Raw genomic sequence first — 112592 nt, 5'->3', positions numbered from 1 at the left:
AGATGGCCCCGCACGATGGTGATGGGGGTGCGCAGCTCGTGGCCGAGGTCGTTGAAGAAGGTCCGCTGCCCCGAGAAGGCCTCGTCGAGACGTTCGAGCATGTCGTTGAACGTGCGGGTGAGCTCGCCCACCTCGTCGTCGCTCTCGACGGGGATGCGCGCCGAGAGGTCTTCGTCGGAGATCTCCCTCGCCGTGGACGTCACCCGACGCAGGGGTTCGAGCACGCGGCCGGCGGCCAACCACCCCAGGACGGAGGCCAGCACCAAGACGATGAACAACACCACCGCCAGGACCTGGATCTCCTGGTTGATGTCGTCGCGCTGGGGCCCGATCAGTTGGGCCACGGCGAACACGCCGCGGTCCTGCTCACCCGTCACGACGGGCACGGCCAACCAGCGCATCGTCCCCTGGTCGGTCGCGGTCTCCCCCCACGTGGGCCGGGGCACCGTCTCCCAGGTGGACAAGAGCTCGGCATCGGCGACGCTGCGGGCCAAGGTGAGGGGGTTGGCGGCGACCACCTGGCCGTCGGTGAGGCCGAACAGGATCTCGCCCTGGCCCGGGATGTTGCGCTCCACGAACACCTGGAACAGCGAGGTGACGTCGTCGCCGAACGGTTCCCCGGTCGTCGGGTTCACCCCCGGGGACAGCAGACGGAGCTCCTCGACCTCCTGGGTCAGCGCCGTCTCGACCTCGTCGTCGAGACGGACCAGCAGGACCTGGCGAACGGTGACGAGACCGACGACCAGCAGCACGGCGAAGAGGCCCACGAACCAGATGAGCACCCGTCCGCGGATGCCCCGAAAGGCGCGCACCTGAGCGCGCCACCACTCAGTCATCGCCGTCATCCCCGTCGTCGTCGAAGTCGTCGTCGAAGTCGTCGTCGAAGTCGTCGTCGTCGCCGCTGGGGAAGGCCGGCAGCGGTAGCGGCGCAGGGGCGGGAGCGGGGGCCGGGGCCGGCGGCGCCACGGGCGCAGGTGGCTCGGTGGGCGGCGGCGCGGCCTCAGCCTCGGGGGGAGGCGGGGCCGTGGTCGTGGTGCTCAGGTGGATGGGCTCCACGGCCGGGGCCGGATCCCCCACGAGGGCCCGTCCGGCGACGATGGTGAGCGCGCCGACCACGAGGGCCACGACCAACGCGACGGCGACGGCAGCGAGACGGGACATCTGGGCGATCCTGGCGGCCGGGTGGGAAGGGGTGATGAGACCCAGATGAGAACACTCTCATCTGGGTCGGCCCGCGTGCCGGGTCGGGCCCGGTCGCCGGGAGGGCTCAGCGCTCGGGCGGCACGCCCACCGGCCAGCCCGGCGGCACCTCGACCTCTCGGGCGAGCGGGGGCACCCACCCGTCCGCCTCGGTCCAGCGCCGCACCACCCGGGCCGGGGCTCCGGCGACCACGCAGTGGTCGGGGACCACCCCGCGCACGACGGCTCCCCCGGCCACGGTGACGTGGCGACCGATCTGCGCCCCGGGCAGCACGATGACACCGGTGCCCAGCCAGCTGCCGGCGCCGATGCGGACATCGGCCTGCTCGGGCCACTGCTCGCCGATGGGCAGCCACAGGTCGGTGTAGGTGTGGTTGTGGTCGGTGATGTAGACGTTGGGCGCGATGGTCACGTCGTCCTCGAGGTGGATCGACGCCAACCCGACCACGAAGCCGCCCCGACCGATCGTCACCCGGTCCCCCAACGTGATGACCGGGTCGCAGACCGGAGGGAAGACCTGGTCCGGGAAGCCGGCCGCCAACGTGACCTCGGCCCCGATGGCGCATCGGGCCCCGATGCGGATGGCCTGCGGGCCGATCACCTCGCCGGGCGGGAACGCCAACGAGCTGCCGTCGCCGAACGCGCCGAAACGCCGCGCCCCGGGGGAGCCGGCCTTGGTCTTGCCGAACCGACGGGCGACGCGCCACCCACCCTGGACCGCTGCCGAAGCCACTCGATCCACGGCATGGCGCAAGGGGTCGGCGAGGGGCACCCGGCGACGCTACCGAAGGGGCCACCACCCCCGAAAGCCGGCGGCCGGGTCGGCGGCGCGGTCGGCGTCGAGACCCAGGGCCGCACGGCATCGGGGAGGACCTCCCGGCCGCGCCGGGTGTGCCAGGGTGGAGCCATGGCGAGCACGGGCAGCGGCGAGGACGACACCGGCGGCGGCGCGGGCCCGGTGCGATCGCTGTCGGCGGTCACGCTGGCCACGGCCGACATGGCCTCGTCGGTGGCCTTCTACGACGCTCTGGGCTTCGTGAGGGCCTACGGAGGTCCCGACACCGACTTCACCAGCTACCACGTCGGGGCGACCTCCTATCTCAACCTCCAGCTCGACCCCGAGTGGGCCCCTCCGGCCCGGGTCTGGGGGCGCACCATCGTGTGGGTCGACGATGTCGATGCCATCCACGACCGAGCGGTGGCCGCCGGCTATCGGCCGTCGACGACCCCCGCCGATGCCCCCTGGGGGGAGCGCTACTTCCACGTCCTCGACCCGGCGGGGCACGAGCTCAGCGTGGCCCGTCCCCTCGCCTGACAGGTCGGCACGGCGCTCCGCCGGACGGCGACCCGGGGTCAGCTGCTGCAGGAGAGCTGGGAGCACCCGACCCGGGTCCGGGCCCAGTCCGGCCGACGCTCGGCGAAGCGCTCCTTGCCGGGCTGGTCGTCGTAGGGGCGGCGCAGCACCTCGAGCAGCTCGTGCAGCTCGGCCAGGTCGCCCTGCTCGGCGGCATCGATCGCCTGCTGGGCCAGGTAGTTGCGAGGCACGTAGAGGGGGTTGAGCCGGTCCATGGCGGCCCGCCGCTCCCCCTCCCCGAGGCCGCTCGCCGCGGCGCGACCCGCCCAGTCGCGGAGCCAGGTGACCAGCGCCGAGCGGACGTCACCGGTCAGCTGCTCGGGTTGGTACCAGGCGGCGGCGAGCGGCGCGAGGAGCTCGTCGTCGGTGACGGCGGGGTCGACGGGCACATCGGCCAGGTCGCGGTGGAAGCGGACCTGATCGATCTCGGCACTGACCAGCACCGACCACAGGCCGTCGAGCAGGGCGTCGTCGCCGTCGGTCGGCTCACCCCACCCGAGGCGAGCCACGGTCATGGTGCGGAAGCGATCGTTGTAGGACCGGGCGTAGCCGTCGATGGCATCCTGGAGCGACCCGGGGTCGTCGACCAGGTTGGCCAGGGCGTTGGCCAGCTGCAGCAGGTTCCAGTGCACCACCTGGGGCTGGGCCCCGAACCGGTACCGGCGCATGCCGGCATCGGTGGTGTTGGGGGTCCAGCCGGGGTCGAAGTCCTCGAGCCAGCCGTAAGGGCCGTAGTCGATGGTCAACCCCAGGATCGACATGTTGTCGGTGTTCAGCACGCCGTGGACGAAGCCGACCCGCATCCAGTCGACGACCAACGACGCGGTGCGGTCGCACACCTCGGCCAGCAACGCCGGCACGTACTGCTCCGGGGTGGCGCCCCAGTCCTCGGCGAGCTCGGGGAAGTCGTTGCGCACCGTGAACTCGACCAGCTGGCGCAGCAGATCGATCTCGTTGCGCGACGCCGCCAGCTGGAACGTGCCGAACCGGGCGAACGACGGCGCCACCCGGCAGACCACCGCGCCCGGCTCCGGGCGGGGGTTCCCGTCGTAGAGCATGTCGCGCACCACCGTCTCACCCGTGACGACGAGGGAGAGCGCTCGGGTGGTGGGGATGCCGAGGTGGGCCATGGCCTCGCTGCACACGTACTCGCGCAGCGACGAGCGCAGCACGGCCCGGCCGTCGGCCGTGCGCGAGTACGGGGTGGGCCCGGCACCCTTCAGCTGCAGGGTCTGGTGACGACCGCTGATGTCGACCACCTCACCGAGACCGATGGCCCGACCGTCACCGAGCTGACCGGCCCAGCTGCCGAACTGGTGCCCGGCGTAGGCCTGGGCGAAGGGCTCCGCCCCTGCCGGCACCCGGTTGCCGGAGAACACCTCGGCGAAGTCCTGGGACTCGCACAGCTCGGGCGCCAGCCCGAGCTGGGCGGCGACCTCGGGGGACCAGACCAGGGTGTGGGGCGCGGCGACGGGCGTGGGGGTGACCAGGGAGTAGGCCGCGCCGTACACCTGGCGCCGCCGGTTCTCGGGGTCCGGGTCGGCGGGGAGCTCGCGCACGAAGCGGTTGTCGAAGCCGAGGCGGTCGAGGTCGGTGATGGTCCCACCTGCGGCCGTCTCGTCGTTGGACGCGGCGACGGTCATGGGCGTCGACGGTATCGGCGCGACCTACGGCGTCCTCAGCACGAGGAGGAACTGACCGCCTCCGGGCTGCACCTCGGCGATGACCGGCCAGCCCGGACGCAGCCGGGAGAGCCGGTCCACCAGCCAGGCCGCGGCGGCGGCGCCGTCGGCCTGGCTGGGGCAGCGGGCCACGACCTCGCGGCCGCCCTTGCGCTCGAGGCGCTCCACGGCGGCGAGGATCGGCGCCGGCTCCACGAGGAAGAGCGCGACGGACCAGGGCACGACCGCCGCCACCGCCCCCTTGCGGGTGTTGCAGCCCCGGTGAGCCAGCCGCTCCTCGCCGCCCTCGGCCCGGTTCTTGGCCTTGGCCTTGCTCTTGGCCCGGGTGGTGAGGCTGTCGATGCTCGGACCGCGTGGGTCGTTGACCGACATGTCGGGGTCGACGGGCTCGTCGCAGAGCCAGCACCGCCAACCGTCGCGCTCGGCGACCTCCTGGAGTCGGCTCACCGGGACCCGATCAGACGATCTCGCTGATCTGCATCACCGGGGCGATCGTCGTGTAGTTGGGCACGTCGCCCTGGACCTCGGCGGTGCCTTCACCACCCAGAGCGGCCCCCATGGCCTCCATCGACTCGAACGTGAAGTGGACGGCGGCTTCGTAGGGACCGTCGATGCCCTTGTCGATGTCGGCGGACTCGAGCCCCCACTTGGCCAGGGCCAGCGGCACGTGGCTGTCGCGGTAGTAGTCGTGGTCGAAGGTGGCCCCGTCGGTCTTGGGGTACAGCACGCTCAGGCGGATCATCGCAGCGGTCGTCCTCTCGTCGTGGCGGTCGTCGGTCCCCGGTGATCGGGGGCGCCCGCGCCGTAGTCTGCCGTGCCCCACACGCCTGTGCTCACGGCTGCGGCCACGGGTCGGCGACGGGGCCGGCTCGGAACGCGACGGCGGCCACCGGGCCCGGACGGTCAGCCCCAGGGGAGCTCGACGCCGCGCACGACCAGCAGGGTGGCCAGCGGATCGGTGGAGCTGACCGTCACGTCGAGGCGCAGGCGCGCCACGTCGACGCCGCTGCGGTCGACCCAGGCCTCGATCGCCGCGGCGACGGCCCCGGGGTCGAGGTCACCGGCGTCGGCGTCGATCAGCACCACCGGCACCGTCACCGGTGGCACCCCCGGAGCGTCACGGACGATGTCGAACTCGGCCTGGACGCTGATGCGGATCCGCCGGGGCACGGTGGACTCGGGACCCGCGCCCGTGACGGCGGCGAGACGCTCGATGCGGGTGACCAACGGCGCGGGCTCGTCGAACCCGGCGGCGGCGACGACGGACGCCGGGTCGGGGCGCAGCGAGGGCAGCACCGGGACGGACACGACCCAGCCGTACGGATCCGGACAGGGTGCCGCCTTCACCTCGTCGGTCCCGGAGCCGCGCCACCTGACCTCACCGCCCGGGGGCACGCAGCCGAGCTCGGTCTCCCACCGACGTTCGACGCCCTCACCCTCGAGGCGGCGGACCTGGGCGGAGACCCGGGTCACCGAGCCGATGTCGAACGGGCCGGCGGCGACGGTGACGCGCACCCCTTCGCCCTCCGGCTGCTGGTCGACCAGCCGCACGGCCTCGGCTGGGTCGGCGTCGACCAGCCGAGCCCCGCCGGCGGACGCCTCGGCCACCACGACGAGCGGGCGGGCGTCGGCGACACCGGGGGTGTTGACGTCGACCTCGTAGCGGCCATCGGACGGAAGGAGGACCTCGAGGTCGGCCACGAACCGCGACGGGGGCTCGGGCTCGCCGGCGAGGCCCACGCCCAGGATCGAGGGCGTCGGCGGCGCCGCTCGCAAGGCCGACGCCACCTCGTCGTCCTCGCGGTCGAGCACCGGCCCGCCGAGGTCGCGAGCGGCCGGCACGGCCACGGCGCCCTCGTCCTCGGGCACCACCGAGAGCGACCAGTCGTCGAAGGTGGCGGGCGGAGGCTCGCCGACGGGCTCGCCCGACACCCACACCGAGCCCTCGTCGTGAGCCTCGAGCTCGGCGTCGTCCAGCTCGAAGGCCACCTCGGCGGCGCGCAGGGTGACGACGGCGTCGGGGGCGCCCATGTCGTTCTCGGTCTCGGCCCACCGCCCCACCAGGTCCTGGGGGCGTACCGGGCTCGCCTCGTCGGCGTCGCCGCTGGTCGCCGGGGCCATCGCGACCTCCGGCCCGGTGCGCAGGTGCAGCACGACCCGGCCGTCGTCGGTGTGGTGCAGGAGGCCCACGTCACCGGCGAAGGTGAGCGGCGCGCCGGCGTCGTCGGCCCGGTCCGCCGCCACACCGTCCCCACCGGAGGTGCACCCCGCCAGCACGGCCGACCCGAGCACGACGAGGAGGAAGGGTCGGAGAATGGGCACCCAGTGGATTCGACGCATGACCCGACCATGGTGGCCCACCGTCGTCATCGGCGCGCCGACCGCGCCCGGGCGGGGAGAGACCGACCCCTGTAACGTTGTGACATGTTCGATCTGAAGATCAGCGGGGGAACGATCGTCGACGGTACGGGCCAGCCCCGCTTCGTCGGCGATGTGGGCATCACCGACGGGCTCATCGCCGCGGTCGGTCCCGATCTCGAGGGCGAGGCCACCGAGACGATGGACGCCACCGGGCTGCTCGTCACCCCCGGGTTCGTCGACATCCACACCCACTACGACGGCCAGGCCACCTGGGACCCGGTGCTCGACCCGTCGGCCAGCCACGGGGTCACCACCGTCGTGGCCGGCAACTGCGGCGTGGGCTTCGCCCCCGTGCGCCCGGGCCAGGAGAACTGGCTGGTCGAGCTCATGGAAGGTGTCGAGGACATCCCCGGCACGGCCCTGCACGAGGGCATCCAGTGGGAGTGGGAGACCTTCGAGCAGTACCTCGACGCCCTCGATCGGCGCGAGTACGCCCTCGACATCGCCGCCTTCATCCCCCACGCCCCGCTGCGGGTGTACGTGATGGGCGAACGGGGCGCCGCCAACGAGCCGGCGACCGCGGACGACATCGCCGAGATGGCGGGCCACGTGCGCCGCGCCATCGAGGCCGGGGCGGTCGGCTTCTCGACCTCGCGCTCGCTCAACCACACCACCCTCGACGGGGATCTGGTGCCCGGCACGTTCGCGGTGGCCGACGAGCTCATCGGGCTGGCCCAGGCCGTGGTCGACGCCGGCGGCGGCCTGTTCGAGGTGGTTCCCACCGGCGAGACGGGCGACGACGCGGGCGTCACCCTCGGCGAGATCGAGCTGCTGGCCCAGGTCTCCAAGGCCACCGGTCTTCCGGTGTCGTTCCTGATGATCCAGTCGATGGGCGCTCCGGAGCTGTGGCGCGAGCAGCTGGAGGCCGTCGAGAAGGCCGTGGCCGACGGCGCCCGCCTCATCCCCCAGGTGGCGGCCCGGCCCGGCGGCATGCTGCTCGGCGTGGCCAGCTACCACGCCCTCATGCGCCGGCCCACCTTCCGCCGCCTCGAGGAGGAGCTCACCTTGGACGAGCTCCTCGCCGAGATGCGCAAGCCCGAGGTGAAGGCCACCATCCTCTCCGAGACCGACCTCCCGGCCGATCCCCACCGCCAGTTCGAGAGCCTCACCGAGAGCGCCCCGTTCATGTTCGGGCTCATGTTCCCGTTGGGCGATCCGCCCGAGTACGAGCCCACCCACGAGCAGTCGATCGCGGGCATCGCCGAGGCCACCGGCCGCGACCCGTGGGACGTCCTCTACGACCACCTCGCCGCCGGCGAGCTGCTCCTCGGCGCGTTCACCAACTACGCCCAGCAGACCCAGGACCCGCTCGAGGCCATGATCGAGCACCCCGACACGGTCATCGGGCTGTCCGACGGTGGCGCCCACGTGAAGATGATCTGCGACGCCTCGGCGCCCACCTACCTGCTCACCCACTGGGCCCGAGACCGTTCGCGTGGCCGCACCCTCTCGCTCGAGACCGTGGTCAACAAGCAGGCGGCCGGCACCGCCGCCGTGGTGGGCCTCACCGACCGGGGCACCATCGAGGTGGGCAAGCGCGCCGACCTCAACGTCATCGACTTCGAGCACCTCACGCTGCACCCGCCCCGTTCGGTCGACGACCTCCCGGCTGGCGGTCGCCGCATCCTCCAGGACGCCACCGGCTACGTGGCCACCATCGTCCTCGGTGTGATCACCCGCCGCGACGGCCACGACACGGGCGCCCGCCCCGGCCGTCTGGTGCGCGCCAGCCACTGATCGCCACCGGCACCCGGCCGGGGCACGACGTCGGTCGTGCCCGGGCCGGCTCCGGCCGGGTCAGGGTCGGGTGACCTCGACCCCTTCGAGATCACCCTGGTTGCGCCACGCCTTCAGGTGGGCGGCGTAGTCGATGATGCTGCCCAGGTAGGCGAGGTTGCGGGCCGACTTCTCGTTCATCGACTGTTCGGAGTTGAGGTAGCCGGGCGTGCAGGTGGCGTTGTACCGAGCCACGCCGGCCACCGTGCCGTAGAGCACCTGGAGCCACTCCTCCTCGGCCTCCCTGGTGGCCTCGACGGTGGCGATGCCCTCCTTCTCGCACTGTGAGATGAGCTCGGCCACGTGGGCCGACGTCTCCCAGAGGTAGTGCACGAAGTTGGTGCCGAACCCACCCTGCACGGTGCTGATCATCATGAGGTTGGGGAACCCGTGGGCCAGCACGCCGTGGAGGGTGTGGGGCCCATCGGCCCAGGCCTCGCTCATGGGCAGGCCGTCGCGGCCCTTGGGGTCGAAGCCGAGGCGATGGTTGTAGTCGGTGGTGACCTCGAAGCCGGAGGCGTAGATCAACAGGTCGACCGGGTACTCGACGCCGTCGACCACCGGGCCCTGCGGCGTGATGCGCTCGACGCCGCGCCCGTCGGTGTCGACGAGGTGCACGTTGGGACGGTTGAACGAGGGCAGGTACTCGTCGTGGAAGCACGGGCGCTTGCAGTTCTGCCCGTACCAGGGCTTGAGCTTCTCCGCCGTCTCCGGGTCGTCGACGATCTCCTCGATCCGGCGGCGGATGCCCTCCATGTTCTCGAAGTCGATGCGCTCGAGCTCGGCGGCCTCCTCCTCGGTCTGGGGGAAGGTCTTGGTGTCCACCCACATCATCTCTGTCCACGCGTCCTGGACCATGTTCTCGTCGGGTTGGGCGCCGGTGACGCAACGGGTGAAGTTCTCGATGCGCTCCCACTGCCAACCTGGTTCGAGGCTCTTGAACCACTCCTCGTCGGTGGGCTTGTTGCCCCGCCAGCCGACGGTGGACGGCGTGCGCTGGAAGACGTACACCTCCTTGGCCGACTCGGCGAGCTTGGGCACGACCTGCACGGAGGTGGCGCCGGTGCCGATGATGCCGACCCGCTTGTCGGCGAGGTTCACCATCGGTTCGAAGGCGCTGCCGCCCGTGTAGGCGTAGTCCCACCGGCTGGTGTGGAAGGCCTTGCCCTCGTAGGTCTCGATGCCCGCGATGCGGGGCAGCTTGGCCTTGTGGAGGACGCCGCCGGCGATGACCAGGAACTTGGCCGACAGCTGGTCGCCCCGGGTGGTGCGGACCTGCCAACGCTGGGCCTCGTCGTCCCATTCGGCGTCGGTGATCTCGGTCTGGAAGAGCGCCCCGCGGTACAGGTCGAAGGTGCGTCCGAGCAGCTGGCAGTAGGCGAAGATCTCGGGGGCCTTGGCGTACTTCTCGGTGGGCATGTAGCCCGTCTCCTCCAACAACGGGAGGTAGACGTAGGACTCGACGTCGCAGGCTGCCCCCGGGTACCGGTTCCAGTACCAGGTGCCGCCGAAGTCGCCGGCCTTCTCGACGATCCGGAAGTCGGTGATGCCGGCCTTGGTGAGGTTGATCCCGGCGAGCATGCCGCCGAAGCCACCGCCGACGATGACCGCCTCGGTCTCCTCGACGACGGGATCACGGGTGAACCCCGGCTCGACGTAGGGGTCGCGGTCGTACTTCTCGTCGATCTCTCGCAGGTCGGCGTACTGGTCGAGCCCTTCGGCCTTGAGGCGCTTGTCGCGCTCGATCCGGTACTTCTCACGCACCTGCTCGAGCGTGGCGGTTCCCGTGGTGACGTCGTCGTGGCTCATGTGCGGTCGTGACCCCTCGGCCGAGCAATATAATGTCGAGCATTAGAACAGGCGACCGGGACGAGGTCAAGCCCCTCGTCCGGGCCGGTGGAGAAGCTAGGCGGGCAGGAGCAACGGCGTCGGGTCGGACCCGCAGACCGGCCGGTCAGCGACCACCCGCCTCGTCGAGGAGCTCCACCACGGCGTCGTCGCTCACCTGGTCGAAGCGGTCGTAGAACTGGCCCACCGCGCCGAAGGGCTCGGGGGTCTGGAGGACCACCACCTCGTCGGCGTCCTCGGCGAAGCGCAGGTGCACGTCGACCGGGGCCACCGGGACGGCCAGCACGACCCGGTCCGCACCGTGGGCCCGAGCCACCCGACATCCGACGCGCGCCGTGGCGCCCGTCGCCACCCCGTCGTCGACCACGAGGACGGTTCGACCAGAGACGTCGAGGCGCGACCGACCCCGGCGGTAGCGGGCCGCCCGCCGCTCCAGCTCCGCCCGTTGGGCGGACTCGACCTGCGCCAGCTCGGCCTCGGAGACCTTCGCCACCCCGAGGACCTCGTCGTTGAGGAACCGCACCCCGTCCTCACCGATCGCGCCCATCGCCAGCTCCGGCTGGAAGGGCACCCCCAGCTTGCGCACGAGGATCACGTCGAGCGGGGCGCCCAGGGCACGGGCCACCTCGGAGGCCACCGGCACCCCTCCTCGGGGGAGCCCCAGCACCACGACGTCGTCACCCAGGCGCGGGCGGAGGGCGTCGGCCAGCTGCTGTCCGGCATCGGTTCGGTCTCGGAACGCCATCACGACCTCCTCCAGGTCCTACTCGACCACCGACCCGGCCCGGCGGCCAAGGGTCGGACGTCACCGTCGCGGACGGCACCGCCTGACCAGCGGAGCGCTACGTGTCGAGGGAGTAGCGGTAGACGTTGGTGTCGCGAGGGACGAAGCCGATGCGCTGGTACAGGCGGTTGGCGGCCTCCCGGCTGGGCCGTGAGGTGAGGTCGACCGTGCGGGCGCCACGGGCGCGGGCCACGTCGAGCGCGTGCCGGTTGAGGTGCTCGCCGACCCCCTGACCCCGGGCCTCGCCGTCGACGACGACGTCCTCGATCCAGGCCCGCACCCCCGTGGGGATGCGGAACCACGCCAGCGTCAGGCTGCCGAGGATGCGATCGCCGGCCTCGCGATCCACGGCCAGGAGCAGCACGCTGGCCTCGGACGACACGATGGCCTGCAGCTCGGCCCCCGACGGGGGCGGGTTCGACGAGGACAGCTGGGGGACGAGCCGCTGGAACGCCTCCACCAGATCGTCGGTGACCTCGGTCGCTTCGATGATCTCGATCTGTGCCACGCCGTCGACGGTACCCGCCGCGACCGACCCGACCGGCGGGTGGGTGCCCACCCCCGGCTCCGAGGGTTGCGGGGGGCGGCCGGATCGGGCTGGGCCGACCCCTCCGATACCCTCGACGCGATGGCTGGTGATCCCGGCGGCCACCCCCGCCACGTCGAACATCTGCTCTGGACCGACCGCCCGGCGCTACGAGAGCCGGTGCTGGTGGTGGCCTTCGGCGGCTGGAGCGATGCCGGGGACGCGGCGTCCACCGCCGTCGAGTTCCTCGCCGACCAGTGGAGCACCCGCTCCTTCGCCTCCATCGACCCCGAGGTCTTCTACGACTTCACCAGCTCGCGGCCCATGGTCCGCTTCGACGAGCACGGGGCCCGCCAGATCGACTGGCCCGAGAACGTCTTCTCGGCGGGCACCGTCCCGGGTGCCGATCTCGACGTGATCACCCTGTCGGGGGTCGAGCCCCAGCTGCGCTGGCGGACCTTCTGCGACCACGTGATCGCCGTCGCCGAGGCCTACGGGGCCCGCATGGTCGTCACCCTCGGCGCCCTACTGGCCGACGTGCCCCACTCCCGGCCCGTGTCGGTGTTCGGTACCGCCTACGACGACGACCTGGTCACCGAGCTCGACCTCGTCCCCTCCCGCTACGAGGGCCCCACCGGGATGACCGGCGTGCTGCACACCGCCTGCCACGAAGCCGGCCTGCGCTCCGCCGGCCTCTGGGCCGCCGTCCCCGCCTACGTGCCGTCGGCCCCCTCCCCCAAGGCGGCGATGGCCCTCGTCGAGCGCACCGCCCAGCTGTTGCAGGTCGGCGTCACCACCACCGAGCTCCAGCTGGCCACGGCCGCCTACGAACGCCAGGTCTCCGAGCTGGTCGACGAGGACGTCGAGACCATCGAGTACGTCGCCCAGCTCGAGGAGCGCTACGACAGCGAGCCCGACGCCATCAACGACGGCGTGAGCCTGGTCGACGAGGTCGAGCGCTTCCTGCGCGACCAGGACTGACGGTGGCCCCGGTCCTGGCCGCAGGGCCGGGGCCGGCACCCGGTCGCCGGTCGCCGGTCAGATGTCGTGCATGCCGCGCCAGGTGGGCCGGCGGGGCCGGTCGTAGTGCACGTCGACGGGCTCGCCGCTGAGCGCCTGACGGGCGATCTCGCCCCACTGGTCCACGCCGACCGTGTGCTCGGGAAGGGCGTCGAGGGAGAACCACCCCACGTCGCGGCACTCCAGCGGGTGAGCCGCCAGCTCACCGCCCGTGGCCCGGCAGTGGAACACGAGCGAGTAGAGCGGGATGCGGGTGAAGCCCTGCCGCAGCCCGTCGAGCACGGCGACGAGCTGCACCACCTCGCAGTCGATGCCGGTCTCCTCGGCCACCTCCTTGACCGCCACCTCCGACGCCGAGTACCCGATGTCGGCCCACCCGGTCGGGTAGAGCCACACGCCGGAATCGGACCGCTGCACCAGGAGGATCTCGCCGGCGTCGTTGCCCACCACCGCGCCCACGGCCACCTTGGGGGTCTGGTAGCCGGGCACCCCCTCGCCCACGGACCGCATCCACTCGTGCACCAACGACGCCGCGTCGTACGGGCTGCCGGCGGCCACCCGCATGTCGGCGGCCACGGACAGCACCTCCTCGAAGCGCTCCTGCTCGTAGAGGCTCTGGGTGAAGCCCAGACCGGTGCGGGCGATGCCGGCGAGGGCCTCGCTCCACCGCACCAGGTCCTGCGGGGTGACCGGCTGCTCGCCGGGGGCCGCGTCGCTCATCCTCCGAACGCTACCGGGGCAGCCCTCAGGGGGCCTCGCCGAGGGCGAAGAGCAGGGCCCGCTCGATCTCGGCGAGGTAGGTGGCGTCGGTGACCTTGCGACCCTCGTTGTCGAGCACGTAGAAGGAGTCGACCGCGTCGGTGCCGAGCGTCTGGATCTTGGCCGATGTGAGGTCGAGGTCGAGCTCGTGCAGGGCCCGGGTGATGCGCCACAGCACGCCCATGGCGTCGGGGGCGTGGACCTCGAGCACGGTGGCCGCGTGGGACAGATCGTTGTCGACGATCACCTCGGGGTGGGTGACCAGGCCGGGCAGCCGCCGGGGTCGGGCGTACACGCGGGCCCGTTCGGCCAGGCGGGCCTCCAGGGCCAGGCGCCCGTCGAGGGCTCGTTCGAGGTCGCGCACCACGCGGTCCCACGGCACGGTCGAGCCGTAGTTCGGCTCCACCCGGAAGGCCTCGAGGGCCATGTCGTCCTCGTCGGTGGTGGCGGCGGCCTCGAGCACCGTGAGCCCGTGCAGGGAGAGCACGCCGGCCACCCGGGCGAACAGGCCCGGCCGATCGGGGGAGACGACGGTGAGGCGGTCGTCGACCCCTTCGATGATGCGCCGACGTTGGGCCAGCAGCGCCAGGTGGTGAGGGTTGGGGAAGGCGGCGTCGGCGACGTCCGCCAGCTGGCCGCCGTCGAGCACGTGGGAGACGCGCGCGACCAGGACCCCGACCAGCTCTTCCTTCCAGGAGCCCCAGGCGGCCGGGCCCGTGGCCAGCGAGTCGGCTTCGGTCAGCCCGTGCAGGAGGCGCAGGGTGACGAGGTCGCCCACCGCCTCGGCCACGTGGTCGATGGTGCCGTCGTCGGAGAGGTCGCGCCGGGTGGCCACGTCGGGGAGGAGCAGGTGATGGCGCACCATCTGCTGGAGCAGGGCGGTGTCGGTGGCGGTGAAGCCCATGCGGGGCGCCATCTCCCCGACGATGTCGATGCCCACCTCGGTGTGGTCGCCGGGGAAGCCCTTGCCGATGTCGTGCAGCAGCGTGCCCACCACCAACAGGTCGGCCCGGTCGACGCGGTCCACCAGCGCGGCGGCGTTGGCCGCCGCCTCGCACAGGTGCCGGTCGACGGTGAAGCGGTGGTAGGCGTTGCGCTGCGGCTTGCAGCGCACGGCAGCCCACTCGGGAACGATCGGTTCCCACAGGGCGCGCTGGTCGAGGGTCTCCACCACGTCGACCGCGGGCCGGCCGGCCAGGAACAGCTCGACGAACAGCCGGCGGGCCGCTTCGGGCCAGGGCACCGGGAGCGGCGGGCAGGCGGCCAGGCGGCGCAAGGTGTCGCGCTCGATGCGGGCCTCGTGGCGGGCCGCGGCCACCGCCACCCGCAACGGCAGCAAGGGCTCCGACTCCGGATCGGCGCCCAGGGCCAGCTGCACGGTGCCCTCCCGCAGCAGGACCCCGGGGGCCACGTCGCGGTCACGGAACAACCGGCGCCGGAACGGGCCCTCGAGCGAGGAGTCGACCCGGGCCCAGAGGTCGTCGCTGACCCAGGCGATGGCGCGCGCCGCGGTGGAGACGTCGCGCATGAGGTCGTCGGCATCGAGGTACCCCAACGCGTCGGCCACCCCGTCTTGCTCCTCGAGCGACAACCGGTCGCCGGGGCGGCCCGTGCGGCGGTGCAGCTCGACCCGGGTGGCGAGGAGGGTGCGGTAGGCGGTGTCGAGGTCGGCCTCGTCGCCGGGCAGCAGGTTGGCCTGGGCCTTCTCGGCCCACCCGATGGCGTGCACGTCGCGGAGGCCGCCCCGCCCGTCCTTGAGGTCCGGTTCCAGGAGGAAGGCCACCTCGCCCGCCCGCCCGTGACGGCTCACCACCGTGGCCGACAGCTGCTCGAGCCAGCGCCGGCTGCGCTTCTGCCAGAGGGCCAGGCCCTTGTCGGCCAGCTCGGCGGCCAGGTCGGCGTCGCCGGCCAGGCCACGCACGGTGAGCACCGACGTGGCCGTGTCGAGGTCGGTGCTGGCCAGCGACAAGGTGTCCTTCACGGTGCGCACGGCGTGGCCCAGCTTGAGGCCCTCGTCCCAGATCGGGTACCAGAAGCGCTCGGCCAGGTCGGCGACGTCGAGGCTCGGGTCGTGCAGGAGCAGGACGTCGATGTCGCTGCCAGGGGCGAGCTCGGCCCGGCCGTAGCCGCCCACGGCCACGAGGGCGGCTCCTTCGGAGGGTCCGTCGGCGTGGTCCCACAGGGCGGCCAGCCACTCGTCGGTGCGCTCCGACAGGGCGCGGCAGAGCTCGAAGCCCCGCAGAGCGGGGTCGTCGAGGAGGTGTTGGCGGTCGAGGCGGGGGGTCACGGGAGGGGGAATCAGACGGCGTCGGGGCCGAGCTCGCCGGTGCGGATGCGCACGATGCGCTCGACCGGGGTCACCCACACCTTGCCGTCGCCGATCTGCCCGGTGCGAGCCGTCTCGCACACCACGTCGACGACCCGGTCGACGTCGGTGTCGTCGACGACGATCTCGATGCGGACCTTGGGCAGCAGGTCGACCACGTACTCGGCCCCCCGGTACGTCTCGGTCTTGCCGCCCTGCCGGCCGAAGCCCTTGACCTCCTCGACGGTGAGACCCTGCACCCCGGCGTCCTTGAGGGCCTGCTTCACGTCGTCGAGCGTGTGCGGCTTGATGATGGCGGTGACCAGCTTCATGTCGCGCAGTCTCTCGCGTCCGCGCCCCCGCCGCCCCCTCGGCCGGCGGACCGGTGGCCGATCACCACCCCCAGGTCCCGGGGGCGCCCTTGAACGGGCCCACCACCTTCGAGGTGATCCAGCCCCCGTAGAAGTCGCCGTCGTTGGCCTGCACCCGCTCGCCGTCGACCCAGCAGGCGTCCACCAGCTGCGGGTAGAAGGCCAGGTGCCCGGCGATCGCCTCGAAGCCCGGCCTCGGTTCGGGGTAGCTCCACGCGGCGTCGGGCACGACCAGGTCGCCCACGGCCAGCGACCAGTAGGAGGCCCGCCCCTTCCACTCGCAGCTCGTGTGGCGATCGGACGGGACCAACAGCGAGGTGTCGACGTCGTCGACGGGCAGGTAGTAGCCGGGCGCCTGGCTGGTCTCGAGCACCCGAACCGGATGCCGGGTGTCGGCCAGCACCCGCCCGGCGAGCTCGACGACGACGTGGGCGGTGGTGGGATCGACGCGGGGCGGGCGGGGGTAGTCCCAGACCGACTCCTGCCCCGGACCGGGTTCGATGCGTCGCCGTGGCGTCATGTGGACCACCATGGGGGCCGATGGGCGACGATGCCAAGCCGAGCGGACCATCGGCCGACGACCTGGCCGCCATGGCCCGGTACGCCGGCGAGCTGGCCGACGGGCTGGCCGAGGCCGTGCCCGCCTGGGTGCGGCGCTGCGTCGAGACGGTGTACGTCGAGCGGATGCTCCGCCGGCCCCCCGACGAGGTGGCCACGGCGGCCGAACGGGCGGCGGCCGCGGCGGCGGACGACGTCGTGCCCCGGATCCGGACCCTGCTGGCCGCCGACATCGACGACCAGACGACCAACCCGCTGTCGCTGGTGCGCCCGGCCGTGCGCCATCCCACCGAGGTGCTGCGGGCGGCAGGGGTGCCGCCCGCGCCTCGCGACGACATGGCCCGTCGGCAGTTCCCCGACGACGTCTACGACCTGACGCCCGCCTCATTCGCCGAGCTCGACCCGGCCCTGCACGAGCCGGGCCTGCGCTGGGGTGCCGCCAAGGCCCACGTCCACCTCGCCCGGCGACGCGCCGAGGGCCGACGGTGAGCGATCCCGGCGGCGTCGTCGTCCTGGTCCGCGACCTCATGGACCGGTCACGGTTCGGTGGTCTGCCGGCGCGTGGGGTGGACGTGCGCTTCGTCAGTGACGCCACGGCGCTGGCCGAGGTCCTCGGCACCGCCGGAGCCACGAGCAACACCGTCGTGGTCGACCTGGCCACCCCGGACGCCCTCGACGCCATCGCCGCGGCGGCGGGGGCGGCAGGCACCCACCGGGTGCTGGCCTTCGGGAGCCACGTCGACCGCGAGCGGCTCGACCGGGCCCACGCCGCCGGGGCCGAGGTCTTCGCCCGCTCCGCCTTCTTCGCCCGACTGGACGACCTGATCCACTAGGGCTCTCGGACCCTGGGGGACGGGCGGGCACCCCGGTACGGTCGGGGGTATGACAGAACGCCTGGTGGTGATCGGTGGGGACGCGGGTGGCATGGCCGCGGCCTCCGGAGTGCGTCGGGCCCGCCCCGACCTCGAGATCGTGGTCCTCGAGAAGGGGGTCCGCACCAGCTACGCCGCGTGTGGCATCCCGTACCACGTGAGCGGCGAGGTCGACGACGTCGAGTCGCTGGTGGCCCGGGCCCCGGAGGTGTTCCGCGCCAAGCAGGACATCGACGTGCGGCTCCGGCACGAGGCGATGGCCATCGACCTCGGCGCCCGCACCGTGGAGGCGCGCGACCTCGAGGGCGGTGAGACGGTCACCCTCGGCTTCGACCAGCTCATGATCGGCACCGGGGCCCGCCCCATCGCCCCACCGTGGAGCGGGATCGGGCAGCCCGGGGTGCACCTCGTGCACACCCTGGCCGATGCCTCGGCCATCGCCGCGCTGGCCACCGACGTCGAGGGCCGACGGGTGGCGGTCGTGGGCGGCGGCTACATCGGCGTGGAGATGGCCGAGGCCTTCGTGCAGCGCGGCGCCCGGGTCACCGTCTACGACATGGCCCCCCAGCTCCTGCGCAACCTCGACCCGGACATGGCCGCACTGGTCGGCGACGCCGCCGAGGGCCACGGCATCGAGCTCCGCCTCGGTCAGCCGGTCGTCGACGTGGAGCCCGGACGCGTCATCGGACAGCAAGACAGCCACGAGGCCGACCTGATCGTCCTCGGCCTCGGTGTCACCCCCAACGGGGAGCTGGCGGGCGCCGCCGGGCTCACCACGGGTGTCCGCGGGGCCATCTCGGTCGACGACCACCAGCGCACCTCCGCCGAGGGCGTCTACGCCGCCGGCGACTGCTGCGAGTCGCACCACCGCGTCACCGGCCAGCCGACGTGGATCGCGCTGGGGACGGTGGCCAACAAGGCGGCCCGGGTGGCCGGCATCAACCTCGGCGGCGGCGACGCCCGCTTCCCAGGGGTGCTGGGCACGGCCATCACCCGGCTCTTCGACACCGAGATCGCCCGCACCGGGCTCACCGAGGTCGAGGCCCTCGCCGCCGGGTTCGACCCGGTGGCCACCACGGTCAGGGCCAGCACCCGAGCCCACTACTTCCCGGGCAACGGCCCCGTGCACGTGAAGCTGGTCCACGATCGGGGCGACCGGCGCCTCCTCGGCGGCCAGATCGTGGGGGCGCCCGGTGCCGGCAAGCGCATCGACACCATCGCCACCGCCCTGTGGGCCGAGATGAGCGTCGACGACCTCGTCTACCTCGACCTGGCCTATGCCCCGCCGTTCTCCCCGGTGTGGGACCCGGTCAACACCGCCGCCCGCCAAGCCGAGTGACCGCGACTCTGGCGGCGCGGAGCGCCGCGGTGCGGCGGGGTCGCTGGCGCTCCCATCCGCCGCCCGACCGGGGCCCGCACTCGACTCCCGAATCGGACATCCCCACCGTGGGCCGTGCCTGACGACCGACCGGTCAGGGTCGTAGGGCGTCGTTGAGGTTGCCGGAGCGGAGGCCCTCGAGGTCGACGGTCACGTAGCGGTAGCCGGCCCGACGCACGGCGGCCACCACCGCCTCGCGCTGGTCCAGCAGGCGGGGCAGGTCGGCCACCGGCACCTCGATGCGGGCGGTGTCGTCGTAGTGGCGCACCCGGAGCTCGGCGAACCCGAGCTCGCGCACGGCGGCCTCGGCCCGCTCGACCCGACCCAGGACGGCCACGGTGACGCCGGTGCCGTAGGGCACCCGAGAGGCCAGGCAGGCCGCCGCCGGCTTGTCCCAGGTGCGCAGTCCCAGGTGACGTGACACCTCACGGACCATGGCCTTGGTGAGGCCCGCCTCGACGAAGGGGAACACGGCCCCGGCGTCGGCCGCCGCCCGCTGACCCGGCCGGTGGTCGCCCAGGTCGTCGAGGTTGACCCCGAGCACCACGGTGGCCTCCTCCTCCGCGGCGAGCGGCGCCACCGCGTCCATCAGGGCGGACTTGCAGTGGAAGCACCGGTCGCCGTCGTTGCCCCGGTAGGCGGCGTCGGCCATCTCGTCGGTGGCCACCTCGTGCCACCGCAGCCCCCACTCGGCCGCGAGGGCCCGGCAATCGTCGTGCTCGGCGCCGGCCAGCGACGGCGACACGGCGGTGACCACCAGGCAGCGATCGGGCCCGAGCGTGGTGTGGGCGACCTGCGCCAGCAGGGACGAGTCGGCTCCTCCGCTGAAGGCCACCACCACCCGTTCGAGGTGGACCAGCTCACGTCGCAGACGATCGAGGGCGTGGTCGACGGCGGCGACGGGGCCGCGACGCAGGTCAGTCGACACCGAGGCGGGCGAGGACCTCGCCGACCGGCGCCACCATGCCGGTGTAGAAGGGACCGAAGTCGGCGTAGACGGCCGACGCCCGATCGAAGCGCATGGTGTAGACGACCTCCTTGAGGTCGTCGGGGTTCACGGCGAAGAGCGTGACCCCCCACTCGTAGTCGTCGAGGCCGGCGGACCCGGTGACGACCTGCAGCACCCGCCCGGCGAAGGTGCGACCCGACGCGCCGTGCTCGTACATGAGCTCCTTGCGCTCGTCGTAGGGCAGGGTGAACCAGTTGGCGTCGGCCTCGCGTCGCTTCGACATCGGGTAGAAGCACCACGAAGGCTTGCCCTCGGGCGGCAGCTGGGGGTGTAGGCGGGCCTGCTTCATCTGGTCGGGCACGCCCTGGGCGTACTCGGACAGCTCGGTGAGCGAGACGTAGGAGTCGCAGATCTCGAGCCCGGCGTCGGCGAGGGCGGCCTGCAGCTCGCGCAGGCGCCACAGGTCGGCATCGAGGGCCATGACGGCGAGGTCGGCCTTGTGGCCGAGCACGGCCACGGTGACGACCTGCACGCCGTCGCCCTGCGCCTTCTCGACGGCGGCGGACACGGCGTCGGCCTCGGTGAGCGGCGTCACCCTGCAGAACAGGTGCACCACCCCCAGGCCGACCGAGGGGGACACGGGATCACTCACACGCCCCACTCTACGGGGCGCTCAGCGAGGGTCGTCGGGCGCCCGCTCGACGGTGACCACGGCGTTGTAGTCGGGCACGCGGGAGACGGGGTCGCGGTGGTCGGCGCCGGCCCCGATCACCACGTTGCCTTCGGGCCAGTGGACCTGGAGGGTGCGCGCCGGCAGCCGGGCCAGGTGGACCCGACCGAGGTACTCGCCGACCTCGTTGCGCAACAGCACCCGGTCGCCCTCGTCGAGGCCCAGGGCGGCGGCGTCGGCGTCGTCGATGTACACCGCGTCGCGTCCGGCGCCGGTGAGGGGGTCGATCTCGCCGAAGACCATGGAGTTGAACTGCTTGCCGCGCCGGGTGGCCACGGTGAAGGTGCCCGGGGCGAGGTCGTGGGTGGGCGGGGAGAGAGGGGTGAAGCGGCCGCGGCCCGACGGCGTGGGGAACACGCCGTCGGCGCAGAGGTGGCGCCCGCCCCACTGCACGGCGTCACCCGTCCGCTCGAGGTGCTCGATGCCGGCGTAGGCGGGCACGACCTCGGCGATCTCGGCGCGCAGGGCCCGGTTGTCGGGCCAGGCGAAGAACGGTGCGAGCTCGGGGTCGACCCGTTGGGCGACGTCGCCGAAGAGGCGCCACTCGCTGCGGGCCAGGCCGACCTGGCGGGGGATCTCGGGCGAGAAGGCGATGCGCCGCTCGGTCGTGGTCTCGGTGCCCCCGCCCTCTTGCTCGTAGCGGGTGGCGACGGGAAGGAGGATGACGTCGTCGCCGGGCACCAGCATCTGGGAGCTCACGACGATGTCCTGGTGGACGCGCAGGGGCACGGTGGCCAGGGCGGCCTCGATCCGGACGGGATCGGGGAGCACGTCGAGGAAGTTCCCGCCCGACATCCACAGCACGTCGAGCTCGCCGCGTTCGGCGGCCTCGGGCATCTCGGCGGCGGTCAGCCCGGCATGGGCGGGCACGGGGAAGCCCCACTGGGCGGAGAGCGCCGCCGCGCTGGTGTCGTCGGGGAGCACCCCACCCGGCAGCGCGGTGGCGTAGGCCCCCATCTCGGCGCCCCCCTGCACACCGGAGTGGCCGCGCAGGGGCATGAGGCCGGCCCCGTCGCGCCCCACGTTGCCCCGGGCCAGGCCCAGGTTCACGATGGCCTGCACCCCGCTCTCGGCGCGGCGGTGCTGGGTGATGCCCATCGACCACAACAAGATGGCCGACGACGCGGCCTGGTACTCGTCGACGAAGGCCTCGACCTGGGCGAGGGTGAGCCCGGCGTCGAGCAACAGGTCGTGCATGGGCTGGGCGTCGAGGGCGGCGACGAGCTCGTCCCACCCCTCGGTGTGGGCGTCGACGAAGTCGCGGTCGACGGCGTCGCGCTCGATCAGGACCTTGAGGGCGGCGTTGGCGAAGGCCACGTCGCCACCGGGGCGCACCGGCACGTGCAGGTCGCACATCTGGGTGCCGAACAGGGCGGACTCGGCGTTGGACGGCACCCAGTAGCGGTCGAGGCCGGGTTCGAGGTACGGGTTCACGACCACGACCCGGCACCCGCGCTTGCGGGCCAGGAAGAGGTACTTCATGAACACGGGCTGGTTGTTGGCCGGGTTGGCCCCCCAGATGACGACCAGGTCGCTCTCGATCACGTCCTGCAACGAGCACGTGGTGGCCGCCACCCCGACGGTGGCCTTGAGCGCGGTGGTCGACGGGGCGTGGCAGACGCGCGCCGCGGAGTCGACGTTGGCGATGCCCAACGCCCGCGCCGCCTTGCCGGCCACGTAGTAGCTCTCGTTGGTGAGGCCCCGGCTGGTGAGGAACAGCGCCGACCGTTCGGGGCCGGCGGCGCGCAGGCCGTCGGCCAGCGCGCCGAGGGCCTCGTCCCACGTGATCGGCCGGAACCCGGCCTCACCCCGTCGCCGGCGCATGGGGTGTCCGAGGCGACCCAGGTCGCGCAGCTCGGCTCCGGTGCGCGACCGCAGGGCCTCGGCATCGGCCAGGACCGACGGATCGAGCGGATCGGCGCAGTTGACCTCGAGCAGCCGCAGTCGGGTGGTGCACAGGTGCACGCCGTCGATGGTCCAGTCGTGCAATCCGGCCACACCGAGGGCGCAGCCGTCGCACACCCCCTGGGTGAGCAGCTTCCAGGCGTACCCGGCGCTCTTGCGGTTGAGCCAGGCGATGCGGGCCATGTCGCCGAAGTGGTTGGGCTTCTGCTCCCCGATGCCGTTGGGCCGGGGACCGACCCACAGCTCGGGGGTGATCGGGAGGCGGTCGCTGAGTCGGGCCGCCACGCGGCGGGCGCGACCGGCCGGCCGGGGGCGGTCCGTCGCTCGGGGGCGGTCGGTGGGTCGGGGGCGGTCGGACGAGGCGGGCACCGGGGAGCTCCTGATCAGACGCCGGTCGAGGGCACGGGACCGCCCTCGACGGGGGCGTAGAGGTTGCCGCCACCGTCGCGGGCGAAGCCGACGAGGACCAATCCGGCCCTCCGAGCGGTGTCCACGGCGAGCGCGGAGGGCCCGCTCACCGCCACCATCGACGCGAACCCGGCGGCCCAGGCCTTGGCCACCAGCTCGAAGGACGCCCGCCCGCTGACCACCAGACCCATGCCGGTGGCCGGGAGGTGGTCGTCGAGGAGCAACCGCCCCACCACCTTGTCGACGGCGTTGTGTCGCCCGATGTCCTCGCGCACCTCCACCAGGTCGGCCTCGGCGGTGAACGCGGCAGCGGCGTGCACCGACCCGGTGGCGTCGAACAGGCCCTGCGCGTCGCGGAGGAGATCAGGAGCGGCCAGCAGCACCTCGAACGCCGGCCCGTGGACCGGGGGCAGCGGGGCCAGCCGGTCGGTGAGCTCGTCGAGCGTCTGGGAACCGCACAGGCCGCACGACGACGTGGCCGGTCCCAACCGGGGGGTGGGGGGCGGGGCCAGACCGCCGGTGTCCACCGAGACCACGTTGAACGCCGTCTCGACGGCCGAGCCGGTGGCGCAGTAGCGGCAGGTGCGCACCTCCGCGCCGCCGAGCAGCCCTTCGGTGAAGCAGAACCCCACCGCCAGCTCGAAGTCGTGGCCCGGCGTGCGCATCGTGGTGGCCACCAGGGTGCCGTCGAGGTGGATCGAGAGGGGCTCCTCGACCACGACCTCGTCGGGTGCACGGCGCAGCGAGCGGCCGTCGAACCGTCGGGTGAGCACGGTCTCGCTGCGGCCTCGGGACATGGCCCCCACGCTACCGACCAGGGCCATCGCTCCCCCGGAGCAGCCGGTCGCCGGGGAACGCTCGTCGCGGTCGGGCGACTACGGGTGCCGGACGTCACGGCCGTACACTGAGCCCTCTGGGGCGCGACGCCGGCAACGGAGCCGGCCGACAAGGACGCACGGACGATGGGCATCGACAACGAGCACGAGAGCTCGCCCCCCGATCGGGAGTACCCGGTCCTCGGCGACCCCTTGCCGCTCCCGGTGACCACCCAGCCCGTCGACGGATCCGAGCCGGCCGAGCGGGGGACGGCCGGTCTCCCGACCCGCTTCGGGCACATCCCGGCGCTCGACGGGCTGCGGGCCGTCGCCGTGCTCACCGTGCTCGCCTACCACTTCGGCGCCGGCTGGCTCCCCGGCGGCTTCCTGGGCGTCGACACGTTCTTCGTCCTCTCCGGCTACCTCATCACCTCGCTGCTGCTCGTGGAGTGGGGGCGGTCGGGCACCACGGACCTGGGGGCGTTCTGGGTCCGGCGGGCCCGGCGCCTCCTGCCCGCCCTGTTCCTCGTGCTCGCCGTGGTGGCCATCTGGGCGGCGATCGCCTGGCCGGCCGACCGGCTCGGGTCGGTGCGGTCGGACTCGCTGTGGACGCTCTTCTACGGCGCCAACTGGCACTTCATCTTCACCGAGCAGTCCTACTTCGACCTGGTGAGCGCCGCCTCGCCCCTGCGCCACGCCTGGTCGCTGGCCATCGAGGAGCAGTTCTACCTGGTGTGGCCCCTCATCTTCATCGGGCTGGTGCGCCTCGGGCGGGGCAGCACCCGCTGGTTGGTGGGGCTCAGCGTGGTCGGCACGGTCGCTTCCATCTGGGCCATGGCCGCCTACTTCGACGAGGGCGATCCCTCCCGGGCCTACTACGGCACCGACAGCCGGGCCCACGGCCTGTTGATCGGCGCGTTGTTGGCCGTCGCCCTGGCGCGGTACCCCCTCGGCCGCCTCCGTGCCCGCCATGCCCCTCCCGGTGTGGTGTCCCGCTACGGACCGCTCGGCATCGGCGTCGTGGGCGCGGCCGTCATGGGGGTGCTGTTCGCCACCGCCGGCGACCGGTCGGCGTGGCTCTACCCGTGGGGCTTCGTGGTCTTCGAGCTGGCCGTGGTGGCCGTCATCGTGGCCATCAACGCGCCCGGCCCCTCGCCCCTCGCCGCCGTGCTGTCGTGGCGCCCGCTGCGGTGGGTGGGCGCCGTCTCCTACGGCCTGTACCTGTGGCACTGGCCGGTGCTGGTCTTCCTCAACGAGGGCAGCACGCGCCTCGAGGGGTTCTCGCTGTTCCTCCTTCGCCTCGGTGTCACCGTCGGGGCCACCGTCGCGTCCTACTACTTGCTCGAACAACCGATTCGGCACGGACGATGGCTGCACGGATGGAAGGGCTGGGCGGCGGCGCCGGTGGGCTTCGCTCTGGCGGCCTCGGTCATCGTGGTGAGCACCCGCGACGCCGAGCCACCACCTGACTTCCTCGTGGCCAACCCCGAAGAGGTCCTGACCTTCGAGTCCGACGTGCCGATCCCCACCACCGCCCCACCGACGACCACGCCCCCGGAGTCCACCGAGTCCACCGACGCCGTGCCGTCGACCACCACGCTGCCGCCTCGCGACATCGGCCGGGTGCTGATGATCGGGGACTCCATCGCCGCGTCGGTGGCCCCGGGCATGGCCCAGTTCGCCACCAACAGCGGCCAGAGCTTCACCGCCTCCACCCTGCCGGGTTGCAGCCAGATCACCGGGTTGGCCACCCCCGGTCCCGGCCAGGAGCCCTTCCCGTGGGCTCAGCCCTGCGAGACCGAGACCATCCGGTTGCAGAGCGGCCTGGCCGCCTCCAAGCAGGCCTCGACGGTCCTGTGGATGTCGAGCTGGGAGACATCTGACCGGCTGGTCGACGGGACCTTCTACGAGTTCGGGACCCCCGAGGCGGACGACGTGATCCTGCGCCTCATCGACGAGGCCAAGCAGCGCATCCTGCAGGGCACCGACTCGCTGCTGGTGCTGGTGCAACAACCGCCCAACGCCTGGTCGCAGATGATCGGGCCCCCTGACGACCTCAACGCCGAGCGCATGGCCCACATCAACGAGCTCTACGAGCGCTACGCAGCCGCCCACCCCATCGACACCCGCGTGCTCGACCTGGCCAGCATCGTGTGCCCCACCGGGCATCCGTGCCCCGAGCAGGTCGAGGGTCTCGCCCCCCGCCCCCGTGACGGCGCCCACTACTCCGAGGAGGGCGCCTCCTGGGTGGCGGCCAAGCTCTACGAGCAGCTCCAGGTGATGGCCACCTGAGGCGGCGACCTCCCGCTGCCGCCGCCCCGACCGAGCGACTCCGCCTACTGTCCCCGCGATGGCCCCGCCCCTGCACCCGTCGCTCGCCCCGATCGCCTTCCTGCTCGGCGAGTGGGAAGGCCTCGGTGAGGGCCGCTACCCGACCATCGACGACTTCTCCTACGGCGAGCACCTCACCTTCGGTCACGCCGGCAAGCCCTTCCTGAGCTACGCCCAACGCTCCTGGGACCCGGCCACCGGCGCACCGATGCACGTGGAGACCGGCTACCTCCGCGTCACCGAGGCGGCCGTCGGCCAGCCGGGTGCGGGGGTGGAGATGGTGGTGAGCCAGCCCACCGGCATCGTCGAGGTCCTGGTGGGCACGGTGGTCGACGACGCCCTGCGCCTGCACTCGACGGTGGTCGCCCTCACCCCCACGGCCAAGGAGGTCGTCGAGGTCGAGCGCGAGCTGCGCCTGCAGGACGGCGTACTGGTCGGCCGCCTGGCCATGGCCGCCGTGGGTCGCCCCCTCACCCACCACCTCGCCTCACGACTCGCCCGGCCCCCGGCCTAGGGGACCCAGGCCGGGGCCGGTCACGGTGCCGGGGAGAAGACATGGGCGCGGCCCCGATCACGGCCTCGACGACCCCCTACGGCCGCGCTCGCGGTGCCGGGCTGGCCCCAGTCAGGCGCTCAGAGCTGGGAGATCCGGTCGGCGTCGAGGTTGGCCCGTTCGACGACAGGACCGTCCACCGCCGAGGCGAACGACGGGTCGCACTCGTAGGCGCCCTCCTCCGACGGAGCCGCCCGGACGAAGGTGGTGCCCTCGAGCTTCACGAGGATGCCGCAATCGGTCGGGAGGTTCTCGGCGGGGTTGCCCGAGGCGTGGAGCCCGCCGCCGGTCCACTCGGTGACACCGGACAGCTCCTCGAAGACACATTGGCGGGTGAGCTCGGATCCGCAGGCCTGGGCCGCGGTGGCCCAGAGCAGGAAGGCGGAGGTCGACTGCATGCCGAGGAGGCTGGTGCGACCCCCCGCGGCTTCGATCATCTCCAGGTACTGGGCGGTGGCCGGGTTGAGGTCGGCCTCCTCGAACGGGATGTAGGAGAGGCGCATGTAGACGTCGTCGCCGAAGCCCGACGTGTTCCAGTCGCGGAAGGCCTCGTCGTAGAAGTTGGTGTCCACCAACCACGTGGGCCGGTAGTCGAGCTGGTCGGCGGCCTCGAGCATGTTGCGGAAGTTCGGGTTGGGGCTGCCGACGAAGTACACCATCTCCGCCCCGCAGTCCTTCAGCTTCTGGGCGAAGGGCTTCCAGTCGGCCTCACCCTGGATGTTGTACTCCTGGTCGCAGCCGATGAAGGTCCACCCCAGCTCGGGATAGGCGGAGATGGCCTTGTCGCGTGTGTCGATGGTGGCCGAGTAGTTGGCGTAGACGATGGCGGCCTTGTCGACCTTCTCCGGGTAGAGCTCGGCCAGCTGGGCGGCGGGCGCCCCGACGGTGAAGTCGGCGGGCACCGGGAACGCCTCGACCTTCAGCGGTCCGTTGGCGAACTGGGGGCTCACCGCGAAGCCGGGCACCGACGGCATGGCGCAGGCCCGACGAACGCTCTCCTGGGATGCGTCCAACGACCACCCCTGGCCCACCAGGAAGAACTCCCGCTCGCAGGCCTCGGTCATCACGTTGTTGACCTCGGTGATCTTGGCGTCGTAGTAGGTGCCCTCGATCGAGCGGCCGTTGATGCCGCCCTGCTCGTTGCACCAGTCGATCATCGCCGACACGGCGTCGGAGAGCTCCCGGTTGAGGCCGGGTGAGTTCTGGAACCCGGCGTCGTCGCCGTAGCCGATCTGGATCGCCGTGTCGGTCACGCCCTGGTCCGTGGCGCCGGTGGCGTCCCCGGGCCCGCACGGGGAGGCGAGGTCGCCGAACATCCCCTGGCCGGACTCGCCGGACGCGGCGGTGGTCTCCGTCGTCGGGTCGTCACCGCCACCGTCGGCCTCGTCGTCACGGCCGCCGCCGCAGGCGCCGACCGCCAGGCCCAGCACGGCGACGACCGCCGCCACACGCTTCCAACCCATGGGTCCCCCTCGCGCCGCCCCACCCGGCTGGTGTGCGGTAGGTCACTCGACCGGGACTGTATATCGTATTTCCTATCCGGAACCGGGCGCCCGGCGCTGCCTCGGGCCACGGTCGCACCGTGCCCGACCACCCCGGTGGGCCCCACCGGCAGCGGCGCGGCCGCAGATGCCGGGCGTCTCCGAACGACGCCGGACGCGGAACGGGGCGCCCGATGGGCGCCCCGTTCCTCCAGCGATGGGCTCCGGCGAGGCCGGGGCCGTGGGGACTAGAAGTCCTCCATGCCTCCGGGCATCCCGCCGCCACCCTCTTCGGGACCGTCGGCGATGACGGCCTCGGTGGTGAGGAACAGCGCCGCGATGGAGCCGGCGTTCTGCAGCGCCGAGCGGGTGACCTTGGCGGCATCGATGATGCCGGCCTTGACCAGGTCCTCGTACTCGCCGGTGGCGGCGTTGAGGCCCTCGCTCGGGGTGTCGAGGTTGCGCACCCGCTCGACCACGACGCCGCCCTCGAGGCCGGCGTTGGTGGCGATCTGCTTGATGGGCTCCTCCAGGGCGTGGGCCACGATGCGGGCACCGATGGCCTCATCGGGGTGGAGGTCCTTGAGCATGTCGAGCACCTTGGCCTGGGCCCGGAGCAGGGTGACGCCACCACCGGCGACGACACCTTCCTCGATGGCGGCCTTGGTGGTGCTCACCGCGTCCTCGATGCGGTGCTTCTTCTCCTTGAGCTCCACCTCGGTGGCAGCGCCGACCTTGAGCACCGCGACACCGCCGGAGAGCTTGGCCAGGCGCTCCTGGAGCTTCTCGCGGTCGTAGTCGGAGTCGGTGTTGTCGATCTCGGCCTTGATCTGGGCGATGCGACCCTGCAGGTCGGCGTCGTCGCCCGAGCCCTCGACGATGGTGGTCTCGTCCTTGGTGACCACGACCTTGCGGGCCTGGCCGAGCAGGTCGAGGGTGGCGTTCTCGATCTTGAGACCGACCTCTTCGGTGATGACCTGGCCGCCGGTGAGGATGGCCATGTCCTGCAGCATCGCCTTGCGGCGGTCACCGAAGCCGGGGGCCTTGATGGCCACCGAGTTGAAGGTGCCGCGGATCTTGTTGACCACGATGGTGGCCAGGGCCTCGCCCTCGATGTCCTCGGCGATGATGACGAGCGGCTTGCCCGACTGCATGACCTTCTCGAGGACGGGCACGAGATCGCGCACGGCGGTGATCTTGGAGCCCACGAGGAGGATGTAGGGGTTCTCGAGGACCGCTTCCATCCGCTCGGTGTCGGTGACGAAGTACGGCGAGATGTAGCCCTTGTCGAAGCGCATGCCCTCGACGAGGTCCATGCCCATGCCGAAGGTCTGGGACTCCTCGACGGTGATGACGCCGTCCTTGCCCACCTTGTCGATGGCCTCGGCGATCATGGTGCCGATCTCGGCGTCGGCGGCGGAGATGCCGGCGACCTGGGCGATCTGGCTCTTGTCGTCGACCTCGGCCGACACGGCGCGGATGCCCTCGACGGCGGCGGCGACACCGGCTTCGATGCCCTTCTTGACCGACATCGGGTTGGCGCCGGCGGCCACGTTGCGCAGGCCCTCGCGGACCATGGACCAGGCCAGGACGGTGGCGGTGGTGGTGCCGTCACCGGCGACGTCGTCGGTCTTCTTGGCCACCTCCTTCACCAGCTCGGCGCCGATCCGCTCGAAGGGATCCTCGAGCTCGATCTCCTTGGCGATGGACACGCCGTCGTTGGTGATGGTGGGAGCGCCCCACTTCTTGTCGAGGACCACGTTGCGGCCCTTGGGGCCGAGCGTGACGCGCACGGCGTCGGCGAGCTGGTTCATGCCTCGCTCGAGCGCCCTTCTGGCCTGCTCGTCGAATTCGATGATCTTCGGCATCGGCTGCTTTCCCTCCGTTGGGTGTTAGCACTCTCGGTCGGAGACTGCTAACAGCAAACCACCCCATCGGCGAGACCGCAACCTCGTCGATCAGCCTCCGGCGACCGCCTGCATGATCGAGACGGTGGCGCCGTCGGGCACCGGCGTGGACAGACCGTCGAGGAAACGGACGTCGTCGTCGTCGACGAAGACGTTGACGTAGCGCACCAGGTTGCCCTCGTCGTCGAGCAACTTGGCCGAGAAGCCCTGGTGGGCGGCGTCGAGGTTGGTGAGGACCTCCTGGACCGTGGATCCCTCGACCGGGACCTGGGTCTGCCCGCCGGTCATGGTGCGAAAGACGGGGGGCACGCGGACGGTGACGCTCATGGGTGGCTTCCTTCTCACTGGTGATCGACGCTCGGTCACCCGGCGGGGCAGACGTGCCCTGCGGGACCGGACGACGATGCTACCGGGCGTGGGATCATGTCCCCCGTGACCGCCCCCCGGCTCCGCACCCACGACGCCGCCGAGTTCCGCGTCGAGGACCTCCTGGCCGCCAAGGGCGACACGACCGTCTCGGTGTGCATCCCGGCTCGCAACGAGGAGACCACCGTCGGCGCCATCGTGGCCACCATCCATCGCGAGCTGGTCGACGACCTCGGCCTGGTCGACGAGATCGTCGTCGTCGACGACCACTCGAGCGATCGCACCGCCTCCGAGGCCACGGGCGCCGGCGCCCGGGTGGTGGCCGCCGAGGAGGTGCTCGCCGACCACGGTCGGGGCCACGGCAAGGGCGAGGCGCTCTGGAAGTCGCTGTTCGCCTCCACCGGCGACGTGGTGGTGTGGTGCGACGCCGACGTGCAGGACTTCAGCCCCCGGTTCGTGACCGGCCTGCTCGGCCCGCTGCTCACCGATCCCGAACTGGCCTTCGTGAAGGGCTTCTACGAGCGCCCCGTCGACGGGCAGGTGCGCGGCGGAGGCCGCGTCACCGAGCTGGTGGCCCGACCGGTGCTCACCTTGTTGTTCCCGGACCTCGCGGGCGTCGTGCAGCCCCTCTCGGGGGAGTACGGAGGTCGCCGAGAGGTCCTCGAGCAGCTGCCCTTCGTCGAGGGCTACGGCGTGGACATCGCGCTGCTCATCGACATCGCCGAGCGCTTCGGGGTGCACCGGCTGGCGCAGGTCGACCTCGGCCAGCGCGTCCACCGCAACCGACCACTGCACGAGCTGTCGCCGATGGCCGCCCAGGTGCTGCAGGCGGCGCTCCGGCGCGCCGCCCCCGGCCTGGCCCCCGACCGGGCCCTGCTCACGCCGCCCGAGCTCGAGGCCGTGGAGATCTCCTACCGGGAGCGTCCGCCGCTGGCGTCGGTGCCGGCGTACGGGCGGCGAACCGGCGCGAGCCCGACGGGCTGAACGCCGATCCGAGCACCCGCCCGAGGCGGCCTCAGTCGCCGAGCTGGGCGATGACCTCGTCGCCGAACGCGGCGAGGGTGCGGGCCGGGGCGAAGTCGCAGAACCACGGGTAGACCCGCTCGATGCCGTCGTCGGCCAGGCGGCCGAAGTGCTCCACCAGCTCGGGACCGGTCCCGATGACGGGGCTGGAGCGCCCGAACCGGCGTCGGGCCGCCTCGGTGACCTCCTCGCGGCTGGCCTCGTCGGGCACGTAGGCCACCATCTGCTGGATCGACACCCGGGCGTCGCCCACCTGGTCGCGCAGCTCGTGGACCTTGTCCAACAGCCCGACGTGGAGGTTCCACCAGTCGGCGTGCTCTCGGACCAGCGCCAGCGTCTTGGGCCCGGCCCCGCCGATCACGATCGGGATCCGACCCTGCGGCGTCGGCTGTTGCACGGCCGCGTCGAGGTGGTGGAACTCACCGTCGTAGGTGACGCTCTCACCGGCCCACAGGGCCCGCACCACCTCGAGCGTCTCGCGCAGGCGCTCGACCCGCTCACGCGGCCGGCTGGACCCGACCCCGAAGGTCTCCAGCTCGGTGGGCACCGAACCCCAGCCGATGCCCAGCTCGAAGCGGCCCCCCGACGCGTGGTCGATGGACACGGCCTGGCGGGCCAGCACGGCGGGGTGTCGGAAGGCGTCGCACAGCACCAGCGAGCCGACCGCCAACCGTTCGGTGTGGGCGGCCAGCCAGGTCGTGGTGACCATGGCCTCGTACATCGGCTGGTCGTCGGCCATCGGAGGGGCGAGGTGGTCCATGCCGGTGATGCCGACGAAGCCGGCGGCCTCGGCCGCCCGGGCCCGCTCGACCAGCTGGTCGAAGGACATGCGCATCTGGGGCAGGAACAGGTTGAACTGCAAGGTGGTCCCTCTCGGTCGTCGTCGGGTCCGGCCGTGCCGTCGCCCGCCCCCTCGTCGGCATCGACCCTACCGAGGGTCGCGAGCACCGGCCGGCGGTGCTGCGAACTCGGCGCCCACCGGGCCCGGCGACCACAATGGCCGCCGACGCGACCGACCCGACCGGCCTCGCTCCCCAAGCGATCCCGAGCTGACGGAGACGACCTCACCTCATGGACCTCGACGAGTACCGAGCGGGTCTCGACGCCTGGCTCGAGCACCACGCCGAGGCGTTGGCCCCCGCCCACGAGGGCAAGGGCACGCTGGACGAGCAGCTGGCCCAGATCGAGAAGGTGAAGCGGCTCGCCTTCGACGCGGGGTGGATGCGCCACGGGTGGCCCGAGCGGGTCGGGGGCCTGGGTGGATCCACCCTCCTGCGGGCTTACCTCCAGGAGGCCGTGACGGCCCGCGACCTGGTCGAGCCCGGCCTCTTCTCGATGCAGGAGGTGCTCGCCCCCACCATGATCGACTTCGCCTCGCCCGAGCTCGGGGCCATCATGGTCCCCCGCCTGCTGCGGGGCGACGAGACGTGGTGCCAGGGCTTCTCGGAACCGGGCACCGGATCCAACCTCGCCTCGCTGGCGTGCCGGGCCGTCCGCGACGGCGACACCTGGCGGGTGACCGGCCAGAAGGTCTGGACGAGCTTGGCCCAGTACGCCGAGCGGTGCGTCCTGCTCACCCGCACCGGAACCGTGGAGTCGGCCCACCGGGGCATCACCGGGCTCTTCGTCGACATGGACTCGCCGGGGATCACCGTGCGCCCCATCGAAGCCGTGCACGGCTCCGAGGAGTTCTCCGAGGTCTTCTTCGACGACGTGGTCGTGCCCGCCGAGCGCATGCTGGGCGCCGAAGGGCAGGGCTGGAGCGTGGCCATGGACCTGCTCCCCTACGAGCGCAGCACCGCCCTGTGGCAGCGCGCCGCCTTCCTGCACCGCCGTCTCCAGCAACTGCTCGAGCTGGCCCCGGCCGACAGCCTCGACCCGGTGCGGCTGGGCGAGGTCACCCAGACCCTCTACGCCTTCCGTGCCCGTTCTCGCGCCACCCAGCACCGCATGGCCGACGGGGGCACCCTCGGGCCGGAGACCTCGATCGACAAGGTGCTGTTGGCCACCACCGAGCAGGCCGTGTTCGACCTCTTCGCCGACGCCCTCGCCGCCGAGCTCACCACCGGCGACGACCCGGCCAGCAGCCAATGGCGGGCCGAGTTCCTCTACTCGCGGGCCGCCTCGATCTACGGCGGGAGTTCGGAGATCCAGCGCAACATCATCGCTCGCCGCCTCCTCGACCTCGGGAGCGACCGCTGATGGACGGCGACGACCTCGCCCTGTTCGAACGCAGCCTGCGCGCCGCGGTCGAGCGGCGCTCCAGCGCCGAGCTCGACCACGCGCTCGACGACCTGGGGTGGCCCGACGCGCTGCGCAGCGATCCGCAAGCGGCCGTGTCGTCGCTGTTCGCCCTGCAGGGTCGGGCGCACGCCACCTCCGACGCCCTCACCGGCGTGGTGGCCGACGCGCTGGGGATCGACTGCGACCTCGACACCGGCATCGTGTTGCCGGCGGCGGGCCGATGGGCGGCTCCCGGTCGCCTCGAGGGTCGGACCCTGCACGTGCACGGGGCGGCCCTGGCCGCCTTCGCCTCCAGGAGCGAGGCGCTCGTCGTGGCCACGGCCGGCGACGACGTGGTGGCGGTGACCGTGCCCACGGCGTCGCTGCCGCGGCGACCGGTGGAGGGGATCGACCCCTGGATGGGCCTTCAGGAGATCGACGCCCGGGGCCTCGAGGCCACCGCCGTGCCGCAGCCGGTCGCCGAGGGGTGGCCGGCTGCGGTCGCCCGGGCCCAGCTGGCCCTGGCCCACGAGCTGGTCGGCGCGAGCCGTCGCATGCTCGAGCTGGCCCGAGAGCACGCCCTCGAGCGCGAGCAGTTCGGTCGGCCCATCGCCACCTTCCAGGCGGTGCGCCACCGCCTGGCCGACACCCTCGTGGCCATCGAGACCGCCGACGCCCTCGTCGACGCGGCCTGGCTCGACGGCACCGCCCGGACCGCGGCCATGGCCAAGGCGGTCGCCGGACGGGAGGCCAGGGTGGCGTCCAAGCACTGCCAGCAGGTGCTCGCCGGCATCGGCTTCACCGCCGAGCACGAGCTGCACCGCCACGTGCGGCGGGTGCTGGTGCTCGATGCGCTCTTCGGCACGTCCAAGGCCCTGACCGCGGCTCTGGGCGCGGAGCTGGCCGGCAGCCGCCGCCTCCCGCCCCTGCTCCCCCTCTGACCATCCGGCAGGGCCGGCGGCCACTCCCTACGCTGACCGTGACCGCCGGGCGGCCGCGCCCACCGACGACCGCGGAGGACCTCGATGGCGACCGAGCGACCGGCGATGGGCCGATGGTTCGAGGATCTCACCCCGGGCATGGTGATCGACCACGCCGTGACCCGCACCGTGACCGAGTGGGACAACACCCAGTTCTCGGTGATGACCATGAACCCCCAGCCCCTGCACCTCGACCAGTCGTTCGCGGAGACGACCGAGTTCGGCCAGCGGGTCGTCAACAGCCTCTACACGCTCTCGCTGCTCATCGGCCTCACCGTGTACGAGACCACCCACGGCACCACCGTGGCCAACCTGGGGTTCGGCGAGATCGCCTTCCCCGCACCGGTGTTCCACGGGGACTCGATACGCGCCCGCACCGAGGTCCTCTCCGCTCGACCGTCGTCGTCACGGCCCACCCAGGGCGTCGTCGAGTTCGAGCACCAGGCGTTCAACCAGCACGACGACCTGGTGGCCCGTTGCCGGCGTTCGGCGCTCATGCGGCGCCGCCCGGCATGAGCGCGGTCGACCGGCGCTGGCGCAGCCTGCTGTTCGTGCCCGCGAGCCGACCGGACCTGGCCGCCAAGGCACCCCGCTCGGAGCCCGACGCCGTGGTGCTCGACCTCGAGGACGCCGTCCCCGCCCATGCCAAGGACGAGGCCCGGGCCGGCCTCACCGCCGTGCGGGCCGAGCTGCCGTCGGGGCTCTCCGTGTGCGTGCGGGTCAACCCACCCGGCACCGAGTGGTTCGAGGCCGACGTGGCCGCCCTGCCCGCCGATCTGGCCGCCGTCGTGGTCCCCAAGGTCGAGACCGTGGGGCAGCTGGATCGCCTCGAGCACCTCCTCGGCGACCGCCCGGTGGTCGCGGGCCTGGAGACGGTGCGGGGCGTGGTCGACGCCCGCCTCCTGCTGCAGGGCCCGGTGGTCGGTTGCTACTTCGGCGCCGAGGACTACGTCGCCGACCTCGGCGGGGTGCGCACCCCCGACAACGCCGAGGTGGCCCACGCCCGCGCCTCGGTGGCCATGGCCGCCCGGCTGGGAGGCGTGCCCGCCCTCGACATGGTGACCCTCGACTTCGGCGACGCCGAGCGCTTCGTGCTCGAGGCCCGCCAGGCCCGGGCCCTCGGCTACTCCGGGAAGCTGTGCATCCACCCGGCCCAGGTCGGCCTGGCCAACGAGGCGTTCCTCCCCTCGGCCGAGGAGCTCGACTGGGCCCGACGCCTCCTCGCCGCCTTCGCCGACGCGGGAGGCGCCACCATCGCCTTCGAGGGCCTCATGGTCGACGAGGTCGTCGCGGCCCGGGCCCGAGCCGTCCTCGCCACCGCGGGCGACGACTGATCCCGCCTCAGCGGCGGTCGCTCGGGCCGCAGTGGGCGAGCACGGCTCGCACCGCCGCGGCGCAGGGGTCGGCCCGCGAGGCGTCGGCGCCCACGAGCTCGCTGAGCGACACCACGGTGAGGTGGTCGGGCAGGGCGGGCAGGGGGTCGACCACCTCGCCGACCACGGCCAGCACGGGCACGCCCACCTCGGCCGCCAGCTCGGTCACGCCGCCCACCACTTTGCCGGCGAATGACTCCTGGTCGAGGAAGCCCTCACCGGTCACGACGAGGTCGACGTCCTCCATGAGCTCGTCGAGACCCACCTCCTCGGCGACGACCTCGAAGCCCGAGACCAGGTCGGCCCCCACCGTGGCCAGGCCCCCGGCCAGCCCTCCGGCGGCCCCGGCCCCGACCAGGGCGGTGACGTCGATGCCCGACTCCCGCTCGTAGACCTGAGCGAGGCGAGCCAGGCGACGGGAGAGCAGCTCCACCTGGGCCGGCGACGCCCCCTTCTGGGGACCGAAGACGGCGGCGGCGTCGACGAACGAGGTGGTCACGTCGCAGGCCACGACGAGCTCGACGCCCCGGAGCCGTTGGGGTGGGTGCAGGGCCTCCAGCGCCCCCAACCCGCCGTCGGTGGTGGCCGAACCGCCCACGCCCACGAGGACCCGGGTGGCGCCCGACTCGACGGCCAGGGCGATCAGCTCACCGGTGCCGGCCGTGGAGGCCCCGATCGGGTCGTTGGCCTCCGGGCCCCCCACCAGGGCCAGGCCCGACGCCCGGGCCATCTCGATGACGGCCGCCCGGCGGTGCAGGCGCCAGGCCGCCTCCACCGGCTCGCCGAGGGGCCCGCGCACGGTGGCCACCCGGTTGGGGCCACCGAGTGCGTCGAGGAAGCCCTCCCCGCCGTCGGCCATCGGCACCCCGGTCGCCTCGTGACCGTCTCGGGCGAGGGCGGCCACCAGCGCCTCCGTCACCTCGACGGCGGTGGCCGTCGACTTGAACTTGTCCGGGGCCACCAGCACGCGCACGTCCCCATCCTGGCCCAGCTCGGGGCGACCGGGCCCGGCCGGACAGCCGGTCGGGACGAGCCGAGGGCTCAGAGCAGGTAAAACGCACCCATGGCCCAGCGACCCGTGGTGATCGTGTCCAACCGAGGTCCCGTGACCTTCCAGGTCGCCGACAGCGGGGACCTGGTCGCCAAGCGTGGCGCCGGAGGGCTGGTGTCGGGCATCGGCCCGCTCGTGGCCGGGACCGACGCCACCTGGGTGGCAGCCGCGATGAGCGACGGGGACCGGCGAGCCTCCGAACAGGGGGTGGTGGAGGCCGAGGGCTTCCGCGTCCGCAGCCTCGCCATCGACCCCGATCAGTACCGGATGGCCTACGACGTGGTGTGCAACGCCACCTTGTGGTTCCTGCACCACGGCCTCTACGACCTGGCTCGCCGGCCCCGCTTCGACACCCGCTTCCGCGAGGCGTGGCAGGCCTACCGCGACGTCAACGCCGCCTTCGCCGAGGTGGTGGCCGACGACGCACCCGACGGGGCGGCGGTGCTGGTGCAGGACTACCACCTGGCCCTGGTGGGCGGGATCCTCGCCCAGCGCCGGCCGGACCTGCGCACCGTGCACTTCAGCCACACCCCGTTCGCCAACCCCGACACGTGGCGCGTCCTGCCCACCGACCTCGGGGCCGAGCTGCTCGAGGGCATGGCCGGGCACCACGCCTGCGGCTTCCACAGCCGCCGTTGGGCCGACGCCTTCGCCGCCTGCTGCGCCGAGCAGCTGGGCCGCACCCCCACCACCTTCGTGTCCGCCCTCGCGTCGGATCCCGACGACATCGGGGCGGTGGCCGCGTCACCGGCCTGCGCCACCGCCCTCGACGAGCTCGACCACCTCGTCGGCGACCGCGCCTTCGTGGTCCGGGTCGACCGCATCGAGCTGTCGAAGAACATCCTGCGCGGCTTCGCCGCCTACGAGGACCTGCTCGAGCGGTATCCGCAGTGGCGCGAGCGGGTCGTGTTCGGGGCGTTCGTCTACCCCTCACGAGAGGGGCTGCCGGAGTACCTGGCCTACCGCCAGGAGGTCGAGACGGTCGTGCGCCGCATCAACGAGCGGTGGGGGACACCCGGGTGGGAGCCCATCGTCCTCGACCCCACCGACGACTTCCCCCGGTCGGTCGCCGCCCTGCGCCGGGCCGACGTCTTCCTCGTCAACCCCATCCGCGACGGGCTGAACCTCGTCGCCAGCGAGGGGCCGCTGGTCAACGACCGCGATGCGCTGCTGCTGCTCAGCCCCGAAGCCGGCATCTGGGACTCCCTCGGCGACGTGGCCCGCGCCGTGCACCCCTACGACGTGAGCGGCACCGCCGACGCCCTCGCCGACGCCCTGGCCGTCGGACGGGCCGCGCGGGCCGACGAGGGTCGGGCGCTCAAGGCGAGGGCCGGCGCCCGGCGCCCCGCCGACTGGCTCGACGAGCAGCTCGACGCCGCCGGGTGAGCCGCTCGTGACCACCGCCGAGCCCACCGAGCCGTCCGGTACCGAGACCGGCATCCGCCTGACCGGGCGGGGCGTCGCCGTGTTCGCCGCCCTCGCCGCCGCCGTCGTCGCGCTGGCCCTCGTCGTCCCGGCCCTGGCCGACCGCTTCCAGTCGGCCAACGGGGGCGTGCTGCTGAGCGATGTCGCCAAGGGCTGGTCCCACACCGTGCTGCACCCTGCCTACTGGGTGTTCCTGGCGGTGCTCGCCCTGCTCGAGTGGCGCTGGCCGGCACGACGGGGGGAGGGCCTGCTCAGCACCGGCGGCGCCCAGGACCTGGCCTGGTTGCTGCTGGCCCCCTTCTTCACCCTCACCCTGGTGGCCGGGTACGTGCACGTGCTCGACGCCCTCTACGACGGTCCCCTCGGCGGCACCGCCCTCGACGTCGAGGGCACGCTGGGCACCGCCGTCGCCTTCGTGCTGGCCTTCCTCCTCGCCGACTTCTTCATGTGGTTCAGCCACTGGGTGCGCCACAAGGTGCCGCCCCTGTGGCGCTTCCACCAGGTGCACCACTCCCAGCGGGCCATGAGCGCGCTGACCGACAACCGGGTGCACTTCTTCGAGTCGATCGTGTCGGCCACGCTCGCCTACGTGCCCGCCCGCCTGCTCGGGCTGGGCGACGAGGCGGCCCTGCTGTTGGCGCTGGGCACCGTGTACTTCACGGGCTTCACCCACGCCAACCTGCGCACCAACCTCGGGCCGCTGCGCTACGTCGTCGTCACCCCTCAGTCCCACCGGATCCACCACTCCACCCAGGAGCCGCACTGGGACAAGAACTTCGGGGCCATCTGCAGCATCTGGGACCGCCTGTTCCGCACCCAGTACCACCCCGCCGACGAGTACCCGGGGGTGGGGATCGACGACCAGGACTTCCCCCTGGAGCACTCGACCCGCCCCGCCGCGGTGCTGGCCACCTACGGCCGCCAGCTGGTGTACCCGTTCCGCAAAGTGGCCGCCGACCTCCGCCGCTGACGGCGTCAGACCAGATCCAGGGCCCGGCGTTCAGCGCCCGGCGCTCAGGTCAGTCGGTCGGCGAGGGCCCCGAGGAGCTCGAGGGCGCCCTCGGGCCCGTCGACGTGCACGTCGGCGGTGTCGGCCAGGCGCTGGTCCTGCTCGTCGGAGGACACGGCCACCTTGACCGTGGCCACGCCCCGCTCGGCCAGCACGTCGAGCGCGGCGAACGCCGGCAGGTCGCCCACGTCGTCGCCCAGGAAGCACACCGCCGCCAAGCCGTCGGCCAGGTCGAGCAGGGCCGTGCCCTTGTCGGCGGGCACCGGTGGGTGCAGCTCCACCGACATGCGCGCCGAGTTCTTCTCGAGCCCGGTGCGCACCGCCTCGGCCGCCGCCCAGGCCTCCACCTCACCGGCGAGCTCGGGGTGCTCTCGGTAGTGGAGGGTGACCGACAGCTCTTTGTGCTCGACGCGCATGCCGTCGGGCCCGCCGTCGCGTGCGGCGGTCACCACCTCGTCGACCACGGGGGCCCACGCGGCGGCCTCGGGATGGTCGTCGCGGGTGCCGCCCACCACCCGCTGCAGGCCGTACAGACCCGAGACGGTGACCGAGCTGGGGAAGAAGCGCTCGAGGAAGGCCACCGGGCGTCCCGAGATCACCGCCACCCGGGCCACCACGCCGGCCAACCGGTCGAGGACCTCGACCGACCCGTGGAGCGGCCGCGACGTGTCGGGGTCGGCGACGATGGCGGCCAGCGTGCCGTCGAAGTCGGTGAAGACCCCGGCCCGGTGGGGCGCGGCCAGGACACCGTCGAAGGCGAGGAGCGCCTCGGCCGGGTCGGTGGCCACGCGTCAGGCGGCCAGGTCGGGACCCAGCACGACCAGCAGCGAGGCGCCGGCGGGATCGGCGGGCGGCTCGGCCGGCATCACCCTGACCGCGGCCGGGTCGGTGCCGAGGGTGGTGGCCAGGGCCTCGGCCTCGGCCTGGGACCCCTCCACGAAGTAGACCAGCGTGGTGGTGACCGGCGAGGCGTTGGTGGTCTCGACCTGGGTGTAACCGTCGCCTTGGAGCTGGGCCTGCAGGGTGCCGGCGGCGCCGCTGACCCCGGCGCCGTTGGCCACCATCACCGGCACCTCGGCCGGCGGTCGCACCGCCGGCGGGACCGTGGTGGTGGTGGCATCCGGGTCGACGCTGGTGGTCGTGGTCGCCTGCTCGGTGTCGTCGCCGGTGGACACCAGCGTGCCCTCCTCGTCGTAGCCCTTCACCAGCAGCACCACGCCGATGACGACGGCGATGACGATGAGCACGGCGCCGACGAGGTTGTCGCGCGCCGGCTCGGAGCCGCCCGGGCCGGCCGGCGGGTTCACAGCCCTTGCTGCTCCGTGGTCTCGCTCCGAGACTCCTGGCGGGCCCGGCGCCGGCGGTCGCGCATGCGCCGCAGGCGACGCACGCCCAGCGGGTCGTACTCGTAGGCCTCGGGGCTCTCGAGGAGCTGACCGAGGACCTCGTAGTAGCGGGTGGCCGAGAGCTCGAACTTCTCCTGGATCAACGTCTCCTTGGGGCCCGTCTCGTTCCACCAGGAGCGTTCGAAGTCCAGGATCGCCCGATCACGATCGGTCAGTTCCATGTGTCGAGCTTTCCCCGCCGTTGGTTCGAATACAAGGACCCCACCAGTGTCGCACGCACCGCCTCCCGACCCGCCCCACCGCCACTCACCAGCCGACGCTCCCCGCCTTCCGACCCGCCCCCGCGCGTACCTGTCGGAGACGTGCGCCCACAGGTGGCGCGAGATCCCCGACAGGTTCACACCGGTGGGCGGCGGATGGGGTGGGCGTCCCGACGTCGGGGACGGCCTGCTCAAGCCAGGGTGGCGCCGTCGACGCGGACGTACTCGCCGTTGACGTGGGCGGCGTCGTCGGAGGCGAGGAAGGCGATGGTGCTCGCCACCGTGTCGGGGCCCCGGTTCTGGTCGACGGGCGAGATCCGACCGAAGAGCGACCAGTCCGAGTCCGGCGGGAGCATGGCGCCGGTCGCCGCGCTGAGCGGGGTCTCGATCCCGCCCGGGGCGACCGCGTTGACCCGCAGACCTCGCTTGGCGTACTCCACCGCCAGGGTGTAGGTCATCGAGAGGATCCCGCCCTTGGAGGCGGCGTAGGCGAGCATGTAGGGGTGGCCCGACAGGCTCGAGGTCGAGGCGGCCATGACGATGTTGCCCCTGCTCTCGAGGAGGTGGGGTAGGCATGCCTCGGTCACCAGGAACGTGCCGGTGAGGTTCACGCCGATGACGAGGTCCCACTGCTCGCGGGGGACCTCGTGGCTGTGGCTGGTCCGCATGATGCCGGCGATGTTGCACAGCACGTCGAAGCGGCCGAAGGCCTCCACCACCTCGCCGACCACCCGGGCGACATCCGACTGGTCGGCCACGTCGCACACCCAGGCCCGGGCCTCGACGCCGGCCTGGCGAGCGGCGGCGGCCACCTCCTCGACGGCGTCGGCCTGCACGTCGAGGCAGGCCAGCGTGGCGCCCTCCTCCGCCAGGCGCTCGACGGTCGCCCGACCGATGCCCGATGCCGCCCCCGTCACCAGCACGACCTTCTGCTCGAACCGTCGCATATGTAGATCCCCCCGTGTCGTCATCTGAGAATGCCCCTTGCCTAGCCGCTCGGAGGCCATGGCGCCCTCCTCGCGGGCTCGTCGGGACACGGTGTGGCGGCGACGCTGCGCCTGCCCGCCGCCACCTGACAGCCCGAGTCAGCCGACTGGCAACAGCCGACGCTGCGCAGCAAGGAGGCTCAGCCAGCGCGCGCGCTTCGCCGAAGGCGACCGAAGGAGGCTTGCCGACCGCAGTGACAGCCGAAGGAGCGCAGCGACGGAGGCTCAGCAGACGTAGGGGTTTCGCCGACGGCGGCGAAGGGAGGCTCGCCGACCGGAGCTGGATGTCACTGCTTGCCGACCGGAGCAAGATCTCACGGAGCCCGAGCAGGGATTCGAACCCTGGACCCCCTGTTTACAAGACAGGTGCTCTGACCAACTGAGCTACTCGGGCGGGAGCTGCGGAGGCCCCGGCAACGACGGTGTGGTCCCGACCGGGGCGAGGTCGAACGCTAGCCGCCTGCCTCGACATCGATGCTCGCGCTCCGAGCCAGTCGAGGTGTCCCGACATGTCGGTTCGCGGCGGTGTCCGGGATGCGCCGCTCTCCCCGCCCCGGGGCGCCGAGCGCATCGGTGCGACGATGGGTCGGGCCGGTCGATCGAGGAGCGGGATGGACGACAGCAGCACCGAGCGACCCGAGCGGTCGAGGTCGTAGCCCGATATGCGCCGCCGACCACATGCCCGGCTGATCCGCAGCGGTGCCGCCGTCGTCGCCGTCGTGGTGGCCCTCGGCGCCTGCGACAGCTCCGGCCGGGAGGACGACGCTGGCAACGGCGTGGGGACGCGCGGCTCGACCCCGGTGTCGACAGCCACCGAGGCACCGACCACCACCATCGTCGAGCCCACCGCCATGGATGCGCGCTCGAGGCTCGCGCGCCGTCTCGCGCTCGAGACCCAGGACCCTGATGCCGCCCGGACGGTGGCGGCGGAGCTCGACCAGGGCGTCGTGGACAGGCTGATCGAGGCGACCGACGGCGACCTCGAGGACAGCCCTGTCCTCGGCTACACCCCGGACCGTGCCGCCGACGAGCAGATCGATTCGCTCTGGCTGTTCTCGTGGGGCTTTCGCATCGACCCCGCCTCGGGCATCGCACCCGTGGGGCTCACCGACACCCCGCCGCCGATCGAGTCCCTCCGACCCGGACCGGTCAACCGGGCCATCGCCGAGGCTGCGGCGGACTTCGTGGAGCGGCACCCGGTGCCGATCGTCGCCCAGTGGGAGGTCGCCCGCGAGCTCGACCGTCTCGGCGTGCCCGACGTCATCTCCGTGGAACCGATCACGACCCCCGAGGGCGAGACCGTCTATCTCAGCACCCCCGGCGTCATCCAGGAAGGCCAGCGACTCGCCGCCGCCGCCGGCGTCGACCCCGGGCGCGCCGGCATCATCACCTTCGACCGGCTCGCCGTGGGCAGCCTTCTCGTGGCCGACACGCTCCGGCTGGATGCCGTCGTACCCGAGGGCGTCCGGCTTCCGGTCGAGTACGACCCCGAGTCCGGACAGCTCTGGACGCGATCGTTGGAAGCTTGGCTCCCCGTCGATCTCCTCGGGCGGTCCTACTTCGCCGAGTAGCGCACCGTCGCAATGCCGGCGCAACGGTCTCCCCCCCCCTCGTCAGGGGCCGGACGACCGGCCCTTCTGACCAGCGCGGCGCCGACCGCCCGGGGTGCTCCGCTCGACGCGAGGGTCGGGGCCGGCCCGGTAGGGTTGCGCGGCCCGCTGGCGACTCCTGCGCCGAGCGCCGAGCAGGCGCCCCCACCGTCCACACCGCGTCCCGCCGACCCGATCCGGCCTCGCCGGCGCGCCGGCCGGGACGCCCCCGCCCGCTCCAGGAGCCCGCAATGCCACCTCTGGACCTCGACCTGCTGCGGGCGGACGACAGCCAGGCCTTGCACGACTGGATCGAGGCCACCGGCACCCGCGAGATCGCCGACGAGCTCACCCGCCTCAGCCCGGCCGAGACCGCCGTGGTCTTCCGCCTCCTGCCTCGGGACCGAGCGCTCGAGGTCTTCGAGGTGCTCGACCCGCACGACCAACAGCAGGTCCTCGACGGTCTGCGCGACGACCGGGTGATCAGCCTGGTCGAGGCCATGGAGGCCGACGACCGGGCCCGGCTCCTCGACGAGCTGCCGGCCGGGGTCGCCGCCCGCCTCATCAGCCAGCTCAGCCCCGACGAGCGCGACGCCACCGCCTTGCTCCTGGGCTACCCGGAGGACTCCGCCGGGCGCATGATGAACCCGGAGTACGTGTCGCTGCGGGCCTCGATGACGGTGGCCGAGGCCATGGCCCGCATCCGGCGCGAGAGCGTCGACGCCGAGACCATCTACGCCCTGCCGGTGCTCGACGACGCCCGTCGCCTCATCGGCATCACCGGCCTGCGCAAGGTGATCATCACGCCCGACGACACCCGCATCGGCGACGTGATGACCACCGACGTGCACTCCGTCACCACCGACACCGACCGCGAGGTGGCGGCGCGCCTGGTGCGCGAGGAGGGCCTCATCGCCCTCCCGGTGGTCGACTCCGAGCAGCGTCTCGTCGGCGTGGTCACCGTCGACGACGCCATGCGCGTGCTCGAGGACGAAGAGACCGAGGACTTCGCCATCCAGGGCGCCAGCGTGCCGTTGGGACGGCCCTACCTGTCGTCGTCGGCCATGGGTCTGGCCCGGGTGCGGGCGGTGTGGCTGCTGGTGCTGATCCTCACCGCCTTCCTCACCGTCAACGTCCTGCAGATCTTCGAGTCGACCCTCGCCGAGGTCGTCACCCTGGCCGTGTTCATCCCCCTGCTCATCGGTACCGGCGGCAACGCCGGGGCCCAGGCCTCCACCGCGGTGATCCGTGCCCTGGCCGTCGGGGAGGTGCGCCTCGCCGACCTGCCCCGGGTGCTGTGGCGCGAGACCCGTACGGGGTTGTTCCTCGGGTTGCTGCTCGCCCTGGCCGCCTTCGTCCCGGTGAGCCTCATCTACGAGCCCGATCTGGCCCTCGTCGTGTCCATCACCCTGGTCGCCATCTGCACCTGGGCCACCGCCGCAGGGTCCACCTTGCCCCTGCTGGCCCGGCGGGCGGGCGTCGACCCGGCGGTCGTCTCGGCCCCGCTCATCACCACCCTGGTCGACGCCACCGGCCTGATCATCTACTTCACCGTCGCCCGGATCGTGCTGGGCATCTGAACGCGAGGCGGATCCCCAGCGGGTAGGACTGGAGGCCATGGCCACCGCTCCCACCGACGACGCTCCCACCGACGGCATCGAGATCGACGCCCCGACCCTCGCCGACGGCCCTCCCCTCTGGCGGGCCGCCCAGGCGGCCGGCGGGCTCGACGTCAACCCCCTCTACGCCTATGTGCTGTGGTGCCGGGACTTCGCCGCCACCACTGCGGTGGCCCGCATGGACGGCGAGGTCGTGGGCTATTGCACCGCCTACCGCCGCCCCGACGTGCCCACCACCTTGTTCGTGTGGCAGATCGCCGTGCTCCCCGCCGCCCGCCGCCGCGGCCTGGGCCAGCGGATCCTGCACCACCTCGTCGACCGCCACGGCGACCTCACTGCGCTCGAGGCCACCGTCACCCATGACAACGAGGCGTCGCTGGCCATGTTCGGCACCTTCGCCCGCCAGCGGGGATCGGAGGTGTCGGTGTCGCCGCTCTTCGGCCCCGAGCACCTCGGCGACGACCACGAACCCGAGGACCTGCTGCACATCCCCCTCCCCTGACCACGCGTCGCCGCAGGTCGGGGACGTCGGCGTCGACGCTTTCGCGGCGAGCACCCTGGGTGCACGGCGACGTGGGAAGTGTCACGCCACGTGGTTGTTGCCCATAGGGTCGTCGCCCGGTACCGTCAAGAGGCACACTCACAACCAGTACCCGTGGGGTACGCGGCTCCGTGGTCCGCCCACCAGGCGGCTCCACGTGTGGTTCTTGGGAGGAATGCCTGCTCTCCGTCGGCTGGATCGACGGGTCGAGGTGGGCGTCGGCTCTCGGGGGTCGCAGGGTCTTTCCACCGCCATCGCCGCACCGAGGTTCGGAGCGTCGGTGACATAGGTCACCGACCGTTGTCGATGGTGGCTGTCGGACGCTCCGACGGGTAGGTACCCATCAGCGTGCTGCACCGGCGGGAACACCCCGCCGGACAAGGAGGCAGAGCAGTTTCATGAACGTCATCGAGGAGCACGAGTCCGAGGTCCGCAGCTACTGCCGATCCTGGCCCACCACCTTCGACCGGGCCGTGGGCTCGGTCATGTGGAACACCGACGGGGAGCGCTACATCGACTTCTTCGCCGGTGCGGGCGCACTCAACTACGGCCACAACGACCCGGACCTCAAGAAGGCCCTGATGGACTACCTGGCCGGTGACGGGGTCGTGCACAGCCTCGACATGTTCACCAAGGCCAAGGCCGACTTCCTGCGCACGTTCGACGAGGTCGTCCTGACCCCTCGCGGGCTCGACTACAAGGTGCAGTTCCCCGGCCCCACCGGCACCAACGCCGTGGAGGCCGCCCTCAAGCTGGCCCGCAAGGTGAAGGGCCGCGAGCAGATCGTCAGCTTCACCAACGCCTTCCACGGCATGACCCTCGGCTCGCTCGCCGTCACCGGCAACTCGATGAAGCGCGGCGGCGCCGGCATCCCCCTGGCCCACACCACGCCGATGCCGTTCTGCAACTACATGGAAGAGGGCAGCGGCCTCACCTACTTCGAGAGCCTGCTGGCCGACTCCGGCTCGGGCCTCGACCTCCCCGCCGCGGTCATCGTCGAGACGGTGCAGGGCGAGGGTGGCATCAACGTGGCCAGCTACGAGTGGCTGCGTCGCCTCAGCGAGCTGTGCCGCGACAACGACATCTTGTTGATCATCGACGACATCCAGATGGGCTGCGGGCGCACCGGCCCCTTCTTCAGCTTCGAGCCGGCCGGCATCACCCCCGACATCGTCACCTTGTCGAAGTCGATCAGCGGCTACGGCTTCCCCATGGCGCTCACCCTCCTGCGCCCCGAGCTCGACGTCTGGGAGCCCGGCGAGCACAACGGCACGTTCCGAGGCCACAACCCGGCCTTCATCACCGGCGCCGCCGGCCTGCGCAAGTACTGGTCCGACGACGTCCTCACCACCGAGGTCGAGGCCAAGACCAAGCTCATCGAGGGCGCCATGCTCAGCATCGTGAGCACCACACCGGGCACCGACACCCGGGGCCGCGGCTTCGCCCAGGGCCTCGTGTTCGAGGACCCCGACAAGGCCTCCGCCGTGGTGAAGGCCTGCTTCGAGCGGCACCTGCTGCTCGAGACGTCCGGGCCCGAGAGCGAGGTGGTCAAGGCCATGCCGGCGCTCACCATCACCGAGGCCGAGCTCAACGAGGGCCTCGACATCCTGGCCGCCTCGGTGGCCGAGGTCATGGGCACCGGCGCCGACGTCGATGTGCCGACCGACGAGGCGGTGACGTCGTGATCGTCCGCCGCCTCGACGACATCGTCGGCACCGACCGCGACGTCCACGCGCCCACCTGGAGCTCGCGACGCTTCGTGCTCGCCGGCGACCGAGTCGGGTTCTCGCTGCACGACACCGTGCTGCACGCCGGCACCGTCACGGAGATGTGGTACGCCAACCACATCGAAGCGGTGTACTGCATCGAGGGTCTGGCCACCCTCGACGACATCGCGACCGGTGAGTCGCATCGCATCGAGCCCGGCTCGATGTACCTCCTGAACGGCCACGAGAAGCACCGTCTGACCATCCACGAGACGTTCCGCGCCGTGTGCGTCTTCAACCCGCCCGTCACCGGGCAGGAAGTCCACGACGAGGACGGTGTGTACCCGCTGTTGACCGTCGACGACGAGCCCGAGGAGGTCGTGTCGTGAGCACCACTGCGCCCCCGTCGCTCTATCCGACCCGCACGAGCGCCGATCCGGTCACCCTGCCCCGCCAGGAGCCGGTGGTCTGGGGTGACCGCGACGCCGGGCCCCTCTCGACCGCTCAGGTCGACGCCTACGAAAAGGACGGGTTCCTCGCGTTCGACGCCCTCGTCGAGCCGGCCGATCTGGCGACCATCGAGCACGAGATCGCCCAGCTGTTGGCCACGGTGCCGGGCGACGACGAGCGGATCATCCGCGAGCACGGAGGCGACACCGTCCGGTCCATCTTCGAGGTCCACAAGCTGAGCAAGGTGTTCGCCGACCTCGCGGCCGACCCGCGCCTGGCCGGTCCCGCCCGCCAGATCCTCGGCTCCGACATCTACCTGCACCAGAGCCGTCTGAACCTCAAGCCGGGCTTCCGGGGCAAGGAGTTCTACTGGCACTCCGACTTCGAGACGTGGCACGCGGAGGACGGCATGCCCCGCATGCGGGCCGTGAGCCTCTCGCTGTCGCTGACCCGCAACGAGCCGTGGAACGGCTCGCTGATGGTCATCCCCGGATCGCACCGCGAGTTCGTGGGCTGCGCCGGCGAGACGCCCGCCGACCACTACCGGAGCTCGTTGCGGGCCCAGGAGTACGGGGTGCCCAGCGAAGAGGTGCTCGCCCGCCTCGTCGACCAGGGCGGCATCGAGACCATCACCGGCCCTCCGGGTTCGGCGGTGTACTTCGACTGCAACGTCATGCACGGGTCGAACGGCAACATCACCCCGCTGCCGCGCACCAACGTCTTCTTCGTCTACAACAGCGTCGAGAACGCCGTGGTCGAGCCCTTCGCGGCGCCCGCCCCTCGCCCGGAGTTCATCGGCGCCCGCACCTTCGAGCCGCTCTAAGCCACGCTGCTGGGCCGGTCAGGCCGCGGAGCTCGTCGACGGGTACCGCACGTAGTGCTCCTGGAGGAGCGCGATGAAGGCCGGGTCCCGCACGGGGTCGTCGGGCAGCCGGGGATCGACGCCACGCGTGCGGAGGTCGGTCACGAACCGGTCGAGGACCCCACCCAGGTCGATGTCGTCGCTGTGGTCGTCGTGGCGGCGGGCGTCGTCGTCGGTGAGGAAGACGTCGGCCTTCCACGACAGGCTGACCCGGAGCCGATCGCGGGGCACCTCGGCCACCGTCGTCGTACCGTCGACGATGGCCCACTCCGACGAGCTGCGCCTCACGAGCTCGCTCTCCAACGAGAGCCGGGGCATCCCGTCCTCGGGGCGCCCAGTGGGCCGCACCCGGTGCCACATGAAGTCGTTGTCGGCGACGATCATGGTGTTGTCGATCGCCCCCTCGTGGATGACCGACGGGCGGTCGGGACCATCGGGCCAGTACTCGAAGCCGCCGTCCTCTCCGGCGTAGAACCAGCCCACCCCGGTCGCGATCTTCACCCTCACGTCCTCGAAGAGCCCCGACAGGCCCATGATCGACAGGAACGAGATGGGCCAGTCACGCCGATCGAACCCGCGGAACGCAGGGACGTCGGTGTGACCGGCGCCCTGGGCGAACGGGAGCTGCCACGTGAGGTTCACGTAGACGGTGTGGGGGCGCACGACCGCGGCGCCGAACACCCGCCGGGCGGCGTCGACGAGCCGCTCGTCGTGCAGGATCGCATCGACCCCCGGCACGGCCTGGCCCTCGGTGGCCCAGTTCCCCCGGAAGACCGGGGCGACGACCATCTCACCGGGGGCGTTCCCCGAGAGGGCGGCGTACTCGGCGTTGTTGGCGAAGTAGCGCTGCACGGGCCAGTAGGGCGCCTGCTCGTCGATGAGGCGGCGCACGAGGTCCACGTCGGTCACGGCAGGGTCGAGCACCACGGGCGGGCTCGGTGTCGTCGGCGGCGGCGTCATGGGCCCAGCGTGCCACACCCCGGCGCGGTGCGTCCTGGGACGACGGACGTCGAGATGAACCGGCTCGTGTGATGGCCGTCACCCGGTACGGTCGGTGCCCATGAGCATCCTCGGTCACCGTGTCCTGCGTCGCGAAGATCCGGCGCTGCTCACCGACGGCGGCACCTACGTCGACGACATCGTTCGCGATGGCGCCGCCCACGTGGTGTACGTCCGCTCCACTGTCGCCCACGGCCACATCGAGTCGATCGACACCGACGAGGCCCGCACCGCGCCCGGGGTGCTGGCCGTCGTCACCGCCGCCGACATCGACCTGCCCGACCTCGTCCCCCTGGCCATCGTCGACCAGGCCATGACCCGGCCGGTGCTGGCCACCGACACCGTCCGCTTCGTCGGCGAGCCCGTCGTCGCCGTGGTCGCCGAGACCCGCAACCAGGCGGTCGACGCCGCCGAGGCCGTGATCGTCGACATCGAACCGCGGCCCGCCCTCGTCGACCCCGAGGCCGCGCTCGAGCCGGACGCACCGCTGCTCTTCCCCGCGGCGGGCACCAACGCCGCCATGGTCATCGACCACCACGGCGACCCGGTCTCGTTCGACGACTGCGACGTCGTCGTCACCACCCGCACCGTGAACCAGCGGGTGGCGCCGGTCCCCATCGAGGCCCGCAGCGCCCTCGCCTGGTGGGAGGACGACCGCCTGGTGGTCGAGATCGGCTGCCAGGGCCCCCACCCGGTGCGCACCGCCCTGGCCGAGGCCTATGGGCTCGACCCCGAGCAGATCCGGGTGGTCTGCCCCGACGTGGGCGGTGGCTTCGGCGCCAAGGCCCAGATCCCTGCCGAGGCCCTGCTGCTCGGCGAGCTGGCCCGGCGCATCGACCGGCCCGTCCGCTGGAGCGAGACCCGCTCGGAGAACCTCGTGGGCATGAACCACGGCCGAGGCCAGGTCCAGACCGTCACCCTGGGCGGCACCGCCGACGGCCACCTCACGACCTACCGCCTCGAGGTCGTCCAGGACGCCGGCGGCTACCCCACGATGGGCGCCATCCTGCCCTTCGCCACCCGCATCATGGCCAGCGGCGTCTACGACATCGCCGAGGTCGAGTACCGCTCGCGCTCGGTGGCCACCACCACCACGCCCACCGGCGCCTACCGCGGCGCCGGTCGGCCCGAGGCGGCCGCCGCCCTCGAACGGGCCGTCGACCTCTTCGCCGCCGAAGCCGGCCTCGACCCCGCCGACGTGCGCCGGCGCAACTTCGTGGCCCCCGATGCCTTCCCCTTCCAGACCCCCATGGGCACCACCTACGACAGCGGCGACTACGAGGGCGCCCTCGACCGGGTGCTGGCCGCCGCCGGCTACGACGACCTGCGGGCCGAGCAGGCCCGGCGCCGAGCGGCCGACGACTCCCGCCTCCTGGGCATCGGGCTGGGCTGCTACGTGGAGATCACCGCCATGACCGGGGGCGAGGAGTTCGCCTCGGTCCAGCTGCGCCCCGACGGCACCGCGCTGGTGGTCACCGGTTCCAACCCCTACGGCCAGGGGCACGTGACCTCCTGGGCCATGCTCGTCGCCGAGCGCACCGGCCTACCCCTCGACCGCATCGAGGTGGTCTACGGCGACACCGACGTGGTCCCGCACGGCGAGGTGACGGGCGGGTCCCGCTCGGCGCAGGTGGCGGGCTCGTCGGTCGACGACGCCGCCGGCAAGCTGGTCGCCCTCGCCCGCGACCGGGCCGCCGACCTGCTCGAGGCCGCCGTCGACGACGTGGTCCTCGATGCCGAGACCGGCGCGTTCCACGTGGTGGGCACCCCGGCCATCAGCGTCGACTGGGCCGCGGTGGCCGACACCGCCGACACCCACGAGCTGCTGGCCGTCTCGGACTTCTCGTCCGGGGGGCCGTCGTTCCCCTTCGGCGCCCACGTCGCCGTGGTCGAGGTCGACCGCGACACCGGCCAGGTCGACCTGGTCCGCATGGTCGCCTGCGACGACGCCGGCCGCATCCTCAACCCCCTCATCGTCGACGGGCAGGTGCACGGCGGGCTGGCCCAGGGCATCGCCCAGGCGTTGTTCGAGGAGGTCCGCTACGACCCCGACGGCAATCCCGTCACCGCCACCCTCATCGACTACGCCGTCCCGTCGGCGGCCGAGCTGCCCAGCTTCGAGCGGGTGCCCATGGAGACCCCGTCGCCCATGAACCCCCTGGGCGCCAAGGGCATCGGCGAGTCCGGCACCATCGGCTCCACCCCTGCGGTGCAGAACGCCGTGATCGACGCCCTCGCCCACCTGGGCGTTCGCCACATCGACATGCCGCTCACGCCCGAGCGGGTGTGGCGGGCCCTCCAGGAGCTCTGAACCGGTGCGCATCGGACTGTTCGTCGCCGAGACGGGACCGGGTGGATCCGACATCGACGACGTCGTGGCCCGGGCGGTGTGGGCCGAGGAGCACGGACTGCACGCCGGGTGGGTACCCCACGTCCCCTGGAGCCTCGATGCCCTCACCGCCCTGGCCGTCGCCGGCCGGGCGACGTCGCGCATCGAGCTCGGCACGGCGGTCGTCCCCACCTGGTCCCACCACCCCTACGGCCTCGCCCAGCACGCCCTGACCACCCAGGCCGCCTGCGACGGCCGGCTCCTGCTGGGCATCGGTCCCAGCCACCGCAGCGTCGCCGAGAACTGGTACGGCGCGGACTACGACGGCGTCATCCACCACGTGCGGGAGTACGTCGCCGTGCTGGAGGCGGCCAACCAGGCCCAGCGCGAGGTGGTCGACGGCACCGCCGGCGCCATGGGCGGGAGGGTCCACCACGAGGGCGAGCGCTTTCCCGTGGAGGCCATCCTGGCCGTCCCCGGGGCCCGTCCGGTGCCCCTGCTGCTCGCCGCCCTGGCCCCGCTGATGCTGCGCCTCGCCGGTGAGCGAGCGGCAGGCACCATCACCTGGATGTGCGACGAGCGCACGCACGCCGACCACGTGGTCCCTCGCCTCGCGGCGGCGGCCGAATCGGTCGGGCGACCGCTGCCGCGGGTCGTGGCCGGCCTGCCCGTGGCGGTCTGCTCGGACCGGGAGGAGGGATTGGCGGTGGCGGCCCGCCGCTACGCCATGTACCGCGAGATCCCCACCTACGCGCGGGTGCTGGCGCTGGGCGAGACGGGTGCCCCGGAGCAGGTCGCCGTCATCGGCACCGAAGAGGAGGTGGCCGCCCGTCTGGCGTCCTACGCCGATGCCGGGGTCACCGACCTGGCCGCCATGACCTTCGGGGTGGGTGCCGACCCCGCCGAACGCACCGCCAACCACGACCGCACGCTGACGCTGCTGGCCGACCTCGCCCGACGCTGAGCGCCCCGACCCGGCCGGGCGCCCGGGGGACGTATCCGCCTCAGGCGGGGCCCATCAGCTGCGAGGCGATACCGACGACCTCGGTGACCTCGCTGAGCGACACCACCTCGACCATCAGCGTGCGCGAGGCCGAGCGTTCGAACTCGAGCACCACCTCGAGCCGGTCCCCGACCTCGAGCGGACGCCGGAGCCCTTCGAGCATCACGTGGGCGCCCCCCGGCTGGAACACGACCGTCGTGTCGCCCGGCACGGGGTAGTCGTCGCGGCCGGTCATGAGCACCAGGCCGTCGCGCTGCTCGGTGGCGTGCAGCGTGGCCCGCTCGGCGACGTCGGTGTCGACGCCCAGGAGGCGGTCCGAGCCTCCGTCGTTGGTGAGCGACACGTACACCGCCGTGTTGCCCTCCGCCGGGGCCGGGGTGGCCACGCCCGACGCGAAGGCCAACGCCGGTTCGGCGTCCGCGCCGCCTCCACCGGGCCACCACCCGGCCAGGCCGGCCAGCACCACCAGGGCGGCCGCCACCAGCGCCGCCACACCGACCCGTCGCGCTGGACGGTGCCGGCGCGACGGCCCGTCTCGATCCTGGCGGTCGTCCCAGGCGGCCATGATCGCGTCGGTCCGGTCGCCCACGGCTTCGGCGGGACCGAGCCGAAGAGCCCGGTGGGAGGCCTCCGCGTCACCGGCGAAGGCCCGGCAGCTCTCGCACCCGGCCAGGTGGTCGTCGAGGCCGCCGTGGTCGGCCGCGGGGAGCTCTCCGTCGATCCGGGCCGAGAGGGCCTCGCGCCACGGCGAGCACTCGGCCGGCAGGGCGATCGGAGTGTCCTTCCGGCCGGTCATCCCGTCTCCTCGGCGCGAGGGTCGCGAAGCGCGTCGACCAGGTCCTCGCGGGCACGCGCCACCCGGGAGCGGATCGTCCCCACCGGGCAGTCGAGGACCTCGGCGGCCTCGGCGTAGCTGAGGCCCAGCAGCTGGGTGAGCGCGAAGGCGTCGCGACGATCGGGGTGGAGGCGGGCCAACAGGTCCGCGGTGTGGACCATGGCTCCTGGTGAGGCCATGGGTTCGTCGGGGCCGCCCAGCCGGGACAGCAGGCGTCCGCGTGCTCCCCGACGACGGATGTCGTCGGCCGCCACGTTGCGGGCGATGGCCAGCAACCACGTGCGCGCCGACGATCGGCCTCGAAAGCGCCCGAGCGCGTCCAGTGCCCGCAGGTAGGTCTCCTGGGTGAGATCGTCGGCGGCCGACGGGCTGCTCAGCGCCCGGCAGAGCCGGTGGACCTCGGGCTGGGTGCGGCGCACGAACTCGGCGAAGGCGTCCCGGTCACCGTCTCGGGCGGCGAGCAACAGCCGCGTCGTGTCGTCCACCCCCCGAGCATCGCCGCTCCCTCGTCGGCTCACAACCCGGCGCGGGCGAGCCGTGTTCATGCCGCCACCACCACGGTGATCCGTCCGTCCTCATGGGCCGAGCAGGACCCTTCGAGCACACCGGTGCTGAGGGCTCGGTGGGCGATGGTCTCCCCGGCCGGCACGAAGAACGGACCGAGGAAGGCCGCGTCGACGTCCTCGTTGCGCACGACGACCACGTCGCCGACGTGGGGTTCGATCAGGCGGGGGACGGCGCTCACCGGCGCCCCGCTCGCCAAGCGGGACGCGGTACCAGCCGGGATCACGATCTCGACGTCACCGGGAGTCGACGCATCCACCATCTCGAACCGGGGGACGGCCCCGGGGCCTCGTTCCGATCCCCCGAGCACCAGCCATGCGCCCAGGGCCGCGGCGCCGACCAGCAGCACCGCGGTGACGGCCACGCTCGCCCCACGGGGGGATCGACTCACGGCCGTGACCTCACGCGGTGCGGACCTCGGCGGTCACGGTGACGGTGCCGGCCTGCTCGAGCTCGAGGGTGAGATCGACCGTCTCACCGGCCACGAGGGGGGCGGCCAGCTCCAGCAGCATCACGTGGTAGCCGCCCGGTTCGAGCGCCACCTCCCCACCGGCCGGCACGTCGATGGCAGACACCTCGTGCATGGTCATCATCCCCGGCGTTGCGGCCATGGTGGTCGGGGTCCCGTCCATGCCGGCATCGTCCATCTGGGCATCGCCGTCCATCTGGGCATCGCCGTCCATCTGGGCATCGCCGTCCATCTGGGCATCGCCGCCCATCCCGGTGGCGTCGTCGTCGGCCATCACCGTCTCGTGCAGCTCGGCCCGAGCGGCCACGTCGGAGGCGACGCTCACCCCCACCAGCCGGTCGTCCTCCTCGCCCCCCACCAGCACCATGTAGGCGGCGCCGTTCATCTGCCCGCTGGGGGACGTGCGCGCCCAGGCGTCGCGGACCTCGACGGTCGCCGCCGCCCCGCCGTCGGCCTCGTCGGTGGAGCCGCACGCGGCCAGCACCATCGCGGCCACGGCCAGCAGAGGCACGACCAGGAGGCGGCGAGGCCGCGTTCGTCGGCCGTCGATGCACGTGAGCGGTCGGTCGGTGGTCAAGGGGTCCTCCTCAGGACTGGGTCAGCAGGGTGGAGAGATCGGACGAGAGCTCGTCGGCGGTGACGCCGAAGCTCCAGGTCACGACGACCTGGCCCTGGTCGTCGACGCCGTACAGATAGGCCGAGTGCCCGACATCGGGTTCACCGTCGGCGTCGGTGGTGACCAGGTAGGACGCCCCGAACGCGTCGGCCGCGGCCCGCAGGGTCGCCGGGTCGTCGGTGCGCAGGGCCCGGGCCCGGTCGACGAACGAGGTGACGTAGCGCGGCATCACATCCGCCGTGTCCCGCTCGGGGTCGACGCTCACCATGGCGACTTCCACCTCGTCCACCAGCTCGGGGCGCTGGTCGAGCGCGGTGGCGATGGTCGCCATGGTGGTGGGGCAGATGTCGGGGCAGCTGGTGAACCCGAAGAACACCAACAGCAGCTCATCCGACTGCGCCCGCATGGCGGAGGAAGCTCCGCCATCGAGCACGTCGGGCAGTGCCACCTCCCCCACCTGCGGAGAAGGGTCCTGCTGGAGGCCGTTCAACGAGGCCGCGGACCCGTCGCTGCCGCACGCGGCGGCGAGCAGCGCCAAGGCGACGAGGACGACGATCACCCGCACCACGCCCGGGGTCGGGCCGTCGGGGTTGCGATGCGACCGAGTTCGGGCGGATGCGGGGCGCGGGGACCGGGGCACGCTGGTGGTAGTCGCACCAGGAGCGGCCCTGGTTCCCGACGATCCGCCGAGGCGGTGTGACATCGGTCAGGTCGTCCGGGCGGGTGGGTTCACGCCCCCGGGCACCGGAGGCCCACGACGGGCACGCGACGGGCCTGCGGCGTGTTGCGGCTCCTGCACCCGGCTGCCAACATGGCCGCGGCCACGACCCGGGGGGAACCGTTGAGCGCAGGACAACCGTTGCTGGCCGTCAACGGCCTGTCCACCCGCTTCGCCACGGACCGGGGCGAGCTCCTGGCGGTCGACGGTGTGTCCTTCGAGCTCGATCGGGGCGAGACGCTCGGGATCGTCGGCGAGTCCGGCTCGGGCAAGTCGGTGCTGGTCCGGTCGATCATGAACATCCTGCCCAAGGCGGCCTCGGTCGATCCCGCCTCGGAAGTGCTGCTCGACGGGCGGGACGTGCGGGGCCTCACGTTGGCCGAAGCCCGGCACTTCTTCGGGGTCGAGGTGGCCATGGTCTTCCAGGACCCGATGACCTCGCTCAACCCGGTCAAGAAGGTGGGCCAGCAGCTCACCGAGCCCCTGCGCTACCACCTCGGACTCAACCGCACCGATGCCCGCAGCCGCGCCGTCGAGCTGTTGGGTCACGTGGGGATCCCCCATCCGGAGCGGCGCCTCTCGCAGTACCCCCACGAGCTCTCGGGCGGCATGCGCCAGCGGGTCACCATCGCCATCGCGCTGTCGTGCGAGCCCAAGCTGTTGATCGCGGACGAGCCCACCACCGCCCTCGACGTGACCGTCCAGAAGCAGATCCTCGACCTCCTGCAGAGCCTGCAGGAGGAGACGGGCATGGGCATGATCCTCATCACCCACGACCTCGGGGTGGTGGCCGGACGGGCCGACCGCATCGGCGTGATGTACGCCGCCCGGTTGTCGGAGATGGCCCCCACCCGCGAGCTGTTCATCAACCCCCGCCACCCCTACACCACGGCGCTGATGCGTTCGATCCCCCGCGTCGAGCTGCCCAGCCACTCGACCCTGGAGGCCATCCCGGGACGACCTCCCGACATGGTCTCGCCCCCACCCGCCTGCCGGTTCGCACCCCGGTGCCCACAGGCCCAGCCCACCTGCGGTGAGGTCGACCCCGGCTACGTCGTGCTCGACGGACCCGCCCACCAGTGGTGCTGCCACTTCCCCACCGGCACCCCGGAGGGCGACGAGGCCCTGCGCCGCAACACCGAGGCCGGCGTCACCGCCGCCGGCCTCGACCTGCGCGCCGAGGTGGTGAGCTGATGGCCGGCAGCGGCACCGCCCACCTCCGCGGCGACCAGGACCCCGTGCTCACGGTGCGCAACCTGGTGGTCGAGTTCCCCACCGGCAAGGGCGAGGTGGTCCACGCCGTCAGCGATGTGAGCTTCGACATCCTCAAGGGCGAGACGGTCGGCCTCGTCGGCGAGTCGGGGTGCGGGAAGTCGAGCACCGGGCGCGCCATCATGCAGCTCCCCAAGCCCACGTCCGGTGAGGTCGTCCTCGACGGCCAGGACCTCACCGGCCTCGAGGGCGAGGAGCTGCGACGGGTCCGCACCCACCTGCAGATGATCTTCCAGGACCCGATCTCCTCGCTGAACCCGAGGCGCAAGGTCCGCGACATCGTCAACGAAGGCCCGCGGATCTGGCACGAGCGCTCCGGCCCCGAGCACGACCGCCACATCGACGAGATCCTCGAAGCGGTCGGCCTCGACCCGAAGGTCGTCGGCGACCGCCGACCCCACGAGTTCTCCGGCGGGCAGTGCCAGCGCATCTGCATCGCCCGCGCCCTCATGCTCGATCCCGAGGTCATCATCTGCGACGAGCCGGTCTCCGCGCTCGACGTGTCCGTGCAGGCCCAGATCCTCAACCTGCTCGAGAGCATGAAGCAGCGCTACGGCCTCACGCTGCTCTTCATCGCCCACGACCTGGCCGTGGTCAAGAACGTCAGCGACCGCGTCGTGGTGATGTACCTGGGCAAGATCTGCGAGGTCGCCGGCGCCGACCAGCTCTACGGCGAACCCGTCCACCCCTACACGCAGCTGCTCCTGCAGTCGATCCCGGTCCCGGACCCCGACAGGGAGAACGGCGACGGCACCATCAGCGGCGACCTGCCCTCGCCCATCGATCCGCCGTCGGGCTGCCGCTTCCGCACCCGGTGCCCGTTGGCCCAGGACGTGTGCGCCGAGACCGAGCCGGAGCTACGTGAGCTGCGCCCCGGGCACTACGTGGCGTGCCACTTCGCGGAGGAGTCGGCCGGCGGCGCCTGATCCTGCGGCTCGTTGGCGGCGCGCCGCGGCGCGTGTGGTCGACCTCTTCATCGTCTTCTTCGCCCAGCTCACCTTCATGGTGCTCGGCGGGAGCGCACTCGTCGGCCCCGACGGAGCTCGCTACCTCTTCGCCGTGCTGCTCACCGGCTACGAGCTGGTGTTCGTCGCCCGGTTGGGCCAGACACCGGCCAAGGACTGGTTGGACGTCAAGGTCGCCGCGCACCCCGGCACCGACACCCCGGGCCTGGCCCGCGCCGTGCGCCGATGGCTCCTCGTGCTGGTGGTGCTGCTGGTGCCCAACCCGTGGGTGGCCGGTGCCGTCCTGGTGGCGCTGGCGCTGCCCACCCTCGTCGGCTCCGGCCGGGGCCTGCACGACCTCGTGGCCGGCACGTGGGTCATCGCCTACGACGCCGACGAGCACGAGGAGCAGCCCGACGTCGACTTCGAGCGGCTCGACCGGCTCCGCAAGGAGCGCCGCCTGTTCCGCTTCCGAGCCGAGGACGACCCTCCGACCTGACCCGGTCAGATGGCGCTGGCGCGGGGGTCGAGCTTGGCGCGGGCCCGGTCGCCGATCTTGTTGAGGGCGAACACGGTCACGAACATCACCGCACCGGGCACGAAGACCAGGTGGGGGGTCTGCTGGAGGTCGTTCTGACCGGCGGCGATCATGTTGCCCCAGGTGGGGGTGGGGCGTTGGATGCCGACCCCGAGGAAGCTCAGCGACGCCTCGGCCACGATCAGCACGGCGATGATGATGAAGCTGTACGACAGCAGAGGGCGCACCACGTTGGGCACCAGCTCGAAGGCGATGATGCGCCAGTCCTTGGCGCCCATGGCCCGGGCCGAGAGCACGAACTCGCGTTGGGCCAGGGTGAGCGTGTTGGCCCGGGCCAGACGGGTGTAGGTGGGCACGCTCAACAGCGCCAGGGCCAGGGAGATGTTGAGCACGCTGGCGTCGACGGCCGCCACCACGGCGAGGAGCAGGATGAGCGGGGGGAAGGCGAGCATGGAGTCGGCGAACACGCCGACCACGGCGTCGAGCTTGCCGCGGAAGAAGCCGGCGGAGATGCCCAGCAGCCCACCGCCGACCATGCCGATGGCCACGGCCAGGAAGCTGACCTGCAGCGAGACCCGGGCGCCGTAGATGACACCGGCGAGGATGTCGAGGGCCTGGTTGTCGGTGCCGAGCGGATGGGCCGAGAAGAGGTCCGGTCGGAGGCGAGGCGTGTCCCGCAAGGTGGCAGCCGTGTCCTCGGACTCACCCAGCGGCAAGAGGTCGGCGAAGACGGCCAGCAGCACCAGGCCGACCACCCACACCACCGCCAGCCAGAAGCCGGTGTTGACCTTGCGCCCCTTGACGACGAAGAGCAGGGCGTCGAGGCCCATGTAGAAGGCGGCCAGGCCGACGGCGACCACCGGCGCCTGGGCCCACACGGTGAGCCCGGCCATCACGTCGAGGGCGACGAAGAGCAGCACGAGGCTCAGCGGCAGCAGCGCCACGCGGGCCCAGGGCCGGGCCGGAGTGGGCCGCGGCGCGGGCGTCGGCTCCTCGGGCTCGGCGGGCAGGTCTTCGAGCACGGGAGCCTCAGGCACGACGGATCCTCGGGTCGAGGTAGAGGTAGGACACGTCCACCACCAGGTTGATGAGGACGTAGAACACGGCGATCACCAGCACGCCGCCCTGCACCACGGTGAAGTCGCCGAGCACCACCCCCTGGTTGACGACGAGGCGGCCCATGCCGGGGATGGCGAAGATGGTCTCGACGATGACGGTGCCGCCGATGAGTCGGCCCAGGCTCACCCCGGCGAGGGTGACGAGCGAGAACGACGACGGCCGCAGGGCGTCGCTCCACAGCACCCGCCACACCGGCATGCCCTTGGCCCGCGCCGCCAGGATGTAGTCCTCCTGGAGCGTCGAGATCATGTCGCCGCGCAGCAGTCGGGTGAACACGGCGATCTCGGTGAGGGCCAGGGCGAACGCCGGGAGGAAGGCCGAGCGCAGGTTCTCGCCCAGGCCCTCCTCGGCGGTGATGCGGGAGAACCCGGTGCGAGGGAACTCGGGGAAGAAGGCGAACACCGCCAGGGTGGCGCCCACCACGGCGGCGGCGCCCCCGAGGCGGACCAGCACGGCCCGGTTGGTGTCGTCGCCCCAGCGCTTGGCGGCGCCGACCACCATGGCCCCGGCGATGGAGAACCCGAGCAGCAGCGTGGCCCAGCGCACGACGTCGGGTTGGAAGACGAAGAAGTAGGCCAGCAACAGCGCGGCCAGGAAGGTGGGGACGGAGATGAGGGCGGCGGTGAGGAACGACGACGCCCGATCGACGTGGCTGTCGGCTCGGTAGGCCGACCAGATGGCGAGGGGCACGGCGATGAAGAGCGCCATGAGCAGACCCATGGCCGCCAGCTGCAGCGTGATGGGCAGGCTGGCGCGGATCAGGTCGACCACGGAGTCCGTGGGCTGCAGCAGGGAGTTGCCGAGGTCGCCCTGGAAGGCGCTGCTCAACCAGTCCCAGTAGCGCGCCACGAGCGGCTCGTCGAGCCCGAGCTCGGTGCGCAGGTTGGCGATCGCCTCGGGCGTGGCGTCCGGGCCGAGGATGCTGACCGCGGGATCTCCGGGGACCAGGGCGATGAGGAAGAACGTGCCGAGCGTCACGAGGAACAGCACGGGCACCAGGCGGATCAGTCGTCGCCCGAACAGCCGCAGCATCGTTCGGGTCCCCTCCTTCGAATCTCAGGGAACCGACCCCGGGCGGCCCGCGCCTGCCCCCCGGGGTCGATCCTCGCTGCGGCTAGCTGTTGATGTAGGCGTTCCCGAACAGGAACGTGGTGGCGTTGCTGGGGATGATGCCCTCGATGTCATCGGTCCAGATGATGCCCTCGCGGGGAGCGCCGTAGATGACGCCGACCCAGTCCTCGTTGTAGATCGAGTTGACCTCGGCCATGGCCTCCTGGCGGGCCTCCTCGTCGGGAGCGGCGAAGAGGGCGTCGAGGGCGTCGTCCATGGCGGTGCTGGCGTAGCCCTGACGGTTGGACGAGCTGTCGCCGCGCAGGTTGCGGTTGAACGAGGTGATCCCGGTCTCGGGGCCGGAGTTCATGCCCCAGCAGGCGACGTCGTAGTCACCCTGGATGACCTGACCGATCTGGTCGGCGGTCGGGATGTTGGTCACGTTGACGTCGAACCCGACCGACTCGAGCAGGGCCTCGAGGGCCAACGAGGTCTCCGGCGCGGGCGGGGCGTTGGCGCACAGCACCTCGATCTGGCCGTCGAAGCCGTTGGCCTTGGCCTCCTCGAGGGCCGCCGTCGCGCCCTCGACGTCCGTGGCCATCTCCTCGATGGCATCGGAGTAGAGGCGGGAGTCGGGGGCCACGAGGGCCTTGTAGACGGCCATGTCGCCGTTGAAGGCCCGATCGTTGATGACGTCGATGTCGACGGCCAGGCCGATGGCCTCACGCACCTTGACGTCGGCGCCGGGACGACCGTCGCGGTGGTTGATCACGAACCCACCGCCGGCCTGCTGCTCGATGAAGAAGTTGTCGTTGCCGGCGTCGATGGCCTCGGTGATCACGGGGTCGTCGCGCAGGAAGGCGACGTTCAGGTCGCCGGCCTGGAAGGCGTCGTAGCTGGCCTGGGCGCCGGGCACGAACACGAACCGCAGGGTCTCGATGCACACCGGGCCGTCCCAGTAGTCCTCGCGGGCGGTCATGACCAGCTCCTCACCGGGCACGTTGCGCTCGACGACGTAGGGGCCGACACCAGCGGCGTCGGGGGGCTGGGCACCGAAGGCCTCGGCGTCGTCGCCGATGGCGTTGAGGTTCACGACCAGCCCGGGCTCGTCGGCGAACACCACCTGGAACTCCGACCACGGCTCGGACAGCGTGACCTCGAGGGTCTGGGGATCGACGACCGTCTTGTCCTCGATGGTGGTCATGAAGCCACCCGAGGTGTTGCGCACGCCCTCCTGCAGATAGCGGTCCATGTTGTCCGACACCATCTGGGCGTCGAGGGCGGTGCCGTCGCTGTAGGTGATGTCGTCGCGCAGCTTCAGGGTCCACACCGTGAAGTCGTCGTTGGACTCGAGCGACTCGGCCAGGCGAGGCTCGAAGGTGTTGGTCTCGAAGTCGAACGTCATCAGCGCGTCGTAGATGTTGATGAGCTCGGTGCCCCCCACGAGCGAGCCGCTGGCGAAGGGCGGGTCGAGCGACGAGGTCGGCGCGTACACGCCGTAGTCGATCTGGGTACCAGGGACGGTGGCGTCGCAGCGCTCGCCGCTGGCCTCCTCGGTGGTGTCCGGGCTGGCCGAACCACCGTCACCATCGCCGTCGTCGTCGCCGCCGCATGCGGCCGCCACCATGGTCAGCGCCAGCAACAAGGCCAGCGGTGCGAACCTCTTCGCTTTCACGAGCATCCCCCTCAAGAGTGAACGACCAGGGTCGGTGGACCCGACGCGCACGAGTGCTCCGCACGCCGCGGTGGCCCAGTGCCCCCGAGCCCGACGGCTCTCGCCGTCGGCGGCGACCTTACGAGGGCCTCCGCGGGGGGTCAAACACCACCCGACCGGCGGATGGCCGACGAGTGAACGCCCGACCGCGGCGGCCGGGCCGGTTCCACCAGGTGCCCGGCTACTGGATCTGGCTCCGCTGACGTCGTCGAACGCCAGGGAACCGACCCCGGGGCGGCCCGCGCCTGCCCCCGGGGTCGATCCTCGCTGCGGCTAGCTGTTGATGTAGGCGTTGGCGAACAGGAACGTCGAAGCCGTGGTGGGGATGATCCCCTCGACGTCGTCGGCCCAGATGATGCCTTCGCGGGGAGCGCCGTAGATCACGCCCACCCAGTCCTCGTTGTAGATCGAGTTGATCTCGGCCACGGCCTCCTGGCGGGCCTCCTCGTCGGGAGCGGCGAAGAGGGCGTCGAGGGCCTCGTCCATCTCGGCGCTCTCGTAGCCCACCCGGTTGGAGGGGCTGTCGGAGCGCAGGTTGAGGTTGAGGGCCGTGATCCCGGTCTCGGCCCCGGCGTTGAGACCCCAGCAGGCGATGTCGTAGTCACCCTGGATGACCTGACCGATCTGGTCGGAGGTCGGGATGGTGGTGACGTTGACGTCGAACCCGGCCGACTCGAGCAGCGCCTCGAGGGACAACGCGGTCTCCGGGGCGGGCGGGGCGTTGGCGCACAGCACCTCGATCTGGCCGTCGTAGCCGTTGGCCTTGGCCTCTTCGAGCGCCGCCTGGGCACCCTCGAGGTCGGTGGCCATCTCCTCGATGGCGTCGGAGTAGAACCGCGAGTCCGGGGCCACGAGGGCCTTGTAGACCGCCATGTCACCGTCGAAGGCCCGATCGTTGACGACGTCGATGTCGACGGCCAGGCCGATGGCCTCGCGCACCTTGACGTCGGCACCGGGCCGGCCCTCGTCGTGGTTGACGATGAAGGCACCACCGGCCTGCGGCTCGATGAAGAAGCTCTCGGTGCCGGCATCGACGGCCTCGGCGATCACCGGCTCGTCACGCAGGAAGGCCACGTTCACGTCGCCCGCCTGGAAGGCGTCGTAGGTGGCCTGGGCGCCGGGCACGAACACGAACCGCAGGGTCTCGATGCACACCGGGCCGTCCCAGTAGTCCTCGCGGGCGGTCATGACCAGCTCCTCGCCGGGCACGTTGCGCTCGACGACGTAGGGGCCGATGCCGGCGGCATCCGGGGGCTCCACACCGAAGGCCTCGGCGTCGTCACCGATGGCGTTGAGGTTCACGACGTAGCCGGGCTCGTCCGCGAACACGAACTGGAACTCCGACCACGGCTTGGACAAGGTGATCTCGAGGGTCTGGGGATCGACGACCGTCTTGTCCTCGATGGTGGTCATGAAGCCACCCGAGGAGTTGCGCACGCCCTCCTGCAGGTAGCGGTCCATGTTGTCCGACACCATCTGGGCGTCGAGGGCGGTGCCGTCGCTGTAGGTGATGTCGTCACGCAGCTTGAGCGTCCACACCGTGAAGTCGTCGTTGGGCTCGAGCGACTCCGCCACCCGGGGCTCGAACGTGTTGGCCTCGAAGTCGAACGTGAAGAGCACGTCGTAGACGTTGAGGAGCTGGGTGCCCCCCACCAGGCCACCGCTCACATAGGGCGGATCGAGCGACGGCGTCGGCGCGTACACGCCGTAGTCGACCTGGGTACCGGGCACGGTGGCCTCGCAGCGCTCGCCGCTGGCCTCCTCGGTGGTGCCGGGTTCGCCGCCGCCGTTCTCGTCGCCGTCGCCGCCGCATGCGGCCGCCACCATGGTCAGCGCCAGCAGCAGTGCCAGCGGCGCGAACGTCTTCGGCTTCACAAGGATCCCCCTCAGAGATGGAGCCCGAGGGCGGCCGATCGGCAGAGCGGTCACGCGCTGTGCCCCTCCCGACCCGGCCCCCCGGACTGACGACTTCCGTCGGCGGCGACCCTACGAGGGCCACCAGGAGCGGTCAAAACCCCGAGCGACAGCGAGGTGACGCGTCCATGAACGGGCCGGGCCGGGTCAGGAACCGCCGAGGCTGCTGCAGTCGTCGATGACGATCGTGCCGTCGGGCAGCTCCGCGGCCGCGCCGAACTGGAGCGACAAGGCGATCGGCGGCAGGGCCGAGAGCGGAAGGGACGTGGCGATCGCCGTGTCCTCGGCCTCGATCTCCAGCCCGGCCTCCTGGCGTTGCTCGCGACCCGAGGGCCAGGTGACCAGCGTCGACGACCAGTCGCCGTCGGTGCGGGTGAGGCGCAGCTCGAAGCTGAGCGACTCGAGCGGATCGCCCTGGGCCACCACGAAGGTGGGGTCGGCCACCTCGGCGAGGGGACCAGCGACGTCGAAGCGGACGAGGAGCTCGTCGCCCTCCACGACGGCCGATGCGCCCACCAGGTCGATGCCCGAGAGCGAGGCCCGCACGTCGTCGGGCACCCCGGGAGCGTCGAGATCGTCGGTGGGGTCGTCGCAGCGATCACCGGTGCTCGAGGGCACCAGGGTCGTCGCCGTGGCGGGAAGTGCGGGACCGTCCTCGTCGCTCCCGCTGTCGCTGCACCCGACGACCACCAGGGCCAGCACCCCCAGCGCCGCCGCCGACCGTGCTGAGCGGCGCCCGGTCACGGGCGGGGCGATGCCAGCCGCCGGCGGGTGACCTCGTAGCAGGCCAGGGCGCCGGCCGCGGCCACGTTGAGCGATGCCAGCTGGCCCAACAGCGGGATGCCGGCCACCGCGTCGCACCGTTCGCGCACCAGCCGGGAGAGGCCCTTGCCCTCGGCGCCGAGCACCAGGCAGACGGCCTGGTCGGCGACCTCGAGGTCGAACAGGTCGGTGTCGCCGCCGGCATCGAGGCCGATGACCCACACCCCGGCGTCGCGCAGCCCGCGCAGGGCGTTGGGGAGGCCGCCCACCAGCGCCATGGGGAGGTGTTCGACGGCTCCGGCGGCGGCCTTGGTGACGGTGGGGGTGACGTGCACGGCCCGGTGCCGGGGCAGGACGACGCCGGTCACCCCGGCGCACTCCGCCGAGCGCAGCAGCGCCCCGAGGTTCCCCGGATCGGTCACGCCGTCGACGGCCAGCAGGAACGGCGGAGCCCCTGACGGGCTCGGCCGGCGGGCCAGGTCGTCGACGTCCCACTCCTTCAGCGCCTGGGCCTTGGCCACCACCCCCTGGGGGGCGTCGGTGCGGGCCTCGGCGAAGAGACGAGTGCGAGTGACCTCGCGCACCGGCACCTTGAGGTCGAGGGCCAGCTCCACGATGTCGCCCAGGACCTCGTTGTCGTCCTGGTCCTCGGCGACGTAGATCTCGCGGATGCGTCGGGAGCCGGCCAGGAGCAGCTCCCGCACGGCCTGACGGCCCTCGACCTGGTCGCCGCCGATCCCGTCGTTCTTCGGTCCCCGGCGGCCCGGCTCGCGCGGGCCCGACGCCACCCGCCGGGGGCCGCCTCCGGGGCGGTCGGCCTTGCGCACCGACGCCGCCGCGTGCTTGGTCCGCTTGGCCTCCACCGCCTTCTTGGCCGCCGGCGACAGGGGCTTGGCCGCCTTCTTGGCCGGTCCCGCGCCCTTGGCGCCCCGCCCGGCCGGAGCGCCGCGACCGGGAGGACCGCCTCGTCCGCCCTTGCCGGCACCGCCCTTGCCCTTGCCCGAGCCGCGAGGCGGGGTCACGATCCCGACCCCGACGCGGTGACGACGGCGACGGCGACGCACGCCAGGCCCTCGACGCGCCCGATGGCGCCGAGGCCCTCGGCCCGGTTGCCCTTGACGGTGACGGGGGCGCCGACCGCCTCGGTGAGCGTGCGTTGCATCTCGTCCCTCCTCGGCGCCAGCTTCGGGCGCTCACAGATCACGGCACAGTCGACGTTGCCCGGTTCCCACCCGGCGGCGCGCACCCGAGCGGCCACCTCGGCCAACAACCCGACGCTGTCGGCCCCGGCCCACTGCGGGTCGGTGTCGGGGAAGTGCTGACCGATGTCCCCCAGGCCGGCGGCGCCGAGCAGGGCGTCGGCGCAGGCGTGGGCGACCGCATCGGCGTCGCTGTGGCCGGTGAGGCCTCGCTCGCCCTCGAAGTGCACGCCACCGAGCACCAACGGCCGCCCGGGATCGTCGGAGAAGGCATGGATGTCGAAGCCCTGCCCGACGCGAACGGTCATGACCTCAGGCTACGTTTCGCCGAGCAGGTCGAGCAGCGCCGCCGCCACGACCAGGTCGTGGCGACCGGTGATCTTCAGGTTCGTGCCCTCACCCGGCACCACCACCACCGATCCTCCGGCCGCCTCCACGAGGCCGGCGTCGTCGGTGGCGGCGCCCGCATCGGCGTGGGCCCGTCGCAGGATCGCCGCCCGGAACGCCTGCGGCGTCTGCACCGCCACCAACTCGTCGCGATCGAGCGTCTCGGCCACCACGTCGAGACCTTCGACGGCCGCGCCCATCTCGACCGGCGCCGGATGGACCCGCTTGATGGTGTCGGTGACGGCGACGGCGGGGATGGCGGCGTCGGCGCCGGAGCGCACCGCGTCGACGACCGAGCGGTACAGCGCCGGGGACGCCAGCGGCCGGGCGGCGTCGTGGACCACCACGACGGCCGCGTCGGCGTCCACCACGGACAGGCCGGCGCGCACGGAGTCGGCTCGCTCGGCGCCGCCGGGGACGGCGACGTCGGCGACGCCGGCGTCCACCAGCGCCACGCCCTCGTCGTCGTCGCCACGGGCCAGCACCACCACCACGTGGTCGGCCACCGCCCGGGCGGTGGACAGCGAGCGGTCGATGACCCGTTCGCGTCCCAGGCGCTCGTACTGCTTGGGCACCGTGCCCCCGAAGCGACGGCCCTGGCCCGCCCCGAGCACGATGGCCCAGACCGGCCCGTCGAGCGGGCCCTCGTCGGACGCAGCCGAGCTGTCTCCGGCGGCGCCGGTCGGGGAGGCGGTCAGGTGAGGACTCCGTCGAGCTGGGCCTCGGCCTCTTCTTCGGTGAGCTCGAGCGCGAAGGTGAGCTCCGACACGAGGATCTGGCGGGCCTTGGCCAACATGCGCTTCTCGCCGGCGGAGAGCCCCTTGTCGTTGTCGCGCAGGGTGAGGTTCCGCACCACTTCGGCCACCTGGTACACGTCGCCGGACTTGAGCTTCTCGACGTGGTTCTTGAAGCGTCGCGACCAGTTGGTGGGCATGCGCGCGTCCTTCTTGCGCAGGACGTCGTAGACCTCCTCGACCTCCTCCGCGGTGATGACCTCGCGCAGGCCGACCTCGTCGGTGTTGTCGACCGGGACCATCAGGGTCAGCTCGCCGTAGGCGAGGCGCAGCACGAAGTACTCCCGCTGCTCGCCGAACGCCTCCTTGGACTCCTTGCGCTCGATCACCGCCGCACCGTGGTGCGGGTAGACGACCTTGTCACCGACGTCGAACGGCATGCTGCTCCCTGCGCATCGTCCCGGGTCCTGGCTCGTCGAGGCTAGTTCGCCGTCGCGGCCCCTACGGGCGAGGTCCGGTGGCCGGGACGGTCGCCGCGCACGCCACCGAGCGTCCGGGTAGGATCGCCGCTCGTGGTGGAACCTCGGCTGTTGAGCGATGTGGAGTTCTTCAAGGGTTTCGAGGGCGCCGCCCTCGACGACCTGGTGGCGGCGGCGCAGACCCGCGCCCTCAACCGGGGCGACGTGATCTTCACCGAGAACCACGAGGCCACCGAGCTCTTCGTCGTCGAGTCCGGCCGCATCGCCATCGCCAACAAGTCCGACGACGGGCGCGAGTCCGTGGTGGCGCTCATGGAGAGGGGCGACCTCTTCGGCGAGATGCCGCTGTTCGACCGCATGCTCCGCTCGGCCGAGGCTCGGGCCCTCGAGCCCTCCGCGGTCACCGCCATCCCCTACGAGCCGCTGCGCTCCATCTACGAAAAGCGCCCCGAGCTGCTGTGGAACGTGGTGGAGCTGCTGGCCGGCCGTCTGCGCAACACCGACAACCAGTTGGCCGACTCGGTGTTCCTCGATGTCACCGGGCGCACGGCCAAGCGCCTGCTCGAGCTGGCCGGTGAGGCCGACGAGTTCTCGCTGCCGATCACCCAGGAAGAGCTCGCCGGCATGGTGGGCGCCTCCCGCGAGCGGGTGAACAAGGCCATCGCCAGCTTCGTGCGCCTGGGGTGGATCGACCAGGCCGAGCGCCGCTACCGCATCACCAACCGCGAGCAGCTCACCCGCCGGGCGCGCTGACGCCAGAACCGGCGGCCCACCTCGGCCGGCCGGTTCGGGCGCCACCGAGACGTCACGACGTCGGGAACGCCTCGCCCACCAGCTCCTCGGAGAGCGACCACAGCTTCGCGGCCACCTCCGGGTCGGTGGCGTGCGCGGCGGCGGGGGCCACCGCGCAGTCGGCCAGGTAGGCGCCACCCTGGTCGTCGAGCTCCGGGGCCGTGGCCGCCCACACGCTGGTGGACGCCCCTTGCTCCACCTCGTACAGCGGGGGCAGGGAGGTGCCGGCCGACTTGGCCCGACCGGCCATCTCGGCGTAGTCGTCCTTGGTGAAGTTGCGACCGAGGTCGGTGCGGACCATCCCCGGGTGCACCGACCAGGCGTGCACGCCTCGGTCGGCGTAGCGCCGATCGAGCTCGAGGGCGAAGAGCACGTTGGCCGTCTTGGACTGCCCGTACGCCTCCATCTTGGCGTAGGGCCGATGCTCGTAGTTGGGGTCCTCGAGGTCGACGCCGGAGGCCTGGTGCCCGCCGGAGCTGAGGACCACGACGCGTGAGGGGGCACCGGCCAACAGCGCGGGCATGAGCCGGCTCACCAACAGGAAGTGGCCGAGGTGGTTGGTGCCGAACTGCAGCTCGAAGCCCTCCTCGGTGCGACCGAGAGGCGGCATCATGATCCCGGCGTTGGCCACCAGCAGGTGGAGCTCGTCGATGCGCCCGCTGAGCTCGTCGGTGAAGGCCCGCACGCTGGCCAGGGAGCCGAGCTCGACGACGCCGGCCTCGACCGACGCCTCGGGCACCCGCTCGCGCAGGCGGGCCACGGCGTCGGCGCCCTTCTCGGCGGTGCGGGCGGTCATCACCACGTGGGCGCCGGCGGCGGCGAGGGCGCGGGCCGTCTCGAAGCCGAGCCCGGTGGTGGCGCCGGTGACCAGGGCGGTGCGACCGGAGAGGTCGACGCCCGCCAGGACGTCGTCGGTGGTGCGGGGGGTGGTCTGCTCGCTCACAGCACGTCCTCCGGGCCGGGCCAGGCGGCCGGCCAGTTGTCGTTGACGGTCATGGTCCATTCGGGGTCGCGCCGTTCGAGGAAGGCGTTGACCCCCTCGCGGGCGTCGGGCTCGCCCATGATGTGCAGGTGCAGCTCGGTCTCGGCCCGCTCGACCTGGCCGGGGTCGAGACCGAACGAGCCCCACAGCAGGCGCTTGGCCACGGCCACCGACACCGGCGCGGTGTTGACCGCCATGTCGTGGGCCACCTCGAGAGCAGCGGGGAGCACCTCGTCGTTGGGCAGGACCCTGTTGGCCACACCGAGGGACTGGGCCTCGGCTCCCGTGAAGGTGCGCCCGGTGAGCAGGATGTCGGCGGCGTTGGCCATGCCGGCGATGCGCGGCAGCGTCCAGTGGCTCATGGCGTCGGGCATCACGCCGCGCCGCACCTGCACGATGCCGTACTTGGCGTCGAGCGCCATGAACCGCATGTCGCAGTGCAGGGTGAGGGTGAGGCCGAGGCCGATGGCGTGGCCGTTCACCGCGGCGATGACCGGCTTGCGGATCTGCCAGGCGGTGGGGTGCACGGGGTTGGCGCTGAACTCGGTGGGGGTGTCGCTGCGCTCGAACACGTCGCTGCCCGACGAGAAGTCGGCGCCGGCGCAGAAGGCGGGCGGGGTGCCGGTGAGCACGACCACCCGGATGGCGTCGTCGGTGTCGGCTCGACGGTAGACCTCGGCCAGCGCCGAGCCCATGGCCCCGCTGAAGGCGTTGCGGGTGTCGGGGCGGTTGAGGGTGGCCACGGCCACGCCGTCGTCGCGCAGATCGAGCAGGAGGTCGTCGGTGCCGAGGTCGATGCGCTGCGAACCGACCTCGTCCGCCGCGCTCATGCCCGTACGCCGCCCAGGTCGTCGCGGGCGGCCGAGCCGTCCTTGATGGCGCGGAGGAGCTCGGCCATGGTCTCCGGGTCGATGTCGTAGCCGGGGAAGTAGCAGCACACCCGCGAGGCGTGGGGCCCGAAGCGGTCGAGGATCTCCGCCGCGACCTGCTTCGGGGTGCCGAACACCGAGATGGTGGACACCATGTCGTCGGTGATGAGGTCGGCCATGCCCTGCCAGTCGCCCTGCTTGGACAGGCCGTTGAGCCGGGGCTGGTACTCGCCCCAACCCTCCACGTCGAGGACCGGCTTGTAGGACGGGGTCGAGCCGTAGAAGCCGAGGAGGTAGCGCACGCCGGCGGCGGCCGCGGCCAGCTCGGCGTCGTCGCGGCCGGTGGCCACGATGACCTCGGCGATCACCTCGAGCTCCTCGCCGGTGCGCCCCGCCTTGCGCAGGCCGGACTGCAGGGCCGGCACGGTGCGCTCGTTCATGTGCCGGGCGCTGTTGAAGGGCATGACCAGGATGCCGTCGGCCACCTCGGCGGTCATCTCGCACATCTTGGGCCCGAGGGCCCCGACCAGCACCGGCGGACGACCGTGAGGGTTGGGCCCGGGGTTGAAGTTCGGAGTCATGAGCGTGTGGCGGGTGTACTCGCCCTGGAAGTCGAACGGGCCCTTGCCCTCGAAGTGGTCGAACATCATGTTCAGCGCCTGCACCCACTCGCGCATCTGGGCGACGGGCTTGCCCCAGCGCGAGCCGTAGCGCTTCTCGATGTGGGGCTTGATCTGCGAACCCAGGCCGAGACGGAACCGACCCTCGGTGAGCAGCTGCAGGTCGTTGGCGCCGTAGGCCAGGTGCAGGGGGCTGCGAGGGAAGGCCATGGCCACGTTGGTCATCAGGTCGGCGTCGACGGCCTGGCTGGCCAGCACCAGCGGGAAGAACACGTCGTGGGCGTTCTCGAAGGTGAACAGGCCGTCGGCGCCGAGCTCGGTGAGCTCCCGGGCCTGGTCGGCCACCCCGACGGGTCCGCTCAGCGCCACTCCCAGATCGACCTTCATCACGTCGTGCTCCCCACTCCGGACGCGTTCGCGCAGCCCGGCTCGTCTGTGCCCGTTCTAGTTCATCAGGTCAACGTTCTCCCGGCCGAGCTGGTCGGGAACCGATGCGGGTCGGTCGCCTACAGTGCGCGCCCATGAGCGACGTGCCTGCCAGCCAGAAGAACGAGGCGTTCGACGAGCCGAGCCGCGACGAGATCCCCGGCATCTCCCGACAGCACACCGCTTTCCTCGAGACGACCGACGCCGAGGAGGCGTGGATCATCGCCGGCATGGACCACGTGATCCTGCACACCATCGGCCGCAAGTCGGGCAACGAGCACAAGGTCACGTTGCCCTTCTGGTACGACCCCGAGGGTCGCCGCGTCGTGGTGGGCTCGTTCTCCGGCGCCCCCGAGCACCCCGCCTGGTACCTCAACCTGGCCGACCGCACCGCCAACCCGAAGGTGAAGATCCGGGTGCGCGGCGGGCTGTACGAATGCGACGCCGTGGTGCTCGAGGGCGAGGAGCGCCAGCGCATCTGGGACCTGCTCACCACCGACCGCGAGTACTACCGCGACTACCAGTCCCGCACCGACCGCGAGCTCCCCCTGGTCCGCTTCGAGAACCTCGTCGAGATCAGCTGAGCCATCGACCTCAGGGCCGGCCCCACCAGAGGCGGGCGGCGGTGTGGTGGAAGAACGAGGCGACGGCCTCGCCGTCGAGGCGGCGGACGGCGTGGGCAGCCAGGGCCAGCTTGTCGGCATAGGACCGGGTCTGGTCTTGCGGGTGATCCGAACCCCAGCACAGGCGGTGGGCCCCGAACCGGCGGGCGAGGTCGTCGACGACCGGCGCCGGGTCGCCGTCGTCGCGCTCGGCCGCCTCGAGCACGTAGCTCGACACCTTCAACGCCACCGAGCCCACCTCGGCCAACCGGTGGACAGCAGCCCAGCCGGCCGCGCCCTCACGGTCGGGGAAGCCGCAGTGGTCCACCGCGACCCGGACCTCGGGGTGGGCCGCAGAGAGGCCGGCCACGGCGTCGAGCGCCGGTGAGAACACGCAGGGGACCACCGTGAGGCCGAGATCGCCGGCCGTCGCCCACACCTCGTGACCACGGCCGTCGTCCAGCCAGGTCGCGCCCTTGGCACCGACGCCGAAGCAACGCACGCCCGCCGGCCGCACCGATCCGGATTCCCCCACGAGGTCGTGCAGGGCCTGCGCGGGGTCGGAGCCGTCCATGTCCACCGACGCCACCAGGGCCAGGCGATCGGGGTGGGCGGCCACGGCGTGGGCGGCGCAGCGGCAGTCGTGGCCGTAGACCCCCACGGCCTGCACCGCCACCGCCCGAATCACGCCCGCCGCGTCCATCTCGGCCACCAACCCCTCGACCGCACCACCGCCGTGCGCCCACCAGTCGCTGCCCACCCCGGTGGGTCGGGTCGGGAAGCGCTCGGTGTCGGGGCAGGCCACGTGGGTGTGGGCATCGATCACGGCTGGCGTGGGCCGGCCACCTGTCGCAGTGCCCTCGTCCTCCACGCTGGTCCCCCTCCCTTGTCGACCGACCCACATCAGTCTAGAGTCTGATGGCATTCGACTCAGGGGGAGCTCGTGACGGTCACCAGTCGGACCACCTATCAGCCCGAGATGGTCGAGCTCGCCGACGACGGCCCCGAGGCGATGCTCGAGCTGCTCGCCGAACGGGGCCTGGGCGACGGGCTCCCCGTCGTGCCCCCCGCCGCGGAGCGAGTCGACGCCATGTTGGCCACCGCCGAGGGCGACCCCGACGAGGTCTTGTTCACCCTCCAGCCCCGTGCCGGCATCGTCACTCGGCGGGTGGTGGCCATCAACGCCGTCCTGGCCGGCTGCCTCCCCGAGACGTTCCCGGTGGTGCTCACCGCTCTGCGGGCCCTCGCCCGCCCCGAGGTCAACCTGCGCGGCGTCAACGCCACCACCCACCCGGTCGCCCCCATGGTGCTGGTGCACGGCCGGATCGCCGAGGCCGCCGGCTTCCACGCAGGGGTGGGCGCCTTCGGGCCCGGCAACCGGGCCAACGCCACCGTCGGTCGGGCGGTCCGCCTGGCCATGCTCCACGTGGCCGGCGCCCTCCCCGGCTCCGGCGACGCCGCCACCCATGGTCAGCCGGCGAAGTACACGTTCTGCGCGGCCGAGAACCTCGCCGAGAGCCCGTGGGAGTCCTACGCCCTCAGCCGTGGCGTCGACGCCCCGAGCGCCGTCACCGTGCACTGCGGCGAGGGCCCCCACAACGTCCACGATGCCGAGGCCGCCGGCGACCCGGCCCTCATCCTCGACAAGATCGCCTCGGCCATGACCTCCCTGGGCCAGAACAACGCCCCCATCAGCCAGGCCGAGTACTTCATCGTCCTCGGCCCCGAGCACGCCCGCAGCCTGGCCGATCGAGGGCTCACCCGGGGCGACGTCTCGTCGTACCTGTTCGACCACGCCCGCCTGCCCCTGGGGGTGCTCAAGCGCCACTTCGCCGAGCGGGCCTGGCAGCAGTGGATGCACATCGTCAGCGACGACGACCACCTGATGCCCATGACCGGTGACGCCGACAACATCCGGGTCGTCGTGGTCGGCGGACCCGGCAAGCACTCGCTCGTCGTGCCGTCGTGGGGCGTCACCCGCAGCGTCACCCTCCCCGTGGAAGGTTGAGCCATGACCCTCGTCTACCTCCCCGACTCCGAACCGGGCCCGGAGTCCGTGGCCCTGGCTCCGTCGCCGCCCACGCTGGCCGGCCTGCGTGTCGCCGTGCTCGACAACGGCAAGCCCAATGCCGATGTGGTCATGACCGCGGCCGCCGAGGCGCTGGCCCGGCGCACCGGGGCCACCGTGTCGGTGATCACCAAGAAGGGCCCCCGGGGCGAGTCGGCCAACGCGGCGGTGCCCTGCGACCCCGACATCTTCGCCACGGTGGTGGCCGAGGCCGACCTGGTCATCACCGGCGCCGCCGACTGCGGCAGCTGCACCGCCTACTCGGTCACCGATGCGATCGAGTTCGAGAAGGTCGGGCGCCCGGCGGTGGTGGCCACCACCACCCACTTCGAGACCGTGGCCCGCACCCTGTCGTCGAGCTTCGGGCTCCCCGACACCCGGCTGCTGGTGCTCCCCCACCCCATCGGCGGCACCGACGCCGCCACGCTCACGGCGTGGGCCGAGGCGGCCACCGACCGGCTCATCGCACTGTTCACCGGCGCCGGAGCCTCGTGACCGTCGAGATCGACCTCACCGACCGCACGGCGCTCGTCACCGGATCGGGGGCCGGCATCGGGGCCGAGATCGCGGTGTGGCTGGCCCGGGCCGGCGCCCACGTGGCCGTCCACGACGTGCGATCCGCCCACGCCGACGCCACCGTCGATCGCATCGTCGCCGAGGGGGGCCGGGCCTTCGCCGTCGTGGCCGATGCCCGCGACGACACCGCCCTCGCCCGCATGGTCGCCGACGCCGTCGGCGGCCTGGGCGGCCTGCTCGACATCGCCGTCAACAACGTGGGCATGTACGGCGAGCACCGCCCCGGGCCGTTCACCACCCTCGACGGCGACCACTGGCGCGGGCTGCTCGACCAGAACCTGGTGCTCACCGCCCTGGCCGGCGCCGCCGAGGCCCGGGCCATGGTGGCGGCAGGGCGCGGGGGCGTGATCCTCAACGTCAGCTCCGGCGAGACCACCCGGCCGGCACCGTTCATGGCCGCCTACGCCGCGGCCAAGGCCGGCATCAACCACCTCACCCAGACCATGGCCGTCGAGCTCGGAGCCGACGGCATCCGGGTGGTGGCCATGGCGCCGGGGACCACGCTCACCGAGACGGTCCGGGAGGCCTTCGACGACGACCACGTGGCCGACCTGGTGGCCTCCACCCCCTTGCGGCGCCTCACCGAGCCCGACGAGCTGGCGCGCCTGGCCGTGTTCCTGGTGAGCGACCTGGCCCGGTGCATCACCGGTCAGCTGATCCTGGCCGACGCCGGCGCCCACCTCTCACGCACCCGCCCGCCCAACCGACGCCCGGAGGACACCCAGTGACCACCAGCAGCCTCGACACGACCGCCGTGGCCACCGCCCTCGAGTCGGTGCGCAGCCTCCTGCAGGCCGACGGCGCCGACATCGAGCTGGTGGGCCTGGAGGGTGAGGTGGCCCAGCTCCGCCTGGTGCTGGTCGACGCCAACTGCGCCGAGTGCGTGCTCCCCACGCCGCTGCTGCAGGACGTGGCCCTGCAGCTGATGCAGCCCCAGGTGCCCGGTCTGGCCGCCGTCGCCATCGACGACCCTCGCACCGGCTGATCGCCGCTCGCTCGTCGAGGCCCTGTCCGGGGCGTGGTAGGCAACCACGGTGACCGCACTGCTCGACACCGAATGCCAGCTCACCGCCCTCGGCGACGGGATCTACGAACGAGACTGCTCCAGGGTCTGGTGGGGGTGGGAGGCGCTGCACGGCGGCTACGTGATGGCCCTCGCCCAGACCGCGGTCGACGCCGAGCTCGGCCACGACATGGAGCTGCACCACTGCACGGTGCACTACATGCGCCGCTTCGTCGACGGGCCCTTCCGGGCCGAGGTCACGGTCGAGCGCACCGGTCGCACCATGGCCAACGCCACCGCCCGGCTGTGGTCGGGCGGCAAGCCGGCCGGACTGGTGCTGGCGTCGTTCGCCCGCCGCCGCCCGGTGGCGGAGTTCCACGCCGCGGTGATGCCGGAGGTCGCACCCGTCGGGGCGGAGGAGCCCCCCACCGAGCCGCCGTTCCCGGTCCCCACCTTCGACAAGTTCCACCTGTACCCCCGCATCGAGGAGCTCGCGGGCGGAGAGGCCCGTGTCGGTGGCTGGGTGCTGCCTCGCACCCCCGAGATCGTCGACCACCGCTACCTCGGCCTGCTGGCCGACCTGTGGCCGCCGGTCGCCTACCACGTGTGGCCGGTGGGGGCCATCGCCCAGTCGGTCGACCTCACCTACCACGCCCGTTCGTCGCTGCCCCGCGCCGAGCTCACGGCCACCACCCCGGTGCTGGTGGTGCTCACCACCCGGGCCTCGGTCGGCGGCTTCGTCGACGAGGACACCGAGATCTGGTCACCCGAGGGCGAGCTGCTCTCCACCAGCCGTCAGATGCGCTACGTGCACTCCTGACGATCGAGACACATCCGCCCGCCGGGAGGTGCGCCCTGGGGCGCCCGACGACGAGAGGGATCCCCGAGCCCGACCCGACTCGAGCCGTCGAGCGCTCAGACCTCGGGCGGGGCCCAGTGGGCGCTCGAAGCGACGTCCCCCATCGCCTCGAGGCGGTCGAGCAAGCGGCGGACCGCCGCCAGATCGGCGTCGAGGTCACCGTCGAAGGTCACGGCGTAGCGCGCGGTGAGATCGTCGAGCAGCCGGTCGTGGAGCTGCTCACCCTCCGGGGTGAGCGCCACCAGCCGCACGCGCCCGTCCTCGGGGTCGCCGACCCGCTCCACCGCACCGGCGGCCTCCAGACGGCGAAGGGTGGCGGTGAGCCCGCCGGAGGTCTGCACGACCCGACCGCCGAGCACGGTGGGGCGCATGGGCGCACCCCCCGACGACAACCGCAGCGCCCCCAGCACGCGCAGCTCGGCCGGAGCGACCGCGTGGCGGCGGCAGACGTCGCCGATCACCGCCTCGTTCAGCCGGCTGGCACGAGCGAGCAACAAGGTGAGCGTGGTGAGCTCCGGCGGGTGGGCCATGTCCCTCCAGTGTCGACGTCCCGACACTATCTTGCTAGAAAGGTAGTTGGAAAGGCACCGGCTCGGGGGAGCCGAGCCGGAAGGGGCCCATGACCGCTCGATCCACCGCCACCCGACGGCGGGCCACGGCGCTGCTCGCCGTGCTGGCCCTGACCGCCGGAGCCTGCTCCGACAGCGGCGACAGCACGTCGCCGACCGACGCGTCCGAGCCCGCAGTCGAACCCTCCACCACGACCGCTGCCGGCGATCCCCCGGTCAACCCGTTCCTGGCCGACTCCGTCGTGCCCATCGGCCACTTCGACAGCGCCCAGACCGACTCGATGACCGTCGCCGGCCCCACCGGCCCCACGGCCACCCTCTCACCCGACGAGCTCACCTACACCCACCTCGGACCGGCCCACTTCGGCCTGGCCATCTCCCCCACCTATCCCGACGGACGTCGGGTGATCTGGAGCAACGGCGGCGATCGGATCTCCAAGCTCGACGCCGAGACCCTCGAGGTGCTCGCCGAGCTGCCCTTGCCGGACAAGGAGCCCGTCACCTCGGAGATGGCCGACGCCCACATCGCCGAGCTCGACGGCCTCGAGGGACGAGCCCTCGCGGATGCCGGCATCGGCCTGGCTGCGCAGTACCTCACCGGCTTGAGCGGTGTGTACTACCTGCTCGACCGGGACAACACCCTCTTCGTCGGCGGTGCCGAGTCGATCCTCGCCTATCGAGACGTCGACCCCGACGACCCGGCCTCTCCCATCGAGCTGGCCGCCACCTTCGCCCGGCCCGCCGAGGTGACCGGGTCCTTCGCCGGCGCCAACCTCACCTTCGACGGCCACCTGGTGATGATCACCGACGAAGGGTGGATCGTCGTCGCGGCTCGCGACTTCTCCTCCCACCAGGCGGTACGACTCCCCGGGGGCGAGGCCGCGCCGGCCCACAACGAGCAGATGGGGGCCGAGGGCCGCCGAGCCGGGCAAGCGGACTGGGTGCGCAACAGCGTGGCCGTCGATGACGACGGCGGGATCTACGCCCTCTCCCTCGACCACGCCCACAAGGTGGTCTGGGACGGCTCGTCGCTGTCCACCGACCCGGCCGACGGGGCGTGGACGGCCCCCTACCGCAACGGCTCGGGCAACGGGTCGGGGGCCACCCCGTCGCTCATGGGCTTCGGCCCCGACGCCGACCGGTTCGTGGTGTTCACCGACGGCGAGGACGTGATGAACGTGGTGCTGATGTGGCGCGACGAGATCCCGGCCGGCTGGACGCCCCCCGAGGGCGCACCGAGCGAGCGCATCGCCGGGCAGGTCCGAGCCGACATCGGCGACCCCACCCGCACCGCCGTGCAGACCGAGCAGTCGGTGGTCGTCGGCGGGTACGGGGCGCTGGTCGTCAACAACGACCCCTCCTCGATCCCCGATGGCTTCCCGCCGGCCGCCACCCGCATCCTCGCCGGCTACGCCGGGGCCGACCCCGACTTCACCCCCAAGGGCCTGCAGAAGCTGGCGTGGGATCCCACCGCCGATCGCCTCGACACCGCCTGGGTCAACCGGGAGGTCTCGTCGGCCAACGCCGTGCCCCTGGTCTCCACCGGTTCCGACACCCTCTACACCGTCGGCGCCCGCGACGGTGCGTGGACCCTGGAAGGCCTCGACTGGTCGACAGGTGAGTCGGTCTTCCACTGGGTCACGGGCTCCAACCGCTACAACACCCTCTTCTCGGGCCTGAACCTCGACGAACAGGGCCGGGTGATGCACACGACCGCCTTCGGCATCGTGCGCTACGAACCGCGATGATGGCGCCACCACCGCCAGCCGCCACGAGGGGGACCGGACGATGACCGACACCGACACCGGCCTGCCTGGCGCACCATCACGGCCGACGGCCTGAGCGATGGCCGACGACTTCTTCGAGTCCGTCTACGCCCGCGCCGAGGGCGACGACGCCGCCGTCCCGTGGCAGCACGCCATCTCCCGCCGCCTGGTCGAGGAGTGGTTGGCGGACCTCGAGCCCGACCACCATCGTCGGGCCCTGGTCGTGGCCTCGGGGCTGGGCGACGACGCGGCCGCCCTGGCCGAGCACGGCCTCGAGGTCGTGGCCTTCGACGCCGCCCCGTCGGCGGTGGCGTGGGCCCGCCGTCGCCACCCCGAGGCCGATGTCGACTGGCAGGTGGCCGACCTCTTCGCCCTCCCCGCGGACTGGCACGCCGCCTTCGACCTGGTGGTCGAGGTCTTCACCGTGCAGTCCATCGCGCCGGAACAACAGGTCGCCGCCGTCGAGGCCATCCACCGCACGGTGGCCCCCGGCGGGTTGCTGATGGCCGTGGCCATCACCGTGGCCGACCCCGAGGAGCCGTCGGGCCCGCCGTGGCCCCTGCGCCCCCATGTCGTCGACGCCCTCGTCGACGGCTTCCACGTCCGTCGCCACCACGACGAGGACCTGGCCCCCGGGCTCACCGCCCGTCGCCTGGAGCTGGAGCGCCCCTGACCCGCCCCACCCGACACGCCAGCGGTGGTTCCTAGACCGGCGCCGTGGCCTCGAGCTCCCGCACGAACACGGCGATCATGCGGTCGAGGGTCTCGTCGGGGTCGGCGGGCATGGTGAACAGGCCGTCGCGGCGCATGAGGGCGTAGCCGTGCACGGCGGCGAAGACGATGCGGTACCAGTGCAGGGCGTCGGCCTCGTCATAGCCGTAGGACCGGAACACCAGGTTGAGGGGACGACCGACCGCGGTCATCGTCGCCGCCACCTCGACGTCGTCGCCGGGCACCACCAGGGTCGCGTCGTAGAGCCCGGGCTCGTCGAGGGCGAAGCGCACGTAGGCCCGCACGATCGCCTCGACCGCCTCGGGGCCGGAACGCCCGATGGCCGCATCGGTGAGGGCGTCGCCCAGCCGTACGAGGCCGACCACGGCGAGGGCCCGGCGCAGGTCGTCGAGCCCGTCGACGTGGGCGTACAGGCTCTGGGTGCGCACCCCCACCCGTTCGGCCACCTGGCGCAGGCTCACCGCGTCCACCCGCCCGGCTTCGCTGACCAGGGCCGCTGCCGCCGCCACGACCGTGTCACGATCCACTCCCACGGGTGCGGCCATCAGCCGAACGGTACCAGTCCCTGCCCTGATACCGTTCGACTCGGTCGGCCGAGCTCGCCCGACCGGCGAACGCCGGGGCGGCCTCTCCGAGGGGGATCCATGACGCAGACCTGTCGAGCAGCGGTGTTCCCGGGTGACGGCACCGTCGAGATCCGGGAGTTCGCCGTGCCCGGACCCCCGCCCGGCGGGGCGGTGCTGGCGGTCGAGGCGGTGGGGCTGTGCGGCAGCGACGCCGCCCAGTTCCACGGCGTCGAGCTGGTCCCCGGGGCCAGCGCCTTCCCGGTGGTGCCAGGGCACGAGACCGTCGGCCGAGTCGTGGAGCTGGCCCCCGACGCCGACCTCGGCGTGGCCGTCGGCGACCGGGTCGGGGTCGACGAGATCCTCCCGGGTGGTCCCCTGCGGGTCTACGGCTACAGCGACATGACCGGCGCCGGCGAGCCCGGGCTGTGGGGCGGCTACGGCGAGTACATGCAGCTCTTCGCCGGCACCCGCCTGCATCGGCTGCCGTCCGACGGGCCGGCCGCCGCCCTCACCGTCTTCGAGCCCCTGGCCAACGCGGTGAACTGGGTGGAGCGGGTCGGCGTGCACCCGGGCGAGACCGTGGTCGTGCAGGGGCCGGGCCACCAGGGCCTCGCCGTGGTGGCCGCCGCGCTGGCCGCGGGGGCCGACCGGGTGGTCGTCACCGGCACCTCGTCGGACGGTCTGCGCCTGCGGGCGGCCGAGGCCATGGGCGCCACCGCCACCTTGATGGTCGACCGCGACGACGTCGGCCAGGCGGTGAGGGACCTCACGAAGGGCTGGGGCGCCGACGTGGTGTTCGACGTGACCACCGCCACCGCCACCGTTCCCCAGGCGGTCGAGCTGGTCCGCTACGGCGGACGGATCCTGCTGGCCGGCCTCAAGCACTTCCGACCGGTCCCGGACCTGGTCACCGACCACATCGTCACCAAGAGCCTCACGCTGTTCGGCGGCTCGGGCTTCACGCCGGCGTCCATGGCCACCGCCGTCGAGATGCTGCGCGACGGAACGGCCCACGCCGAGACCATGGCCGGCGTCACCGTCGGCCTCGACGAGATCCCCGAGGCCATCGCCCTGCTCGAGCGCCGCGACCCCGATCGCGACGCGGTCCGGGTCACCCTCGTCCACGCCAACCGGTAGCAACCCCACCGAGGAGAGATCGCCGTGCGCGCCGTTCGCATCGAGGACAACCAGGCCCGCGTCGTCGACGTGCCCGCACCCGACGGCCCCGACGACGACCACGTCGTCGTCGACGTCGCGACGTCGAGCATCTGCGGCACCGACCTCGGCTTCGTCACCCTCGGCTTCGGAGGCTTCACCCTGGGCCACGAGTTCGCCGGCCTCGTCGACGGCGTGCCCCACGCCGTCGAACCCCTGATGCCCTGCGGGAGCTGCGGGCAGTGTGCGGCGGGCCATCGCCAGCGCTGCGTGGGCGACCACGCCAACCTCGGGATCTTCGTCGACGGCGGCCTGGCCGACCAGGCCCGCGTCCGCCGCTCCGCCTTGGTCCCGTTGCCCCCAGGACTCGACGTGTCCGATGCCTGCCTCGTCGAGCCCACGGCCGTGGCGTGGCACGGGGCCGTGCGCGCCGAGACGCAGCCCGGTCAGCGGGTGGTCGTCGTGGGCGGTGGATCGATCGGGCTGCTGGCCGTCGCCGCCCTGCGCCACCTGGGCGCCGAGGTCGACCTCGAGTCCCGCCATCCCCACCAGCGCCACGCGGGCGAGCGCCTCGGAGCGGGCTCCCCCTCGGGGTCGTACGACATCGTGATCGACGCCGCCGGCAGCGAGTCCGGCCTGGCCCGCGGCGCAGAGCTGGCCACACCGGGAGCCCGCATCGTGCTGCTCGGCGTGTACCACGGGCTGCTACCCGCGCCCGGCGCCGTCACGCTGGTCAAGGAGCTGTCGTGGGTGGGGGCCATGGCCTACGGCGACCACCACGGCCGACGCGAGGTGGACGAGGCGGCCGAGCTCCTCGCCCGCGACCCCGAGATCGCCGACACCGTCATCACCCATCGCTTCGGGCTCGACGAGGCCGCCGAGGCCTTCCGCACCGCGGCCGATCGGGCCGCCGGCGCCATCAAGGTCGTCCTCCAACCCTGACCAGGCCCACCCCTACGACGGGGGCGGGTCGGATGGGACCGGGTCAGGTGCCCAGGAACTCCAGGGTGCGCTGCCAGGCGTCGGCCGCGTCGTCGGCCCGGTGCGCCGGTCGGCTGGGGTCGTGCACGAACCCGTGGTCGGCGCCTTCGTAGCGCACCACGTGCACGCCGAGGGCCTCGGCGTCGGCCACGTCCTGTGGCGGGGTGTACGGATCGACCGTGCCGATGACGGCCATGGTCGGGCAGCGCTCGGGAGAGGCCAGGGCGTCGAGCGGCTCGGCCAGCGACGGCCCTCGCCACGGCTCGGGCAGGCGGATCATCCCGTAGAAGCCGACGGCGCGGTGGAACCGACCCGTGGCCGCGGCCTTGAAGGTGAACATGCCGCCCATGCAGAAGCCGATGACCCCGACCGTGTCGCAGCCGGTGGCCTCGGCGGCGGCGACCACGTCGCCGAGCACCCGTTCGTCGCCCACGTCGGCCACCCCGCCGCCCATGCGCTGCTCGATGGTCCAGTCCTCGTGGCCGGCGAAGGGTTCCGCGGCGCACACCGCCCAGCCGGTGTCGGCGGCCAGGCGATCGACCATGTCGTCGAAGAGCGGGCGCAGGCCCATGATGTCGGGGATGACCACGAGGCCTCGCTCGGCCCCGTCGGGGCGGGCGAGGGCGGCCGCGGTGCCGGAGGGCAGTGTGATGCGCATCCCCCGATCCTGGCACCGACGCGCCGCTCGGGGCGCAGTGCGCGACCCCGAGGCCTCAGCTGTAGTGATCGAGGATGCTGGCCTCGGCCAGGCGGGACAATCCGTCCTTGATGGCCTTGGCCCGGTGGTCGCCGACGCCGTCGACCCCTTCGAGGTCGGCGATGGTGGCCCGCATGATGGTGGCCAGGGTGCCGAAGCGATCGACGATGGCCTCGATGACCGAGTCGGGCAGGCGGGGGATGCGGGCCAGCATGCGGTGCCCCTTGGGCTGCACCGGATCGTCGAGGTCGACCGCGGCGCCGTCGGGCAGGTGCAGGACCTCGGCCACGGCCTTCATGTCGAGCAGCATCTCGGTGTCGAGACGGGCCAGCCCCTCCATGGCCTGTTCGAGGTGCCAGTCGTTCTCCTCGTGGAGGTAGTCGAGCACCACCAGGCGGCGCTCGTCGTCGACGCCGGCGAGGACCTCCTCGAGCTGGAGGCGCACCAGGCGACCGTCGGCCCCGAGCTCGACGATGTCGCCTTCGATCTCCTCGGCGATGCGCAGCACCATCTCGGTGCGCTGCAACAACATGACCACGTCGCGCAGGGTGACGAGGTCCTCGACCTCGAGCGCCGACAGGTTGGCCGACACCTCGACCAGACGGTCCTTGTAGCGCTCGAGGGTGCGCAGGGCCTGGTTGGCCCGGTCGAGCAGCCGGGGGATGGGCACCAGCTGCTGCTTGGTGTCGGCCACGTACACGGCGATGATCGACATGTCCTCGGACACCGAGATCACCGGCACGTTGATGGACCGCGCCACCCGCTCGGCGGTGCGGTGACGGGTGCCGGTCTCGGACGTGGGCACGTTGGGGTTCGGGACCAGGTGGACGTTGGCCCGGGCGATCCGGCTGGCATCGGGGGCCAACACGATGGCGCCGTCCATCTTGGCCAGCTCCGAGAGGCGCTGCGGGCTGAACGCGGCGTCGAGCAGGAACCCGCCCGAGCAGATGTTGAGCACCTCGGGACCGTCGGCCACGACGATCAGAGCACCCATGCCCGACTGCAGGATGCGGTCGAGGCCCTCACGCAGCGGCTTCCCCGGCGCGACGGCACCGAGGGCGTCGAGCATCGCCTCACTGCGTCGCCGGGGCATCCGCGGAGTCTAGTTCCCGTTCAGAACGGCTCGTCCGGTGAGGGCACGGACCTCCCGGCGGGGACCGACGGGGACGGAGAGGACCCGCCGGCGGGCAGGAGCCCGGCCGCGGCCACCGCCTCGGCGAGGGTCTCGACGCGCACGAGCTCGATGGACCCATCGCCGTCGGGGGCCAACCGGGGCACGATCGCCCGGTGGAAGCCGAGACGGGCGGCCTCGGCCAGTCGCCGGTCGCTCTGGGAGACCTGGCGCAGCTCGCCACCGAGACCGACCTCGCCGCACACCACCAGCCCGGCCGGGACGGCTTCGCCGGTGAGAGCCGAGGCCAACGCCAGGGCCAGGCCGAGATCGGCTCCGGGCTCGACGACCTTCACGCCCCCGACGGCGAGGGCGTAGACGTCGAACTCGGCCAGGCGCAGCCCGCTGCGCTCGGCCAGCACGGCGATCAGCAGCGAGAGGCGACCGTTGTCGACGCCCTGGGCGGAGCGACGCGGGCTGGGCAGCGACGACGGCGTGACGAGGGCCTGCAGCTCGACCAGCAATGGCCGGTGCCCTTCGATGGTGGGCACGACCACCGACCCCGAGACGCCCTGGCGCCGGTCGGCCAGGAAGAGCCGGCTGGGATCGGGCACGCCGACCATGCCGTCGCCGGTCATCTCGAACAGGCCCAACTGGTCGGTGGGCCCGAAGCGGTGCTTGACCGCCCGCAGCAGGCGCAGGGCGTGGTGGCGCTCGCCCTCGAAGGCCAGGACGGTGTCGACCACGTGCTCGAGCACCCGGGGCCCGGCCAACCCGCCCTCCTTGGTGACGTGGCCGACGAGCACGGTGGCCAGCCCCCGCCGCTTGGCCTCGCCGACCAACCGGGCGGCGCACTCGCGGACCTGGCCCACCGAGCCGGGGGCCGAACCGAGCTCCGGGTCGAAGACGGTCTGGATGGAGTCGACGACGAGCAGCTCCGGCGACAGCTCGTCGAGGAAGCCGATGATGTGGGGCAGGGCCGTCTCCGAGGCCAGGTACAACGACGGCGTGAGGGTGCCCAGCCGCTCGGCCCGCATGCGGACCTGCTGGGTGGACTCCTCGGCCGAGACGTACAAGACGGTGGTGCCGCCGGCGGCCACCGCCGCCATGGCCTGCAACAGCAGGGTGGACTTGCCGATGCCGGGCTCGCCGCCGAGGAGGGTGACCGACCCCGGTACCAGCCCACCGCCGAGCACCCGGTCGAGCTCGCCCACCCCGGTGGGGCGCACCACCCACTGGTCGACGTCGACCTCGGAGATGGGCAGGGGCACCGCCGGCGGGGACAGGGTGCCCGCGTCGGCGCCGCCGGCGGCGGGCACGACGCGCTCCTCGACGAGGGTGTTCCACGCCTCGCACGTGGGGCAGCGGCCCACCCACTTGGGCGCGGTGCCTCCGCAGTCCTGACAGCGGAACACCGATCGAGCCTTGGCCATGCACCGACCCTACGCACCGCGTGCGACAGCACCGGTGCCGGCCGTGGCCCACCCCCGATCATCCGGGCACCCGGAGCGACGTGCTCAGCGGCGGTAGTGGCGGCCCGCCATCATCCGGCGGGTCCGACGGCGCCGGGCCACCCAGGCCACCCGCAGGGCCACGGCCGTCACCAGCACCAACAGCACGACCAGGGCCTGCACCAGGCGCTCCCCCACCTTGCTCTCGCTCTGACGGGCCGAGATCTCGGTGGGCGCGGGGTCGGCGAAGCTCGGGGTCCACGTCTCGGCGTAGCCACCGGGGAGCTCGACGGTCACCGAGAAGTCGACCATCTCGGTGACGGGGCGGCCCTCCTCCGCCTCGATCCGGGCCAGGAGGGTGCCCCACGGGTTCCCCCCGACCGCGGCCAGGTCCGGGTCGGCGAACAACCCCGGCCCCCCGGTGAGGTCGTAGGTGGCGATGAACTCGGTCGTACGGTCGAGGAAGGTGTCGGACTGCCCGGTGGCGATGTCGCGGAAGGGCCCGTCCGGTCCGTTGAGCTCGCTGACGACGACGGCCAACTCGGTGGTGTCGTCGACCTCGCGGTGCGCCCGCACCCAGGTGAGCTCTCCCTCGCGCACCGGTTCGTCGACGGTCCAGCCGGCAGCGACGAGGTCGTCGACGGCGAGCTGCTGCTCGAGGTCGCCGATGCGGGCGAGCGCGGCGTCGTCGAGCCCCACCGCCTGGGTGACGGTGCCCGAGCCGTCGGCCTCGATCGTGATGGTGGTGTCCACCTGCAGCTGGCAGCCGGCGAGCAGGAGGAGGGCGAGAACGACGACGACCGCCGCCGAGGTGATCGGCGACGGTCGTCGGGTGCTGCGATGGGAGGCGAGAGGGTCCGGCGTCGACACGACGCCGGACGCTACCGCCGCTGGGCTACTCGGTGGGACCGGTCTCGGCCAGCTCCATGGGCGGGGGCTGGAAGCCCTCGACCGCACGGAACACCATCTCCATCTCGCCGGTCTCGGGATCGGGCTCGGCATCGACGATGACGAGCTCCCCGGCCCGGAAGCCCTTGAGGAGCAACCGCTCGGAGAGCGGATCCTCCACGAAGCGCTGGATGGCACGACGCAGGGGCCGGGCGCCGAGGGTGGGGTCGTAGCCCTTCTCGGCGAGGTGCAGCTTGGCCGCTTCGGTGAGCTCCAGCCCGATGCCCTGGGCCTCGAGCTGGGTGGTGACCCGCCTGATCATGAGGTCGACGATGGTGGTGACCTCGGCCTTGGTCAGCTCGTGGAAGACGATGGTGTCGTCGATGCGGTTCAGGAACTCCGGGCGGAAGTGCTGCTTGAGCGCCTCGTTGACCTTCTCCTTCATCTTCTCGTAGCTGATCGCCTCGTCGGACTTGCCGAAGCCGACGTTGGCCTTGCGCAGATCCGCGGTGCCGAGGTTCGAGGTCATGATCAGCACGGTGTTGCGGAAGTCCACCGAGCGGCCCTGGCTGTCGGTGAGCCGGCCTTCCTCGAGGATCTGCAGCAGCGTGTTGAACACGTCGGGGTGGGCCTTTTCGATCTCGTCGAAGAGCACCACCGAGAACGGCTTGCGCCGCACGGCCTCGGTGAGCTGGCCGCCCTCCTCGTAGCCCACGTAGCCGGGGGGCGAACCCACCAGACGGCTGACGGTGTGCTTCTCCATGTACTCGCTCATGTCGAGGGCGATGAGGGAGTTCTCGTCGCCGAAGAGGAACTCGGCGAGCGTCTTGGCCAGCTCGGTCTTCCCGACGCCGGACGGGCCGAGGAAGATGAACGAACCGCTGGGCCGCTTCGGGTCCTTGAGGCCGGCGCGGGTGCGGCGGATGGCCTGGCTGACGGCCTTGATGGCGTCCTCCTGGCCGATGACCCGCTTGTGCAGCTCGTCCTCCATGCGCAGGAGCTTGGCGGTCTCCTCCTCGGTGAGCTTGTACACCGGGATGCCGGTCCAGATGGACAGGACCTCGGCGATGGCCTCCTCGTCGACCTCGTCGAAGAGGTCGATGCCGGCCTCGCGCATCTCGCGTTCCTTGGTCTCCTTCTCGGCGAGGAGCTCCTTCTCGCGATCGCGCAGGCGGCCGGCTTCCTCGAAGCGCTGCGCCTCGACGGCCTCCTTCTTCTCGTTGACCACCTGGGCGATCTGGTTCTCGAGCTCCTTGAAGTCCGGCGGGGTCTCCATGCGCTTGATGCGCAGGCGGGAGCCGGCCTCGTCGATGAGGTCGATGGCCTTGTCGGGCAGGTGGCGATCGGAGATGTAGCGGTCGGCCAGGTTGGCCGCGGCCACGAGGGCCTGGTCGGTGATGGTGACCCGGTGGTGCGACTCGTAGCGGTCGCGCAGCCCCTTGAGGATCTCGATGGTGTGCGCCACCGAGGGCTCCTCGACCTTGATGGGCTGGAAACGACGCTCGAGGGCGGCGTCCTTCTCGAGGTGCTTGCGGTACTCGTCGAGCGTGGTGGCACCGATGGTCTGCAGCTCGCCGCGGGCCAGCATCGGCTTGAGGATGCTGGCCGCGTCGATGGCGCCTTCGGCGGCACCGGCCCCCACCAGGGTGTGGAGCTCGTCGATGAACAAGATGATGTCGCCGCGGGTCTTGATCTCCTTGAGCACCTTCTTGAGGCGCTCCTCGAAATCGCCCCGGTAGCGCGACCCGGCCACGAGCGCACCCAGATCCAGGGTGTAGAGCTGCTTGGCGTGGAGGGTCTCGGGCACCGTGTCGGCGGCGATCGCCTGGGCCAGGCCCTCGACGATGGCGGTCTTGCCGACGCCGGGCTCGCCGATGAGCACCGGGTTGTTCTTGGTGCGCCGGCTGAGGACCTGCATGACCCGCTCGGTCTCGCGGGCCCGACCGATGACCGGGTCGAGCTTCTTCTCACGCGCCAGCTGGGTGAGGTTGCGGCCGAACTGGTCGAGCACCAGCGACCCCGACTGGGTCTGCTCGCCCGAGCCGCCGGCGGTGGCCCCGGCCTTCTCGCCGCCACCACCCTGGGTGCCGGGGCCGGAGTAGCCGGAGAGCAGCTGGATGACCTGCTGGCGCACCCGGGACAGGTCGGCGCCGAGCTTGACCAGGACCTGGGCGGCGACGCCCTCGCCCTCGCGGATCAACCCGAGCAGGATGTGCTCGGTGCCGATGTAGTTGTGGCCCAGCTGCAGGGCCTCACGCAACGACAGCTCGAGGACCTTCTTGGCCCGCGGGGTGAAGGGGATGTGGCCGCTGGGCGACGAGCCGCCCTGGCCGATGATCTCCTCGACCTGGCTGCGCACCGCCTCCAGCGAGATCCCGAGGGACTCGAGGGCCTTGGCGGCCACGCCCTCCCCTTCGTGGATCAGCCCGAGCAGGATGTGCTCGGTGCCGATGTAGTTGTGGTTGAGCAGCCGTGCTTCCTCTTGGGCGAGGACGACCACACGGCGAGCCCGGTCGGTGAAACGTTCGAACACAGAAACTGCCTCCCCTGGGCGGGAATGGCTCCCCCGGAACGGGGGAATCGTGGGTCGAGTCTACCCACCACCCTCCCCATCACCTCTCTCGGGTTCAGTGGTTCGGGCCCGGCCCGCCTATCGTTCACTCGTGGCCGCCGCCTCCCCCCTCCTCGCTCTCCCGGTGCTGCAGGCCGACCTCAGCCGGGTCGAGGACGCCCTGCGCGCCTCGGTGGTGGCCGACGACCCCTTCCTCACCGAGGTCGCCAGCCACCTGATCCTCGCCGGGGGCAAGCGGGTGCGCCCCGCCTTCGCGGTCACGTCGGCCGCGACCGCCACGCCCGAGATCGTCGCCGCCTCCCACGAGGTCCTCCTCGGCGCGGTGTCGGTGGAGCTGGTCCACCTCGGGTCGCTCTACCACGACGACGTCATGGACGACGCCACCACCCGGCGCACCGTCCCGAGCGTCAACGCTCGCTGGGGCAACCTCAAGGCCATCCTCGCCGGCGACTACCTCCTGGCCAAGGCGTCCGAGATCGGCGCCTCGCTCGGCACCGAGGTGGCCGGTCTGCTGGCCGCCACCATCGCCCGGCTCTGCGAGGGCCAGGTGCTCGAGCTGCAGCACGCCTTCGACCTGGGTCGCACCGAGGAGGCCTACCTCTCCTCCATCGACGGCAAGACCGCCTCGCTGCTGGCCACGTCGTGTCGTGTCGGCGGCATCGTCGCCGGCCTCCCCCGCGACCAGATCGAAGCCCTCACGACCTTCGGCCGCAGCTTCGGCATGGCCTTCCAGATCGTGGACGACCTCCTCGACGTCACCGCCACCGATGAGGAGCTGGGCAAGCCCGCCGGCCACGACCTCGTGGAGGGCACCTACACGCTGCCGGTCATCCGCACGCTGGAGGCGGGCGGCGACGCCGCCCAGCACCTCGAGGCACTGCTGGGCCGGCTCCGTCCCATCGACGGCTCGTTCGAACCGGTCGACGATCCCGCCACCCTGGCCGAGGCCCGCGAGCTGTTGCGCGGCGGGCCGGCGGTGCAGGCGTCGCTCGACACCGCCCGGCGCTACGTCGAGGACGGCCAGGTGGCCCTGGCCCCCTACGCCGGCACCGAGGCGGCGGGTGCGTTGCAGGCCGCGGCCGACCACCTCCTCGCCAGCGTCCGCGCCGCCGCCTGAGCCTCCCCGTCGTCGACCGCCCCCGACGACCATCGGGGCGCCGTGGCCCACGCTCGGGATGGACCTCAGTCGTCGGCGGAGACCCGGTCGAGGAAGGTGCGCACGCTCTCGTTGAACCGCCCGGCGGTCTCGAACATGAACCCGTGGGCGGCCCCGGTGATGATCACCAGCTCCGAATCGGGGATCAGGTCGTCGAGCAGCTCGGAGTCGCCGATGGGGGTCAAGATGTCCTGGCTGCCCACCAGCACCAGGGTGGGGGCCTCGATCGAGGTGAGCTCGAAGCGGAGCTTGTCGTCGAGGGCCAAGATGGCGTCGATCTGGGCGGTGAAGGCCTCGGGCGACACCTGCAGGGCCAACGGTCCGAGCACCCCGACCACGGGCCACAGGCGGAAGCGGGACCGCGGGCCCATCAGCCAACGCGCCGCGGTGTCCACCAGCGCCCGCATGCCCTTGGTGCGGGCCACCTCGCCCCACTCGGCCAGCAGCTCGCGACGCCACGGCAGGTGCTGGCACCCGGTGCAGGCCAGGACCAGCGAGCGCACCCGTCGTCGGTGGCGCACCCCCAGGATCTGGGCGATGACCCCGCCCATCGAGGCCCCCATGACGTGGGCCGACTCGATGCCCAGGTCGTCGAGCACGGCCACCGCGTCGTCGGCCATGACCTCGAGGTCGTAGGGCCCGGGGGGGACGTCGCTGCGGCCCACCCCCCGGTTGTCGAAGACGATGCCGCGGTACCGGTCCGAGAGCATGCGGCGCTGCCGCATCCAGCCCCGGCTGTCGGCCCCGAGACCCTGCACCAACAGCACCGGCGGGCCGTCGTCGGGACCGAAGGTGTCGTAGTGGATGCGGGTCCCGTCGTGGGCCGAGACGGTGGGCACGAGCCGAGTGTAGGGACCGGGCTCAGGCGGCCGGGGCCGCGCCACTCGAAGGGGTCGAGGGGCCCGACCTGGTCCAGGCCGTCTCCCCCCATTCGTGCACGTGGCGCACCACGTCGCGGGTGGCGTGCTCGGGCACGACACCGAGGCGGCCCTCGACCCCACCACCGTCCGCCAGGCGCCCCTTGACCAGGAGCTCGATGACATGATCGGGCAGGGGGGCGCTGGAGAGCTCGGTGGTGAGCTTGGCCGCCTGCCACCCCAACCCGCACACGGGGACCGGGACGCGTCCCCCCATGCGCACGGCGTCCCAGGCGCTGACCTCCCCGGCGGCGACCACGTTGACGGGCCCGTCGACGTCGCCGCGGAGGACGGCCGCCACCAGGGCCAGGGCGGCGTCTTCGCGGTGGACCACGCAGAAGGCACCACCACCGAAGGCAGGGACGGGGACCGCCGGGAGGCGCAGGAGACGACCCAGCGGGCTCGGGAAGTGCGGTCCGAGCACCGGCGCGAAGCGCACCAGGGCGGCGGGGACGTCGGCCCGCAGGGCGCCGGTGGCGACGACCCGCTCGGCGTGCAGGAGCGACTGGCCGAACGGCGACGTGGGCGCCGGCGGGGCGGACTCGTCGGGGCGCTCGGGGGCGTGGCGGCCGCGGCCGTACACCTCGATGCCGGAGCGCATCACGATGTGGCGCAGGGACCCGCCCTCGCGGGCGGCGTCGACCGCGGCCACGGTGCCGGCCGCGGTGCGGGCCGTGGCCGAACGGGGGCTGGAGCGGGCGTTGGGCTCGTAGACCCCCATGTGCAGGAGGACCTCGGGTTCGAACGCGGCCAGCACCTCGACCATGCGGGACCGGTTGCGCGGGTCGACCCGGTGGAAGTGGCTGCGCTCGAGGTGGCGGCGCGGGGGCTCGACGTCGACCCCGACGATCTCGGTGATCTCGTCGTGGGTCTCGAGCAGGGTGGCCACGCGGGTGCCCAGCTCTCCTCCCATGCCGGTGATGGCGACCCTCATGGCGACCTCTACAGGTTCTTCTCGTACACCAGGCGCAGACCGTGCAGGGTGAGCCAGGGCTCAGTGTGCTGGATGCGCTCGGAGTGGGGGGTGATGAGCTCGGCCAGGCCCCCGGTGGCGACGACCGTGCACGGCCCGAGCTCGTCCTCGATGCGGGCGCAGAGCCCGTCGACCTGGGCCGCGAACCCGAACACGGCGCCCGACTGGATGGACTCGACGGTGGACTTGCCGAGCACGGTGCGGGGCGCCTTGAGCTCCACCGCCCGCAGGGCGGCCGCCCGGCCGACGAGGGCGTCCATGGAGATCTCGATGCCCGGGGCGATGGCGCCACCGAGGTACTCGCCGTTGGCCGACACCGCGTCGCAGGTGGTGGCGGTGCCGAAGTCGGCCACGATGGTCGGGCCCCCGTACATGGCGTAGGCGGCCACCGCGTTGGCGATGCGATCGGCGCCCACCTCCTTGGGGTTCTCGTAGACGATGGCGATGCCGGTGCGAACACCCGGCTCGATGACGACGGGGTCGAAGTCGAGGTGGCGGGCGGCGAGGTCGCGGATGGCGGCGGTGACCCGGGGCACGCCGGACGAGACGGCGATGCCCTCGATGTCGGCGAACGAGGCCCGCCGCAGGGCGAGGAAGCCCTGGAGCAGCACGGCCATCTCGTCGGAGGTGCGGGTGGATGCCGTGGAGATGCGCCAGTGGTCGAGGAGGCCGTCGTCGGGCTGGCGGTCGTCGGCGACGGGCTCGCCGTCGTGCTCGTAGAGACCGACCACGGTCTGGGTGTTGCCGGCATCCACGACGAGCAGCACGGGCGTCCTTTCGGCGACGGGTCAGGCGGGGTCGAGGTCGAGGCCGATGTCGAGCACCGGCGCGGCGTTGGTGAGCCCGCCCACGGAGATGCAGTCGACGCCGGTCGCGGCGTAGGAAGCGACGGTGTCGAGGGTGACCCCGCCGGAGACCTCGAGCAGGGGCCGCCGGGGGGCGCCGGCCGCTTCGGCCACGCAGGCGCGCACCTCGTCGGGGGTCATGTTGTCGAGGAGCAGCGCGTCGGCCCCGGCGCCGAGGGCCTCGCGCACCTGGTCGAGGCGATCGCACTCGACGTGCACGGTGCGCGCCGGCCACATGGCCCGGGCCCGGCCGACGGCCTCGACGATGCCGAACAGGGCGATGTGGTTGTCCTTCAACAGGATCCAGTCCGACAGGTTCCCGCGGTGGTTGGCCCCGCCTCCGGCGCGCACGGCGGCCTTCTCGAGGCTGCGCAGGCCGGGTGTGGTCTTGCGGGTGTCCCAGATGCGGGCGTGGCCCCCTCCGGCCGCGGCGGCATCGACGAAGGCCCGGGTGCGGGTGGCGATGCCGGACAGGTGGCCCAGGAAGTTGAGGGCGGTGCGCTCGGCGGTGAGGATCGGCGCCAGTGGGCCGGTCACCGTGGCCAGCACCGCGCCGGGCTCGACCGCGTCGCCGTCGTCGACCTGCCAGCTGAGCGCCACCTGGTCGTCGACGGCGGCGAAGGTCTCGTCGGCGCAGGCCCGGCCGGCCACGACGCCGGGTTGGCGGGCCACGAAGGCCGCCTCGGCGACGAGGTCCTCGGGCAGCAACGCCGAGGTGAGGTCGCCCAGGGGGGTGAGGTCCTCGGCCAGGGCGCGAGCCACGGCGTCGACGACGGCCCCGCGGGGTGGCTGCACGGCCCTGGTCATCTGCTCAGCCTGCCTCGCCGGACGGCCCGGCGGGTAATCCCCCGCCGAGCACCAGCCGCCGCCGGAAGGCGGGGTCGGCGGCGGGGTGGTCGCTGCGGGTGTGGGCACCCCGGCTCTCGAGGCGGGCCTCGGCCGCGTCGAGCAGGGCGGCGGCGTTGACGGCCAGGTTGGCCAGCTCCCAGGTCGACGGGTCGGCGCCCCTCGCCGCCACGGCGGTGACCTCGGCCACGACCAGGTCGGTGTCGGCCAGGGAATCGGCGGAGCGCAGCACCCCGGCGCCCGTGGTCATCGCCCGCTGCAGGCGATCGCGGGCCGCGGCCACCTCGGCGGGCGACGGGGCGTCGCCGGACGCCACCCGGGGGAGGCGACCGGGTGGGGTCCAGTCCCGCAGGACGCTGGCCCCGATGGCGTCGGGACCGGTCGTCTCGAGCACACCCCGCATGGCGCCCGTCGCCCGGGGCCCGTCGACCCCCCGTTCGACCGCCTCGACGACCCGGGCGCCGAACACCATCCCCTCCAACAACGAGTTGGACGCGAGCCGGTTGGCGCCGTGCACCCCCGAGCAGGCCGCTTCGCCCGCCGACCACAGGCCGGGGAGGCTCGACGCACCGTCGAGATCGGTGACGATGCCCCCGCACAGGTAGTGCGCCGCCGGGGCGATGGGGAGCCAGTCGACGGTGGGGTCGAGGCCGGCCTCGGCCAACGACGTCATGATCGTGGGGAACCGGGCGGCGAAGTCCTCGAGGCCGGTGGCGTCGAGCCAGCAGTGGTCGACGCCGAGGTCGAGCATGCGCCGGGTCATCGCCCGCGACACCTCGTCGCGAGGCAGCAGCTCGTCGACGAACCGCGCGCCGGTCGTGTCGCGCAGCAGGGCCCCGTGACCCCGCAGGGCTTCGCTCAGCAGCGGTCGGGGCATGCGCGGGTGGTGCAGGGCGGTGGGGTGGAACTGCACGAACTCCACGTCGGCCACTGCGACGCCGGCGCGCAGGGCCATGGCGACGCCGTCGCCCGTGGCCTCGAGGGGGTTGGTGGTCACCGAGAAGACCTGACCGGCTCCCCCGGTGGCCAACAGCACGTGGCGGGCCCTCACGTCGACCGTGCGGCCGTCGGCGGTGACCGCCCGCACCCCGGCCGCGCGGCCGCCGTCGATCAACAGGTCGAGGGCGAAGGCGTGCTCGTGCACCGCGGCGGCCGTGCGCTGCACGGCCTCCACCAGCGCCCGCTCGATCTCGGCGCCGGTGGCGGCTCCACCGGCGTGCACGATGCGGGGCAGGGTGTGCCCGCCCTCGCGGGCCAGCTGCAGCTCCCCGTGGGCGTCGCGGTCGAACATGGCGCCCAGGGCGATGAGGTCCTGCACCCGTCCGGGGCCTTCGTCGACGAGCACCCGCACCGCCTCGACCTCGCACAGGCCGGCGCCGGCGGAGAGGGTGTCGGCGAGGTGCAGGTCGGTGGAGTCGGGGTCCTCGGCCAGCACGGCGGCCACGCCGCCCTGGGCCCAGCGGGTGGTCGACTGCTCGAGCTCGCCCTTGGTGAGCACACCCACCCGGAGCCCGTGGATGTCGGCTGCCCGCACGGCGGCCGACAGGCCGGCCACGCCAGAGCCGACGACGAGCAGATCGACCTCGCGGAGCGTCTCGTCGCCGTCGTCGCTCACCGGGAGCACGCCCCCGGCCGGGGTGTCGACCGGTGCATGGGTGTGGAGCGGGCCGTCAGGCCCGCACACCGACCTCGAGGGCGGCGAGCTCCACGGCCGCGTCCTCGTCGACCGGACGGTTCGACGAGTCGACGTGCACGACACGGGGCTCATAGGCGTCGAGCTCGGCGTCGGCGTAGTCGGCGTAGGTGATCACGATGATGCGGTCGCCCGGCTGCACGAGGCGGGCGGCGGCACCGTTGAGGCACACGTCGCCGGAACCGCCGGGGATGGCGTAGGTCTCGAAGCGGGCGCCGTTGTCGATGTCGACGACGTGGACCTGTTCCCACTCCTTGATGTCGGCCAGCTCCATGAGGCGGGTGTCGAGGGTGATCGACCCGACGTAGTGCAGGTTGGCGTCGGTCACGCGCGCCCGGTGGATCTTGGACTTCATCATGCGGCGGTTCACTGGAGCTCCTGGAGGTCTCGACGCCGGTTGCGGTCGCCGTACGGGGGGAGGAGAAACACGGCCGTCAGGGGACGGTCACACCCACGTTATCGAGCAGGCGCGTCGATCCGAAAGCGGCCGCCACCAACAACCGGATCTCGGCGTCTCGCGCCAGGGCCCGCAGCGGCTCGAGCGTGGCCGCGTCGACCACCGTGGCGTAGTCGAGCCGGGCGAGGGGCTCGTCGCCGATGATCTCGGCCATGTGGGCGGCCACCGCCTCCCCGTCGTGCTCGCCGACCGCGATCATGGTGGCTCCGGCCCGCAGCGCCCGGTGCAGCACGCCGGCCGCCTCGCGCTGCTCCCCCGACAGGTGGACGTTGCGGCTCGACAGGGCCAAGCCGTCCGGCTCGCGCACGATGGGGCACCCGACCACCGTCACCGGTTGGTCGAGGTCGGCCACCATGCGGCCCACCACCGCCAGCTGCTGGTAGTCCTTCTCGCCGAAGTAGGCGTGGCAGGGCCCGACCAGGTTGAACAGCTTGGTGACCACGGTGCAGACGCCGTCGAAGTGGGTGGGCCGGGCCGCCCCTTCCATGGTGGAGGTGAGGGCGGCGACGTGCACGGCGGTGAAGACGGACCCCGGGTACATCTCCTGAGGGGACGGCGTGAAGACCACGTCGACCCCGGCCGTCTCGGCCAGCTCCAGGTCGCGCTGGCGCGGCCGCGGATAGGACTCGAGGTCCTCGTCGGCCCCGAACTGCAACGGGTTCACGAAGATGCTGAGCACGACGACGTCGCAGTCGGCCGTCGCGGCCCCGACGAGCGACAGGTGCCCCTCGTGGAGCGCTCCCATGGTGGGGACGAACCCGACGCTGCGGCCGGCCATCCGCACGGCATCGAGATGGTGCCGCAACTCGTCCTTGGTGCTCACCAGCTGCATCGGGCCACTCTCCCCCGACGACGACCGACGGTCCAGTTGGTGCGAGCGGTCACGGGCGGGACGCGTCGTCGTCACGGGCGTCGACCAACCGACGCACGGCACGCACCATGGCGTCGTAGGCCTCGAGCTCGTCGGGGGCGAGGGCGGCCCGGTGGCGCTCGATGGTGGCCCAGTCGCCTCGAGCGGCCGGGCCGGTGAGCGCGCCCGCCGGACCCAACTCGGCCACGTTGTCGACGGTGGCCCGCACGAGGTCGAGATAGGCCGCGAGGGGCACCCCGGCACCGGCGCCGACCCGTTCGACCTGTCCGAGCAGCGCGACCAGATGGTTGGAGGCGATGGCGGCGGCGGCGTGGTAGGCGGCCCGGGCGTCGTCGTCCACCCGGAACGATCTGCCGCCGAGGTCGGCCGCCGCCCGCTCGACCAGGGCGAGCGCGCCCGGCGGGTCTCCGGCGACCGCGAACCAGGCCCCGGCCGCCAGGCGTCGCGCTCCGAGCGCGGCGTCGGGCAGGGCGACGAGGGGGTGCAGCGCGCCCCGCCGGGGGTGCGCGCCCAGCACGTCGAGGCCTCGCGATCCGGCCAGGTGGACGACCACGGTCTCCGGCTCGGGCGCCACCGCGGCGGCGACCTCGTCGATCAGGGCATCGGGGGTGGCCACCACCAGCAGGTCGACGCCGCTCGCGGCCGTCGTCACGTCGTCCCCCCGTCGCCGGGCCGGCAGGACCTGCCAGCCCGCCGCCCCCAGCGCCACCTCGAGCGCACCACCCGCTCGGCCCGGGCCGATGACGCGCAGCGACGGCACCGTCGCCTCAGGCGGGGGCGGTGTCGAGGCCGCCGACCAGCTCCACGCGACCCTCGGCCCGGTCGGTCCAGTCCGCGCCGGCGACGTCGGGAGCGATGTCGGCCAACGGGGCCATGACGAAACGACGGCGACGCATCCGGGGGTGCGGGATCTGCAGGTCCGGCTCGTCGATCTCGACGCCTTCGATCCAGAGGATGTCGACGTCGAGGGTGCGCGGGCCCCACCGCTCGACCCGCACCCGATCGGCGGCGGACTCCAGCCGGTGACAGACGCCGAGGAGCTCTCGGGGGCTGAGCGCGGTGTCGAGCTCGACCACCAGGTTCAGGTAGGGCTGCTGTCCGCCCGGGCCGCCCATCGGCTCCGTGCGGTACACCGGCGAGACGGCCACCACGCCGGTCAGCGACCCCACCGCCTCTCGCAGCAGGGCCCACTGCTCTCCGAGGTTCGACCCGAGGCCGAGGAAGGCGCGTGCCATCTATCGACCCCGTGTGATGCGCACACCGGAGGTGGCCATCACCTGGGGGACCGGGGGGCGTTGCTTGCGCACGCTGACCGTGACCTCGAGGGCCCGCAGATCGGCGAGCACGACCTCGGCCAGGCGCTGGGCCAGGCGTTCGAGGAGAGTGAACTCCTCGCCGGTGATCACCGACTCGACGGCGGCGGCCAGGGCCCCGTAGTCGAGGGTGTCGTCCAACTCGTCGGACGCTCCGGCGGCGGCCAGGTCGGCCACCACGTCGAGGTCGACCTCGAGGGGCTGGCGGCGCTGCTTCTCCTCGGGAAGGGCGCCGCAGATGCCGCTGGCCACGAGGCCGCGCAGCTCGATGCGATCAGTGGGGGCCATCATGTCCTTCGCAGAGGTGCGCGTGTCGTCACCCGGGGGGAGCGGGCAGCGTACCGGCCACCGCGACCAGCTCACGACCGACGGGCCCGAGCTGGCGGCTGGTGAGGCGCTCGACGACGGTGACGGTGGCGGGCGCGGTGTCGAGCAGCCCCGTCCACAGCAGGTACCCGGCGATCAGCCCGCAGACCTTGTCGCCCAGCTCGTCGCCGTGGACGAGCACCTTGGCCCCGGCCGCGAGCAGGCCCTGGACCTCGGTGAAGAGCCGGCGCTCGTAGCCCGCCAGGTCCTCGTCGTCGTAGGGCCGATGCCGCCACACGACGCCGAGCTCGTCGTAGTTGTGCAGGTTGTGGGGGGCGCCGATGGTGGAGATCACGACGGTGAACCCCTGCTCACGGACCCAGATGATCTCTTCCTGGCGGCGCACCTTGCGATGGTTCGCGCCGTAGCCGCCGGGCCGCTCGCAGATGGCGAGACGGTCGGCGATCACCCAGTGGAAGTTACGAGGGCGGATGCCCTGGGCCCATTTGCCCTTGCTGGCCACCCGGTCATGCTGCCACGACTCGGGCCGCCTGGACGGCGGCGCTCACGTCGTGGGCTCGGACCATGCGCGCGCCACGATGCATGCACCACACCTCGGTGGCCAGCGATCCGGCCAGCCGATCGTCCGGCGGGACGATCTCGTCGACCCCGTCGGAGGCGGCCAACAGCCGCCCGATGGTGGCCTTGCGGCTGGTGCCCACGAGCACCGGCCAGCCGAGGGCCACGACGTCGTCGAGGTGGGCCATCAAGGTGAGGTTGTGCTCGGCGGTCTTGCCGAAGCCGAACCCGGGATCGACCCAGACCTCGTCGATGCCGGCCTTCGCCGCCTGGCGAGCCTGTGCCTCGAGGAAGGCGCACACCTCACCGACGACGTCGTCGTAGAGGGGCTCCTGTTGCATGGTGCCGGGCTCGCCGAGCATGTGCATGGCCACCCAACCCACACCGCAGTCGGCCGCGACAGGCCACAGCGAGGCAGACACGTCGTTGACCAGGGTGGCACCGGCGGCCACCGCCGCCCGGGCCACCTCGGGCTTGCGGGTGTCGATGCTGACCCGTCCGTGCTCGCTGAGGGCCTCGACGACCGGCAGGACCCGGCGCAGCTCCTCGGCGGCGTCGACCGGAGACGCCCCCGGGCGGGTGCTCTCGCCGCCGACGTCGATCACCGATGCCCCTTCGGCCAACAGCGCCCGACCGTGGGCCACGGCCGCCTGGGCATCGAGGAAGAGGCCGCCGTCGCTGAAGGAGTCGGGCGTGACGTTGACGATGCCCATCACCTGGGGGATCACGGCGAGCGGTCAGCTGCGTTCGATGTAGCGCATGGCCTCGAAGCGGGTGGCCGTGCTGTCGCGGAACAACCCCCGGACCGCCGAGGTCACGGTGGACGAACCCGGCTTCTTCACGCCGCGCATCGACATGCACAGGTGCTCGGCCTCGACCACGACCAGCACGCCCCGCGGTTGCAGGGTGCGCTCGATCTCGTCGGCGATCTGGGCGGTGAGTCGCTCCTGCACCTGCGGTCGCTTGGCGTAGGCGTCGACCAGACGAGCCAGCTTGGACAGACCGGTGACCCGCCCGTCCTCATTGGGGATGTAGGCCACGTGGGCCTTGCCGATGAAGGGCACCAGGTGGTGCTCGCACATCGAGGTGAGGGCGATGTCGCGGACCATCACCATCTCGTCGTGCTCGGCCTCGAACACCACCTTGAGGTGCGAGTCCGGCTCTTCGCGGAGGCCGGCGAAGACCTCGCTGTACATGCGAGCGACGCGACCCGGCGTGTTCTGGAGGCCGTCGCGGTCGGGGTCCTCGCCGATGGCGAGGAGGATCTCGCGGACAGCTGCCTCGATGCGGGGGAGGTCCACGGGGGGCAGTGTCTCATGGGGCGGGCGGTCGGGGACCGGTCGAGACGGCCGGACCAGCTCGGGTTCGTCGAAGGGGGGCACGCCGGACGACGCTAGATCCTCGGACAAGGCCTCCGGCCCGCTCAGCAGCTGATCGGTCATGGGTTCGGCTCCCGAGGAGGTGGGGAGCCGGCCTGGTACCGGCTCACCTGCGGAGTTGAAGCACCGCGTGTGCCCTGTTCATTCCCGGGGCGGGACCGGGACCGTTCGTCGGCGGGCGGCTCGTCGGGGTCGATGGCCTGCGCCCCGGCGAGCACGTCGGCCAGCTCGGGGTCGCCGAGCGTCTCGTGCTCGACGAGCGCGTCGGCCAGCCGGTCGAGGGTGCGACGGTGCAGCGTGAGGATCTCGCGCGCCTCGGTGCGGGCCGTGCCCACCAGACGGGCCACCTCGGCGTCGATGGTGGCGGCGACGTCGTCGCTGTAGTCGGGCTCGCCCTGCACTTCGCGACCGAGGAAGGGCTCGCCGTGGCGGTGCCCGAGCTGCTGGGGACCGATGGCGTCGCTCATGCCGAACTGCGTGACCATGGCCCGGGCGATGCGGGTGGCCCGTTCGATGTCGTCGGCGGCACCGGTGGTGGGATCACCGAAGATCATCTCCTCGGCGGTGCGCCCGCCGAGCAGCATCGCCATGGAGTCGACCAGCTCGGCCCGGGTGTGCAGCACCCGGTCCTCGGTGGGCAGGGCGAGGGTCCAGCCCAGGGCCCGACCCCGGGCGATGATCGAGATCTTGTGGATGGGGTCGGTGTTGGGCAACACGTGGCCCACCAGGGCGTGACCCGCCTCGTGGTAGGCGATGACGCGCTTCTCGCGGTCGGACATCACCCGGCTCTTGCGTTCGGGGCCGGCGAGGAGGCGGTCGATGGCCTCCTCGCACTCCTTCATGGAGACGCCCTCGTGGCGGCGCCGGGCGGCGAGGAGCGCGGCCTCGTTCAACATGTTGGCCAGGTCGGCACCGGTGAAGCCGGGCGTGCGCCGAGCCAGGACGCCGAGATCGACGTCGTCGCCGAGGGGCTTGCCGCGGGCATGGACCTCGAGGATGGCCCGGCGCCCGTCGAGGTCGGGCTGGTCGACCACGATCTGACGGTCGAACCGGCCCGGGCGCAGCAGGGCGGGATCGAGGATGTCGGGACGGTTGGTGGCGGCGATGAGGATGACGCCCGAGGTGGCGTCGAAGCCGTCCATCTCGACGAGGAGCTGGTTGAGCGTCTGCTCGCGCTCGTCGTGGCCACCGCCGAGCCCGGCCCCTCGGTGACGGCCGACAGCATCGATCTCGTCGACGAAGATGATGGCCGGGGCATCGTTCTTGGCCTGCTCGAAGAGGTCGCGCACCCGGCTGGCGCCGACGCCCACGAACATCTCGACGAAGTCGGAGCCGGAGATGGAGAAGAACGGGGCACCTGCCTCGCCGGCCACGGCGCGGGCCAGGAGCGTCTTGCCCGTGCCCGGGGGCCCGAAGAGCAGCACCCCCTTGGGGATCTTGGCGCCGAGGGCCTGGAAGCGTTCGGGCTCGGCGAGGAAGTCGCGGATCTCGGCCAGCTCCTCGATGGCCTCGGCACAGCCGGCCACGTCGGCGAAGGTGACCTCGGGCGTCTCCTTGCCGGACGTCTTGGCCTTGGTGCGGCTGAACGAGCCGAGACGGCCACCGCCTTGCATGTTGCTGATGAGCCACAGGAAGGCCCCCACCAACAGCACCACCGGCAGCAGCTGGAACAGCAGCTGGGTCCAGATCGACTCGGACTGGTTGTTGGTCTCGATCTCCACGTCGCCGTCGACCAGGGCGGTGGTGATCGCCTCGCCGTACTCGCGGGGGTAGCTGACCTCGTACTCGGTGCCGTCCTCGAGCTCGCCCTTGACCGCGTTGTCGCGGTCCATGACCTCGGCAGTGGCCACCTCGCCGGCCGCGATGCGCCGCTCGAACTCGCTGAGGTCGAGCTCGGTGCGGTCCGTACCGCTGCGGGCCCGCACCACCAGCACCGCCACCACCACCAGGGCGACGGCCACCACCACCAACAGCCACTTGCGAGTGGTGGGGGAGATCTGGGACGGACGTGGCAGCTTCACGGTGACCGCGAGGCTACCGACCCCATGTCCCGGGACAACTCTCGGGCGGCCGATCCGGCCTCGGGGTCAGGGCCCGACGTAGGTCCGCACGTCGCGCAGCTCGCGATAGCGCTCGTCGATGTCGAGGCCGTAGCCGACCAAGAAGGTGTTGGGGAGGCGGAAGCCGACGTAACGCAGGTCGGGCTCGACCTTCTGCTGGCCGTCCTTCACGATCAGGGTGCACACCTCGAGGGTGGCCGGGTTCCTCGAGGCCAGGTTCTTCAACAGGTAGTTGAGGGTGAGACCGCTGTCGACGATGTCCTCGACGACGAGGACATCGCGACCGGAGAGGTCGATGTCGAGGTCCTTGACGATGCGCACCACGCCGCTGGTCTTGGTGGCGCTCCCGTAGGACGAGACGGCCATGAAGTCCATCTCCACGGGCAGCTCGATGTGGCGGGCCAGGTCGGCCATGAACATCACTGCGCCCTTGAGCACCCCCACCAGCAGGGGCCGGCGGCCCTCGTAGTCGGTGCTGATCTCGGCGCCGAGCTCGGCCAGGCGCCGGACGAGCTCGTCCTCGGAGACCACCACCTCACCGAGGTCGGGGTCGGTGGCATGGCGATCGACACCGGGGGAGTCGGGAGCATCAGGCACGAACGGCGAACGTAGCGCACCCCGGCCGCGCCGAAGGCCGAAGGCCGAAGGCAGGCGTCAGACGCCGCCGTGGCCCTCCGGCGCGTCGAGGCGCAGCCGTCGCTGCGTGCGAGCGACCCGCCATCCGCCTCCGACGTCGGTCGCCCGGTTCTCGCCGCGAGCCACGGCCATCACCCGCTCCACGGTGGCGGCGTCGGGCGGGTGCCCCTCCGCGCTGGTCGTGCGCAACCAACGGCGCAGGGCCTCGACGGCCACGGGCACCGGAGCCCGACGCAGGGCGACGGCATCGGTGGGATCGACGCCGGCGGCCTCGTCGCCCAGGTGATCGGCGACCGTGCGCAACACGTCGGCCTGGCGGGCCAGCAGCGGCACCGGATCGCGCCCGCCGATGTCGGCCATGAGGGGCAACAGCTCGTGGCGCACCCGGTTGCGCACGAACGCGGGGTCGGTGTTGCTGGGGTCGTGCACCGGGTCGAGGCCGAGCGCGGCGCACAGCGCATGGGTGTCCGCCCGACGCAGGGCCAGGATCGGGTGACGGGGCCCGGGTCGCATCCCGGCCAACCCGTCGAGGGCGGCGCCCCGCAGGAGGTTCACCAGCACCGTCTCGGCCTGGTCGTCCGCGGTGTGGCCGAGCGCGGCGCGCGATCCCAGCACGGCGTGGCGGGCCGCCCGGGCCCGGGCCTCGAGGTTGGACCCCGGCGCCACCTCCACTCGCTCGGCGCGGAAGCCCGCCCCGAGGCGGCGGGCGGCGTCGGCCACCACGTCCGCCTCCGTGTCCGATCCGGACCGCAGCCCGTGGTCGACATGCACCGCGGTCACCACGCAGCCCGCCCGCACGGCCAGGGCCAGCAGGGCGAGCGAGTCGGCTCCCCCCGACACCCCGCAGCACAGCTCGGCGCCCGGCGGCGGGAACCGGCAACGCCCGAGCAGCGCGTCGAGGGAGGGATCGGGCTGGAGCAGACCGGCGGCCATGGCGCCGACGCCTCGTCAGCCGACGGCCGAGAGGCGGTCGCCCACCCGATCGATCCAGAGCTGCGGTTCGCGGATCTCGGCCCGGCTGGGGAGGTTGCCCGGATCGTCCCAGGCCCGGTGCAACAGCTCGGGGCCACCCCGGCGCTCGACGGCCTCGATGAAGGCCTCCCCCTCGGCGTACTGGTTGAGCTTGGCCTCGAGCCCGATGATCTGCTGGAGCAGCTTGGCCAGCCCCGACGCCGACTGGCGGCGCTGGCGGAGGGCGCGCCCGAAGCGGTCGGCGCTGGGGACCAGGCCCTGTCCCGCGCGGTCCATGGTGATGTCACCGTGGCCCTCGAGCAGGCTCATGAGACCGGTGACCTGGTCGAGCACGGCCCGCTGCTCGGGCCCGGCCAACAGCGTGGCGATGCCACCGTCGGCGAGCGGGTTGCGCCCGGCGCGCAGCGACTCGGTGAGCTGCCCGAGGGCGTCGAAGAGGCGCTGGGGGTCGGGCTCGACCGCCTCGAGGGTCTGGTGGACCAACCCGATGAAGTGCTCGCGCAACCAGGGGACGCCCGTGAACTGGGCCCGGTGGGTCACCTCGTGCAGGGCCAACCACAACCGGAACTCACCGGGCGGGAAGGCGAACTGCTTCTCGATCGACAGCACGTTGGGGCCCACGTAGTACACGAGGTCCTGTTCGTGGGGGTTCTCCTCCTCGATGACCAACAGGTCGTACTGGCCCAGCACCCGGGTGCTCATCCAACCGAGCATCATGCCCAGCTCGGCCCCGGCGAGACGGGTGGTGACCGGGGCGAGGGGCGAGGAGTCGACCCGTTCGCCGAAGCGGTCGAGGAGGGGCCGCAGCAGCCGCTGGAACGAGGCCAGGTTGGCCCGCACCCACCCCGGTCGGTCGGTCACCCGGGCGCGAGCGGGACCGGCCAGGGACCGCAGGCCGGTCTCGGCCTCGACCAGTTCCTCGGCCTGGGCCGTGAAGCGGGCGAAGTCCGGGGCCAGCGAGTCGTGGTGGTAGGAGAGGGCGAAGGGCTCACGGCCGGCGACGCGGACGGCGACCTTCTCGGCGAAGGCCCAGTCGACTGCTCCGGCCATCGTCGCCTCAGCGCTTGGGGTAGCGGGGGACGACGACCTTGTAGACGTACATGCCGATGATGCCGACGACGAGGAGGATGGCCGGCACGACGAGAGCGACGCCGATCCAGTAGGACCAGACCACGGACAGGAGTTCCATGAGGATCGATCCTAGGGCCTGGGGCGGCGAACTCAGAAGGCGGCGCGGTCGTCGTCGTCGTCGGTGGCTTCGTCGCCGCCGAACGACAGCAGCGTCTTGGAGATCCGCAGCCGCAGCGACTCGGGCACCGGCTCGGTGGCCTTGGTGGAGATGACCATGCGCAGCTCGGCCTCGAAGTCGAAGACCTCCACGCACGGGTTGCAGCCCTCGAGGTGGGAGGCGATGGCGGTGCGCTTGGCCTCGGTGAGCTCGCCGTCGAGGAACGTGTAGATCTCCGCGAGGGCTTCCTCGCAGTCGGTGGGCCGGTCGTCGTGGTGGTGGTGGTCGGCCATGTCCGTCATTCGTCGTCGGTGCGGGACGAACCGGTGTGCGCCGGTTCGCGGTCGTCCGTCGGGGCGGTGTCGTCGACACTGGGCCGACGACCGGTGAGCCCACGTTCGAGGGCGAACTCGTACAACGCCTTCTGCAGCGACTTTCTTCCCCGGTGCAGGCGGCTCATGACGGTACCGATGGGGATGTCGAGGATCTCGGCGATCTCCTTGTAGGAGAACCCCTCGACGTCGGCCAGCAGCACGGCCAGGCGGAACTGCTCGGGGAGGGCCTCGATGGCGTCCTTCACCTCGGTGTCGGTGAACCAGTCCATGAGCTCGTCCTCGGCGCTGCGGCCGGCCTGAGCGGCCTCCAGCCCACCGAGGCGGCGGTAGAGGTAGAGGTCCTCGACCTCGTCCAGCTCGGTCTCGTCGGGCCGGCGCTTCTTGGAGCGGTACGAGTTGATGAACGTGTTGGTGAGGATGCGGTACAGCCAGGCCTTGAGGTTGGTGCCCTCCTGGAACCCGCCGAACCCTCGGTAGGCCTTGAGGTACGTCTCCTGCACCAGGTCCTCGGCATCGGAGGGGTTGCGCGTCATGCGCACAGCGGCCGCGTAGAGCGACGGCATGTACTCCATCGCCTGGTCCGCGAACGTCGCCTGGTCGGCCATCGATCCGTTCTAGCAGCGATCCGTGCCGACCACCCCTCGGCCGGGGCCGACCCGGCCGCCCCTCCGACGCCCGGCAGTGGCTAGCTTTCGGGTCCATGGGCCTGTGCCGCGACCTCGGTTACCGCCACCAGCCACCCAACGTCGTGCAGCGCCTGGTGCAGTCGGGCGCGTCCACCCGACCCGGGGCCTGGCTGTTCGCCCGGTTGCTGCCCCCGCTCGACCGTCTCACCCACCGCCTCACCCGGGGCCGCGCCAGCCTGCCGGGCGTGCTCGCCGGCCTCCCGGTGCTCACCGTCACCACGACCGGGCGGCGCAGCGGCCGACCCCGCAGCACGCCCCTCATCTCGGTGCCCCTCGACGACGACCTCACCCTGTTGGGCACCAACTTCGGGCAGCCCTCCACCCCGGCGTGGGTGCTCAACCTGGAGGCCGACCCCGAGGCCACCGTGGAGTACCGGCAGCGATCGGTCCGGGCACGGGCCCGGCCCGCCACCGACGACGAGCGCGAGCGGATCTGGGCCGCCTCGGCCGGCATCTACGGCGGCTACCGCGCCTACCAGGAGCGGGTCACCTCGAGGACGATCCGGCTCTTCGTGCTCGAACCGCTCGACGGCGGTGCGGGTGATGTCCCCGAGGGACCGACCCCGACGGGTTCGTGACCCGTCGACGGGTCCTCCTCTGCGAGCCCTACGCCACCGCATCGCACCGGGCGTGGGCCGAGGGGCTGGCCGCCCACAGCGGTCACGACGTCACCGTGGTCACGCATCCCGGCACGTCGTGGAAGTGGCGGATGCAGGGCGCGGCGCTGACCATGGCCGAACAGGTCGACGGGCACGTAGCCCTCCATGGCCGCCCCGACGTGCTCGTCGTGAGCGAGATGGTGCACGTGCCGGCCATGCTCGGGATGGCCCGGCGATCGCTCGCCGGCGTTCCCGTCGTCGTGTACTTCCACGAGAACCAGCTGACCTACCCCCCGCCCCGCGAGGGTCCCCCGGATCACACCTACGCCATGACCAACTGGCTGAGCATGGCCGCCGCCGACCGGGTGGTGTTCAACTCCGAGTTCCACCGCACGGAGGTCCTCGACGCCCTGCCGGACTTCCTGTCCCGCTTCCCGGATCGCCGCCACGACCACCGGTTGGACGAGGTGGCGGCTCGTTCGACGGTGGTGCCCATCGGCGTCGACGCCGAGCTGTTCGTCCTCCCCGACCGCCCGCCGGACCCCGACCGGGTGCCCTTGGTGCTCTGGAACCACCGTTGGGAGTACGACAAGGCTCCGGAGGACTTCTTCGCCGCGCTGCACGCGCTGGCCGACCAAGGGGTCGCCTTCGAGGTCGCCGTCGCCGGCGAGAGCTTCCGGGTGGTTCCTCCCGCCTTCGCCGAGGCGCGCGACCGGCTCGGGCCACGGATCGTGCACTTCGGCACCGCCGACCGGGCCGGCTACGTCGACCTCATCGGCCGGGCCGACGTGGTCGTGAGCACCGCCCGGCACGAGTTCTTCGGCATCGCGGTGGTGGAGGCCATGGCCGCCGGCGCGTCGGCGGTCCTCCCCCGGCGCCTCGCCTACCCCGAGCTCGTCCCCACCCCCGAGCCGTACCTCTACGACGACGAGGACGACCTGGTGCGGTCGTTGCGCACCGCCCTCACCGACCACGAGGGCCGCCGCGCCGCCGCCGGCGCGGCCCGGGCCCACGTCGCCCGCTTCGCCTGGCCCACCGTGGCCGCTACCTACGACGCCCTCGTCGACCAGCTGAGCGAGACGCCGGGGCCGACCACGTGAGGCACGGCTCGGGCCGCTCGGTCACGAGGGACCCCTTGCCCGGAGCGGGGGATCTGTTGGAGCCCGAGAGGAGAATCGAACTCCTGACCTGCTCATTACGAGTGAGCTGCTCTGCCGACTGAGCTACCCGGGCGGGTCCGACGATGGTAGCGCCCCGCCCCGGCGTCGGGACCAGCCCGTGGCGGGCGGACGACGACCGCCCCGCGGACGCTCCTCGACCGGCCTAGCGGGTGTCGAGGTTGCTGAGGCGGACGAACAGGGCCACCAGCTGGAGGCGCTCGTTGGGGTTGCGCACCAGTTCGTCGGCCAGCTCGGTGACGGCGTCGATGGCTGCCAGCGAAGCCTGGGGGCGGGCGGCGACGGTCAGCTCGTCGCGATACCGACGGGCCAGCTCGGTGAGGCCGGCACGGATCTCGTCGGTGCGATAGCGACGCTCCTCGCGCTTGTGGCGGGCCACCAGGTCGGCCCGCCCGGACCCCCGCTCTCCCCGGGCCTTGACCCGCTCCTCGAGCTCGGCCAGCTCGGCGGCCTGAGCCTCGGCCAGAGGGGCCATGGCGTCGGTGATCATGGCCAGCAGCTCGTCGGCCGCCTCCACCGCCCGACCACCGGTGCCGTCGAGGCGGTCGGGCACGGCGTGCCAGGCGCGGCGGCGCAGCGCCACGCGGTCGTCGGTGGCCAACAGCCGGGCCCGGCGCAGATCGCCCACCGCGGCGGCGGCCGCATCGGCGGCGCGCTCGGGGTCGACGCCCTCGGCCACCAGCCGCTCGGCCACGGCGGCGTCGTCCACGGCCGGAACGTCGATTCGCACGCAGCGGCTGGCGATGGTGACGAGGTCGGCGGTGAGCTGCTCGGCCAGCACCACGAAGACCGTGCCCGCCGGCGGTTCCTCGATCGACTTGAGCAGCTTGGGACCGGCTGACGTGACGAGGTGGAACTCGTCGAGGACCAGGACCTTGGGTCCGCCCTCGACCGAAGCCCGCCAGGCGGCGGCGATGATCTCGTCGGCCTGCTCCACCGAGATCGAGGCGCCCTTGCGTTCGATCACGGTGAGGTCGGGGTGGGCCTCGGCCAGGGCCAGGCGGGCGTGGCGGGCCGCGTCCGGGCCCACCCGGTCGCGTGAGAGCAGCGCGGCGGCGAAGGCGGCCGCCAGGGCCCGCTTGCCGCTGCCTCGGGGCCCCACCAGCAGGTAGGCGTGCACCGGGGCGTCGACCGCGGCCCGCAGCTCGGCCACGGTCGCGTCCTGGCCGACGACGTCGGCCCACAGGTCGACCCCCTCGGCCTCGGCGCTCAGCACGGGCTGCTCGGACAACGACGTCATGGGAGCAGTTGTAGCCGCTCGCGCACGACGGCCCGCACGGCGTGGTGGACCTCGTCGACGGGCCGGTCGCCGTCGAGGACCACCCAACGGTCGGGCCGGGCCTCGGCCTGGCGCAGGAAGCCGTCGAGGACCCGGGCGTGGAACTCGTCGCCGGCGGCCTCCATCCGATCGTGCTCGCCGCCGAGGCGCAGAACGGACACCGACGGGGGCACGACCAGCACGACCACGAGGTCGGGCCAGCACCCCGCAGTGGCCCACTGCGAGAGCGACTGGACCTCGTCGGGAGGCAGCCCCCGCCCATAGCCCTGGTAGGCGACGGACGAGCCCGCGTAGCGGTCGGTGACCACGTGGCGGCCGGCGGCCAGCGCCGGGCGCACGACCTCGGCCACGTGCTGGGCCCGGTCGGCGGCCATGAGCAACGCCTCGGCCCGGTCGTCGAGAGCGTGGGTGTCGGGTGACAGCATCAGCGCCCTCAGCTGGGCGCCGATGGCGGTGCCGCCGGGCTCACGGGTGAGCACCGCCCCCAGCGCGTCGGCGAGAAGGCGGGCCTGGGTGCTCTTGCCGCAGGCCTCGCCGCCCTCGAAGGCGATGAAGCGACCCTCCACGGGGGCGGTCACCGGTGACCGTGCCCGGAGGGGTGCGCAGACGACTGGGCCCGCGACGCCCGCTCACCGGCCCGCAGCGATGCCCACGCGGCCAGCCCGGCGCCGACGATGATGACCGCGGCCAGCCACAGGGCCAGCCGGACCCCCGGGACGGCCAGCTGCAGCCCGAGGACGTCGAGCTCGCCGCCGACCAAGGCCTCGGACAGACGACCGAGCACTGCGGCCAACAAGGGGCCGGCCACCATGGAGATGAGCACGCACAGCCGCACCAGGGTGGTGAGCGAGCTGAAGACCCGGCCCCGCAGGTCGTCGGGCACGTTCTGGTGCAGCAGCGAGAAGCCGAGCACGTAGACCGGCCCGACGCAGACCCCCATGAGCGCCACGAAGCCGGCGGCCACCCACAGCCCCGACGACGAGGCGGCGGCGAACAGCGCCACCCCGGCGAAGACCAGTGCGGCGGTGAACACCCGGGCCTGGGGCAGTCGCTTCTGCAACATCGAGACGCCGACGGCCCCGACCGCCACCCCGACCCCCAGCGCGGTGGTGAACACGCCGTAGCCGGCCACCCCCGCGTCGAGCACGTCGGTGGAGAAGACGGCACCGAGGGGGATGAGCATGCCGCCGCCGATGAGCCCGGTGGCCAGACCCAGGTTCACCGCGCGGATGGTGTGGTTGGCGGCGATCTCGCGCCAGCCCTCGGCGAGGTCGGCGAGGGTCTCCTTGAGAGCGGCGCCCACGGCCCGCTCGGCCTGCACCGCGTCGGCCGCGTCGAGGGGCCGGTTCGAGGAACGACGGCCACCCAACGGGAGTCGGCTGATCATCCAGGCGGCCACCAGCAGGGCCAGCACGTCGACGTAGAAGGCCAGGGCCATCTGGTTGTTCTCGAGAAAGGCCAGACCGGGGATGGCGCCCACCCACACCGAGACACCGGCGAGCAGGGCGAAGAGGGCCGACGCGAACGGGAACGTGCCATAGGCGGCGGCGAGCGACAACGAGTTGGCCGTGGTGAGGTGGTCGTGGGGGACGAGGTTGGGCACCTCGGCCTCCTTGGCGGGCGACCAGAGCAGGGTCATCACCTCGAGCGCGAGGGAGGCCACGACCAACATGAGCACGCTGTCGACGAACGGCAACAGCCCCACGATGACCGCTCGCCCGAGGTTGCAGACGACCATCACCTTCTTGCGGTCCCACCGATCGACCAGCACCCCGGCGATGGGGCCGAAGACGAAGCCGGGCACGATGCGGGCCGCCATCACCAGCGACACCGCCCCGGCACCGGCCCCACCGCCGACCTTGGTGGCCAACACGATGATGGCCGAGAAGGCCAGCCAGTCACCGGTGGCGGAGATGAGCTGCACCAGCCACAGGCGGAAGAACTCGTGGGAACCGAAGAGCCGAACGTGCCATCCCGGGCGATCCTGCGCCGACGGCGGGAAGTGCGTCTCGGTGTCGGGGTGCTCGGCCAGGGTGGCGGCCAGGTCGGCGACGCCGGGCAGGGGCATCTGATCGGGGCCGCGATCGGGCTCTTCGAACGGCTCGGACTGAGGGCGCGGCACGGCCACCGGCTCACCTTAGGGGCGCGTCGGAGGCCGTTCGGGCACCCACGACCATCGTCGCCTCCCGCCTCAGCGCTCCGGTGGAGCCTTCTTGGCGGGGCGGGCGCGGGCCCCCACGGTGCGGCTGACGGTGGAGCTCACCCCGTCGCCCGCAGCCTTCTTCTTGGTGGCCTTCTTCTTCGTGGCCTTCTTCTTGGCGCCGGCCTTGGTGGCTCGCTTCTTCGCCGGCTTCTTCTTCAGGCCCACCTCGCCGTTGGCCACGGCGTCGCGTCGGGTCTGCAGGAGCTCGGCGCCACGCTCCGGGCTGAGGCTGGACGGTTCGTCGCCGACCCGCAACGAGGCGTTGGTCTCGCCGTCGGTCACGTAGGGGCCGAACCGGCCGTCCTTGACCACCATCGGCTTGCCGGTGACCGGGTCGGGCCCGAGCTCGGCCAACGGGGGCTTGGGGGCGGCCCGGCCTCGACGCTTGGGCTCGGCGAAGAGCTTCAGC

The 112592-nt window shown here is 72.4% G+C and carries 115 protein-coding genes, 2 tRNA genes and 2 pseudogenes (2 of these 119 running past the window's edge); 40 read left to right on the top strand and 79 right to left on the bottom strand.

Features of this window, described 5'->3' with window-relative positions:
- The 3 genes from LUW87_RS12945 to LUW87_RS19325 form a co-directional block, all read right to left on the bottom strand.
- Positions 1-836 carry the 5' portion of a sensor histidine kinase gene (locus LUW87_RS12945; RefSeq protein ID WP_232671593.1) on the bottom strand. The gene continues 688 nt to the left of window position 1, outside the view, so the window shows 836 of its 1524 coding nt (coding positions 1-836); the start codon lies at positions 834-836; its stop codon lies beyond the left edge, outside the window.
- Complete coding sequence (locus tag LUW87_RS12940) at positions 829-1161, bottom strand: hypothetical protein (protein WP_232671592.1); 333 nt, start codon at positions 1159-1161, stop codon at positions 829-831. Before LUW87_RS12940 ends, LUW87_RS12945 begins: the two co-directional genes overlap by 8 nt.
- 106 nt (positions 1162-1267) lie before the next feature.
- Positions 1268-1972 (bottom strand): acyltransferase, encoded by a 705-nt coding sequence (locus LUW87_RS19325; protein ID WP_232671591.1) that lies wholly within the window; start codon positions 1970-1972, stop codon positions 1268-1270.
- Positions 1973-2107: 135 nt separating this feature from the next.
- Between LUW87_RS19325 and LUW87_RS12930 the strand changes: the two genes are divergently transcribed.
- Positions 2108-2515 carry a VOC family protein gene (locus LUW87_RS12930; RefSeq protein WP_232671590.1) on the top strand — a complete coding sequence of 136 codons (408 nt, stop codon included), beginning with the start codon at positions 2108-2110 and terminating at the stop codon, positions 2513-2515.
- A 38-nt stretch (positions 2516-2553) separates the two neighbouring features.
- On the opposite strand, the gene LUW87_RS12925 is transcribed toward LUW87_RS12930, so the two are convergent.
- The 4 genes from LUW87_RS12925 to LUW87_RS12910 form a co-directional block, all read right to left on the bottom strand.
- Positions 2554-4197: a protein adenylyltransferase SelO gene (locus LUW87_RS12925; RefSeq protein ID WP_232671589.1), complete on the bottom strand. Its 1644-nt coding sequence runs from the start codon at positions 4195-4197 to the stop codon at positions 2554-2556.
- 24 nt (positions 4198-4221) lie between these two features.
- Complete coding sequence (locus LUW87_RS12920) at positions 4222-4683, bottom strand: hypothetical protein (RefSeq protein WP_232671588.1); 462 nt, start codon at positions 4681-4683, stop codon at positions 4222-4224.
- A 10-nt stretch (positions 4684-4693) separates the two neighbouring features.
- Positions 4694-4978, bottom strand: a complete 285-nt coding sequence (locus LUW87_RS12915) for an EthD family reductase (protein ID WP_232671587.1) — start codon at positions 4976-4978, stop codon at positions 4694-4696.
- Positions 4979-5139: 161 nt separating this feature from the next.
- Positions 5140-6576 (bottom strand): hypothetical protein, encoded by a 1437-nt coding sequence (locus LUW87_RS12910; RefSeq protein WP_232671586.1) that lies wholly within the window; start codon positions 6574-6576, stop codon positions 5140-5142.
- Between the two features lie 84 nt (positions 6577-6660).
- On the opposite strand from LUW87_RS12910, the gene LUW87_RS12905 reads away from it, so the two are divergent.
- A complete protein-coding gene (locus LUW87_RS12905; RefSeq protein WP_232671585.1) occupies positions 6661-8394 on the top strand; it encodes an N-acyl-D-amino-acid deacylase family protein in 1734 nt (577 codons plus the stop codon).
- Between the two features lie 60 nt (positions 8395-8454).
- On the opposite strand, the gene LUW87_RS12900 is transcribed toward LUW87_RS12905, so the two are convergent.
- The 3 genes and pseudogenes from LUW87_RS12900 to LUW87_RS12890 all read right to left on the bottom strand — a co-directional run bounded on the left by LUW87_RS12900 (position 8455) and on the right by LUW87_RS12890 (position 11573).
- A complete protein-coding gene (locus LUW87_RS12900; protein WP_232671584.1) occupies positions 8455-10242 on the bottom strand; it encodes a flavin-containing monooxygenase in 1788 nt (595 codons plus the stop codon).
- 157 nt (positions 10243-10399) lie between these two features.
- Positions 10400-11029, bottom strand: a pseudogene (locus LUW87_RS12895) (phosphoribosyltransferase); the annotation flags it as partial.
- A gap of 94 nt (positions 11030-11123) precedes the next feature.
- Positions 11124-11573, bottom strand: coding sequence for a GNAT family N-acetyltransferase (locus tag LUW87_RS12890; RefSeq protein WP_232671582.1), 450 nt, complete (start codon positions 11571-11573; stop codon positions 11124-11126).
- 120 nt (positions 11574-11693) lie between these two features.
- On the opposite strand from LUW87_RS12890, the gene LUW87_RS12885 reads away from it, so the two are divergent.
- Complete coding sequence (locus LUW87_RS12885) at positions 11694-12572, top strand: PAC2 family protein (RefSeq protein WP_232671581.1); 879 nt, start codon at positions 11694-11696, stop codon at positions 12570-12572.
- Positions 12573-12629: 57 nt separating this feature from the next.
- Here LUW87_RS12885 and LUW87_RS12880 read toward each other — a convergent pair whose 3' ends face one another.
- The 4 genes from LUW87_RS12880 to LUW87_RS12865 all read right to left on the bottom strand — a co-directional run bounded on the left by LUW87_RS12880 (position 12630) and on the right by LUW87_RS12865 (position 16566).
- The gene (locus LUW87_RS12880; RefSeq protein WP_232671580.1) at positions 12630-13331 is read right to left on the bottom strand and encodes an NUDIX hydrolase N-terminal domain-containing protein; all 702 of its coding nucleotides are present in this window, start codon (positions 13329-13331) and stop codon (positions 12630-12632) included.
- Positions 13332-13356: 25 nt separating this feature from the next.
- Complete coding sequence (locus tag LUW87_RS12875; RefSeq protein WP_232671579.1) at positions 13357-15657, bottom strand: [protein-PII] uridylyltransferase; 2301 nt, start codon at positions 15655-15657, stop codon at positions 13357-13359.
- Positions 15658-15668: 11 nt separating this feature from the next.
- Positions 15669-16007, bottom strand: a complete 339-nt coding sequence (locus LUW87_RS12870; protein ID WP_232671578.1) for a P-II family nitrogen regulator — start codon at positions 16005-16007, stop codon at positions 15669-15671.
- 61 nt (positions 16008-16068) lie between these two features.
- The gene (locus LUW87_RS12865) at positions 16069-16566 is read right to left on the bottom strand and encodes a DUF427 domain-containing protein (RefSeq protein ID WP_232671577.1); all 498 of its coding nucleotides are present in this window, start codon (positions 16564-16566) and stop codon (positions 16069-16071) included.
- Positions 16567-16586: 20 nt separating this feature from the next.
- On the opposite strand from LUW87_RS12865, the gene LUW87_RS12860 reads away from it, so the two are divergent.
- From LUW87_RS12860 to LUW87_RS12850, 3 genes are read left to right on the top strand one after another with little or no spacing between them, the layout of a single operon-like run.
- Positions 16587-17093, top strand: a complete 507-nt coding sequence (locus LUW87_RS12860) for a hypothetical protein (RefSeq protein WP_232671576.1) — start codon at positions 16587-16589, stop codon at positions 17091-17093.
- A complete protein-coding gene (locus tag LUW87_RS12855; protein ID WP_232671575.1) occupies positions 17090-17437 on the top strand; it encodes a hypothetical protein in 348 nt (115 codons plus the stop codon). Before LUW87_RS12860 ends, LUW87_RS12855 begins: the two co-directional genes overlap by 4 nt.
- 49 nt (positions 17438-17486) lie before the next feature.
- The gene (locus LUW87_RS12850) at positions 17487-18815 is read left to right on the top strand and encodes an FAD-dependent oxidoreductase (RefSeq protein WP_232671574.1); all 1329 of its coding nucleotides are present in this window, start codon (positions 17487-17489) and stop codon (positions 18813-18815) included.
- 133 nt (positions 18816-18948) lie between these two features.
- Here the strand turns inward: LUW87_RS12850 and larE are convergent, their stop codons facing one another.
- From larE to LUW87_RS12830, 4 genes are read right to left on the bottom strand one after another with little or no spacing between them, the layout of a single operon-like run.
- Positions 18949-19782: an ATP-dependent sacrificial sulfur transferase LarE gene (gene larE, locus LUW87_RS12845; RefSeq protein WP_232671573.1), complete on the bottom strand. Its 834-nt coding sequence runs from the start codon at positions 19780-19782 to the stop codon at positions 18949-18951.
- On the bottom strand, positions 19772-20455 hold the full coding sequence (locus LUW87_RS12840) for a chlorite dismutase family protein (RefSeq protein ID WP_232671572.1): 684 nt from the start codon (positions 20453-20455) through the stop codon (positions 19772-19774). Before LUW87_RS12840 ends, larE begins: the two co-directional genes overlap by 11 nt.
- Before the next feature lie 21 nt (positions 20456-20476).
- Positions 20477-22807, bottom strand: a complete 2331-nt coding sequence (locus LUW87_RS12835) for a molybdopterin-dependent oxidoreductase (protein ID WP_232671571.1) — start codon at positions 22805-22807, stop codon at positions 20477-20479.
- 14 nt (positions 22808-22821) lie between these two features.
- Positions 22822-23643 carry a formate dehydrogenase accessory sulfurtransferase FdhD gene (locus tag LUW87_RS12830; RefSeq protein ID WP_232671570.1) on the bottom strand — a complete coding sequence of 274 codons (822 nt, stop codon included), beginning with the start codon at positions 23641-23643 and terminating at the stop codon, positions 22822-22824.
- Positions 23644-23808: 165 nt separating this feature from the next.
- Here LUW87_RS12830 and LUW87_RS12825 point away from each other — a divergent pair, with 165 nt between their 5' ends.
- The gene (locus tag LUW87_RS12825) at positions 23809-25953 is read left to right on the top strand and encodes an acyltransferase family protein (protein ID WP_232671569.1); all 2145 of its coding nucleotides are present in this window, start codon (positions 23809-23811) and stop codon (positions 25951-25953) included.
- Between the two features lie 58 nt (positions 25954-26011).
- Positions 26012-26506, top strand: a complete 495-nt coding sequence (locus LUW87_RS12820) for a nitrobindin family protein (protein WP_232671568.1) — start codon at positions 26012-26014, stop codon at positions 26504-26506.
- Between the two features lie 119 nt (positions 26507-26625).
- Here LUW87_RS12820 and LUW87_RS12815 read toward each other — a convergent pair whose 3' ends face one another.
- From LUW87_RS12815 to LUW87_RS12805, 3 genes are all read right to left on the bottom strand, one after another.
- Positions 26626-28008, bottom strand: coding sequence for an ABC transporter substrate-binding protein (locus LUW87_RS12815; RefSeq protein WP_232671567.1), 1383 nt, complete (start codon positions 28006-28008; stop codon positions 26626-26628).
- Positions 28009-28274: 266 nt separating this feature from the next.
- Positions 28275-29894: a chaperonin GroEL gene (gene groL / locus LUW87_RS12810; protein ID WP_232671566.1), complete on the bottom strand. Its 1620-nt coding sequence runs from the start codon at positions 29892-29894 to the stop codon at positions 28275-28277.
- Between the two features lie 90 nt (positions 29895-29984).
- Positions 29985-30260, bottom strand: coding sequence for a MoaD/ThiS family protein (locus LUW87_RS12805; protein ID WP_232671565.1), 276 nt, complete (start codon positions 30258-30260; stop codon positions 29985-29987).
- 96 nt (positions 30261-30356) lie between these two features.
- On the opposite strand from LUW87_RS12805, the gene LUW87_RS12800 reads away from it, so the two are divergent.
- Entirely contained in the window at positions 30357-31283 is a 927-nt protein-coding gene (locus LUW87_RS12800; RefSeq protein WP_249420154.1) for a glucosyl-3-phosphoglycerate synthase, read from the top strand.
- Positions 31284-31314: 31 nt separating this feature from the next.
- Here the strand turns inward: LUW87_RS12800 and LUW87_RS12795 are convergent, their stop codons facing one another.
- Positions 31315-32184 carry an LLM class flavin-dependent oxidoreductase gene (locus LUW87_RS12795; protein WP_232671563.1) on the bottom strand — a complete coding sequence of 290 codons (870 nt, stop codon included), beginning with the start codon at positions 32182-32184 and terminating at the stop codon, positions 31315-31317.
- A 209-nt stretch (positions 32185-32393) separates the two neighbouring features.
- Between LUW87_RS12795 and LUW87_RS12790 the strand changes: the two genes are divergently transcribed.
- The 4 genes from LUW87_RS12790 to LUW87_RS12775 all read left to right on the top strand — a co-directional run bounded on the left by LUW87_RS12790 (position 32394) and on the right by LUW87_RS12775 (position 35859).
- Positions 32394-33524: an acyl-CoA dehydrogenase family protein gene (locus tag LUW87_RS12790; RefSeq protein WP_232671562.1), complete on the top strand. Its 1131-nt coding sequence runs from the start codon at positions 32394-32396 to the stop codon at positions 33522-33524.
- Positions 33524-34486, top strand: a complete 963-nt coding sequence (locus LUW87_RS12785; protein WP_232671561.1) for an acyl-CoA dehydrogenase family protein — start codon at positions 33524-33526, stop codon at positions 34484-34486. The genes LUW87_RS12790 and LUW87_RS12785 overlap by 1 nt, the downstream gene beginning before the upstream one ends.
- Before the next feature lie 84 nt (positions 34487-34570).
- A complete protein-coding gene (locus LUW87_RS12780) occupies positions 34571-35041 on the top strand; it encodes a MaoC family dehydratase (RefSeq protein ID WP_232671560.1) in 471 nt (156 codons plus the stop codon).
- Entirely contained in the window at positions 35038-35859 is an 822-nt protein-coding gene (locus LUW87_RS12775; protein ID WP_232671559.1) for an HpcH/HpaI aldolase/citrate lyase family protein, read from the top strand. Before LUW87_RS12780 ends, LUW87_RS12775 begins: the two co-directional genes overlap by 4 nt.
- A gap of 7 nt (positions 35860-35866) precedes the next feature.
- Here LUW87_RS12775 and LUW87_RS12770 read toward each other — a convergent pair whose 3' ends face one another.
- Positions 35867-36871, bottom strand: a complete 1005-nt coding sequence (locus LUW87_RS12770; RefSeq protein WP_232671558.1) for a glycerate kinase family protein — start codon at positions 36869-36871, stop codon at positions 35867-35869.
- Between the two features lie 90 nt (positions 36872-36961).
- Here LUW87_RS12770 and LUW87_RS12765 point away from each other — a divergent pair, with 90 nt between their 5' ends.
- Positions 36962-38335 (top strand): alpha,alpha-trehalose-phosphate synthase (UDP-forming), encoded by a 1374-nt coding sequence (locus tag LUW87_RS12765; RefSeq protein WP_232671557.1) that lies wholly within the window; start codon positions 36962-36964, stop codon positions 38333-38335.
- A gap of 7 nt (positions 38336-38342) precedes the next feature.
- Complete coding sequence (locus LUW87_RS18470) at positions 38343-39344, top strand: sterol desaturase family protein (protein ID WP_232671556.1); 1002 nt, start codon at positions 38343-38345, stop codon at positions 39342-39344.
- A 44-nt stretch (positions 39345-39388) separates the two neighbouring features.
- Here LUW87_RS18470 and otsB read toward each other — a convergent pair whose 3' ends face one another.
- From otsB to LUW87_RS12735, 5 genes are all read right to left on the bottom strand, one after another.
- Positions 39389-40171, bottom strand: a complete 783-nt coding sequence (gene otsB / locus LUW87_RS12755) for a trehalose-phosphatase (protein ID WP_232671555.1) — start codon at positions 40169-40171, stop codon at positions 39389-39391.
- A 3-nt stretch (positions 40172-40174) separates the two neighbouring features.
- Entirely contained in the window at positions 40175-40690 is a 516-nt protein-coding gene (locus tag LUW87_RS19320; protein WP_232671554.1) for a LytR C-terminal domain-containing protein, read from the bottom strand.
- A complete protein-coding gene (locus LUW87_RS12745) occupies positions 40687-40950 on the bottom strand; it encodes a DUF3263 domain-containing protein (RefSeq protein WP_232671553.1) in 264 nt (87 codons plus the stop codon). Before LUW87_RS12745 ends, LUW87_RS19320 begins: the two co-directional genes overlap by 4 nt.
- Positions 40951-41180: 230 nt before the next feature.
- Positions 41181-41936 carry an SDR family NAD(P)-dependent oxidoreductase gene (locus tag LUW87_RS12740; protein WP_232671552.1) on the bottom strand — a complete coding sequence of 252 codons (756 nt, stop codon included), beginning with the start codon at positions 41934-41936 and terminating at the stop codon, positions 41181-41183.
- A 359-nt stretch (positions 41937-42295) separates the two neighbouring features.
- Positions 42296-42369 (bottom strand) — tRNA-Thr (locus LUW87_RS12735).
- Positions 42370-42637: 268 nt separating this feature from the next.
- Here LUW87_RS12735 and LUW87_RS12730 point away from each other — a divergent pair.
- From LUW87_RS12730 to thpD, 6 genes are all read left to right on the top strand, one after another.
- Positions 42638-43546, top strand: a complete 909-nt coding sequence (locus tag LUW87_RS12730) for a hypothetical protein (protein WP_232671551.1) — start codon at positions 42638-42640, stop codon at positions 43544-43546.
- A 269-nt stretch (positions 43547-43815) separates the two neighbouring features.
- On the top strand, positions 43816-45144 hold the full coding sequence (mgtE, locus tag LUW87_RS12725) for a magnesium transporter (protein ID WP_232671550.1): 1329 nt from the start codon (positions 43816-43818) through the stop codon (positions 45142-45144).
- A gap of 37 nt (positions 45145-45181) precedes the next feature.
- Positions 45182-45685 carry a diaminobutyrate acetyltransferase gene (ectA, locus tag LUW87_RS12720; RefSeq protein WP_232671549.1) on the top strand — a complete coding sequence of 168 codons (504 nt, stop codon included), beginning with the start codon at positions 45182-45184 and terminating at the stop codon, positions 45683-45685.
- Positions 45686-46122: 437 nt separating this feature from the next.
- Positions 46123-47409: a diaminobutyrate--2-oxoglutarate transaminase gene (gene ectB, locus LUW87_RS12715; protein WP_232671548.1), complete on the top strand. Its 1287-nt coding sequence runs from the start codon at positions 46123-46125 to the stop codon at positions 47407-47409.
- The gene (locus LUW87_RS12710; RefSeq protein WP_232671547.1) at positions 47406-47819 is read left to right on the top strand and encodes an ectoine synthase; all 414 of its coding nucleotides are present in this window, start codon (positions 47406-47408) and stop codon (positions 47817-47819) included. The genes ectB and LUW87_RS12710 overlap by 4 nt, the downstream gene beginning before the upstream one ends.
- Complete coding sequence (gene thpD / locus LUW87_RS12705) at positions 47816-48703, top strand: ectoine hydroxylase (RefSeq protein ID WP_232671546.1); 888 nt, start codon at positions 47816-47818, stop codon at positions 48701-48703. The genes LUW87_RS12710 and thpD overlap by 4 nt, the downstream gene beginning before the upstream one ends.
- Positions 48704-48721: 18 nt before the next feature.
- On the opposite strand, the gene LUW87_RS12700 is transcribed toward thpD, so the two are convergent.
- On the bottom strand, positions 48722-49702 hold the full coding sequence (locus tag LUW87_RS12700; RefSeq protein ID WP_232671545.1) for a hypothetical protein: 981 nt from the start codon (positions 49700-49702) through the stop codon (positions 48722-48724).
- A 100-nt stretch (positions 49703-49802) separates the two neighbouring features.
- Here LUW87_RS12700 and LUW87_RS12695 point away from each other — a divergent pair, with 100 nt between their 5' ends.
- A complete protein-coding gene (locus LUW87_RS12695) occupies positions 49803-52052 on the top strand; it encodes a xanthine dehydrogenase family protein molybdopterin-binding subunit (RefSeq protein ID WP_232671544.1) in 2250 nt (749 codons plus the stop codon).
- 4 nt (positions 52053-52056) lie between these two features.
- The gene (locus LUW87_RS12690) at positions 52057-53034 is read left to right on the top strand and encodes a TIGR03564 family F420-dependent LLM class oxidoreductase (RefSeq protein ID WP_232671543.1); all 978 of its coding nucleotides are present in this window, start codon (positions 52057-52059) and stop codon (positions 53032-53034) included.
- A 40-nt stretch (positions 53035-53074) separates the two neighbouring features.
- On the opposite strand, the gene LUW87_RS12685 is transcribed toward LUW87_RS12690, so the two are convergent.
- The 5 genes from LUW87_RS12685 to LUW87_RS18460 are packed head-to-tail and all read right to left on the bottom strand — an operon-like array spanning position 53075 to position 56122.
- The gene (locus tag LUW87_RS12685; protein ID WP_232671542.1) at positions 53075-53869 is read right to left on the bottom strand and encodes a copper chaperone PCu(A)C domain-containing protein; all 795 of its coding nucleotides are present in this window, start codon (positions 53867-53869) and stop codon (positions 53075-53077) included.
- Positions 53866-54393: a sigma-70 family RNA polymerase sigma factor gene (locus LUW87_RS12680; RefSeq protein WP_346742546.1), complete on the bottom strand. Its 528-nt coding sequence runs from the start codon at positions 54391-54393 to the stop codon at positions 53866-53868. The genes LUW87_RS12685 and LUW87_RS12680 overlap by 4 nt, the downstream gene beginning before the upstream one ends.
- Before the next feature lie 56 nt (positions 54394-54449).
- On the bottom strand, positions 54450-54863 hold the full coding sequence (locus LUW87_RS12675) for a hypothetical protein (RefSeq protein ID WP_232671540.1): 414 nt from the start codon (positions 54861-54863) through the stop codon (positions 54450-54452).
- 10 nt (positions 54864-54873) lie between these two features.
- Positions 54874-55518, bottom strand: coding sequence for a copper chaperone PCu(A)C (locus LUW87_RS12670; RefSeq protein WP_232671539.1), 645 nt, complete (start codon positions 55516-55518; stop codon positions 54874-54876).
- 10 nt (positions 55519-55528) lie between these two features.
- Positions 55529-56122: an SCO family protein gene (locus LUW87_RS18460; RefSeq protein WP_232671538.1), complete on the bottom strand. Its 594-nt coding sequence runs from the start codon at positions 56120-56122 to the stop codon at positions 55529-55531.
- 246 nt (positions 56123-56368) lie between these two features.
- On the opposite strand from LUW87_RS18460, the gene LUW87_RS12660 reads away from it, so the two are divergent.
- The 3 genes from LUW87_RS12660 to LUW87_RS12650 are packed head-to-tail and all read left to right on the top strand — an operon-like array spanning position 56369 to position 58990.
- Positions 56369-57469 carry an ABC transporter ATP-binding protein gene (locus LUW87_RS12660; protein WP_346742561.1) on the top strand — a complete coding sequence of 367 codons (1101 nt, stop codon included), beginning with the start codon at positions 56369-56371 and terminating at the stop codon, positions 57467-57469.
- Positions 57469-58473 carry an ABC transporter ATP-binding protein gene (locus LUW87_RS12655; protein WP_232671536.1) on the top strand — a complete coding sequence of 335 codons (1005 nt, stop codon included), beginning with the start codon at positions 57469-57471 and terminating at the stop codon, positions 58471-58473. The genes LUW87_RS12660 and LUW87_RS12655 overlap by 1 nt, the downstream gene beginning before the upstream one ends.
- Positions 58409-58990: an RDD family protein gene (locus LUW87_RS12650; protein WP_346742545.1), complete on the top strand. Its 582-nt coding sequence runs from the start codon at positions 58409-58411 to the stop codon at positions 58988-58990. Before LUW87_RS12655 ends, LUW87_RS12650 begins: the two co-directional genes overlap by 65 nt.
- A 5-nt stretch (positions 58991-58995) precedes the next feature.
- Here the strand turns inward: LUW87_RS12650 and LUW87_RS19315 are convergent, their stop codons facing one another.
- The 9 genes from LUW87_RS19315 to LUW87_RS12605 all read right to left on the bottom strand — a co-directional run bounded on the left by LUW87_RS19315 (position 58996) and on the right by LUW87_RS12605 (position 68348).
- Positions 58996-60066: an ABC transporter permease gene (locus LUW87_RS19315; protein ID WP_232671534.1), complete on the bottom strand. Its 1071-nt coding sequence runs from the start codon at positions 60064-60066 to the stop codon at positions 58996-58998.
- Complete coding sequence (locus LUW87_RS12640) at positions 60059-61180, bottom strand: ABC transporter permease (protein WP_232671533.1); 1122 nt, start codon at positions 61178-61180, stop codon at positions 60059-60061. The genes LUW87_RS19315 and LUW87_RS12640 overlap by 8 nt, the downstream gene beginning before the upstream one ends.
- An 82-nt stretch (positions 61181-61262) precedes the next feature.
- Positions 61263-62873 carry an ABC transporter substrate-binding protein gene (locus LUW87_RS12635; protein ID WP_232671532.1) on the bottom strand — a complete coding sequence of 537 codons (1611 nt, stop codon included), beginning with the start codon at positions 62871-62873 and terminating at the stop codon, positions 61263-61265.
- Between the two features lie 312 nt (positions 62874-63185).
- A complete protein-coding gene (locus LUW87_RS12630; protein ID WP_232671531.1) occupies positions 63186-64787 on the bottom strand; it encodes an ABC transporter substrate-binding protein in 1602 nt (533 codons plus the stop codon).
- Positions 64788-64973: 186 nt separating this feature from the next.
- A complete protein-coding gene (locus LUW87_RS12625) occupies positions 64974-65570 on the bottom strand; it encodes a hypothetical protein (protein WP_232671530.1) in 597 nt (198 codons plus the stop codon).
- Positions 65567-66610, bottom strand: coding sequence for a 23S rRNA (guanosine(2251)-2'-O)-methyltransferase RlmB (gene rlmB / locus LUW87_RS12620; RefSeq protein ID WP_232671529.1), 1044 nt, complete (start codon positions 66608-66610; stop codon positions 65567-65569). The genes LUW87_RS12625 and rlmB overlap by 4 nt, the downstream gene beginning before the upstream one ends.
- Complete coding sequence (gene ispF / locus LUW87_RS12615) at positions 66607-67095, bottom strand: 2-C-methyl-D-erythritol 2,4-cyclodiphosphate synthase (protein ID WP_232671528.1); 489 nt, start codon at positions 67093-67095, stop codon at positions 66607-66609. Before ispF ends, rlmB begins: the two co-directional genes overlap by 4 nt.
- 9 nt (positions 67096-67104) lie before the next feature.
- Positions 67105-67788, bottom strand: a complete 684-nt coding sequence (ispD, locus tag LUW87_RS12610; RefSeq protein ID WP_346742544.1) for a 2-C-methyl-D-erythritol 4-phosphate cytidylyltransferase — start codon at positions 67786-67788, stop codon at positions 67105-67107.
- A gap of 80 nt (positions 67789-67868) precedes the next feature.
- Positions 67869-68348, bottom strand: a complete 480-nt coding sequence (locus LUW87_RS12605; protein WP_232671526.1) for a CarD family transcriptional regulator — start codon at positions 68346-68348, stop codon at positions 67869-67871.
- Positions 68349-68480: 132 nt separating this feature from the next.
- On the opposite strand from LUW87_RS12605, the gene LUW87_RS12600 reads away from it, so the two are divergent.
- On the top strand, positions 68481-69140 hold the full coding sequence (locus LUW87_RS12600; protein ID WP_232671525.1) for a Crp/Fnr family transcriptional regulator: 660 nt from the start codon (positions 68481-68483) through the stop codon (positions 69138-69140).
- 52 nt (positions 69141-69192) lie between these two features.
- On the opposite strand, the gene LUW87_RS12595 is transcribed toward LUW87_RS12600, so the two are convergent.
- The 3 genes from LUW87_RS12595 to LUW87_RS12585 are packed head-to-tail and all read right to left on the bottom strand — an operon-like array spanning position 69193 to position 72037.
- On the bottom strand, positions 69193-70122 hold the full coding sequence (locus LUW87_RS12595) for an SDR family NAD(P)-dependent oxidoreductase (protein WP_346742543.1): 930 nt from the start codon (positions 70120-70122) through the stop codon (positions 69193-69195).
- Positions 70119-70991 carry an enoyl-CoA hydratase/isomerase family protein gene (locus tag LUW87_RS12590; protein WP_232671524.1) on the bottom strand — a complete coding sequence of 291 codons (873 nt, stop codon included), beginning with the start codon at positions 70989-70991 and terminating at the stop codon, positions 70119-70121. Before LUW87_RS12590 ends, LUW87_RS12595 begins: the two co-directional genes overlap by 4 nt.
- Positions 70988-72037, bottom strand: a complete 1050-nt coding sequence (locus tag LUW87_RS12585; protein ID WP_232671523.1) for a TIGR03617 family F420-dependent LLM class oxidoreductase — start codon at positions 72035-72037, stop codon at positions 70988-70990. Before LUW87_RS12585 ends, LUW87_RS12590 begins: the two co-directional genes overlap by 4 nt.
- Positions 72038-72171: 134 nt before the next feature.
- On the opposite strand from LUW87_RS12585, the gene LUW87_RS12580 reads away from it, so the two are divergent.
- Positions 72172-72660, top strand: coding sequence for a nitroreductase/quinone reductase family protein (locus LUW87_RS12580; protein ID WP_232671522.1), 489 nt, complete (start codon positions 72172-72174; stop codon positions 72658-72660).
- Positions 72661-72670: 10 nt separating this feature from the next.
- On the opposite strand, the gene LUW87_RS12575 is transcribed toward LUW87_RS12580, so the two are convergent.
- On the bottom strand, positions 72671-73549 hold the full coding sequence (locus LUW87_RS12575; RefSeq protein ID WP_232671521.1) for an amidohydrolase family protein: 879 nt from the start codon (positions 73547-73549) through the stop codon (positions 72671-72673).
- 72 nt (positions 73550-73621) lie between these two features.
- On the opposite strand from LUW87_RS12575, the gene LUW87_RS12570 reads away from it, so the two are divergent.
- From LUW87_RS12570 to LUW87_RS12550, 5 genes are read left to right on the top strand one after another with little or no spacing between them, the layout of a single operon-like run.
- Positions 73622-74686 carry a hypothetical protein gene (locus tag LUW87_RS12570; protein ID WP_232671520.1) on the top strand — a complete coding sequence of 355 codons (1065 nt, stop codon included), beginning with the start codon at positions 73622-73624 and terminating at the stop codon, positions 74684-74686.
- Positions 74687-74689: 3 nt separating this feature from the next.
- Complete coding sequence (locus tag LUW87_RS12565) at positions 74690-75241, top strand: UGSC family (seleno)protein (protein WP_232671519.1); 552 nt, start codon at positions 74690-74692, stop codon at positions 75239-75241.
- A complete protein-coding gene (locus LUW87_RS12560) occupies positions 75238-76050 on the top strand; it encodes an SDR family NAD(P)-dependent oxidoreductase (protein WP_232671518.1) in 813 nt (270 codons plus the stop codon). The genes LUW87_RS12565 and LUW87_RS12560 overlap by 4 nt, the downstream gene beginning before the upstream one ends.
- Complete coding sequence (locus LUW87_RS12555) at positions 76047-76307, top strand: NifU family protein (RefSeq protein ID WP_232671517.1); 261 nt, start codon at positions 76047-76049, stop codon at positions 76305-76307. The genes LUW87_RS12560 and LUW87_RS12555 overlap by 4 nt, the downstream gene beginning before the upstream one ends.
- A gap of 49 nt (positions 76308-76356) precedes the next feature.
- On the top strand, positions 76357-77145 hold the full coding sequence (locus LUW87_RS12550) for an acyl-CoA thioesterase (protein WP_232671516.1): 789 nt from the start codon (positions 76357-76359) through the stop codon (positions 77143-77145).
- Positions 77146-77240: 95 nt separating this feature from the next.
- Here the strand turns inward: LUW87_RS12550 and LUW87_RS12545 are convergent, their stop codons facing one another.
- A complete protein-coding gene (locus LUW87_RS12545) occupies positions 77241-77714 on the bottom strand; it encodes a MarR family winged helix-turn-helix transcriptional regulator (RefSeq protein WP_232671515.1) in 474 nt (157 codons plus the stop codon).
- 89 nt (positions 77715-77803) lie between these two features.
- Here LUW87_RS12545 and LUW87_RS12540 point away from each other — a divergent pair, with 89 nt between their 5' ends.
- Together LUW87_RS12540 and LUW87_RS12535 are read left to right on the top strand one after the other, a co-directional pair.
- Positions 77804-79501 (top strand): hypothetical protein, encoded by a 1698-nt coding sequence (locus tag LUW87_RS12540; protein ID WP_232671514.1) that lies wholly within the window; start codon positions 77804-77806, stop codon positions 79499-79501.
- A gap of 97 nt (positions 79502-79598) precedes the next feature.
- Positions 79599-80192: a class I SAM-dependent methyltransferase gene (locus LUW87_RS12535; RefSeq protein WP_232671513.1), complete on the top strand. Its 594-nt coding sequence runs from the start codon at positions 79599-79601 to the stop codon at positions 80190-80192.
- 31 nt (positions 80193-80223) lie between these two features.
- Here LUW87_RS12535 and LUW87_RS12530 read toward each other — a convergent pair whose 3' ends face one another.
- On the bottom strand, positions 80224-80796 hold the full coding sequence (locus LUW87_RS12530; RefSeq protein WP_232671512.1) for a TetR-like C-terminal domain-containing protein: 573 nt from the start codon (positions 80794-80796) through the stop codon (positions 80224-80226).
- Positions 80797-80895: 99 nt separating this feature from the next.
- On the opposite strand from LUW87_RS12530, the gene LUW87_RS12525 reads away from it, so the two are divergent.
- On the top strand, positions 80896-81954 hold the full coding sequence (locus LUW87_RS12525) for a zinc-dependent alcohol dehydrogenase (RefSeq protein ID WP_232671511.1): 1059 nt from the start codon (positions 80896-80898) through the stop codon (positions 81952-81954).
- 24 nt (positions 81955-81978) lie between these two features.
- A complete protein-coding gene (locus LUW87_RS12520) occupies positions 81979-82914 on the top strand; it encodes a zinc-dependent alcohol dehydrogenase (RefSeq protein WP_232671510.1) in 936 nt (311 codons plus the stop codon).
- A gap of 43 nt (positions 82915-82957) precedes the next feature.
- On the opposite strand, the gene LUW87_RS12515 is transcribed toward LUW87_RS12520, so the two are convergent.
- The 5 genes and pseudogenes from LUW87_RS12515 to LUW87_RS19310 form a co-directional block, all read right to left on the bottom strand.
- Complete coding sequence (locus LUW87_RS12515; protein WP_232671509.1) at positions 82958-83611, bottom strand: dienelactone hydrolase family protein; 654 nt, start codon at positions 83609-83611, stop codon at positions 82958-82960.
- A gap of 55 nt (positions 83612-83666) precedes the next feature.
- Positions 83667-84727 (bottom strand): annotated as a pseudogene (gene disA, locus LUW87_RS12510) (DNA integrity scanning diadenylate cyclase DisA).
- 36 nt (positions 84728-84763) lie between these two features.
- The gene (radA, locus tag LUW87_RS12505) at positions 84764-86194 is read right to left on the bottom strand and encodes a DNA repair protein RadA (RefSeq protein WP_232671507.1); all 1431 of its coding nucleotides are present in this window, start codon (positions 86192-86194) and stop codon (positions 84764-84766) included.
- 84 nt (positions 86195-86278) lie between these two features.
- Positions 86279-87082 (bottom strand): hypothetical protein, encoded by an 804-nt coding sequence (locus LUW87_RS12500; protein ID WP_232671506.1) that lies wholly within the window; start codon positions 87080-87082, stop codon positions 86279-86281.
- A gap of 25 nt (positions 87083-87107) precedes the next feature.
- Positions 87108-89633, bottom strand: a complete 2526-nt coding sequence (locus LUW87_RS19310; protein WP_232671505.1) for an ATP-dependent Clp protease ATP-binding subunit — start codon at positions 89631-89633, stop codon at positions 87108-87110.
- Positions 89634-89763: 130 nt separating this feature from the next.
- Between LUW87_RS19310 and LUW87_RS12490 the strand changes: the two genes are divergently transcribed.
- A complete protein-coding gene (locus LUW87_RS12490; protein WP_232671504.1) occupies positions 89764-90789 on the top strand; it encodes a polyprenyl synthetase family protein in 1026 nt (341 codons plus the stop codon).
- A 65-nt stretch (positions 90790-90854) separates the two neighbouring features.
- On the opposite strand, the gene LUW87_RS12485 is transcribed toward LUW87_RS12490, so the two are convergent.
- The 20 genes from LUW87_RS12485 to LUW87_RS12395 form a co-directional block, all read right to left on the bottom strand.
- Positions 90855-91667, bottom strand: coding sequence for an alpha/beta fold hydrolase (locus tag LUW87_RS12485; protein WP_232671503.1), 813 nt, complete (start codon positions 91665-91667; stop codon positions 90855-90857).
- A gap of 22 nt (positions 91668-91689) precedes the next feature.
- Positions 91690-92679: an NAD-dependent epimerase/dehydratase family protein gene (locus tag LUW87_RS12480; protein WP_232671502.1), complete on the bottom strand. Its 990-nt coding sequence runs from the start codon at positions 92677-92679 to the stop codon at positions 91690-91692.
- A gap of 8 nt (positions 92680-92687) precedes the next feature.
- Positions 92688-93485: a type III pantothenate kinase gene (locus tag LUW87_RS12475; RefSeq protein ID WP_232671501.1), complete on the bottom strand. Its 798-nt coding sequence runs from the start codon at positions 93483-93485 to the stop codon at positions 92688-92690.
- A gap of 21 nt (positions 93486-93506) precedes the next feature.
- Positions 93507-94370, bottom strand: coding sequence for a carboxylating nicotinate-nucleotide diphosphorylase (gene nadC / locus LUW87_RS12470; RefSeq protein WP_232671500.1), 864 nt, complete (start codon positions 94368-94370; stop codon positions 93507-93509).
- Positions 94371-94374: 4 nt separating this feature from the next.
- Positions 94375-96024, bottom strand: a complete 1650-nt coding sequence (locus LUW87_RS12465; protein WP_232671499.1) for an L-aspartate oxidase — start codon at positions 96022-96024, stop codon at positions 94375-94377.
- A gap of 55 nt (positions 96025-96079) precedes the next feature.
- A complete protein-coding gene (gene panD, locus LUW87_RS12460; protein WP_232671498.1) occupies positions 96080-96472 on the bottom strand; it encodes an aspartate 1-decarboxylase in 393 nt (130 codons plus the stop codon).
- A 64-nt stretch (positions 96473-96536) separates the two neighbouring features.
- Positions 96537-97391 carry a pantoate--beta-alanine ligase gene (panC, locus tag LUW87_RS12455; protein WP_232671497.1) on the bottom strand — a complete coding sequence of 285 codons (855 nt, stop codon included), beginning with the start codon at positions 97389-97391 and terminating at the stop codon, positions 96537-96539.
- Positions 97392-97440: 49 nt separating this feature from the next.
- On the bottom strand, positions 97441-98190 hold the full coding sequence (locus LUW87_RS12450) for a DUF2520 domain-containing protein (protein WP_232671496.1): 750 nt from the start codon (positions 98188-98190) through the stop codon (positions 97441-97443).
- Between the two features lie 7 nt (positions 98191-98197).
- A complete protein-coding gene (gene folK, locus LUW87_RS12445) occupies positions 98198-98665 on the bottom strand; it encodes a 2-amino-4-hydroxy-6-hydroxymethyldihydropteridine diphosphokinase (RefSeq protein ID WP_232671495.1) in 468 nt (155 codons plus the stop codon).
- Positions 98666-99031, bottom strand: coding sequence for a dihydroneopterin aldolase (gene folB, locus LUW87_RS12440; protein WP_232671494.1), 366 nt, complete (start codon positions 99029-99031; stop codon positions 98666-98668). It abuts the gene before it with no gap.
- A 28-nt stretch (positions 99032-99059) separates the two neighbouring features.
- On the bottom strand, positions 99060-99572 hold the full coding sequence (locus LUW87_RS12435) for a protein-tyrosine phosphatase family protein (protein WP_232671493.1): 513 nt from the start codon (positions 99570-99572) through the stop codon (positions 99060-99062).
- 4 nt (positions 99573-99576) lie between these two features.
- Positions 99577-100356: a dihydropteroate synthase gene (gene folP / locus LUW87_RS12430; RefSeq protein ID WP_232671492.1), complete on the bottom strand. Its 780-nt coding sequence runs from the start codon at positions 100354-100356 to the stop codon at positions 99577-99579.
- 9 nt (positions 100357-100365) lie between these two features.
- Complete coding sequence (folE, locus tag LUW87_RS12425) at positions 100366-100986, bottom strand: GTP cyclohydrolase I FolE (protein ID WP_346742560.1); 621 nt, start codon at positions 100984-100986, stop codon at positions 100366-100368.
- Between the two features lie 80 nt (positions 100987-101066).
- Positions 101067-103028 (bottom strand): ATP-dependent zinc metalloprotease FtsH, encoded by a 1962-nt coding sequence (gene ftsH / locus LUW87_RS12420; protein WP_346742542.1) that lies wholly within the window; start codon positions 103026-103028, stop codon positions 101067-101069.
- 66 nt (positions 103029-103094) lie between these two features.
- The gene (gene hpt / locus LUW87_RS12415) at positions 103095-103664 is read right to left on the bottom strand and encodes a hypoxanthine phosphoribosyltransferase (protein WP_232671490.1); all 570 of its coding nucleotides are present in this window, start codon (positions 103662-103664) and stop codon (positions 103095-103097) included.
- Positions 103665-103721: 57 nt separating this feature from the next.
- A complete protein-coding gene (tilS, locus tag LUW87_RS12410; protein ID WP_232671489.1) occupies positions 103722-104636 on the bottom strand; it encodes a tRNA lysidine(34) synthetase TilS in 915 nt (304 codons plus the stop codon).
- Positions 104637-104651: 15 nt separating this feature from the next.
- A complete protein-coding gene (locus LUW87_RS12405) occupies positions 104652-105725 on the bottom strand; it encodes a zinc-dependent metalloprotease (protein WP_232671488.1) in 1074 nt (357 codons plus the stop codon).
- A gap of 7 nt (positions 105726-105732) precedes the next feature.
- Complete coding sequence (locus LUW87_RS18875) at positions 105733-105864, bottom strand: hypothetical protein (protein ID WP_283251061.1); 132 nt, start codon at positions 105862-105864, stop codon at positions 105733-105735.
- A 32-nt stretch (positions 105865-105896) separates the two neighbouring features.
- Entirely contained in the window at positions 105897-106205 is a 309-nt protein-coding gene (rsrA, locus tag LUW87_RS12400) for a mycothiol system anti-sigma-R factor (protein ID WP_232671487.1), read from the bottom strand.
- Positions 106202-106843, bottom strand: coding sequence for a sigma-70 family RNA polymerase sigma factor (locus tag LUW87_RS12395; protein ID WP_283251060.1), 642 nt, complete (start codon positions 106841-106843; stop codon positions 106202-106204). The genes rsrA and LUW87_RS12395 overlap by 4 nt, the downstream gene beginning before the upstream one ends.
- A 95-nt stretch (positions 106844-106938) precedes the next feature.
- Here LUW87_RS12395 and LUW87_RS12390 point away from each other — a divergent pair, with 95 nt between their 5' ends.
- Together LUW87_RS12390 and LUW87_RS19305 are read left to right on the top strand one after the other, a co-directional pair.
- On the top strand, positions 106939-107502 hold the full coding sequence (locus LUW87_RS12390; RefSeq protein WP_232671486.1) for a nitroreductase family deazaflavin-dependent oxidoreductase: 564 nt from the start codon (positions 106939-106941) through the stop codon (positions 107500-107502).
- Positions 107499-108623 (top strand): tRNA-queuosine alpha-mannosyltransferase domain-containing protein, encoded by a 1125-nt coding sequence (locus LUW87_RS19305; protein ID WP_232671485.1) that lies wholly within the window; start codon positions 107499-107501, stop codon positions 108621-108623. The genes LUW87_RS12390 and LUW87_RS19305 overlap by 4 nt, the downstream gene beginning before the upstream one ends.
- A gap of 57 nt (positions 108624-108680) precedes the next feature.
- Here the strand turns inward: LUW87_RS19305 and LUW87_RS12380 are convergent.
- The 5 genes from LUW87_RS12380 to topA form a co-directional block, all read right to left on the bottom strand.
- Positions 108681-108756, bottom strand: a tRNA-Thr gene (locus LUW87_RS12380).
- A 90-nt stretch (positions 108757-108846) separates the two neighbouring features.
- A complete protein-coding gene (locus tag LUW87_RS12375; RefSeq protein WP_232671484.1) occupies positions 108847-109941 on the bottom strand; it encodes an AAA family ATPase in 1095 nt (364 codons plus the stop codon).
- Positions 109938-110558, bottom strand: a complete 621-nt coding sequence (gene tmk, locus LUW87_RS12370) for a dTMP kinase (protein ID WP_232671483.1) — start codon at positions 110556-110558, stop codon at positions 109938-109940. Before tmk ends, LUW87_RS12375 begins: the two co-directional genes overlap by 4 nt.
- Entirely contained in the window at positions 110555-112108 is a 1554-nt protein-coding gene (locus tag LUW87_RS12365) for an MFS transporter (RefSeq protein WP_232671482.1), read from the bottom strand. The genes tmk and LUW87_RS12365 overlap by 4 nt, the downstream gene beginning before the upstream one ends.
- Positions 112109-112171: 63 nt before the next feature.
- A protein-coding gene (gene topA, locus LUW87_RS12360; protein WP_232671481.1) for a type I DNA topoisomerase crosses the window boundary here: on the bottom strand, positions 112172-112592 show its end. 2375 nt of this gene lie beyond the right edge of the window; 421 of the gene's 2796 nt are visible here — the last part of the coding sequence; its start codon lies beyond the right edge, outside the window — the gene reads right to left on this strand; it ends in the stop codon at positions 112172-112174.

The organism is Rhabdothermincola salaria (assembly GCF_021246445.1).
GTDB classification, from domain to species: domain Bacteria; phylum Actinomycetota; class Acidimicrobiia; order Acidimicrobiales; family Acidimicrobilacustridaceae; genus Rhabdothermincola_A; species Rhabdothermincola_A salaria.
This window is presented reverse-complemented; position numbering and strand designations above follow the sequence as displayed.

Bases quoted from the DNA above. Each gene is read 5' to 3' on its own strand.
- ispF (WP_232671528.1), bottom strand. From the start codon at position 67,095: ATGACCGTTCGCGTCGGGCAGGGCTTCGACATCCATGCCTTCTCCGAC.
- LUW87_RS12660 (WP_346742561.1), top strand. From the start codon at position 56,369: ATGGCCGCGGCCACGACCCGGGGGGAACCGTTGAGCGCAGGACAACCG.
- LUW87_RS12730 (WP_232671551.1), top strand. From the start codon at position 42,638: ATGCGCCGCCGACCACATGCCCGGCTGATCCGCAGCGGTGCCGCCGTC.
- LUW87_RS12685 (WP_232671542.1), bottom strand. From the start codon at position 53,869: ATGACCGGCCGGAAGGACACTCCGATCGCCCTGCCGGCCGAGTGCTCG.
- LUW87_RS12590 (WP_232671524.1), bottom strand. From the start codon at position 70,991: ATGAGCGCGGCGGACGAGGTCGGTTCGCAGCGCATCGACCTCGGCACC.
- LUW87_RS12740 (WP_232671552.1), bottom strand. From the start codon at position 41,936: ATGCGACGGTTCGAGCAGAAGGTCGTGCTGGTGACGGGGGCGGCATCG.
- LUW87_RS12870 (WP_232671578.1), bottom strand. From the start codon at position 16,007: ATGAAGCTGGTCACCGCCATCATCAAGCCGCACACGCTCGACGACGTG.
- LUW87_RS12395 (WP_283251060.1), bottom strand. From the start codon at position 106,843: ATGGCCGACCAGGCGACGTTCGCGGACCAGGCGATGGAGTACATGCCG.
- LUW87_RS12580 (WP_232671522.1), top strand. From the start codon at position 72,172: ATGAGCGACGTGCCTGCCAGCCAGAAGAACGAGGCGTTCGACGAGCCG.
- LUW87_RS12915 (WP_232671587.1), bottom strand. From the start codon at position 4,978: ATGATCCGCCTGAGCGTGCTGTACCCCAAGACCGACGGGGCCACCTTC.
- LUW87_RS12940 (WP_232671592.1), bottom strand. From the start codon at position 1,161: ATGTCCCGTCTCGCTGCCGTCGCCGTCGCGTTGGTCGTGGCCCTCGTG.
- LUW87_RS12525 (WP_232671511.1), top strand. From the start codon at position 80,896: ATGACGCAGACCTGTCGAGCAGCGGTGTTCCCGGGTGACGGCACCGTC.
- LUW87_RS12545 (WP_232671515.1), bottom strand. From the start codon at position 77,714: ATGGCCCACCCGCCGGAGCTCACCACGCTCACCTTGTTGCTCGCTCGT.
- LUW87_RS12515 (WP_232671509.1), bottom strand. From the start codon at position 83,611: ATGCGCATCACACTGCCCTCCGGCACCGCGGCCGCCCTCGCCCGCCCC.
- LUW87_RS12815 (WP_232671567.1), bottom strand. From the start codon at position 28,008: ATGGGTTGGAAGCGTGTGGCGGCGGTCGTCGCCGTGCTGGGCCTGGCG.
- LUW87_RS12535 (WP_232671513.1), top strand. From the start codon at position 79,599: ATGGCCGACGACTTCTTCGAGTCCGTCTACGCCCGCGCCGAGGGCGAC.
- ectA (WP_232671549.1), top strand. From the start codon at position 45,182: ATGGCCACCGCTCCCACCGACGACGCTCCCACCGACGGCATCGAGATC.
- LUW87_RS12780 (WP_232671560.1), top strand. From the start codon at position 34,571: ATGGCGACCGAGCGACCGGCGATGGGCCGATGGTTCGAGGATCTCACC.
- LUW87_RS18875 (WP_283251061.1), bottom strand. From the start codon at position 105,864: ATGGAACTCCTGTCCGTGGTCTGGTCCTACTGGATCGGCGTCGCTCTC.
- LUW87_RS12480 (WP_232671502.1), bottom strand. From the start codon at position 92,679: ATGAGGGTCGCCATCACCGGCATGGGAGGAGAGCTGGGCACCCGCGTG.
- nadC (WP_232671500.1), bottom strand. From the start codon at position 94,370: ATGACCAGGGCCGTGCAGCCACCCCGCGGGGCCGTCGTCGACGCCGTG.
- LUW87_RS12375 (WP_232671484.1), bottom strand. From the start codon at position 109,941: ATGACGTCGTTGTCCGAGCAGCCCGTGCTGAGCGCCGAGGCCGAGGGG.
- panC (WP_232671497.1), bottom strand. From the start codon at position 97,391: ATGCAGCTGGTGAGCACCAAGGACGAGTTGCGGCACCATCTCGATGCC.
- LUW87_RS12605 (WP_232671526.1), bottom strand. From the start codon at position 68,348: ATGCCGTTCGACGTCGGTGACAAGGTCGTCTACCCGCACCACGGTGCG.
- LUW87_RS12765 (WP_232671557.1), top strand. From the start codon at position 36,962: ATGGCCCAGCGACCCGTGGTGATCGTGTCCAACCGAGGTCCCGTGACC.
- LUW87_RS12585 (WP_232671523.1), bottom strand. From the start codon at position 72,037: ATGAAGGTCGATCTGGGAGTGGCGCTGAGCGGACCCGTCGGGGTGGCC.
- LUW87_RS12930 (WP_232671590.1), top strand. From the start codon at position 2,108: ATGGCGAGCACGGGCAGCGGCGAGGACGACACCGGCGGCGGCGCGGGC.
- LUW87_RS12695 (WP_232671544.1), top strand. From the start codon at position 49,803: ATGAGCATCCTCGGTCACCGTGTCCTGCGTCGCGAAGATCCGGCGCTG.
- LUW87_RS12850 (WP_232671574.1), top strand. From the start codon at position 17,487: ATGACAGAACGCCTGGTGGTGATCGGTGGGGACGCGGGTGGCATGGCC.
- folB (WP_232671494.1), bottom strand. From the start codon at position 99,031: ATGGCCCCCACTGATCGCATCGAGCTGCGCGGCCTCGTGGCCAGCGGC.
- LUW87_RS12565 (WP_232671519.1), top strand. From the start codon at position 74,690: ATGACCCTCGTCTACCTCCCCGACTCCGAACCGGGCCCGGAGTCCGTG.
- radA (WP_232671507.1), bottom strand. From the start codon at position 86,194: ATGGCCAAGGCTCGATCGGTGTTCCGCTGTCAGGACTGCGGAGGCACC.
- LUW87_RS12865 (WP_232671577.1), bottom strand. From the start codon at position 16,566: ATGACGCCACGGCGACGCATCGAACCCGGTCCGGGGCAGGAGTCGGTC.
- LUW87_RS12745 (WP_232671553.1), bottom strand. From the start codon at position 40,950: ATGGAACTGACCGATCGTGATCGGGCGATCCTGGACTTCGAACGCTCC.
- LUW87_RS12910 (WP_232671586.1), bottom strand. From the start codon at position 6,576: ATGCGTCGAATCCACTGGGTGCCCATTCTCCGACCCTTCCTCCTCGTC.
- LUW87_RS12925 (WP_232671589.1), bottom strand. From the start codon at position 4,197: ATGACCGTCGCCGCGTCCAACGACGAGACGGCCGCAGGTGGGACCATC.
- LUW87_RS12880 (WP_232671580.1), bottom strand. From the start codon at position 13,331: ATGAGCGACGCGGCCCCCGGCGAGCAGCCGGTCACCCCGCAGGACCTG.
- rsrA (WP_232671487.1), bottom strand. From the start codon at position 106,205: ATGACGGACATGGCCGACCACCACCACCACGACGACCGGCCCACCGAC.
- LUW87_RS12860 (WP_232671576.1), top strand. From the start codon at position 16,587: ATGGGCGACGATGCCAAGCCGAGCGGACCATCGGCCGACGACCTGGCC.
- LUW87_RS12900 (WP_232671584.1), bottom strand. From the start codon at position 10,242: ATGAGCCACGACGACGTCACCACGGGAACCGCCACGCTCGAGCAGGTG.
- groL (WP_232671566.1), bottom strand. From the start codon at position 29,894: ATGCCGAAGATCATCGAATTCGACGAGCAGGCCAGAAGGGCGCTCGAG.
- LUW87_RS12775 (WP_232671559.1), top strand. From the start codon at position 35,038: ATGAGCGCGGTCGACCGGCGCTGGCGCAGCCTGCTGTTCGTGCCCGCG.
- LUW87_RS12830 (WP_232671570.1), bottom strand. From the start codon at position 23,643: ATGTCCCGAGGCCGCAGCGAGACCGTGCTCACCCGACGGTTCGACGGC.
- LUW87_RS12785 (WP_232671561.1), top strand. From the start codon at position 33,524: ATGGACGGCGACGACCTCGCCCTGTTCGAACGCAGCCTGCGCGCCGCG.
- LUW87_RS12885 (WP_232671581.1), top strand. From the start codon at position 11,694: ATGGCTGGTGATCCCGGCGGCCACCCCCGCCACGTCGAACATCTGCTC.
- ectB (WP_232671548.1), top strand. From the start codon at position 46,123: ATGAACGTCATCGAGGAGCACGAGTCCGAGGTCCGCAGCTACTGCCGA.
- LUW87_RS12390 (WP_232671486.1), top strand. From the start codon at position 106,939: ATGGGCCTGTGCCGCGACCTCGGTTACCGCCACCAGCCACCCAACGTC.
- LUW87_RS12825 (WP_232671569.1), top strand. From the start codon at position 23,809: ATGGGCATCGACAACGAGCACGAGAGCTCGCCCCCCGATCGGGAGTAC.
- mgtE (WP_232671550.1), top strand. From the start codon at position 43,816: ATGCCACCTCTGGACCTCGACCTGCTGCGGGCGGACGACAGCCAGGCC.
- LUW87_RS12700 (WP_232671545.1), bottom strand. From the start codon at position 49,702: ATGACGCCGCCGCCGACGACACCGAGCCCGCCCGTGGTGCTCGACCCT.
- LUW87_RS12540 (WP_232671514.1), top strand. From the start codon at position 77,804: ATGACCGCTCGATCCACCGCCACCCGACGGCGGGCCACGGCGCTGCTC.
- LUW87_RS12640 (WP_232671533.1), bottom strand. From the start codon at position 61,180: ATGCTGCGGCTGTTCGGGCGACGACTGATCCGCCTGGTGCCCGTGCTG.
- LUW87_RS12790 (WP_232671562.1), top strand. From the start codon at position 32,394: ATGGACCTCGACGAGTACCGAGCGGGTCTCGACGCCTGGCTCGAGCAC.
- LUW87_RS12905 (WP_232671585.1), top strand. From the start codon at position 6,661: ATGTTCGATCTGAAGATCAGCGGGGGAACGATCGTCGACGGTACGGGC.
- LUW87_RS12820 (WP_232671568.1), top strand. From the start codon at position 26,012: ATGGCCCCGCCCCTGCACCCGTCGCTCGCCCCGATCGCCTTCCTGCTC.
- LUW87_RS12405 (WP_232671488.1), bottom strand. From the start codon at position 105,725: ATGGCCGGAGCAGTCGACTGGGCCTTCGCCGAGAAGGTCGCCGTCCGC.
- folK (WP_232671495.1), bottom strand. From the start codon at position 98,665: ATGGCACGCGCCTTCCTCGGCCTCGGGTCGAACCTCGGAGAGCAGTGG.
- LUW87_RS12805 (WP_232671565.1), bottom strand. From the start codon at position 30,260: ATGAGCGTCACCGTCCGCGTGCCCCCCGTCTTTCGCACCATGACCGGC.
- LUW87_RS12530 (WP_232671512.1), bottom strand. From the start codon at position 80,796: ATGGCCGCACCCGTGGGAGTGGATCGTGACACGGTCGTGGCGGCGGCA.
- LUW87_RS12655 (WP_232671536.1), top strand. From the start codon at position 57,469: ATGGCCGGCAGCGGCACCGCCCACCTCCGCGGCGACCAGGACCCCGTG.
- LUW87_RS12800 (WP_249420154.1), top strand. From the start codon at position 30,357: ATGTCCCCCGTGACCGCCCCCCGGCTCCGCACCCACGACGCCGCCGAG.
- tilS (WP_232671489.1), bottom strand. From the start codon at position 104,636: ATGGCCGCCGGTCTGCTCCAGCCCGATCCCTCCCTCGACGCGCTGCTC.